The organism is Herbaspirillum autotrophicum (assembly GCF_001189915.1).
GTDB lineage: Bacteria > Pseudomonadota > Gammaproteobacteria > Burkholderiales > Burkholderiaceae_D > Herbaspirillum > Herbaspirillum autotrophicum.
Map to the genome: position 1 here is coordinate 57,672 of NZ_LFLS01000008.1, position 115,343 is coordinate 173,014.

100 protein-coding genes and 2 tRNA genes (2 of these 102 cut by a window edge) are annotated in these 115,343 nt (G+C 57.1%); 57 read left to right on the top strand and 45 right to left on the bottom strand.

Translation table 11 applies throughout. From position 1 onward, the window contains the following. Positions 1-815, bottom strand: partial view of an efflux RND transporter permease subunit gene (locus AKL27_RS08405; RefSeq protein WP_050462363.1) — the start only. 2,293 nt of this gene lie to the left of the window's left edge; 815 of the gene's 3,108 nt are visible here — the first part of the coding sequence; it begins with the start codon at positions 813-815; the stop codon falls past the left edge of the window. A 156-nt stretch (positions 816-971) separates the two neighbouring features. On the opposite strand from AKL27_RS08405, the gene AKL27_RS08410 reads away from it, so the two are divergent. Next, the gene (locus AKL27_RS08410; RefSeq protein ID WP_408609761.1) at positions 972-1,727 is read left to right on the top strand and encodes a response regulator; all 756 of its coding nucleotides are present in this window, start codon (positions 972-974) and stop codon (positions 1,725-1,727) included. Further along, positions 1,714-2,826, top strand: a complete 1,113-nt coding sequence (locus AKL27_RS08415) for an ATP-binding protein (protein WP_050462365.1) — start codon at positions 1,714-1,716, stop codon at positions 2,824-2,826. Before AKL27_RS08410 ends, AKL27_RS08415 begins: the two co-directional genes overlap by 14 nt. 256 nt (positions 2,827-3,082) lie before the next feature. Here AKL27_RS08415 and AKL27_RS08420 read toward each other — a convergent pair whose 3' ends face one another. Together AKL27_RS08420 and AKL27_RS08425 are read right to left on the bottom strand one after the other, a co-directional pair. Beyond that, positions 3,083-4,036: a response regulator transcription factor gene (locus AKL27_RS08420; RefSeq protein WP_050462366.1), complete on the bottom strand. Its 954-nt coding sequence runs from the start codon at positions 4,034-4,036 to the stop codon at positions 3,083-3,085. Next, on the bottom strand, positions 4,011-7,385 hold the full coding sequence (locus AKL27_RS08425) for an ATP-binding protein (RefSeq protein WP_050462460.1): 3,375 nt from the start codon (positions 7,383-7,385) through the stop codon (positions 4,011-4,013). Before AKL27_RS08425 ends, AKL27_RS08420 begins: the two co-directional genes overlap by 26 nt. A gap of 553 nt (positions 7,386-7,938) precedes the next feature. Between AKL27_RS08425 and fmdA the strand changes: the two genes are divergently transcribed. The 4 genes from fmdA (at position 7,939) to AKL27_RS08445 (ending at position 11,693) form a co-directional block, all read left to right on the top strand. Beyond that, a complete protein-coding gene (gene fmdA / locus AKL27_RS08430) occupies positions 7,939-9,174 on the top strand; it encodes a formamidase (protein WP_050462367.1) in 1,236 nt (411 codons plus the stop codon). 9 nt (positions 9,175-9,183) lie between these two features. After that, positions 9,184-9,528 (top strand): FmdB family zinc ribbon protein, encoded by a 345-nt coding sequence (locus AKL27_RS08435; protein ID WP_050462368.1) that lies wholly within the window; start codon positions 9,184-9,186, stop codon positions 9,526-9,528. Positions 9,529-9,658: 130 nt separating this feature from the next. Next, complete coding sequence (locus AKL27_RS08440) at positions 9,659-10,174, top strand: AmiS/UreI family transporter (RefSeq protein ID WP_050462369.1); 516 nt, start codon at positions 9,659-9,661, stop codon at positions 10,172-10,174. Between the two features lie 532 nt (positions 10,175-10,706). Further along, the gene (locus AKL27_RS08445) at positions 10,707-11,693 is read left to right on the top strand and encodes a formylglycine-generating enzyme family protein (protein WP_050462461.1); all 987 of its coding nucleotides are present in this window, start codon (positions 10,707-10,709) and stop codon (positions 11,691-11,693) included. Positions 11,694-11,769: 76 nt separating this feature from the next. On the opposite strand, the gene AKL27_RS27650 is transcribed toward AKL27_RS08445, so the two are convergent. Then, positions 11,770-11,997 carry a hypothetical protein gene (locus AKL27_RS27650; protein ID WP_157056852.1) on the bottom strand — a complete coding sequence of 76 codons (228 nt, stop codon included), beginning with the start codon at positions 11,995-11,997 and terminating at the stop codon, positions 11,770-11,772. Positions 11,998-12,161: 164 nt separating this feature from the next. Between AKL27_RS27650 and AKL27_RS08450 the strand changes: the two genes are divergently transcribed. The 9 genes from AKL27_RS08450 to AKL27_RS08485 all read left to right on the top strand — a co-directional run bounded on the left by AKL27_RS08450 (position 12,162) and on the right by AKL27_RS08485 (position 23,018). Then, positions 12,162-12,587: a transcriptional regulator gene (locus tag AKL27_RS08450; RefSeq protein ID WP_157056853.1), complete on the top strand. Its 426-nt coding sequence runs from the start codon at positions 12,162-12,164 to the stop codon at positions 12,585-12,587. Positions 12,588-12,945: 358 nt separating this feature from the next. Continuing rightward, positions 12,946-14,502 carry a type I restriction-modification system subunit M gene (locus AKL27_RS08455; protein ID WP_050462371.1) on the top strand — a complete coding sequence of 519 codons (1,557 nt, stop codon included), beginning with the start codon at positions 12,946-12,948 and terminating at the stop codon, positions 14,500-14,502. Beyond that, positions 14,499-15,758 (top strand): restriction endonuclease subunit S, encoded by a 1,260-nt coding sequence (locus AKL27_RS08460; protein ID WP_050462372.1) that lies wholly within the window; start codon positions 14,499-14,501, stop codon positions 15,756-15,758. Before AKL27_RS08455 ends, AKL27_RS08460 begins: the two co-directional genes overlap by 4 nt. Position 15,759: 1 nt before the next feature. Beyond that, positions 15,760-16,926 (top strand): AAA family ATPase, encoded by a 1,167-nt coding sequence (locus AKL27_RS08465; protein ID WP_050462373.1) that lies wholly within the window; start codon positions 15,760-15,762, stop codon positions 16,924-16,926. After that, entirely contained in the window at positions 16,919-20,020 is a 3,102-nt protein-coding gene (locus AKL27_RS08470; RefSeq protein WP_050462374.1) for a type I restriction endonuclease subunit R, read from the top strand. The genes AKL27_RS08465 and AKL27_RS08470 overlap by 8 nt, the downstream gene beginning before the upstream one ends. A gap of 122 nt (positions 20,021-20,142) precedes the next feature. Next, positions 20,143-20,391, top strand: a complete 249-nt coding sequence (locus tag AKL27_RS28110) for a GTPase family protein (RefSeq protein WP_198155916.1) — start codon at positions 20,143-20,145, stop codon at positions 20,389-20,391. Positions 20,392-20,693: 302 nt separating this feature from the next. Then, positions 20,694-21,263, top strand: a complete 570-nt coding sequence (locus AKL27_RS28115) for a YcjF family protein (protein WP_198155917.1) — start codon at positions 20,694-20,696, stop codon at positions 21,261-21,263. Between the two features lie 205 nt (positions 21,264-21,468). Next, positions 21,469-21,912, top strand: a complete 444-nt coding sequence (locus AKL27_RS08480) for a hypothetical protein (RefSeq protein WP_050462375.1) — start codon at positions 21,469-21,471, stop codon at positions 21,910-21,912. Between the two features lie 317 nt (positions 21,913-22,229). Beyond that, on the top strand, positions 22,230-23,018 hold the full coding sequence (locus tag AKL27_RS08485) for a hypothetical protein (protein WP_157056854.1): 789 nt from the start codon (positions 22,230-22,232) through the stop codon (positions 23,016-23,018). A 335-nt stretch (positions 23,019-23,353) separates the two neighbouring features. Here AKL27_RS08485 and AKL27_RS08495 read toward each other — a convergent pair. Then, positions 23,354-23,432: transfer RNA gene (locus AKL27_RS08495), tRNA-Ile, on the bottom strand. 36 nt (positions 23,433-23,468) lie between these two features. Then, positions 23,469-25,700 (bottom strand): RNA polymerase sigma factor RpoD, encoded by a 2,232-nt coding sequence (rpoD, locus tag AKL27_RS08500; protein ID WP_232310937.1) that lies wholly within the window; start codon positions 25,698-25,700, stop codon positions 23,469-23,471. On the opposite strand from rpoD, the gene AKL27_RS28395 reads away from it, so the two are divergent. Then, positions 25,666-26,034 carry a hypothetical protein gene (locus tag AKL27_RS28395; protein ID WP_232310938.1) on the top strand — a complete coding sequence of 123 codons (369 nt, stop codon included), beginning with the start codon at positions 25,666-25,668 and terminating at the stop codon, positions 26,032-26,034. The two genes, rpoD and AKL27_RS28395, sit on opposite strands and share 35 nt — an antisense overlap. Before the next feature lie 270 nt (positions 26,035-26,304). Here the strand turns inward: AKL27_RS28395 and dnaG are convergent, their stop codons facing one another. The 8 genes from dnaG to AKL27_RS08540 form a co-directional block, all read right to left on the bottom strand. Beyond that, positions 26,305-28,098, bottom strand: coding sequence for a DNA primase (gene dnaG / locus AKL27_RS08505; protein ID WP_050462379.1), 1,794 nt, complete (start codon positions 28,096-28,098; stop codon positions 26,305-26,307). A 34-nt stretch (positions 28,099-28,132) separates the two neighbouring features. Further along, positions 28,133-28,582 (bottom strand): GatB/YqeY domain-containing protein, encoded by a 450-nt coding sequence (locus tag AKL27_RS08510; protein WP_050462380.1) that lies wholly within the window; start codon positions 28,580-28,582, stop codon positions 28,133-28,135. A gap of 110 nt (positions 28,583-28,692) precedes the next feature. After that, entirely contained in the window at positions 28,693-28,905 is a 213-nt protein-coding gene (gene rpsU / locus AKL27_RS08515) for a 30S ribosomal protein S21 (protein ID WP_005665410.1), read from the bottom strand. Between the two features lie 190 nt (positions 28,906-29,095). Continuing rightward, positions 29,096-30,295: a BaiN/RdsA family NAD(P)/FAD-dependent oxidoreductase gene (locus AKL27_RS08520; protein ID WP_050462381.1), complete on the bottom strand. Its 1,200-nt coding sequence runs from the start codon at positions 30,293-30,295 to the stop codon at positions 29,096-29,098. A gap of 56 nt (positions 30,296-30,351) precedes the next feature. After that, positions 30,352-31,542, bottom strand: a complete 1,191-nt coding sequence (locus tag AKL27_RS08525; RefSeq protein WP_050462382.1) for a YbdK family carboxylate-amine ligase — start codon at positions 31,540-31,542, stop codon at positions 30,352-30,354. Continuing rightward, positions 31,539-32,747, bottom strand: a complete 1,209-nt coding sequence (locus tag AKL27_RS08530; RefSeq protein ID WP_050462383.1) for a cation:proton antiporter — start codon at positions 32,745-32,747, stop codon at positions 31,539-31,541. Before AKL27_RS08530 ends, AKL27_RS08525 begins: the two co-directional genes overlap by 4 nt. Positions 32,748-33,160: 413 nt before the next feature. Beyond that, positions 33,161-36,529: a UvrD-helicase domain-containing protein gene (locus AKL27_RS08535; protein ID WP_157056855.1), complete on the bottom strand. Its 3,369-nt coding sequence runs from the start codon at positions 36,527-36,529 to the stop codon at positions 33,161-33,163. A 14-nt stretch (positions 36,530-36,543) separates the two neighbouring features. Continuing rightward, the gene (locus AKL27_RS08540) at positions 36,544-39,258 is read right to left on the bottom strand and encodes a PD-(D/E)XK nuclease family protein (RefSeq protein ID WP_050462385.1); all 2,715 of its coding nucleotides are present in this window, start codon (positions 39,256-39,258) and stop codon (positions 36,544-36,546) included. Positions 39,259-39,618: 360 nt separating this feature from the next. Between AKL27_RS08540 and trxA the strand changes: the two genes are divergently transcribed. From trxA to AKL27_RS08565, 5 genes are all read left to right on the top strand, one after another. Then, a complete protein-coding gene (gene trxA, locus AKL27_RS08545; RefSeq protein WP_050462386.1) occupies positions 39,619-39,945 on the top strand; it encodes a thioredoxin TrxA in 327 nt (108 codons plus the stop codon). 128 nt (positions 39,946-40,073) lie between these two features. Then, positions 40,074-41,336 carry a transcription termination factor Rho gene (rho, locus tag AKL27_RS08550; RefSeq protein WP_050462387.1) on the top strand — a complete coding sequence of 421 codons (1,263 nt, stop codon included), beginning with the start codon at positions 40,074-40,076 and terminating at the stop codon, positions 41,334-41,336. Positions 41,337-41,579: 243 nt separating this feature from the next. Further along, positions 41,580-41,849 (top strand): type B 50S ribosomal protein L31, encoded by a 270-nt coding sequence (locus tag AKL27_RS08555; RefSeq protein ID WP_050462388.1) that lies wholly within the window; start codon positions 41,580-41,582, stop codon positions 41,847-41,849. A gap of 249 nt (positions 41,850-42,098) precedes the next feature. Next, the gene (locus AKL27_RS08560) at positions 42,099-43,817 is read left to right on the top strand and encodes an ArnT family glycosyltransferase (RefSeq protein WP_050462389.1); all 1,719 of its coding nucleotides are present in this window, start codon (positions 42,099-42,101) and stop codon (positions 43,815-43,817) included. Positions 43,818-43,943: 126 nt separating this feature from the next. Then, on the top strand, positions 43,944-45,311 hold the full coding sequence (locus AKL27_RS08565) for an MATE family efflux transporter (RefSeq protein ID WP_050462390.1): 1,368 nt from the start codon (positions 43,944-43,946) through the stop codon (positions 45,309-45,311). Positions 45,312-45,350: 39 nt separating this feature from the next. Here the strand turns inward: AKL27_RS08565 and AKL27_RS08570 are convergent, their stop codons facing one another. Beyond that, on the bottom strand, positions 45,351-47,411 hold the full coding sequence (locus AKL27_RS08570; protein WP_050462391.1) for a putative bifunctional diguanylate cyclase/phosphodiesterase: 2,061 nt from the start codon (positions 47,409-47,411) through the stop codon (positions 45,351-45,353). 535 nt (positions 47,412-47,946) lie between these two features. Here AKL27_RS08570 and AKL27_RS08575 point away from each other — a divergent pair. Next, positions 47,947-48,387, top strand: coding sequence for a hypothetical protein (locus AKL27_RS08575; RefSeq protein WP_050462392.1), 441 nt, complete (start codon positions 47,947-47,949; stop codon positions 48,385-48,387). Here the strand turns inward: AKL27_RS08575 and ybiB are convergent. Next, entirely contained in the window at positions 48,365-49,324 is a 960-nt protein-coding gene (ybiB, locus tag AKL27_RS08580; RefSeq protein ID WP_050462393.1) for a DNA-binding protein YbiB, read from the bottom strand. The genes AKL27_RS08575 and ybiB overlap by 23 nt on opposite strands. A 150-nt stretch (positions 49,325-49,474) precedes the next feature. On the opposite strand from ybiB, the gene tsaD reads away from it, so the two are divergent. Beyond that, positions 49,475-50,506 carry a tRNA (adenosine(37)-N6)-threonylcarbamoyltransferase complex transferase subunit TsaD gene (gene tsaD, locus AKL27_RS08585; protein WP_050462394.1) on the top strand — a complete coding sequence of 344 codons (1,032 nt, stop codon included), beginning with the start codon at positions 49,475-49,477 and terminating at the stop codon, positions 50,504-50,506. Positions 50,507-50,519: 13 nt separating this feature from the next. Here tsaD and plsY read toward each other — a convergent pair whose 3' ends face one another. From plsY to AKL27_RS08605, 4 genes are all read right to left on the bottom strand, one after another. Next, entirely contained in the window at positions 50,520-51,131 is a 612-nt protein-coding gene (plsY, locus tag AKL27_RS08590) for a glycerol-3-phosphate 1-O-acyltransferase PlsY (protein ID WP_050462395.1), read from the bottom strand. A 60-nt stretch (positions 51,132-51,191) separates the two neighbouring features. After that, entirely contained in the window at positions 51,192-51,677 is a 486-nt protein-coding gene (locus AKL27_RS08595) for an aminoacyl-tRNA deacylase (RefSeq protein WP_050462396.1), read from the bottom strand. An 83-nt stretch (positions 51,678-51,760) separates the two neighbouring features. Next, positions 51,761-52,786: a site-specific tyrosine recombinase XerD gene (xerD, locus tag AKL27_RS08600; protein WP_083438939.1), complete on the bottom strand. Its 1,026-nt coding sequence runs from the start codon at positions 52,784-52,786 to the stop codon at positions 51,761-51,763. Then, complete coding sequence (locus AKL27_RS08605; protein WP_050462397.1) at positions 52,786-53,283, bottom strand: methylated-DNA--[protein]-cysteine S-methyltransferase; 498 nt, start codon at positions 53,281-53,283, stop codon at positions 52,786-52,788. The genes xerD and AKL27_RS08605 overlap by 1 nt, the downstream gene beginning before the upstream one ends. 116 nt (positions 53,284-53,399) lie before the next feature. Here AKL27_RS08605 and AKL27_RS08610 point away from each other — a divergent pair, with 116 nt between their 5' ends. Continuing rightward, positions 53,400-54,038, top strand: a complete 639-nt coding sequence (locus AKL27_RS08610) for a VOC family protein (RefSeq protein ID WP_050462398.1) — start codon at positions 53,400-53,402, stop codon at positions 54,036-54,038. Positions 54,039-54,405: 367 nt separating this feature from the next. Here AKL27_RS08610 and AKL27_RS08615 read toward each other — a convergent pair whose 3' ends face one another. The 3 genes from AKL27_RS08615 to AKL27_RS08625 form a co-directional block, all read right to left on the bottom strand. After that, complete coding sequence (locus tag AKL27_RS08615; RefSeq protein WP_050462399.1) at positions 54,406-55,686, bottom strand: TRAP transporter large permease; 1,281 nt, start codon at positions 55,684-55,686, stop codon at positions 54,406-54,408. Then, entirely contained in the window at positions 55,683-56,243 is a 561-nt protein-coding gene (locus AKL27_RS08620) for a TRAP transporter small permease (protein WP_198155922.1), read from the bottom strand. The genes AKL27_RS08615 and AKL27_RS08620 overlap by 4 nt, the downstream gene beginning before the upstream one ends. A gap of 107 nt (positions 56,244-56,350) precedes the next feature. Then, positions 56,351-57,355, bottom strand: coding sequence for a TRAP transporter substrate-binding protein (locus tag AKL27_RS08625; RefSeq protein WP_050462401.1), 1,005 nt, complete (start codon positions 57,353-57,355; stop codon positions 56,351-56,353). A 256-nt stretch (positions 57,356-57,611) separates the two neighbouring features. Between AKL27_RS08625 and AKL27_RS08630 the strand changes: the two genes are divergently transcribed. The 4 genes from AKL27_RS08630 (at position 57,612) to AKL27_RS08645 (ending at position 62,176) form a co-directional block, all read left to right on the top strand. Next, a complete protein-coding gene (locus AKL27_RS08630) occupies positions 57,612-59,618 on the top strand; it encodes a two-component system sensor histidine kinase NtrB (RefSeq protein ID WP_050462402.1) in 2,007 nt (668 codons plus the stop codon). Position 59,619: 1 nt separating this feature from the next. Next, complete coding sequence (locus AKL27_RS08635) at positions 59,620-60,210, top strand: response regulator transcription factor (RefSeq protein ID WP_050462403.1); 591 nt, start codon at positions 59,620-59,622, stop codon at positions 60,208-60,210. Positions 60,211-60,217: 7 nt separating this feature from the next. After that, positions 60,218-61,108: an AEC family transporter gene (locus tag AKL27_RS08640; protein ID WP_050462404.1), complete on the top strand. Its 891-nt coding sequence runs from the start codon at positions 60,218-60,220 to the stop codon at positions 61,106-61,108. Between the two features lie 90 nt (positions 61,109-61,198). Beyond that, positions 61,199-62,176, top strand: a complete 978-nt coding sequence (locus AKL27_RS08645) for an isopenicillin N synthase family dioxygenase (RefSeq protein WP_050462405.1) — start codon at positions 61,199-61,201, stop codon at positions 62,174-62,176. 11 nt (positions 62,177-62,187) lie between these two features. Here the strand turns inward: AKL27_RS08645 and AKL27_RS08650 are convergent, their stop codons facing one another. Both AKL27_RS08650 and queG read right to left on the bottom strand, forming a co-directional pair. Next, complete coding sequence (locus AKL27_RS08650) at positions 62,188-64,626, bottom strand: penicillin acylase family protein (protein ID WP_050462463.1); 2,439 nt, start codon at positions 64,624-64,626, stop codon at positions 62,188-62,190. Positions 64,627-64,702: 76 nt separating this feature from the next. Then, the gene (queG, locus tag AKL27_RS08655) at positions 64,703-65,785 is read right to left on the bottom strand and encodes a tRNA epoxyqueuosine(34) reductase QueG (RefSeq protein ID WP_050462406.1); all 1,083 of its coding nucleotides are present in this window, start codon (positions 65,783-65,785) and stop codon (positions 64,703-64,705) included. 35 nt (positions 65,786-65,820) lie between these two features. Between queG and tsaE the strand changes: the two genes are divergently transcribed. The 3 genes from tsaE to AKL27_RS08670 all read left to right on the top strand — a co-directional run bounded on the left by tsaE (position 65,821) and on the right by AKL27_RS08670 (position 69,522). After that, positions 65,821-66,306, top strand: coding sequence for a tRNA (adenosine(37)-N6)-threonylcarbamoyltransferase complex ATPase subunit type 1 TsaE (gene tsaE / locus AKL27_RS08660; protein WP_050462407.1), 486 nt, complete (start codon positions 65,821-65,823; stop codon positions 66,304-66,306). Further along, a complete protein-coding gene (locus tag AKL27_RS08665; protein ID WP_050462408.1) occupies positions 66,270-67,601 on the top strand; it encodes an N-acetylmuramoyl-L-alanine amidase in 1,332 nt (443 codons plus the stop codon). The genes tsaE and AKL27_RS08665 overlap by 37 nt, the downstream gene beginning before the upstream one ends. A 292-nt stretch (positions 67,602-67,893) precedes the next feature. Beyond that, on the top strand, positions 67,894-69,522 hold the full coding sequence (locus AKL27_RS08670) for a methyl-accepting chemotaxis protein (protein WP_050462409.1): 1,629 nt from the start codon (positions 67,894-67,896) through the stop codon (positions 69,520-69,522). A gap of 52 nt (positions 69,523-69,574) precedes the next feature. Here AKL27_RS08670 and AKL27_RS08675 read toward each other — a convergent pair whose 3' ends face one another. Further along, positions 69,575-70,243 (bottom strand): VTT domain-containing protein, encoded by a 669-nt coding sequence (locus tag AKL27_RS08675; protein WP_050462410.1) that lies wholly within the window; start codon positions 70,241-70,243, stop codon positions 69,575-69,577. Between the two features lie 468 nt (positions 70,244-70,711). Between AKL27_RS08675 and AKL27_RS08680 the strand changes: the two genes are divergently transcribed. The 4 genes from AKL27_RS08680 to AKL27_RS08695 all read left to right on the top strand — a co-directional run bounded on the left by AKL27_RS08680 (position 70,712) and on the right by AKL27_RS08695 (position 76,725). Then, entirely contained in the window at positions 70,712-73,678 is a 2,967-nt protein-coding gene (locus AKL27_RS08680) for an EAL domain-containing protein (protein WP_050462411.1), read from the top strand. A 65-nt stretch (positions 73,679-73,743) separates the two neighbouring features. After that, a complete protein-coding gene (gene mutL / locus AKL27_RS08685; RefSeq protein ID WP_083438947.1) occupies positions 73,744-75,627 on the top strand; it encodes a DNA mismatch repair endonuclease MutL in 1,884 nt (627 codons plus the stop codon). 2 nt (positions 75,628-75,629) lie between these two features. Further along, positions 75,630-76,598, top strand: coding sequence for a tRNA (adenosine(37)-N6)-dimethylallyltransferase MiaA (gene miaA / locus AKL27_RS08690; protein WP_050462412.1), 969 nt, complete (start codon positions 75,630-75,632; stop codon positions 76,596-76,598). A gap of 50 nt (positions 76,599-76,648) precedes the next feature. After that, positions 76,649-76,725: transfer RNA gene (locus AKL27_RS08695), tRNA-Met, on the top strand. Between the two features lie 95 nt (positions 76,726-76,820). Here the strand turns inward: AKL27_RS08695 and AKL27_RS08700 are convergent. Both AKL27_RS08700 and AKL27_RS27655 read right to left on the bottom strand, forming a co-directional pair. After that, positions 76,821-77,525 carry an HIRAN domain-containing protein gene (locus AKL27_RS08700; protein WP_083438941.1) on the bottom strand — a complete coding sequence of 235 codons (705 nt, stop codon included), beginning with the start codon at positions 77,523-77,525 and terminating at the stop codon, positions 76,821-76,823. Then, positions 77,512-77,673, bottom strand: a complete 162-nt coding sequence (locus AKL27_RS27655; protein WP_157056857.1) for a hypothetical protein — start codon at positions 77,671-77,673, stop codon at positions 77,512-77,514. The genes AKL27_RS08700 and AKL27_RS27655 overlap by 14 nt, the downstream gene beginning before the upstream one ends. A 462-nt stretch (positions 77,674-78,135) precedes the next feature. Here AKL27_RS27655 and AKL27_RS27660 point away from each other — a divergent pair, with 462 nt between their 5' ends. Beyond that, positions 78,136-78,291, top strand: a complete 156-nt coding sequence (locus AKL27_RS27660) for a hypothetical protein (RefSeq protein WP_157056858.1) — start codon at positions 78,136-78,138, stop codon at positions 78,289-78,291. 21 nt (positions 78,292-78,312) lie between these two features. Beyond that, positions 78,313-78,729, top strand: coding sequence for a hypothetical protein (locus tag AKL27_RS08705; protein ID WP_157056859.1), 417 nt, complete (start codon positions 78,313-78,315; stop codon positions 78,727-78,729). 139 nt (positions 78,730-78,868) lie between these two features. Here AKL27_RS08705 and AKL27_RS08710 read toward each other — a convergent pair whose 3' ends face one another. From AKL27_RS08710 to AKL27_RS08725, 4 genes are all read right to left on the bottom strand, one after another. Then, positions 78,869-80,176: an MFS transporter gene (locus AKL27_RS08710; protein ID WP_050462415.1), complete on the bottom strand. Its 1,308-nt coding sequence runs from the start codon at positions 80,174-80,176 to the stop codon at positions 78,869-78,871. Between the two features lie 51 nt (positions 80,177-80,227). Next, positions 80,228-80,725, bottom strand: coding sequence for a RidA family protein (locus AKL27_RS08715; protein WP_050462416.1), 498 nt, complete (start codon positions 80,723-80,725; stop codon positions 80,228-80,230). A 10-nt stretch (positions 80,726-80,735) separates the two neighbouring features. Then, entirely contained in the window at positions 80,736-81,833 is a 1,098-nt protein-coding gene (locus tag AKL27_RS08720; protein ID WP_050462417.1) for a porin, read from the bottom strand. A 90-nt stretch (positions 81,834-81,923) separates the two neighbouring features. Next, complete coding sequence (locus AKL27_RS08725; RefSeq protein ID WP_050462418.1) at positions 81,924-82,898, bottom strand: alpha/beta hydrolase; 975 nt, start codon at positions 82,896-82,898, stop codon at positions 81,924-81,926. A 197-nt stretch (positions 82,899-83,095) separates the two neighbouring features. On the opposite strand from AKL27_RS08725, the gene AKL27_RS08730 reads away from it, so the two are divergent. Further along, positions 83,096-84,091: a helix-turn-helix domain-containing protein gene (locus AKL27_RS08730; protein WP_050462419.1), complete on the top strand. Its 996-nt coding sequence runs from the start codon at positions 83,096-83,098 to the stop codon at positions 84,089-84,091. 30 nt (positions 84,092-84,121) lie between these two features. On the opposite strand, the gene AKL27_RS08735 is transcribed toward AKL27_RS08730, so the two are convergent. Further along, a complete protein-coding gene (locus tag AKL27_RS08735) occupies positions 84,122-84,592 on the bottom strand; it encodes an Lrp/AsnC family transcriptional regulator (protein WP_050462420.1) in 471 nt (156 codons plus the stop codon). Between the two features lie 213 nt (positions 84,593-84,805). Here AKL27_RS08735 and AKL27_RS08740 point away from each other — a divergent pair, with 213 nt between their 5' ends. Beyond that, a complete protein-coding gene (locus tag AKL27_RS08740; RefSeq protein ID WP_050462465.1) occupies positions 84,806-88,312 on the top strand; it encodes an indolepyruvate ferredoxin oxidoreductase family protein in 3,507 nt (1,168 codons plus the stop codon). Positions 88,313-88,348: 36 nt separating this feature from the next. Here AKL27_RS08740 and AKL27_RS08745 read toward each other — a convergent pair whose 3' ends face one another. Beyond that, positions 88,349-89,254 carry a LysR family transcriptional regulator gene (locus AKL27_RS08745; RefSeq protein WP_050462466.1) on the bottom strand — a complete coding sequence of 302 codons (906 nt, stop codon included), beginning with the start codon at positions 89,252-89,254 and terminating at the stop codon, positions 88,349-88,351. Between the two features lie 145 nt (positions 89,255-89,399). Here AKL27_RS08745 and AKL27_RS08750 point away from each other — a divergent pair, with 145 nt between their 5' ends. Together AKL27_RS08750 and AKL27_RS08755 are read left to right on the top strand one after the other, a co-directional pair. Beyond that, the gene (locus AKL27_RS08750; protein WP_050462421.1) at positions 89,400-90,275 is read left to right on the top strand and encodes a pirin family protein; all 876 of its coding nucleotides are present in this window, start codon (positions 89,400-89,402) and stop codon (positions 90,273-90,275) included. Between the two features lie 86 nt (positions 90,276-90,361). Continuing rightward, the gene (locus AKL27_RS08755; RefSeq protein ID WP_198155919.1) at positions 90,362-91,057 is read left to right on the top strand and encodes an isochorismatase family protein; all 696 of its coding nucleotides are present in this window, start codon (positions 90,362-90,364) and stop codon (positions 91,055-91,057) included. 16 nt (positions 91,058-91,073) lie between these two features. Here the strand turns inward: AKL27_RS08755 and AKL27_RS08760 are convergent, their stop codons facing one another. The 5 genes from AKL27_RS08760 to AKL27_RS28630 form a co-directional block, all read right to left on the bottom strand. Beyond that, positions 91,074-92,186 carry an acyl-CoA desaturase gene (locus tag AKL27_RS08760; RefSeq protein ID WP_050462422.1) on the bottom strand — a complete coding sequence of 371 codons (1,113 nt, stop codon included), beginning with the start codon at positions 92,184-92,186 and terminating at the stop codon, positions 91,074-91,076. Further along, positions 92,183-93,325 (bottom strand): sterol desaturase family protein, encoded by a 1,143-nt coding sequence (locus AKL27_RS08765; protein ID WP_050462423.1) that lies wholly within the window; start codon positions 93,323-93,325, stop codon positions 92,183-92,185. Before AKL27_RS08765 ends, AKL27_RS08760 begins: the two co-directional genes overlap by 4 nt. After that, entirely contained in the window at positions 93,322-93,948 is a 627-nt protein-coding gene (locus AKL27_RS08770; RefSeq protein ID WP_050462424.1) for a phosphatase PAP2 family protein, read from the bottom strand. Before AKL27_RS08770 ends, AKL27_RS08765 begins: the two co-directional genes overlap by 4 nt. 74 nt (positions 93,949-94,022) lie before the next feature. Next, entirely contained in the window at positions 94,023-94,760 is a 738-nt protein-coding gene (locus AKL27_RS08775; RefSeq protein WP_050462425.1) for a helix-turn-helix domain-containing protein, read from the bottom strand. 36 nt (positions 94,761-94,796) lie between these two features. Then, positions 94,797-94,922, bottom strand: coding sequence for a hypothetical protein (locus tag AKL27_RS28630; RefSeq protein ID WP_269749201.1), 126 nt, complete (start codon positions 94,920-94,922; stop codon positions 94,797-94,799). Positions 94,923-94,958: 36 nt separating this feature from the next. On the opposite strand from AKL27_RS28630, the gene AKL27_RS08780 reads away from it, so the two are divergent. From AKL27_RS08780 to AKL27_RS08795, 4 genes are read left to right on the top strand one after another with little or no spacing between them, the layout of a single operon-like run. Then, positions 94,959-95,957, top strand: coding sequence for a 3-oxoacyl-[acyl-carrier-protein] synthase III C-terminal domain-containing protein (locus AKL27_RS08780; RefSeq protein WP_232310939.1), 999 nt, complete (start codon positions 94,959-94,961; stop codon positions 95,955-95,957). Positions 95,958-95,978: 21 nt separating this feature from the next. Beyond that, positions 95,979-96,989: an NAD-dependent epimerase/dehydratase family protein gene (locus tag AKL27_RS08785; protein ID WP_050462426.1), complete on the top strand. Its 1,011-nt coding sequence runs from the start codon at positions 95,979-95,981 to the stop codon at positions 96,987-96,989. Continuing rightward, positions 96,986-97,837, top strand: coding sequence for an MBL fold metallo-hydrolase (locus AKL27_RS08790; protein ID WP_050462427.1), 852 nt, complete (start codon positions 96,986-96,988; stop codon positions 97,835-97,837). Before AKL27_RS08785 ends, AKL27_RS08790 begins: the two co-directional genes overlap by 4 nt. Continuing rightward, positions 97,824-99,164: a F390 synthetase-related protein gene (locus AKL27_RS08795; protein ID WP_050462428.1), complete on the top strand. Its 1,341-nt coding sequence runs from the start codon at positions 97,824-97,826 to the stop codon at positions 99,162-99,164. Before AKL27_RS08790 ends, AKL27_RS08795 begins: the two co-directional genes overlap by 14 nt. On the opposite strand, the gene speD is transcribed toward AKL27_RS08795, so the two are convergent. Genes speD through AKL27_RS08815 form a run of 5 tightly spaced genes read right to left on the bottom strand, consistent with a single transcriptional unit; the run spans position 99,155 to position 102,660 of the window. Further along, complete coding sequence (gene speD, locus AKL27_RS08800) at positions 99,155-99,526, bottom strand: adenosylmethionine decarboxylase (protein ID WP_050462429.1); 372 nt, start codon at positions 99,524-99,526, stop codon at positions 99,155-99,157. The two genes, AKL27_RS08795 and speD, sit on opposite strands and share 10 nt — an antisense overlap. After that, positions 99,523-99,702: a hypothetical protein gene (locus AKL27_RS27085; RefSeq protein ID WP_083438944.1), complete on the bottom strand. Its 180-nt coding sequence runs from the start codon at positions 99,700-99,702 to the stop codon at positions 99,523-99,525. Before AKL27_RS27085 ends, speD begins: the two co-directional genes overlap by 4 nt. Further along, positions 99,699-101,162: a DUF4178 domain-containing protein gene (locus AKL27_RS08805; RefSeq protein ID WP_050462430.1), complete on the bottom strand. Its 1,464-nt coding sequence runs from the start codon at positions 101,160-101,162 to the stop codon at positions 99,699-99,701. The genes AKL27_RS27085 and AKL27_RS08805 overlap by 4 nt, the downstream gene beginning before the upstream one ends. Before the next feature lie 33 nt (positions 101,163-101,195). Then, entirely contained in the window at positions 101,196-102,248 is a 1,053-nt protein-coding gene (locus AKL27_RS08810; protein WP_050462431.1) for an SPFH domain-containing protein, read from the bottom strand. A gap of 25 nt (positions 102,249-102,273) precedes the next feature. Beyond that, positions 102,274-102,660: a DUF350 domain-containing protein gene (locus AKL27_RS08815; RefSeq protein WP_050462432.1), complete on the bottom strand. Its 387-nt coding sequence runs from the start codon at positions 102,658-102,660 to the stop codon at positions 102,274-102,276. A 56-nt stretch (positions 102,661-102,716) separates the two neighbouring features. Between AKL27_RS08815 and AKL27_RS08820 the strand changes: the two genes are divergently transcribed. The 5 genes from AKL27_RS08820 to ybeY all read left to right on the top strand — a co-directional run bounded on the left by AKL27_RS08820 (position 102,717) and on the right by ybeY (position 109,029). After that, positions 102,717-104,228, top strand: a complete 1,512-nt coding sequence (locus AKL27_RS08820; RefSeq protein WP_050462433.1) for a polyamine aminopropyltransferase — start codon at positions 102,717-102,719, stop codon at positions 104,226-104,228. Next, complete coding sequence (locus AKL27_RS08825; RefSeq protein WP_050462434.1) at positions 104,228-105,838, top strand: NAD(P)-binding protein; 1,611 nt, start codon at positions 104,228-104,230, stop codon at positions 105,836-105,838. The genes AKL27_RS08820 and AKL27_RS08825 overlap by 1 nt, the downstream gene beginning before the upstream one ends. 289 nt (positions 105,839-106,127) lie before the next feature. Next, the gene (gene miaB / locus AKL27_RS08830) at positions 106,128-107,468 is read left to right on the top strand and encodes a tRNA (N6-isopentenyl adenosine(37)-C2)-methylthiotransferase MiaB (RefSeq protein WP_050462435.1); all 1,341 of its coding nucleotides are present in this window, start codon (positions 106,128-106,130) and stop codon (positions 107,466-107,468) included. A gap of 57 nt (positions 107,469-107,525) precedes the next feature. Next, complete coding sequence (locus AKL27_RS08835; RefSeq protein ID WP_050462436.1) at positions 107,526-108,584, top strand: PhoH family protein; 1,059 nt, start codon at positions 107,526-107,528, stop codon at positions 108,582-108,584. Further along, a complete protein-coding gene (gene ybeY / locus AKL27_RS08840) occupies positions 108,571-109,029 on the top strand; it encodes an rRNA maturation RNase YbeY (RefSeq protein WP_050462437.1) in 459 nt (152 codons plus the stop codon). The genes AKL27_RS08835 and ybeY overlap by 14 nt, the downstream gene beginning before the upstream one ends. A gap of 36 nt (positions 109,030-109,065) precedes the next feature. Here the strand turns inward: ybeY and AKL27_RS08845 are convergent, their stop codons facing one another. Continuing rightward, the gene (locus AKL27_RS08845) at positions 109,066-109,245 is read right to left on the bottom strand and encodes an anti-sigma factor family protein (protein ID WP_050462438.1); all 180 of its coding nucleotides are present in this window, start codon (positions 109,243-109,245) and stop codon (positions 109,066-109,068) included. Positions 109,246-109,418: 173 nt separating this feature from the next. On the opposite strand from AKL27_RS08845, the gene AKL27_RS08850 reads away from it, so the two are divergent. The 7 genes from AKL27_RS08850 to glyS form a co-directional block, all read left to right on the top strand. After that, entirely contained in the window at positions 109,419-110,096 is a 678-nt protein-coding gene (locus AKL27_RS08850; protein WP_083438945.1) for a cytochrome b/b6 domain-containing protein, read from the top strand. An 11-nt stretch (positions 110,097-110,107) separates the two neighbouring features. Further along, positions 110,108-110,881, top strand: coding sequence for a molybdopterin-dependent oxidoreductase (locus AKL27_RS08855; RefSeq protein WP_050462439.1), 774 nt, complete (start codon positions 110,108-110,110; stop codon positions 110,879-110,881). A 74-nt stretch (positions 110,882-110,955) separates the two neighbouring features. Then, positions 110,956-111,222 (top strand): pentapeptide MXKDX repeat protein, encoded by a 267-nt coding sequence (locus AKL27_RS08860; RefSeq protein WP_050462470.1) that lies wholly within the window; start codon positions 110,956-110,958, stop codon positions 111,220-111,222. A 161-nt stretch (positions 111,223-111,383) separates the two neighbouring features. Continuing rightward, entirely contained in the window at positions 111,384-112,271 is an 888-nt protein-coding gene (locus tag AKL27_RS08865; RefSeq protein WP_050462440.1) for an HlyC/CorC family transporter, read from the top strand. 34 nt (positions 112,272-112,305) lie between these two features. Beyond that, positions 112,306-113,841, top strand: a complete 1,536-nt coding sequence (gene lnt / locus AKL27_RS08870) for an apolipoprotein N-acyltransferase (protein WP_050462441.1) — start codon at positions 112,306-112,308, stop codon at positions 113,839-113,841. An 80-nt stretch (positions 113,842-113,921) separates the two neighbouring features. Beyond that, entirely contained in the window at positions 113,922-114,833 is a 912-nt protein-coding gene (glyQ, locus tag AKL27_RS08875) for a glycine--tRNA ligase subunit alpha (RefSeq protein ID WP_050462442.1), read from the top strand. 76 nt (positions 114,834-114,909) lie between these two features. Next, a protein-coding gene (gene glyS, locus AKL27_RS08880; RefSeq protein WP_050462471.1) for a glycine--tRNA ligase subunit beta crosses the window boundary here: on the top strand, positions 114,910-115,343 show its beginning. The gene runs 1,678 nt beyond the window's last position; 434 of the gene's 2,112 nt are visible here — the first part of the coding sequence; it begins with the start codon at positions 114,910-114,912; its stop codon lies off the right edge, out of view.

A 115,343-nucleotide genomic window follows, 5' to 3' on the forward strand; every position in this document is an offset into this window, starting at 1 on the left:
GCGCCCAGTTCGATGCGGGCGACGTCACTCAGCAGCACCTTCGCACCATTCCCTCTGGCCTTGAGTACGATCGCGGAAAACTGCTCCGGCGACGTCAGTTGCCCTTGCACGGTCAGCGGCACCGATATTTGCTGACCGGAAAGCGCCGGCATATCTCCCAACCGGCCCGGAGAAATCTGCACATTTTGCCGGGTGATTGCCGCGCTGATATCGCTCATCGAAAGGTTATAGGCGTTCAGCTTGAACGGATCAACCCAGATGCGCATCGCCTGTTCTGAACCGAATAATTGCACTCGCCCGACGCCGTCGATACGGCGCAGTTCCTCGACTATATTGCGCGCCATATAGTTACTCAGCGTGACTTCGTCATAGAGACCGTCACCGGAGGTCAGGCTGACCATCAATAAAAACCCCGAAGCGGCTGATTCCACCGTCACGCCGTTTTGTCTGACCGCCTGTGGCAAGCGCGCTTCAATCGCCTTGAGACGGTTTTGCACATCCACCTGGGCCAATTCCGGGTCGGTTCCAGGTTTGAATGTAACGCTGATCTGCGCAGAGCCCGAAGTGTCGGCCGATGACTCGAAATAGAGCAAGTTCCTGACGCCGGACAGCTCACGTTCGATGAGACCGATAACGCCGTCGTTCATTGCCTGTGGTGTGGCTCCGGGATAGCTGGCACTAATCGATATTGCAGGCGGCGCCACAGACGGGTAGCGCGCAATCGGCAACTGCGGAATTGCAATCATGCCAAAAAGTATGATGAATAATGCAACCACCCAGGCAAAGATCGGGCGTTCGATAAAAAACTGAGGCATGCGTGACTCCGGAAATCAGCTTTGATCATACTCAACGGCGATATCACTTTGATTCTCGCGGTGGCCGACAGTACAATTGCAAAGAAACGCGGAGTCTGAGCGAAAACGATGAGGATTGGGTTGCGCAATTGTGGAGTTTTGATGGAGCGAGACAGAATGTCCGGGAATTTGGCCTCATCGGGTAAGGCCACAGACGCGGACAATTCCAATAGCCTGAATGTGCTGATACTCGTTGCCGAGGACGAACCGGAAATCGCCGACATTCTGATCGCGTACCTGGACCGGAACGGCATGCGCAGCGTACATGCGCCGAACGGCGCCAAAGCGCTGGAAATGCATCTGACACTCAAGCCCGACCTGATCCTGCTGGACATACAAATGCCACTGCTGGACGGCTGGCAGGTACTGTCCGAGATCCGTCACCGCGGCAACACGCCGGTCATCATGTTGACCGCCATGGACCAAGACATCGACAAACTCACCGGGTTGCGCATCGGCGCCGACGATTACGTGGTTAAACCCTTCAATCCGGCCGAGGTGGTGGCACGCGTGCAGGCAGTGCTGCGACGTGCGCAAATGCGGGGCGAGCAAGAGCAACGCCGCATCTTGCGCGTGGCGCCATTTATCATCGACCTCGATTCTCACGAAGCGGTGGTCGAGATCAATGACATGCAGCATACACTTGCTCTGACGCTGACCGAATTCAGGCTGCTGGCCCAATTGGCACGTTCCCCCCGACGTGTATTCAGCCGCACCGAGTTACTGGCCACATGCTTGCCGGAAGGCGACACACTGGAAAGAACAGTCGACAGCCACGTCAGCAAGTTGCGCAAGAAGCTGGAGGATCTCGGTATTGTGGGGGTACCTGTCAGCACACGCGGAGTCGGCTATCGATTTCATGATCACATTTAAAAGAACACAACCAGACCGGCCTGTGGGAGACCGGGATGCACATCGCCTGAAAGGACTGAGTCGCCAAATCGTGACCTCGGTCGCCGTCATGGTGCTCGCCATCATGATGATGGTGTTGCTGGGCTCGTATGCTTTCTATGCTTCACTATGGATGTTCTTTCCGGCCAGCCTCTCCCCCCCGGACAGCTGGTTTCCATCCCCCGCAGAATGGATGTGGATTGTCGTGACAACGCTGATCGGACTCGGCATCGCCGTGTGGGTCGCCGCCCGGCTTTCCAGACGCATTCTTGCACCGTTGAACTCAGTGGCTACAAGTTTGCGTCAGGTGGCCCAAGGCAATCTGGCCGCACGCGCAGACACGAACGACTATTCTCTCGGTGAGGCGACGCAGTTGGTCAGCGACTTCAACGCCATGGCGGAAAGGCTGGAACGCATCGAACAGGAACGCATATTCTGGAACGCCGCTATCGCACATGAGCTGCGCACACCGGTAACGATTCTCCGCGGCCGCCTGCAAGGCCTGGCCGAAGGAATATTTCAACCAGATCCTGCATTGTTCGCCAGCTTGCTGCATCAGGTTGAAGGACTGGCGCGCCTGATTGAAGATCTGCGGGTAGTTGGCCTGGCCGAAAGCGGACACCTGCAAATGCACCTGAGAGAGATCGATCTTCAGGGCGAAATAATGACGGTCGTAAAAGCCTGCGAATCAGCACTGATGGAAAAAGGTTTCTGCCTTTCGCTTGACTTGCAGATCCGATTGGTAGTCTGCGACCCGATCCGTATACGCCAGGCACTTCTTGCGTTGCTGGAAAACGTGCTTCAGCATGCCCGGCCAGGCGCAATCATGATCAAAACCCGTTCCGACGACAGTGCACACTACCTCAGCGTTGAAGATAGCGGTCCCGGTATCGGGATGGCCGATCCTCACCTGATTTTTGAGGCATTTCAAAGAGGCCCGTTAGCGGACGGCCCCGATCAAAAAGGCAATGGATTGGGCCTGGCGGTCGTAAAAGCAATTTGCAACGCCCATCAGGGAATCGCCACTTATACGCAGTCGCACATGGGTGGCTCTTGTTTTACGCTGTGCTGGCCTGCTTAGACGCTCCCGGTGCAGTCGCGGACATATACGCCTTTACCCGCATCCGTCAATGTACCCGGCCGGCCTCAGGAAACAATTGTTTCGCGGCTTTGATGACGTCGATAACCGGGCATCGCATGATGCGCTGTGATCGGCTTCTCAACATCTGCCCCAATCCTGACAAAAGGCTGTTGGCATTCAGCTCATCAGTAAAATCAAGCAGTCGACATCATTCAGACTGACTTGTCCGTGTGCCTGCTGGAATTCCCGGCCCCGGCTAATGCGGCCAGCGCGGCGTTCCCAGACGCGCCTCTGCACTTTCTTGCGCGCTCGCCATTGCAGCCGCCGCCGAGCGCGTTTCCACACCCAGCTTTTCAAAGATATGTTCAAGATGCTTGCTCACGGTGCGCGGGCTCATGGTCAGAATTTCGCCGATGTCGCGATTGGTTTTTCCCTTGGCCAGCCAGGACAGCACTTCCGTTTCGCGCGGCGTCAGCGCGGCGCTGGCAAGACGGCCGGGCGGCAAGACCGGATTGCCGCTCACGCCGATCTCGATCAGCAACATGATTTCATCCCTCCCCGCCGGCCCCATATTGCGGACCAGCAAACCGGGACCGGCAGCGTCGCTGACCACCGCCACCAACTCCATGCCGCTGTTGCTCTGCCACCATGATTGCGGCACCGTCAATGCATCCGGATCGATATCGAACTGAGTCAGCAAGCGTCTGGCGCACGGTGAACACCAGGAGATGCGTCCCTGATCATTGAGCATGATCACTCCCAGTCCTGAGACATCAATGGCGTCGAGTGCAAACCGCGCCATGCGCGCGTTGCCCACATGCGTATGCAAGCGCGCCAGCACCTCCGGCGCGCGCACCGGTTTGACGACATAGTCGACACCGCCGCAGGCAAAACCTTCCAGCACATGCGAAGTATCGGACAGACCGGTCATGAAGATGACCGGGATATGCTTGGTCGCGAGATCGGCTTTGATGCGGCGACAGGTATCAAAGCCGGAGATGCCCGGCATCATTGCATCCATCAGGATCACATCCGGCGTCACCAGACTCAGACGGCGCAAGGCGGTATCGCCGTCGCACGCCACCAGCACGGTATAACCGGCGCTCTCCAGGGTTTCGCACAGTACGCCGAGGCTGCCGGGAGCATCGTCGACCAGCAATACCACCGGGCGCTCATCCGGATTGTCAATCAAGTGATGCGGCACGTTCATTCTCCATTAAGGCGTTCTCTAATATGCCCAACTCGAAACGCTCAAGCAGCGATCTTACTACGATGCAGGAGGCCGCGGCCGATGCATCTGTGGCCGACAACTGATCCAGTGCCCGGCGCAAACCGGCGACATGTCCTATGCGCGTCAGTTGCAACAGTTGCGCAATTGCCGGTTGCCGGAACGCAAGCTGCGCCGGCAAGACTCCGGTGACAGGGACTGGCGGCGGCGCGCCGGCATATATCCATTCCAGACGCAACTGTCGTTGCAAGACCAACATCAATTCCGATTCCAGCACCGGCTTGCCGATGAAATCCTGACATCCCGCCTGGCGCATTCTTTCCGGATCGTTTTCAAACAAGTCGGCCGATACGAAGATGATGGGAATACCGCTGCCGCTGACGGCACGGACACGCCGCGCCGTTTCCCATCCATCCATGCCATCCATGCCGATATCAAGCAAAATGGCATCAGGCGTGAAGTCTTGCAGTAAATCGATACACTCATGACCGCTCGCGGCTTCCCGCACATGGAAACCGAGCGGCAGCAGCATGCCGCTCAGCATGTGTCGTTGCACCGGCTGGTCATCGACAACCAGCAAGGTGCGCGCCGTACCGGCATGACCGATCACGTCGCGCTGCGGCAAGGTGGCGACAGCATTGATTTCCATCAACGGCAAAGAGACCGTGAAGGTGCTGCCCTGCCCAGGTATGCTGAGCAAGTCCAGACTGCCATTCATCATCAGGATCAGTCTTTCGGTAATCGCCAGACCCAGCCCGGCGCCGGGCTCACCGCGCAGGCGTCCGGCGGCGCCGCGTTCAAACGGTTGAAAAATGCGCTGCCGGTCCTGTGTTGCAATGCCGATGCCGGTATCAATCACATCGAAGCGCAGCGACGCGCCGCTGCGTTCGACATGCAAGGTGACCGCTCCGGCATCAGTGAAACGTACCGCATTCGTGAGCAGGTTGATCAATATCTGGCGCAGGCGTTTGCCGTCGGCCAGTATGTAATGCGGCAGATGCCCGCCATGCGTATAGTGCAGACGCAATTCCTTGGCCTCGGCCTGCAACTTGACCATGCTGAGCAAATCATCGATGAAGGCGGAAAACAAGATCGGCACCGGCTCCAGCCGCATGCGGTCAGCTTCGATCCGCGCCAGATCGAGCAGCTCATCGACCAGCCCCAGCAAATGCTCGCCGCTGCGCTGTATGGTTTGGATCGCGGTACGCGGCGCTGCATCAAGCTGCTCGTTCTTCAGCAGGATTTGCGAATAGCCGAGGATGCTGTTGAGCGGCGAACGCAGTTCATGCGAGATACCGGCGACATAACGGGTCTTGGCCTGATTAGCGGATTCCGCCGCCTCCTTGGCGCTTTGCAATGCCGCATCGGTGCGTTGATGCGCGTCGATCTCTTGCGTCAGCAATTCGTTTTGCCGGTTCAAATCGTCTTGCGCCAGATGCCGCCCTTCGCTGCCCAGCACCACCCACCAGCTGGAGACCGCGACGATGATCAGCAGCACGGCAGAAATCTTGATGAAGATGCCATCGATCAGCAAACGGTCGCCCGCCGAAGTCAGCAAGGAAATTTCTTGCGCATACACCAGACCGAGCGCGGCGGCACCGACTGCACATAAAGACAGCACCACCACCATGTAATTACCGACGCGCCGGTTGACCAGATGCGACAAGGCATTCGGCAACAACGCCGACAGCAGTTGTTGCGCCTGTTCCGCCGTGCGCGACTCTTTCTTGCACAAGTCATGGCAGCGCGATTCCAGCGTACAGCACAGCGAGCAGATGGGCGCGCCATATGCCGGGCAATGCGCCATGTCTTCCGATTCGAAATGGTTATCGCAGACACCGCATTGCACTGCCTGCCCCGGCGCGCCGGCCATCGTCGGTTTGCGTGCCAGGTAATAACGCCCTCTGGTCAACCATGCCAGCAGCGGCGAGACGATAAAGGCCATGCCCAACGTGATGAATGGCGAAAAGGCCGCCACCTGATGTCCCCACACGCCGGCGAAAGCGGCGATGCCGATACTGGCAGACACCAGCATGGTGCCGAGACCGACCGGATTGACGTCGTATAAATGCGCGCGCTTGAACTCGATTCCTTTGGGACTCCATCCGAGCGGCTTGTTGATCACCAGATCAGCGACCAATGCACCTACCCACGCCACCGCCACATTGCTGTACAAACCAAGTACGGTTTCCAGTGCCGCGAATACCCCTAGGCTCATCAGCAGCAACGCCAGCAGGCAATTGAACACCAGCCACACTACCCGCCCCGGGTGACTGTGCGTCAGGCGTGCAAAAAAATTCGACCATGCCAGTGATCCGGCATAGGCATTGGTCAAATTGATTTTGACTTGCGACACGATGACAAACAGCAGCGTGATCGCGAGTATCCAGGCCGGATCATCAAACAGATAAGAGAACCCAAGCAAATACATGCGCGTCGGCTCCATCGCATGCGCCGCCGGCACCCCGCTCTGGAAAACCAGAAAGGCGAGGAAAGCGCCGCCCAGCATCTTCAATCCACCCGGCACGATCCAGCCGGCACCGGCAACGATGATTGCCGTCCACCAGCGCCGTTGATTTTCTGCCGTACGTTCCGGCAGGAAGCGCAAGAAATCGACCTGCTCGCCGATCTGCGCCACCAGTGAAAAAGCCACGGTAGCCGCGACGCCGAACATGACCGGGTCGAAGCTGTTGCTATTGGAAATCGCGCCGACGAATTGCGCGAACTCGGTATACGCCTCCGGTTTCTTCCAATAGATGGCGAGATAGGGCGCCACCAGCAGTATCAGCCACAGCGGCTGCGTCCACATCTGCAAACGCGAAATCAGGGTGATGCCGCGTGCCACCAGCGGCACAATAAACAGGGCGCAAATTCCATACCAGATCCAGAGCGGCCACGGAATCCACATCTGCATGGCGACCGACAGGATGGCCGCTTCCAGGGCAAAAAAGATGATCGTGAAGCTGGCGTAGATCAAGGAGCTGATGGTCGATCCCATATAACCGAAGCCGGCGCCGCGCGTGAGCAAATCCATATCGATGCCATAACGGGCAGCGTAGTAACTGATCGGCAAACCGGTCAGGAACGTGATCAGCATGACCGCCAGAATGGCGCAGACCGCATTGGCGAAACCGTAGTTCAGCGCAATCGCGCCACCGATTGCTTCCAGCGCCAGAAACGAGGCGGCGCCAAACGCCGCATTGCCCAACTGCCACTCCGACCACTTGCGGAAATGACGCGGCGTGTAGCGCAACGCATAATCCTCTATCGACTCATTGGCGACCCAGCGGTTGTACTCACGGCGGATGCGGAAAATTTTCTGTTGAGCCATCGGATCAATGAAAGTTGGAATGAATGAACATGTTGCGCCGCAATGCAAACTGGCATTCAAGTGGCCTCGGATTCACATGCGCTGCCGGGAATGTCTGCATGCGTCCGCAACATACGGCGGCGGAGAAAAGCCATTCTTCCCGCGACGAAAAAGCCGGCAGGCATTCTTTGTCATGCCGCGCTAGCGTACCTCGGAAAAACCCTGACCGCTTGATAATTTCGCGGGCCGCTTGCACCTTGCCCCGCCCGCCTGACTTTCGTCCGGGCATCGTTTGTCTGCCGGTGATTGCCGAATGATTTTTCGCGCCACAATCCGCCATTTTTCAAGATCGGCAAGTACCGGATTTGACTGTATTTCCGGGGTTCAGCAATGACAAGCCGCGTGGACAATTTTGCATGTACGCCGTTTGACGTATTGGGAGATACGCATTGTCCAGACATTATTTACCGCGGGATGCTCGGGTCACAGTTTCCAGGTGTGGATGCGCTGAATGGTCAGCATGGGAAAAATCCGGGTTCCGTCCATATGAACATAACTTTTATAGGCAGACACCATGGCTGAGACTCTGATTAAAGTAGATCTGGATCAATCCCCCTACGAAAATGAAAATGTGCACAACCGCTGGCACTCCGATATCCCGATGGCAACCTGGGTCAACCCGGGCGACGACTTCATCCTCGAGACCTATGACTGGACCGGCGGCTTCATCAAGAACAATGACAGTGCCGACGATGTGCGCGACATCGATCTCTCCATCGTCCACTTCCTGACCGGACCGGTTGGCGTCCATACCGCTGAGCCCGGCGATTTGCTGGTGGTGGAATTGCTGGACATCGGCGCCAAGCAAGAATCGATGTGGGGCTTCAACGGCTTCTTCTCCAAAAAGAATGGCGGCGGCTTCCTGACTGACCAGTTTCCGGAAGCACAGAAATCGATCTGGGACTTCAAGGGCATGTTCACTTCATCGCGCCACGTGCCCGGCGTGAACTATGCCGGCCTGATCCATCCCGGCCTGATCGGTTGCCTGCCCGATCCCAAATTGCTGGCCGAGTGGAACCGGCGTGAAATCGGTTTGATCGAAACCGACCCGCAGCGCGTACCGCCGCTGGCAAATGCACCGTTCGCACCGACTGCGCACATGGGAAAAATGAAAGGCGCAGCGCGCGACAAAGCTGCCGCCGACGGCGCGCGCACCGTGCCGCCGCGCGAGCACGGCGGCAATTGCGACATCAAGGATTTGTCGCGCGGCTCGAAGATTTTCTTTCCGGTGTATGTCAAAGGCGCCGGTCTGTCGGTCGGCGATTTGCACTTCAGCCAAGGCGACGGTGAAATCACATTCTGCGGCGCCATCGAAATGGCTGGCTGGGTACACATGAAGGTCACCGTGCTCAAAGGCGGCATGGCCACCTATGGCATCAAGAACCCTATCTTCAAGCCCAGCCCGATCACCCCGCATTACAACGACTATCTGATCTTCGAAGGCATCTCGGTCGATGAGCATGGCAAGCAGCATTACCTCGACGTCAACGTGGCTTATCGCCAGGCCTGTCTGAATGCGATCGAATACATGACCAAGTTCGGCTACAGCCGGGCGCAGGCGTATTCCATCCTCGGCACGGCGCCAGTGCAAGGACACATCAGCGGCGTGGTGGACATTCCCAACTCCTGTGCCACCTTGTGGCTGCCGACGCAGATCTTCGACTTCGATATCAACCCGAGCGCTGCCGGCCCCGTGGTGCAGAAATTCAAAGGCATGGGCATGCCGCTGTCACACGACCTCAAGAAATAGGAACACGTCATGCCAACCTACGACTATCTCTGCAAGGATTGTGGTTGCTTCGAGGCGGTGCGCAGCATGGCCGCCCGCAACGATCCCATTACTTGCCCGCATTGCGCGGCAGCGGCCGAGCGCACCTGGCTTTCTGCGCCAAGTCTGGCGCTGATGCCGGAAGCGCGCCGGCATGCGATGAGCACCAATGAAAAATCCTCGCATGAACCGGTGAGCTCCAAGAACTACGCCGCCAAAGCGCACCCCTCCGGATGCAGTTGCTGCTCGTCCGGCAAGAAAAGCAAATCCACCATCGTTGCCCCCAACGGCGCCAAATCCTTCGTTGGCAAGCGACCCTGGATGATCAGCCACTGAGGTGATATCTGGCATGAATGGAACGCCGGCGAAGTCGCAATGACCTCGCCGGCTTCATGCAATGCAAGTTCCTGTGTCGTCGTGAACATCGAATAACAAGAGTTGCCGCTGCATTCAACAAGGAGATGTCATGCTGTTAAGTCTTTCACTACTCTATGTGGGCGCCGTGCTGTGCCTTAATGGCCTGTGGTTGCTCGGTCGCATCGGCGACAAGGAAATCTGGGTCATCAATGTCTTTTCCGGCGGCGTGACCTTGTTGATTTCCCTGCAAATGGCGTTCGGCCCCAATGCCGACGCCGCCTCGGTCAAAGGCGCCGCCCTCACCCTGCTGTTTTCTTTCACCTACTTCTGGATCGCCTTCAACCGCTTCAACGGCGCCGACGGCCGCGGCCTCGGCTGGTTCAGCCTGTTCGTCGCCATCACCGCCATCCCGGTCGCCATCGACACCCTGCAAACCGCCACCACCACCTGGGGCGTCTGGTTCGGCCTGAACTGGGCCGCCTGGGCAATACTGTGGTTCATGTTTTTTCTGCTGCTTTCGGTGCAAAAGCAAATCGCGAAAATAACCGGCGTCGCCGCCTTGCTGTGCGGGATTTTCACTGGGTGGGTGCCGGGGCTGCTGTTGCTGAATGGCGCGCTCAAATAAGATCAGGCTGCCTGAATGAGGTGGCAAGAATCGGGCAGATGCAGGTGAGTAAGTCACCTGGTTCGGATTTTTCATGTCAGAAATAGCAAAGGGCTTACGTTTTATCGTAAGCCCTTTGCTATTTCTGATGCCCCCCCCCGTAAGTCGAACACGGCATCAAAGGATGATGCGTCAAAAAAGCATGTGTGCGGCGAGCCGAAAAATCAGGCCCGGCAAGGATCATCGATTGCGCATACAGTGCGCGAGTTCGCCAATGTGCACCGGTGTAGGCAAATATTCCGCAGCAAGAAATCCTGATAAAGTGGTGTTCGCGACCGCCGCCGATGTCCGCAATCGACCGCGGCCGATACTTCGCCACTGCATGCGCCCTTACTAACTGCTCACCATGCCATTGGCGATCGAATCGACCACTTTTGTCGGCAATCCCAGGACTGGCAGCAAGGGTTTCAGCGCGTTGTCGGCGTTGGAACAGGACAATAATAATCAAAACAAGGGAGATAGCTTGAAACACCGATACGCTGGATTACTGGCAATGCTGCTTTGCATGGCATTGACATCGCTGCATGCCGAGGAAATATCGCCACTGCCTGCGACTATCGAAAATTCAATCGGAATGCAAATGGTCCTGATCCCTGCGGGAGAATTTCTGATGGGTACCGATGAATCTCTCGCATCGCTGAAAGGAGCCTATCCGGATTATGAAGAACGTCGTCTGCTGGACCTTGACGATGAGCGGCCTCGACACAAGGTACTGATCACCCATCCGTTTTATGCAGGGAAGTATCTGGTCACGGTTGGACAGTTTGCCAAATTTGTAGCGGCGTCGGGCTATACCCCGGAATCCATTCGAGATCAGACCGGAGGCTATGGTTACAACCCGGACTATGATCCTCAAGAAACTGAACGCAAAGACGCCTTCGAAGGCCGCCACCTGCGATACAGCTGGAAAAATCCCGGCTTTCCGCAGGCCGACAATCATCCGGTACTCAACGTCACCTGGAATGATGCACAAGCCCTGGCAGCATGGCTGAGCAAGAAAGAACAGGTGCACTACCGGCTACCGACCGAAGCAGAGTGGGAATACGCGTGTCGCGCAGGTAGCACGACTCGCTACCCCAATGGCGATGATCCGGATGGCTTGAGCCGCATCGCCAATACCTTCGATGTCAGCGCCGCACCGTACTGGCCAGGCTTGGCCAGTCATGCGCTCAAGAATCATGATGACTTTGCCTTTACCTCTCCCGTGGGGAGTTTTCCACCGAATGGATTTGGGCTGCACGACATGGTCGGCAATGCCTGGGAATGGACAGCCGACTGGTATGGCGCAGACACCTACGCACATGCGCCGCTTGCAGACCCCCAGGGCCCGGCAGACGGTGAAGTTAAAGTGCGACGTGGCGGCTCGTGGCATACCTGGTCATTGTATGCACGTTGCGCCTTCCGCAACTGGAATGCCACCAGCACTCGCTATACCCTGGTAGGAATGCGCCTGGTGAGAGACGTAGAGCACGCACATTGAGGCCCCATCTGTTCGCATTGGGATTTGAAGGTTCTTATGACCGTGTTGCCACGTTCGCTCGGTAATGGAAGATGGATCAGTTAGATCTGGTCAATTCCGCGAGCAAAGGCAAAAAAATCGCTTGCAGGCTTTTTATCGCGCTATTACACGGGTAACCAATTGATTGCGGTAATGCGTCTATTGCGTATTCTCGGACACAAGATTTGGCCTCGATGGGCAAAAAATTCCCCGGCAAAAGAAAAAGCGACTTAGCGGCTGTTGCTGATGCCGCCGCAAGGAGGGCGGATACGATAATTTTTTTCATTTCTGTTCAATTTCCTTATTGGGCTTGTTGACGAGCGCCTGCCTCCACAGCCAATGAAAATGACTTTGAAAAAAGGGCGGGCTTTGAATTATAGTAACAAATAGTTACTTTGGATAACTTTATAGTTCTATAAAGTTACTGTGAGAACCGGTAGCGTCTGCAATATGGATGCTACAAATGAGAAATTACGGATGCAATTTAGTGAGCGCTTGACGCGGGAGTTCAAGCGCATTGGTCTTCCTGTATCGAGCCCAACGCATATCGCTGGTGAGTTCAATAAGCGCTATCCGGATAAGAAGGTGGTTCAGCAGACAATCAGGAAGTGGTTGGGTGGCGATGCAATACCGACCCAGGATAAGTTGCTGGCCTTAGCAGATTGGTTTGATGTATCCCCGCAGTGGTTGCGATTCGGGACAGGTGGGAAGAGGGTTGGGCAGGACAGAAAGGCTGAAGGTCGTGACGCCCTTGATGCCCCCGGGGAGCGCCCGGAGCTTGCGCTGATATTTGAAATGTTGACTCAGCTTTCGCCAAGCAATTTGAAATTGGCCGATAACCTTATTCGTAGTCTGCTCAATCATCAACAAGAATAGTACTCACATCGTTTTAATAATATATACGTGAGTTTCGCTTTCGATCGACTAGGAGTAGTGGTTCATAAGTCCCCTTATGAGGATGCCTTTTTTATTTTTTGAGGCACTTTTTTTGTGGTCGTTTAACTATCGCACCACTTAAAACGCGAGGTTTTCCTAAAGTCTTTTGAACGTCGGCGATCCGCCGCCAGGAGCAGACATTCAAGGAGACGAATCTTTCGATCCCATATGTAATAGGAATGTAGCCCGATCTGACTGTATTCAAGGGCAGCTGTTAATTTACACTAGCCCTATTATTGAATGTATTTAATTATAAATTACCCCAATTGTAATAATGTATTGAAACAGGAATAACACAATGACAAGTACTCAACAACGTGCCGCATTACAGCGCCAGATCTGGCAGATCGCCAACGATGTCCGAGGTGCCGTTGACGGCTGGGATTTCAAGCAGTATGTCTTGGGCACCCTGTTCTATCGCTTTATCAGTGAGAACTTTTCCAGCTATATCGAGGCCGATGACGACAGCGTCAACTATGCAGAGCTGCCTGATAGCGTGATCACCCCAGACATCAAGGACGATGCCGTTAAAACCAAGGGCTACTTCATCTACCCCAGCCAGCTGTTCGCCACTGTAGCCGCCAGCGCCAACACCAACGAGAGCCTGAACACCGATCTGGCCGCCATCTTTTCCGCCATTGAAAGCTCTGCCAACGGCTACCCTTCCGAGCGCGACATCAAAGGCCTGTTTGCCGATTTCGACACTACCAGCAACCGCCTCGGCAACACCGTGGTCGACAAGAACACCCGTTTGGCCGCCGTGCTCAAAGGCGTGGCCGGGCTGGACTTTGGTGATTTTGACGGCAGCCATATCGACCTGTTTGGCGATGCCTACGAATTCCTCATCTCCAACTACGCCGCCAATGCCGGTAAATCCGGTGGTGAGTTTTTCACCCCGCAGCATGTCTCCAAGCTGATTGCCCAGCTTGCCATGCACAGGCAAACCAGCGTCAACAAAATTTACGACCCGGCCTGTGGCTCTGGCTCGTTGCTGCTGCAAGCAAAAAAACATTTTGACGCGCACACCATTGAAGACGGTTTTTGGGGGCAGGAGCTCAACCACACCACCTACAACTTGGCGCGGATGAATATGTTTTTGCACAACATCAACTACGACAAGTTCAACATCCAGCTGGGCGATACGCTGCGAAATCCGCATTTTGGTGATGACAAACCCTTTGACGCCATCGTCTCCAACCCGCCTTACTCGGTGAAATGGATAGGCTCAGACGACCCCACCCTGATCAACGATGATCGCTTTGCGCCTGCAGGCGTGTTAGCGCCCAAATCCAAAGCCGACTTTGCCTTTGTGCTGCATGCGCTCAGTTACCTCTCTAGCAAAGGCCGCGCGGCGATTGTTTGCTTCCCTGGTATTTTTTACCGTGGAGGTGCCGAGCAGAAAATCCGCCAATATCTGGTGGATAACAATTACGTCGAAACCGTGATTTCGCTGGCGCCAAATCTGTTTTTCGGAACCACCATTGCGGTGAACATTTTGGTGCTCTCCAAACACAAAACAGACACCCACACTCAGTTTATTGATGCCAGCGGTCTGTTCAAAAAAGAAACCAATAACAACGTGCTACTGGATGCGCACATCGAACACATCATGCAAGTTTTCGATAGCAAAGCGGATGTGGAACACTTTGCCAAATCGGTGAACTTTGATGCCGTCGCCACTAACGACTACAACCTGTCGGTCAGCAGCTATATCGAAGCCAAAGACAACCGCGAAGTGGTGGATATTGGCGAGCTCAATGCCGAACTAAAAATCACTGTCGCCAAGATCGACCAACTGCGTGGGGATATTGACGCCATTGTGGCCGAGATTGAAGGCGAGGAGCTTGAGGCATGAGCAGCATGAACTTTATGGAAAAGCTGCTGGATGGCGTTGCGGTGGAGTGGAAGGCGTTGGGAGACGTGGGTGAATTAGTTCGTGGAAATGGTCTGCCGAAAACCGACTTTACAGAATCTGGCATTCCCGCTATTCACTACGGGCAAATTTATACTTATTACGGATTATCAACTACATCGACAAAATCTTTTGTTTCTCCTGAGACTGCTGAGAAATTAAAAAAGGTCAACAAGGGTGATGTTGTAATTACAAATACAAGTGAAAACCTAGAAGACGTTGGCAAAGCAGTGGTTTACTTAGGTGAACGCCAAGCCGTGACAGGTGGTCATGCAACTATATTCAAGCCAAGCGAAATTATTCTAGGTAAATATTTTGCTTACTTCACTCAAACAGATATATTTTCAGGCGAAAAGCGAAAATATTCAAAAGGGACAAAAGTAATTGATGTCTCCGCCAGTGATTTGGCGAAGATTTCAATTCCCATCCCATGCCCAGAAAACCCAGAGAAATCGCTTGAAATCCAAGCCGAAGTCGTCCGGATTTTGGACGCCTTCGCCGAGCTTACCGCAGAGCTTACCGCAGAGCTTACCGCCCGCAAAAAACAATACAACTACTATCGCGACCAGCTGTTGAGTTTTGAAGATGGGGAGGTGGAGTGGAAGACGCTGGGAGCGATTGGTGAAGTTCGTATGTGTAAACGAATTTTAAAATCTCAAACATCATCTGAGGGAGAAATTCCATTTTATAAAATTGGCACCTTTGGAAAAAAGCCTGACGCTTACATTCCTGGAAGTTTATTTGAGGAATACAAAGCCAAATATAGCTATCCAAAAATTGGCGAGATTTTGATTTCTGCGAGCGGCACCATTGGTCGAGCAGTTGTATTCGACGGAGAAGATGCCTATTTTCAAGATAGCAATATTGTTTGGATTGAAAATGATGAAAGCGTTGTCTTGAACAAATTCTTGTTCTACTTTTACAAAATCGCTAATTGGGGCATTTCTGAAGGCGGAACAATTCAACGGCTCTACAACGATAACTTACGGAAACTACTAATCCCCATTCCGTATCCGAACGATTCAGAAAAATCGCTCGCCGAACAAGCTCGCATTGTCGCCATCCTCAACAAATTCGACGCCCTCACCAACTCCATCAGTGAAGGCTTACCACGCGAAATTGCATTGCGCCAAAAGCAATATGAGCATTACCGCGATTTGCTGCTGAGCTTCCCGAAGCCAGAAGAAGTGGCGGCATAACATGAGCAAGACGCTAACGGAAATCGCCCAGCAGCTAAAAGACGCCAAGAAAAAGGTACAGCTGATCTATGCTTTTAATGGCACGGGAAAAACGCGCCTATCGCGGGAATTCAAACAACTGATTGCGCCCAAAGCCGATGGCGATGAAGAAGCCGATCAACCTGAATTGTCGCGCAACAAAATCCTGTATTACAACGCGCTCACCGAAGACTTGTTTTACTGGGATAACGACCTGGAGTTGGACGCCGAGCATAAGCTGAAAATTCAGCCCAATACTTTCACGGATTGGGTGCTAAAGGATCAAGGTCAGGACATGAACGTCATCACGACCTTTCAGCGTTATACCAACGACAAGCTGACGCCGCGTTTTAATGCCGAACGGACGGAAAAGAATAAAAACGGCAAAGACGTCACTATAAGAGCTTTCTCTGAAGTTACTTTCTCCATGGAGCGCGGCGATGCTACGCATTCTGGAAATTTGAAAATATCAAAAGGCGAGGAAAGCAACTTCATGTGGAGCATTTTCTTCTGCCTGCTTGAGCAAGTAATTGGTGTGCTCAATGTTGCGGAGCCGGCTGACAGAGAAACAGACCAATTCGATAAGCTGGAGTACGTCTTTATTGATGACCCGGTCAGCTCTCTGGACGAAAATCACCTCATTCAGCTAGCTGTAGCGCTCGCGCAATTGATTAAGTCAAGCACCTCGGATATTAAGTTCATAGTGTCGACTCATAGCCAGTCTTTTTACAACGTGCTCTACAATGAACTTGGTGTCAAGAGCGGATTAATTTTGAGTCGTTTCGATGATGGCACCTTTGCGTTGGAGGAAAAGTTTGGTGATTCAAACAAGAATTTTTCTTATCACCTTCACATCAAGAATCTGATCGAGCAAGCAGTGGCTGAAAATAGTGTTCAGCGATACCACTTTGCACTACTGCGCAATCTGTACGAGAAGACCGCTAGCTTTCTAGGATTTCGAAGTTGGACAGATTTATTGCCGGGTGAAAAGAAAGCGTATGCAAACCGCATCATGCACTTTTATACGCACAACACCTTGTCCGTCGAGCAGATAGCCGAGCCGACACCACCGGAAAAGGAAATGGTTGCCAGGTTGATTGAAAACCTTAACACCTTTGGTTACTGGCATCAGGAACAACAAAATGGTTGATTACACAAAACCCATAGTTGAATCCAATAGCTTTATCGTTCTGGATAAATATGCCAAGGAATGGCAGGGTAACGAAAGCTACCAGAGCGAAGGCGATCTGGAGCGGGAGTTCATTCAGGATTTGCAGAATCAGGGCTACGAGTATGCTCCCGGTTTAAACACGCCTGAGAAGCTGCTGGCCAATGTCCGTGAACAATTGCAGGCCTTAAACAACATGCAGTTTCTTGAGGGCGAGTGGCAGCGCTTTGTTGAAACCTATCTGGACAGGCCCAGCGACAGCATCGTTGATAAAACCCGCAAAATTCACGATGACTATATCCATGATTTTGTATTCGACGATGGCCATATTCAGAACATCTACCTGCTGGATAAAAATAATATTGCCCGCAACAAGGTGCAGGTGATCAAGCAGTTTGAGCAAACGGGCAGCCATGCCAATCGCTACGATGTAACGATCTTGGTCAATGGTCTGCCGCTGGTGCAGGTGGAGCTAAAGAAACGCGGCGTGGCGATTCGCGAAGCCTTTAATCAGGTGCACCGCTACAGCAAAGAAAGTTTTAACAGCGAGCAGTCCTTGTTCAAGTATTTGCAGCTGTTTGTCATTTCCAACGGCACCGATAGTCGTTATTTTGCCAACACCACCCAGCGCAACAAGAACAGCTTCGACTTCACCATGAACTGGGCGAAGGCCGATAACAGTCTGATCAAAGACCTGAAAGACTTTACCGCCACCTTTTTCCAGAAAAACACACTGCTCAATGTGTTGCTGCATTATTCGGTGTTTGATGTCAGCAATGCGCTGCTGGTGATGCGCCCCTACCAGATTGCTGCCACCGAGCGCATCTTGTGGAAAATCAACAGCGCCTATCAGGCTAAGAGCTGGAGCCATCTTGAGGGCGGTGGCTTTATTTGGCACACCACAGGTTCGGGCAAGACACTGACCAGTTTTAAAGCGGCGCGTTTGGCCACCGAGCTGGATTTCGTCGACAAGGTTTTCTTCGTGGTGGATCGTAAAGATCTGGATTACCAGACCATGAAGGAATATCAGCGTTTTTCGCCGGATAGTGTGAACGGTTCTGACAGCACTGCCGGCCTCAAGCGTAATCTGGACAAAGACGACAACAAGATTATCGTTACCACTATCCAGAAGCTCAACAACCTGATGAAGGGCGAAGGCGACCTACCCATTTACAACAAGCAGGTGGTGTTTATTTTTGATGAATGCCACCGCAGCCAGTTTGGTGAAGCACAGAAAAACCTGAAGAAGAAATTCAAAAAGTTTTATCAGTTTGGCTTTACCGGCACGCCGATCTTTCCGCAAAACGCCCTCGGCGCAGAAACGACCGCCAGCGTGTTTGGTCGTGAACTGCATTCGTACGTGATCACCGACGCGATTCGTGATGAGAAGGTGCTCAAGTTCAAGGTGGACTACAACGATGTTCGCCCGCACTTCAAAGCCATTGAAAGCGAACAGGACGAGAAAAAACTCAGCGCGGCGGAAAACAAGCAAGCCTTGTTGCACCCCGACCGTATTCGGGAAATTTCACAGTACATCTTGAATAACTTCCGGCAAAAAACCCATCGCTTGCAAGCGGGTGCCAAGGGTTTTAATGCCATGTTTGCCGTGAGCAGCGTGGATGCAGCCAAGCTGTATTACGAGTCGTTCAAGGATTTGCAAAAAGACAGTGATAGGCCCCTGAAAGTCGCCACCATTTTCTCGTTTGCGGCCAATGAAGAACAGGATGCCGTAGGCGATATTCTGGATGAAAGCTTTGATGTTTCAGCTATGAATAGCAGCGCCAAAGAGTTTTTAAGCGCGGCCATAGCTGACTATAACGCGCTGTTCAAAACCAACTTCAGCGTAGATAGCAATGGTTTTCAAAACTATTACCGCGATCTTGCCAAACAAGTTAAGACTAAGGAAATCGACCTGCTGATTGTGGTGGGCATGTTCCTGACCGGCTTTGATGCCCCCACGCTGAATACCTTGTTTGTTGATAAAACCTTGCGCTACCACGGTTTGATGCAGGCCTATTCGCGAACCAACCGTATTTACGATGCCACTAAAACCTTCGGCAATATCGTTACCTTCCGTGATTTGGAGCAGGCGACGATTGACGCCATCACCTTGTTTGGCGACAAAAATACCAAGAACGTGGTGCTGGAGAAGAGCTACAAGGAATACATGGAAGGCTTTACCGACTTGGTGACCGGTGAAGCGCGGCGTGGTTTTGTGGAAGTTGTGAAGGAGTTGGAACAGCGCTTTCCCGACCCTTCAGCCATTGAAAAAGAGTCCGACAAAAAGGCCTTCGCGAAGCTGTTTGGCGAGTATTTGCGCGTTGAGAGCGTGCTGCAAAACTATGATGAATTCGCCAGCCTGAAGGCCTTACAAAGCGTAGATATGAACGACCCAGCGATGGTTGAGGAATTCAAGGCCAAGCATTATTTAAGCGACGAAGATCTGGCTGCGCTGCAAACGATCAAGATACCGGCTGAACGGAAAATTCAGGACTATCGCTCAACCTACAACGATGTTCGCGATTGGCTGCGTCGGGAAAAATCTTCCACTGAAAGAGACAAGTCCACCATCGATTGGGACGACGTGGTCTTTGAGGTAGACCTGCTGAAGTCACAAGAGATCAATCTGGACTACATTCTGGAATTGATTTTTGAGAATAGTAAAAAGGTCAAGGACAAAGCCTCACTGGTTGAAGACGTGCGCCGGGTGATTCGCGCGAGCTTGGGCAACCGCGCCAAAGAGAGCTTATTGGTCGATTTTATTAACCAAACCGACCTGGATAAGATTGGCGATAAGGCCAGTGTGATTGACGCCTTCTTCACCTTTGCCCAAGCGGAACAACAGCGTGAGGCACAAGAGCTGATTAACGCCGAGAATCTGAATGCAGAGGCGGCCCGGCGCTATATCACTACCTCGCTAAAACGTGAGTTCGCCAGTGACAATGGCACTGAGCTCAATGCTGTCTTGCCCAAAATGAGCCCACTTAATCCGCAATACCTGAGCAAAAAGCAAAGCGTATTCCAGAAAATCGCTGCTTTCGTGGAGAAGTTCAAAGGTGTGGGTGGGAAGGTCTAAACGTCCTCACCTATCTGGGCGCGCTGATCGCACGCACCGTAGAAGATGCACTTATTACTGAGCCAGATTTAATGCTCAAACCCGGCTAGCCAGTACAGCAGATGGTGCTGGGTCAACCCCCAATGAAAATCGATAATCTAACAATTAAAAGTGAATTAAACATGAACACCGACTTCTCAAAGCTTGTTAAAGACGCACTAGATAGTGCAAAGAGAAACATTGGTCACGCTAATGTGCTAATTGCAGGTAAAACTGGGGTTGGAAAAAGTACTTTGGTCAATGTCGTCTTTCAAGGAGAAATGGCGACCACTGGTATTGGGAAACCTATTACTCCGAACACTCGTGAATATTCAAAGGAAGAATTCCACTAACGATCATTGATACTAAAGGTATCGAGGCGGCTGACTACGAAGGAACAAAGAGCCTACTAGAGAAAGCTCTGCGAGAACGAAATGAATCAGATGACGCTAAAAGACATGTCCATGTAGCTTGGCTTTGCCTTTCTGAAGATTCACGTCGTGTTGAGCAAGCCGAAGTAGATTTGCTTGAGCTCCTAAACCGATACCGAATCCCAACTGTAGTCGTTATCACAAAAGCGCGGTCTGATAACGGTTTTAAAGACGAAGTTGGACGACTGCTACCTGGCGCGCGTCAATTCGTGCGAGTACGCGCGTTGCAAGAAAAATTTGATGAAGGCCATGTCCTTGAGCCGATGGGCCTGTCTCAATTAGTTGAGATTACCACTCAACTTTTTCCTGATGGCCACAAAAATGCGTTTGTGGCCGCTCAAAAGGTTGATATCCAGCGCAAAGTTGATCGTAGTCATGTTGCGGTAGGAACGGCTGCTTTGTCTGCTGCAGGGATAGGTGCCATCCCAATACCATTTTCAGATGCGGTGGGAATTGTGCCAGTTCAGGTGGCCATGATTCTGACAATTTCTGGAATTTTTGGCCTAAAGCTTTCTGAGGACTTTGTTACAACGATTGTGGGTTCAGCAGTTACGGCCATCGGTGCAACTGTCGCTGGTAGGGCGGCGGTGGGCGCTCTGTTGAAGTTGATTCCAGGTGTCGGCTCACTAGTTGGTGGGGCGATTTCAGGCGCAACGGCGGCTGCGCTCACTACGTCATTTGGCGAAGCTTATATTTATGCTCTCCGTAGTCTCTTGTCGCGTAGAAGTTTGGCGGAAATTACACCAACCGAAATTGCAGCTGAATTCGTAGATGCGCTTAAAAATAGGAAATGAATTTAATGTTTGGTTTGATACCCACCTATCAGCAATGCGTTCAGTCGACGCTATGGAGCAACTGATTAGACACCAGCAGGATGCGCAAGAGCGGGCTGCAAACATGGACTGGTAAGCTCGATCATTGGTAGGCACTAACATCAACGGGTGCGCGACGGTCTGCGGCTGCACTCCGCCGCCCTGAATTTTTCACTTGAGGTCTTACATGAACGAACTGATTGCAAAACTGAAAACTCCAGAGGAGTGTGCTGTCTTTGAAAAAAACGTATTAGAGCGGGGGCGACCAGATTTGGCTTTGGCGGCTCGCAAGCGTGCCGTTGAACTCCGTGCAATCCAGCATGGCGCAGTTACCGATATTGAGCGCGAATGTCTTGAAGCGGTCTTTGCCTATGAGCAGGTCCTCAGCGCAAAAAACGGTAAAAAAACTCGAGCGTCACGCACTTGGCCTATGATTGAGCGGCACGGAATAATTGGTCCGGCAGAGCGTGCCGTTGACCGAAGTGACGACACGGCGGGCTATACCGCCTTGGTAGAAATGGGTCTTCAGGATTATGCGTTCGAAGCTGTCATACTTCGACATCCACAATCTTTTTCCACAGAGGCTGTTACACGTTCACAGGAACGGATCGCAGCACTCAAGAAGGACTAAACGCTAGAACCGTATTCAGCTGAATATTCGCAGTCATTCGACCACTAATTCGCATGGCAACGTTGCCACTTGTTCGCATCAAAGTTGCCACTCCTGTGGTACTGTTTCGAAAAATTGCGACTTGGGCTGGCTGCTATCGGCTACGAAGAGACATTAACCAAACGCTGCTCTGCAGCGATGGCACGCGGTCGTTCGTGCCAAGTTTGGATCCATCGGTCTACTCCAGTATGCCGGCCGAATGTCCGGTTCAGTTCGCATTGACATGCGAAAAATCGTGGCATTTACATCAAATTCACGCTTTGAAGGAACGCTAATCCATGCGGCTAACTGTCGTTGCACCACAAGCAGCCATTGTCGCCGCCATTAACATGTTCGATAGTGGATATCATAATGACTATCTCTCCGTAAGCAGATTAGCAATGCCGTACCTAGCAGCGCCGACTAAAGAAAACGCAGCGCCACTGGCAGCTGCGCTGACAACCGTCCTCATTAGTTGGGGTGCGGGCAAAAGAAAAGCACCAAATGTCCAGACATTGCCGACGTTGGAAGCGACCTTGTTGAACCCTGAGTTTCATACGTCGCTTATTGGATTCACGGACGGAGCACTTGCAACTCTAACAGTAGTCGACGGTTCTCTCCGTAGAATCGGAAACTTGGCCGACGAGACATATCTTCTGGAATTTGATAAACGCCTGCTTTCGGTACTATCCAACATATCAACCTTGCTTCTTATTGGAAATACGAACGTTACGTATCCAATGAAAGTGCTCCTTTTGCTAACCGGGTTCATGCCGGCATTGGATAGCCAAGTACGCCAAGGATTGTCGAGCGCCGGCTTCGTTGGAACAAAGGCCACTCAGTTCTTGATGCCTACGGATATGGACAGCCTCCAGGCGCGGAAGCTAACGCGATTGCCCTTCTATCTCGGTGAATGCTTCGCTACAAACGAATCCTTGCTAACAGGTGCGGCCTCTGAGAGCAATTATCCCTGGTTGGTCGATGAGCCAGGACGCCTGCTAGACATTCTTTTGTTCATGCAAGGTTCTGCAGCTAGTCCGCTGTTCGCGTTCGCGCCAAGAGTTTCGAACTGGCATGCGTTACCCTAGGTGTGGAGTCCTTGGCGACAAGAGAAAAGAGGGCAACGGGGTGTATTCCCTGATGCTTAACAGCGTCCACATGGCACTCTAAAAGAGTAGTGCTACTTTGGTCGACAGCAAGCCGTGCTGCAGGGCGCAGCAAACCATCAAATCAGGATCAGGCACAAGCAGTGCGAACACAACATTGCGGAGCTTCGCCAGATTTGCGATGACCTGACGGGTGCGATAGACCATGCCAACGATATTTGGGTAGGTGTTGAATGGGTGTATGAAGACTTGGACCAGAAATGGACCAGACAGAAAAAAGGCTTACGCTAGAAGTTCGCGTAAGCCTTTGATTTTACTGGTGGCCCCCCCGTGAGTCGAACACGGCACCAACGGATTATGAGTCCGCTGCTCTAACCAAGCATGAGCTAGGGGGCCTCGTGGCGTCGGAAGCGGATAGCTTCCGGCACGACGTTAATTGCCCTCTAAGAAGCTCTTGAGCTTGTCCGAGCGTGATGGATGACGCAGCTTGCGCAGCGCTTTTGCTTCTATCTGACGAATACGCTCACGGGTGACGTCGAATTGCTTGCCGACTTCTTCCAGCGTGTGATCGGTCGACATTTCGATACCGAAACGCATGCGCAGCACTTTGGCTTCGCGTGGTGTCAGGGAATCCAGAATGTCTTTCACCACACCGCGCATCGAAGCATGCAACGCGGCATCGGCTGGTGCCAATGTGTTGTTGTCTTCGATGAAGTCGCCGAGATGAGAATCGTCGTCGTCGCCGATCGGTGTTTCCATCGAAATCGGTTCTTTCGCGATCTTCATGATCTTGCGAATCTTGTCTTCCGGCATTTCCATCTTGATCGCCAGTGTTGCCGGATCCGGCTCGGCGCCGGTTTCCTGCAGAATCTGACGCGAGATGCGGTTCATCTTGTTGATCGTTTCGATCATGTGCACCGGAATACGGATGGTGCGGGCCTGATCGGCGATCGAACGGGTGATGGCCTGACGGATCCACCATGTTGCGTAGGTCGAGAATTTGTAGCCGCGACGGTATTCGAACTTGTCCACTGCCTTCATCAGACCGATGTTGCCTTCCTGGATCAGATCCAGGAATTGCAGACCGCGGTTGGTGTACTTCTTGGCAATCGAGATCACCAGACGCAGGTTGGCCTCGGTCATTTCACGCTTGGCCATGCGCGCCTTCTTCTCGCCGGCGCCCATCTTCTTGTTGATGCCACGCAGATCGGGCAGCGGCAATACTACGCGTGCTTGCAGATCGATCAGCTTTTGCTGCAATTCCTTGATGGCTGGCACGTTACGCGCCAACACCACGCTGTAGTCGTGATTGCCGCTGACTTCGCCGTCGACCCAGTCAAGATTGACTTCATTGCCCGGGAATACCTTGATGAAGTGGCTGCGCGGCATGTTGCATTTGTTGACCGCGACGTCCAGGATCTGACGCTCGATCTGACGCACCTGATCAACCTGGCCACGCAGGGTGTCACACAGTTTTTCAACGACCTTGGCGGTGAAGCGGATGCCGAGCAGCTCGTTGGAAATGATTTCCTGTGCCTTGACGTACGGCTTGGAGTTGTAGCCTTCTTTTTCGAACGCCTTGCGCATGTTGTCGAACTGGCTCGAGATCGTCGCGAACTTGCCCAGCGCATCGCGCTTGAGCTGTTCCAGCTGTTCCGCCGAGAAGCCTGCGGCGCCACCGGTACCGGAGCTGTCGCCTTCTTCTTCGTCTTCTTCTTCCTCGTCCTCTTCTTCATCCTCTTCTTCATCGGATGCAGCAGCGGCAGCGACCACCACAGGCTCGTCGCCCTGGTTCATGTCGACCAGACCGTCGACGATTTCGTCGACCTTGATTTCGTCGTTGGAGATCTTGTCGGCAGCGACCAGAATTTCAGCAATCGTGGTCGGGCAAGCCGAGATCGCCTGGATCATGTCCTTGAGGCCATCTTCGATACGCTTGGCGATTTCGATTTCGCCTTCGCGTGTCAGCAGTTCCACCGAACCCATTTCACGCATGTACATGCGGACCGGATCGGTAGTACGGCCGAAGTCGGAGTCCACTGTCGACAGCGCGGCTTCAGCCGCAGCTTCGGCGTCGTCATCACTGGCGACGTTGGCGACGTTGTCCGACAGCAGCAGCGTTTCGGCATCGGGAGCATGTTCGTAGACCGCGATACCCATGTCGTTGAACGTGCCGATGATGCCTTCGATGGCTTCCGGATCGACAATGTTTTCGGGCAGGTGATCGTTGATTTCCGAGAAGGTCAGGAAACCGCGTTCTTTACCGAGCTTGATCAGCGTCTTCAGTTTTTGACGACGGCGTTCGAGTTCTTCTTCGGTGGCTTCCGTATCGGACGAAAACGCATCCTTGAGCAGCGCCTTTTCCTTGGCCTTGCGATCTTTTGCCTTGGCTTTGTCGACCGCTTTCAGTTCAGCCCGCTCGACCGCGTTGAGCGCGGCGATTTCGTCGTTCTCAGGCTGGAACTCTTTTGGTTTGCGGCCGCGACGGCCGGGCACCTTGACGGATGGCAAGATGTAGCCGGACGTGTCGATGGCAGCCAGAGTGGCGGCATCGGTAGTCTGGCTCACGCCTGGCGCAATCATGACGCTGACGTCTTTAACCTCGACCTTGACTGGCTTGGCTGCTGGCTTGACGATTTTCGATTCGGGTTTCTTGTTTGTCACAGAAGCTTTCAATTGCACAGAAGCCGGCTTTACGCTGGCTTCGGATAAGTTCTTCTTCGTTGGCGTTACAGTCGCTTTCGACGCTGCAGCGCGAACCGCCTTGGGAGCAGGTTTGGCACTTGATTTTTTCGCCGTGGCTGCAATTGCAACCTTCGTCGGCGACTTTACCGCCTTTACTGCTGTTGTTGCCGCTTTGCCGGTGGGCTTGGCGGCGCTTGCCTTAGAGACAGATCTGGTCCCGGCTGCCGTTTTGGCGGCCGTTTTCGTTGCGGAAGGTATCGAGGTTTTTGCGGGTTTCTTCATTGCATCTGCCATAGAATCAACTGCCAAGTGAGTTACACTCATTGCGCCAATCAGGTCATGCTAATGCTGCAACCTCACCGATTCGATAGACTCGAATCGCTTGCGCAACGTTCCTTTATCTTCGTCCCCTAAACTATTTGCTAAACTATTTGGTACTGATGTGCTGCCTGACGTACTACCATTTACCGGGCAAAGCCCGCCGGGAAAAACTGTTACAGCCCGGAATTAAAGCCGTAGAGTATAACATATATAGGCACTTTCCCCCCAGATCAAGCCTTGCATGCAACTTGCATGACGCCTGCTAACCGGCAGCGGCATCGGATTGGCGCTTGAGCCGCTCCTTTTGCTGAGTCAGCTCGCGATAGCGACTGCGCGAGTCTTCGTCGCGCAGACCGGCGTTGGCCAGACGCTGCATTTCTTCGTCTACCATGCGAATCCGGGTCTGCCTGACCGCACCGGCCATTTCCTGTCTGACAACATCCAGATCGGATTCGGTCTCGGCGGCAATTTCGGCAATCAGCGTATCAAAATCGGAGCCGCCCTCGCGCAAATGCTCAACCAGCGTAGCAAAACTGGCTTGTTCACCCATGCCGCGACTCAATTCCACCAGTTGCCGCAGCATTTCCGCCTGATCCGGCGCGAAACCGGCAATCGCATTCAAGGCTTCATCATCGAGTTCGGCAGCCAGCACCGGATGCGCCACCAGCAAGCGCACGATCTGTCGCTCCAGCCCGACCGGCGCCATCCGCTTGGAGCGCGGCGGCGGCGGGCGACGCGCTGGCGCTACCGGATTGGACAACTCAAACAGGCTTTCAATTTCATTCGGCATCGACTGCGTGATCTGCGCCAGACTGCGCACAATCTGCAAGCGCAGCGACGACGCCGGCAACGCCTGCAACATCGGCTTGGCTTCAAACTGCACCCGCGCGCGCCCTTCCGGGGTACGCAAATCGTTGTCGCCCGTCACTTCCTTGAGCAAAAACTGCGACAAGGGCATGGCGTCTTTTATTTGTTGCTCAAAAGCCTCAGCGCCCATTTCGCGCACATAGCTGTCCGGATCATGCTCGGTTGGCAAGAACAGGAACTTGATGACCTTGTTATCCGAGGCATGGATCAGGCATGCATCGAGCGCGCGCCGGGCGGCACGGCGTCCGGCTGAGTCGCCGTCGAAACTGAAGATCACGCAATCGGTCTGGCGCAACAGTTTCTGCACATGGATCGGGGTGCAGGCGGTACCCAGGGTTGCCACTGCCTGCGGGAAACCCAGCTGCGACAAGGCAACCACATCCATATACCCTTCGGTAACCAGCGCGTAACCTGCTTCGCGAATCGCCTGCCGCGCCTCGAACAACCCGTACAACTCACTGCCCTTTTGAAACAAGGGCGTTTCCGGCGAATTCAGATACTTGGGCTCACCACCATCCATCACGCGTCCGCCAAAGCCGATGACCTGGCCTTTGGTGTTGCGGATGGGAAACATGATGCGATCACGAAAGCGATCATAACGTTTGCGGTGCGCACCGTCATCATCACTTTTATCGATCACCAGCCCGGCCTCGACCAGAGCCGAGACTTCGTAATCGGGAAATACCTTGCGCAGGCTATCCCACTCATCCGGGGAGTAACCCAGACCGAATTTGGCAGCAACTTCACCGGTCAGTCCGCGCCCCTTCAGATAAGCGACGGCAGGTGGCGCACTGCGTAATTGCTGACGGAAGAAATCGGAAGCGCGCGTCATGGCATCGGACAGCGCCATGCTTTTCGCCTGATGCTCGGCCCGCTGCGCCGGCGGAATCTTGTCGTCATTGTCGGGCACGGTCATGCCGACCCCCTGCGCCAGATCCTTGACCGCCTCGACAAAGCCAAGGCCGGAATACTCGATCAGGAAACTGATGGCGGTGCCATGCGCACCACAACCGAAGCAATGATAGAACTGCTTGGTCGGACTGACGGTAAAACTGGGCGACTTTTCATTATGGAACGGACACAGTCCCATGAAATTGGCGCCGCCCTTCTTGAGCTGCACGTAACGACCCACCACGTCGACAATGTCGACCCGGTTCAACAAGTCTTGAATAAACGACTGTGGAATCACGCGGCGGTCACCACATATCCGAGCACCATCACGATCATGCCGGTGTCAGCGCCACTTTCACCAGTGCCGACACGACCGTCATGTCAGCGCGGCCAGCCAGCTTTGGCTTGAGCACGCCCATCACCTTGCCCATATCCTGCGGACCTGCAGCACCAACGGCAGCAATCGCGGCTTGCACTTCAGCCTTGACTTCATCTTCCGTCAAACCGGCCGGCATATAGGCCGACAAAATGACCAGTTCCGCTTTTTCGATATCGGCCAGATCCTGACGACCACCGGCTTCGAACTGGCTGATCGAATCCTTGCGCTGCTTGATCATCTTTTCGATGATGCCCAGCACCAGCGTGTCAGTCAGCTCAATGCGCTCATCCACTTCCTTTTGCTTCATGGCCGCCGTGATCAAGCGGATGGTTCCCAGCTTGCCGGCATCCTTGGCACGCATGGCGGCTTTCATGTCTTCGGTGATTTGATCTTTGAGGCTCATAGGATTCTCCATGGATTGAACGCGGATATTCGGCGCTAAATGCGAAAACCCGCTGCGGACCTACACCGGAGCGGGTTAACATGTGGTCGCACGAGGTGCGACGATAATTCTTAGTACAGCTTCTTCGGCAGCTGTTGGCTGCGAATACGCTTGTAGTGACGCTTTACAGCGGCTGCCAGCTTGCGCTTGCGTTCCGCAGTCGGCTTTTCGTAAAACTCGCGCGCGCGCAACTCGGTCAACAGGCCGGTTTTTTCAATGGTGCGCTTGAAGCGGCGCATGGCGACTTCGAACGGCTCGTTTTCTTTAAGACGAATAGTGGTCATGTAGTCAAACCAGAGGTTAGGTTGGATATGGAAAGAACGCGATTTTAGCAGAACGAATCAGCGAATGGAAGCTGAACCGTCTCTTTTTTTCCAATCGCGTCAGAAAAAACATTTATAAATCAATGATGAAGCGCAAGATCAGCGGCAGCGGCGGGCAAACCGGCCCTGCCGCGTCCGGCACAATTGCCGTTTACTCTATGGCATTACCGGCAGCCACACCGGAAGCCCAGGCCCATTGGAAGTTATAGCCACCGAGCCAGCCGGTCACATCCACCGCTTCGCCGATGAAATGCAGGCCCGGCACCTTATTGACCATCATGCTCTGCTGCGACAGCTCACGTGTATCAATCCCGCCCAGCGTCACCTCGGCCTTGCGGTACCCTTCCGAACCGCTGGGCTTGACCACCCAGTGATTGAGCGCTTCGCCCAGCTTGCGCAATTGCTTGTCTTGCATATCGGCAATTCTGGCAGTGGCATCGAAACCGTTGGCAATCAGCAAACCATCTGCCAGGCGCGCCGGCAACCACTGTCCCAGCAGATTGCCGAGATTTTTCTTCAGCGTGCCTTTGCCTTCGATCAGGGTTGCCGCCACATCGATATGTGGCAGCAAGTTCAACGTGATTGGTGTGCCCGGCTGCCAATAGCTGGAAATCTGCAGGATCGCCGGTCCCGACAAACCACGATGGGTAAACAACAAGTCTTCCAGAAACCAGCCGCGCGCTTTCTTCTCGCCGGTTTCGACTTCCACTTCCAGCGCAATTCCGGCCAGATCGGAAAACGGTTGCCAGGCAGCACTATCGAACGTCAGCGGCACCAGACCCGGCCGCGGCGCCACCATTTGCACACCGAACTGGTCAGCGATGCGATAGGCGAAATCAGTGGCGCCAATCTTGGGAATCGACAAACCGCCGGTAGCAATCACCAGATGACGCGCGATGATTTCACCGTCGTCGGTAGCGATGCGGAACAATTCACCGCTCTTGCCCAGCTCGCTCACCGAGCAAGGCATGCGCCAGGCGACATTGCCGGTTTCGCATTCGGCCTTGAGCATGCGAATGATGTCTTCCGACGATTCATCGCAAAACAATTGCCCTTTGTGCTTCTCGTGATAGCCGATGCGATGACGCTTTACCAGCGCCACGAAATCCTGCGGGGTATAGCGCGACAGTGCGCTTTTGCAAAAATGCGGATTCTGCGACAGAAAATTCTGCGGCGTCGCATTGATATTGGTGAAGTTGCAACGACCGCCGCCGGAAATGCGGATTTTCTCCGCCAGCTTCGGGGCGTTGTCGATCAACACCACTTTCTTGCCGCGCTGGCCGGCCACTGCTGCACACATCATGCCGGCAGCACCGGCGCCGATCACGGCGACATCAAATTGATTACTCATTTATATAGGTATTGACGCCGGCAATACTTGCCGGTCAGACAAGACATTGCACAACGCTATTGAAAATACGGTGGGGGATCTTGTCCCATCCACAGTTCGGATGACAGCCGCATCATATCGTTGAGTGAGCCGCGCTGCGCGAAAACCTTGCGCAACCAGCCGGCATCGCTGAGCCGCTCATTGGCAACATGGCGCAAACGGGTCAGGGTCAACTGCTCGGCTTCGTTTTGCACGTAGGGCTGCAACAATTGCAACTGTTGCAACAAATGCTCGTAAATCGGCAGCTTGGTCGAAGCCGACGGCGTTTCCGCGTGCAGCGCAAGCATACCATTCAAACCGAAACGGCTGGCTTCAAAGCGATTGTATTGATACAGCAGATAGAAATCATCGCGGATCACGAACGGCCGCTCGGTCAGGATCCAGCGTGCCAGCAATTGCGCGTAGGCGCCCAGATGCGCGGCATGCTCAATCGTCAGCGGCGTATCGCAGACCCGGATTTCGACCGTACCGTATTCCGGCTTGGGACGAATATCCCAGTAAAAATCCTTCATGCTGCCGACGATGCCCATTTGCAGCAATTCATCGTAATAGGTTTCAAACTCGCTCCAGCGCGTATGCACCGGCGCCGTACCCGACAACGGGAAAGCCCGCACCACGTTGCTGCGTGAGGAATCGAATTTGGTATCCGCGCCCTGATAGAACGGCGAGGCTGCCGACAAGGCGATGAAGTGCGGCACGAAACGGGAAAAGGCATGCGTCAGATACAAGGCATCATCACCGTTGGGCACGCCGATATGAATATGCTGACCGAACACGGTAAAGGTCTTGGCCAGATAACCGTATTTTTCATGCAAATGATGGAAGCGCTCGCTCGGCGTGATGCGTTGTTCGTTCCAGTGCTGGAACGGATGGGCGCCACCGCCGGAGACATCGATGTTCAGATATTGCGCGCCGCGGTTGAGCGCGGCCCGCAACCCCTTGAGTTCTTCGATCAGATGATCGACCCGGGTGTGGATATCCGAATTGAGCTCGATCATGCCTTGCGTCATTTCCAGCTTGATCTGCTTTTGCAATTCGCGCGGCGCAATCCAGGTCAGCAGATCGACTGCATCGCTGGCGAGATTGTAGTTGCGGCGATTGACCAGTTGCAGCTCAAGCTCGATGCCCATCGTAAACGGCGTCGAGGACGTGAACGGCAAAATGCCGGCGCTCGTTGGTGTCGCTTCATCCTGGATGATGGTATTCATTCGCGTCCACTTTCACCTGATTTGATCAATGCAAATTGCGTCGCCACCGGCCCGAACAACTCCAGCACGATCATGCAACCCGCCAGTAATGGCACCACGTCTGCCGTGGTATGCGGATACAGCGTCGATATGGTTTGCATCAGCCCCAGCCCGGCCTCGGTCATCGGCAAGGTGCCGAGCGTGATCAGCGTTGCCTGCTTCCAGCTCATGCGCGCAAAACGGGCATAGGCAAACACACCGCAACCCATCGCCACGAAGCGCGCCGCAATCAGAATCAGCACTGACGATCCGACCATGGTCAGATCGCTCAGCTTCATCGACGCCCCCACCGTGACAAACAGCATCACCACAAACAATTCGTTGGCGACACCGAATTCCAGTTCCATCAGATCGTACTGACGATCCAGATTTTTCGACAGGATGGCGAAGATCAGCATGGTCAGCATGACCGGCAACTGCAGCGCGTGGGCGGCACCAATCGCCATTGCAATGACGCCGATCACCAGCACGAACTGCCGGCTGCCCTGACGTCCGAGCAAACGCGCCAGCGGCATCATCAGCCAGTAAGTCAGATAGGCCAGCAGGAAGGAACCGCCGAGCGAATACAGGGTGTATTGCACCAGCGTCAGGATCGGCGTACCGGCTTCCTTGGCGATCACCGGCAACAAGGCATAGGCGACCAGAATCGCGGCGAAATTATTGAGCGCGGTCATCGCAGCCAGACGGCGTGTCACCTGGCCTTCTGCCTTCAGATCGCGCAATACCACCAGCACCACTGCCGGCGCGGTGGCAATTGCCAGCACGCCGCCGAGCAAGGCCACCACTTGCGATGCACCAAACCACGACAAGGCGGCACTGACCATCGCGAAACACAAAATGGCAGAGGTCAGCACCGTCGCCATCAGCCATTTTTCACGCCGCAGCCAGCCGATATCGACATAACGCCCGAGCTGATACACCACCAGCGCAACCGCAATGTCGGCAAAAATATTGGTGATCTTGAGAACGTCGCCGGACAGCCAGTTCAGACCACCGGCACCGAGGACGAAACCGATCAGCAGATAACCGGTAATGCGCGGCACCCAGGGAGATTTCGACACGACGTGGCCGGCAATCAGCCCGAACAACAACAAGCCGCCGAATAACAATAATGCGTTCCACTGGATCGGGTGCGCAAGAGCGAACGATGGAACAGTCCAATCCATAGTGTCTCCTTCAATGAATGACCGGGTTTCAAATTAACTGAACGCGGTCCCGTGGTCCGGGAATCCAGGCGTTCATCGATGCGTCAGGTTTGCAGCAACCAGCGACGCCAGCAAGCAGATGTGCGAATGAGAATGTTGCAGCTTCGCCGCGAATGATACCTTTTTATATTAAACGAAATAATTGCATAGTCGCGAATAGACCTTGAATAGTAATTCTTTTAATTTCCCTGCATTTTTTGCGGGCCTGTGTGCTCGCCTTGTTTTGCGTTTTTCCTGACTGTTTTTCTACCCTGTTTTTTTACCGGATTTTTCCGCTGCATTTTCTGCTGTATTAGCTCCTGCCCACCACGCCTCAGCTTGTCACTCAAACATGATGCCGGTGTTGTCGGCATGATCGCCTCTCTGGATTTACCTCATTGTTCCCAAAGTTGCCCGTCAGCAGTTATCAGCGCAGATCGTATTTGCTTGTCAGAAAACACTGACAAGAGTGCCGCCCGGTATCCTGCCAACTGCGCCTGATAAGCACTGCGCTCGCTATCGAGAAGATTGCGCTTGTAATCCAGCACCCAGACTTCGTCATCGAACACCACTACCCGGTCGCAACGCAATATGCCGGCATTGCCGACAATCTCCATTTCATTGCGCGCATAGCGATGCAATGACGGATTAAAGAATCGTTCCAGCTGCGGTTGCGAAAAAATCGCTTCCGCTTGCGCGTGAATCACTTCTGCCAGTGCCGGCGCACAATCAAGCCAGCGCGCGATCACGCTGACGGCCGGCAACGACAATGGCCAGTCGCGCACCTGCGTCATGCGTTCCAGCAAGGCATGCAATGCCACGCCCTCATCAATCGCCTCGCTCTCGAATGCCACCGGCGTCAGCGGTGCCGGACAAACTGTCGGCTCGAACAAGGGCAAACTGAATTCTGGCGCGACCGCCAGGGCCGCCTGCTGATCCGGTGCGACGCCGGCGATTTCCTGCACGTGCGCGGCGCTGCTGAACAAGCGGTCATACCAACTGCCCTCCTGCACGCCGCCGACCAGACTGCCGCGCGCGCCGGCCACGCCACTGACAATCAACAATTGCTTGGCGCGGGTCAAGGCGACATACAGCAAATTCCAGTCTTCCTGTTGCTTGAACCCTTCTTCGGCCTGGAACCATCCATCGCGCGCCATGCCGCGTTCGCTTTTGCGACCGAATGCAGAAAAATGCACCGGCGCATCCTGATCTTGCGGCCAGTCGCACAAGATGCCGACGTTGTCGTTGGCCGGGTCGCTGTGGTTGGCATCAAGAATTGCCACTACCGGCGCTTCCAGTCCCTTGGCGCTATGCACGGTCAAGATCCGCACCGCATCGGCGGCGGCATCCACGCTGGCTTCATCGGGTGCATCGCTGTCCGCGCTGCGCTGCAAGGTGCGCAAGGCGTCAATGAATTTCGGCAAGCTCGGATAGCGACCGGCATCGAGATTGAGCGCCAGTTCGACAAAGGCTTCGATATTGCCCAAGGTCTGCCCCCGCGCTGCCGGCGCTACCGCTTCGGCATAGCGCGCCACCAATTGGCCCTGATGCAAAATCATGTCCAGCAAGTCATGCACCGGATGTTGCGGTGCCGCCAGCAACCATTGCGACAGCAACTGCGCAGCGCGGACCAGCGCCGCCGAGGCATGGCCTTCGGCCACCAGCGCCAGCAAGCGTGACCACCAGTCATGCTCCTGACGTTTTGCCAATGCAATCAGATCATCATCGCTGGCGCCGATCACCGGGCTTTTCAATACATGCGCCAGTGCGCGTGTATCGTTGGGCGTGATCAGGAACGTCAGCAAGGCGATCAGATCGGCGATTTCCAGCGAATCGAGCAAACCGCCGCGCTTGTCCGACACGAAGGGAATACCGGCTTCCCGCAACGCACTTTCATAGGCACTCAAATGCTTGCGCTTCTTCACCAGCAACATGATGTCGCGCCATTGCAGCGCGCGCTCACCTTGCGCCGTATTCACCTGCACTTGTTGGCGCGCCAGCAGCAAGGCTTGCGCCAGCGCCGCACCTTCATCACGGCGACGTGCATCATCTTCTTCCTCGCGTGCCGTCAGCAAGGGATTGCGCAAGGTATCGGCGGCCGGATTTTCTGCCGCGTCGTTTTCCGCTTCCGGCACCGGCGCCTGCACCAGTGGCAAACGCCATACTGCGCCACCTTGCTGGCCTAATGTGGTTTGCGGTGAAAACAACGGGTTGCCGTTGAATCCAAGGTTCAGCAATTCGACAATCGCGGTGGCGTTGCGCCGCGTCTGGTTGGCGCGCAATACCACCGCGCCCTGCTGTTCCAGCATGCTGCGGGCGGCGGCAAACACGCGCGGCTCGGCACGCCGGAAACGATAGATCGATTGCTTGGGATCGCCGACGATGAACACGCTTGGCTGCGCAGTGTCGTCGCCATAGGCGCGCAACCAGGCGCGCACGATACTCCATTGCAAGGGATTGGTGTCCTGGAATTCATCCAGCAAAATATGTTTATAGCGCGTATCCAGGCGACTTTGCAGATACGCGGCACTGCTGTCATCGGTCAGCAATCGGTAGGCTTGCCACTCCAGATCGGCAAAATCAAAAACGCGCTGCTCGGCCTTGACGTCCTGATACGTATCCAGATAGGCGGCCCCGACCAGAAACAAGGCTTGATTCAATTCCAGCACGATGCGTTCGGCACTGCGCTGCTGCAACATTTTCAGTTGCATGCCAAGCTCTTCGAATTCATCATCGAAGGCGCGCAGGGCATCATCTTCGCTGCTATCGAAACAGCGTATCAGCGCTGCCTTCAAATCCTTGGTCTTGCGATTACCGCGCGGCTTGTCGTTGTCGTCATAAAACTGCAAGCCGAGCGCCTTGAAATTTTCTATTGACGGGCCATCGCTCAAGGCAGTTTCAATCGCCGTTGCGCGTTTCTGATTTTCTGCCGAACCCTGACCGAGCAAGCCGGCCAAGGCGAGTATGCGCGCAGTCAACGCTGGTTGCTGCCATAAACTCAGACGCGCATCTTGCACGGCATCGGCGCCGCACAACTCAGTCAGCCATTGCAAAGGTTGTTCCACCGAGGAACGCGGCGGTGCGGTGGCGGCCCACCATTCAGCGCGCTTGTCGATGAAGGAATCCAGCAATTTCCTGGCATTGCTGTCGCCGGCCAGTTCATACAAGCGCAGCAACGCCGCCTTGATTTCCTGTTGCGCCGGTTTGTGCAAACTTTCCATGAAGCGCCGATAGGCTTCGTTCAGCAATTCGCCATTGGCTTCGCTCAAGGCATAGCCATGCGGCACCCCCGAAGCCAGTGGCGCAATTTTCAACAAGCGCGCGAACCAGCTGTGAAAGGTATCGATGGACAAACTTTGCTGGCCCGACAGAATCCGCTCATACAAGCCGCGCGCCACCGGCACCACATGCCCCAGTTGCGCTTCTTCGATTCCGCGTTCAAGCAACAGCGTGCGTACCTGACCGTCGGACGCCAGCGTCAGTTCGTGCAGCAGCTCCATCAGACGTTCGCGCATTTCCTGCGCCGCCTTGCGGGTAAAGGTGATCGCCAGCAACTCGGACGGCTCGGCGCCGGCCAGCAGCAAGCGCAACATGCGCGCCACCAGCAGCCAGGTTTTGCCGCTGCCGGCGCAGGCTTCCACCACCACCGAATGACGCGGATCGCAAGCGGCCGCGGTAAAGTCAGCCGCCTCGACCGCGCGACCGTTGACTTCGTAGGCGCTGATGCGGACCGGAGTCGCCACTGCGTCGGCTGTTACGTGCATTTCTTGATCCATACTCACTGCCACACTCCCTTGCGGCACAATCCGCGCACGTCGCAATACTGGCAAACAGCCGCGATGCCATTGGCCGGCAATGGCGTCCCTTGCGTCACCGCCTGCATGCCGGTGCTGATCTGCTGCTGCAACAATTGCTGCTTGTGCGCATAGTGCGGCGCGGCGACATCGCCGATTTTATCTTTGTAGGTTTCCAGCGCCACATAATGTCCGGCCTCGAATTCGCCGCCGGACAGCAGGCCATAAAATGCCAGCTGATGATCTTCGGCATCGCGCAACTTGAGCGACAGGGAAGGCAGGTTGCGGGTTTTGTAATCGAGCACGGCGCGCGCGCCATTGGCATCCTCATCGACCCGGTCCAGGCGGCCATACAATTGAATGCCGCCGCCGTCCCATTCCAGCCGCTGTTCCATCGGCAATTCGCCGAGCACGAAATGCCAGCCCTGCGCTGCACGTTCATCGGCCCATGCCACATACGACGGGATGACTTTTTTCCAGCGTGCGGCATAACCGAGCGCCGCCGGATGCTGCGCCAGCGCCCGCCGGAACACCTCATCCGAAATACTGATGAGCAATGCCAGATGCTGATCCTGCGGCGTCTTCTGGTCGCGCAAGGTTTCGTGATAGGTCGTCAGGATCTGATGCAGCCAGCCGCCGTAATCGCGCTTTTCCGGCATATCGGACAATTCATCCATGACCGCCACGCGCAACATGCGCAAGGCAAAAAACTGATACGGGCAAGCGACAAAACTGTTGTAGGAACTGGCCGACAATTTTTCCGGCAGCATGTCCGGTGCCACCGGTGCCGGCATGCCAACCGGCCGGGCCAGCAAGCCGCGCGAAGGCAGTGGCAAACGATGCTGCGACAGCGCCGGCAAATTGCCACGCGCCAGTCGCAATTGCAAACGCTCGATCCACGGACTGACCGGGTTCGGCTCGCCGTCCTTATGACTTTGCCAGCACAACACGACTTCATCATGGGCACACAGCAATTCCGTCAAGTCGCGCAATTGCTGGCGCTGACGGCTGGCACGGGTAGCCAGACCCAGTTCGGCGCGCACGGCATTGGAAAAGAACAGCATCTCTTGTGGCTGCGACGGCAAATGCTCGGCATCCGCGCCCAGCACCAGTACCGCATCGAAGACCCGCAGACGGGCACCATTGAGCGGCAACATCACCACCCGGCGATCGGTAATGGCGGGCATGAAGGTGGTGGCATCCAACTCCAGATTGAGCAAGGCACGCCATTCGGGAAAGGTAAATATTTCCGTGACGCCATCGCTTTCACGCTCCAGCCGATCCAGCATGTGCACGACTTGCTGCCCGGCGATATCGGTGACCAGCGCAGCCCGCATATCCAGCGTATCGAGCAACGTGCGGATCACGCCGCTCCACTGCCCCAGCGTCATGCGCTCGCCAAATGCGGCCGCCTGTTTGGCGATTGTGGCCAGACATTGCGCCGCTGCCGACGCCTCGTCGAACACCGACAGAATGGCACGCCATTCGCCATCAATATTTCTTCGCCGCAATTGCCATTCGATCTGCATCACCAGCTCCGCCTTGTTGGCCATGCCGGCAAACACAAACGGCGATTTCAGCAAATCCAGCAAGGCGGCAGTTTCACCGCGTGCTGCCACGACATCACACCATGCCGCCAGCGCCGCCGCCGCGCGCGTGGTCGACAATTTCCAGCCGGTTTCATCCGCCACCGCGACTTCGGCCCGCTCCAGCAAGGCCCGCAAGCGCCGCGCCACGACCCGGTCCTGCGCCACCACGGCGATATTGGTTTTGCCTTGCGCCAGCCAGGCCAGCACGGTTTGCGCACTTTGCAGTGCGGCATCTTCCAGACTGGCAGCCGGACACAAGCTGACCGTCGGCGAAGCCGGTGCCGGGCCGAACAAGTCATCGGCAAATGCCGGTGCCGGACTTTGTTCTTCAGACAACTCTTGCCATGCTTCGCGATAGATTGCAGGAATCGCGGCAGTACGCCAATCGAGCACCACGGTCTGCACCTCTTGCCGTTGCGCCCAGACTTCCAGAAATGCTTGCTCCAATGGCTCCGGCGATACCGGACTGATCCAGATCAGCGGCGCCTCGGCACGTTGCGCCAGTTGCAACATCTGGCCATAGCGCTGGGCCATCTTGTCACCGTCTTCAGGACGACTGCCGTCGCCGAGCTGGGTTTTCCAGATTGACCACACCAGTTGCGCTTCATCCGACAGCAACGCGCGCGCGGCCGGCGACAGTTGCTCCAATGCCGCTTGCCAGCGCGCATCGGCATCGCCGGGCACCGCCTGCATTACCGGCAGCAAGGCTTGCGTCAACTCATCCGACAAGGACAACAAGGTTTGCGCCAACGGCAACAGATCGGTATTGCGACGCGCAGCAAACATTTTTTTGAGCCAGCCGTGCTGACGCAACGCTGCATATAACTGCATCAGACGTTCACTGTCGGCACTCACCGGCGGCAACATGGCCAGCAGGCCGGACATGGTATTGAGGCGCGGCGCGATGAACGGACGCCGCAATTGCTGCTCAAGTGCCGAGCGCAAATGTTGCGCGTGAGAAAAGGCCGGCACGATCACCTGACAACCGGAAAAGTCATCGACGCCGCTGCGGCTGACGGCCCCCAAACCATGCTCCGCCGCCAGCAACGCTTGCGCCGCTTGCGGCCAGAAATCGGCAGAGGGGGAAATCAGCAACGGAGAATGCAGCATGCAGGTCGGTCCATCAAACAAGGGAACAGGATGTCGCCGGTTCGGAAAATCCGGGCGACGCTTGCGGCATTGTATTCGACCCGGGCCGGCGACGGCGTGATGGCAGCCCGCAGCACCGGGGCGTGAATTGACAACACCCGCAGGATCAGCAGGCACACATTCTCCAAAAATCGGTTATGATTGCCCTCGTACCCCGCCGATTACCAGTTGCCGCGTTTCAACACCACTTGAATCAGGGCATAACGACTCCATCTGTAAACAGCAATCCGGAAGCGTTGATGGCTTACGCCATGCACAAATGGTAAGTTTCCACGGCGCTATTTGACTACTTATATATATCCCTCATAACGAGGATTAAACATGAGCGAACACATCAAACATATCTCCGACGCCTCTTTTGAAGCTGACGTTCTGAAATCCGACAAGCCGGTACTGGTTGACTTCTGGGCCGAGTGGTGCGGTCCGTGCAAGGCCATTGCCCCGATCCTGGAAGAAGTTGCCAAGGAATACGACGGCAAGCTGCAAATCGCAAAACTGGATGTGGATGCCAATCAGGCCATTCCTGCCAAGTTCGGCATTCGCGGCATTCCGACACTGATCCTGTTCAAGAATGGCGTCGCTGCAGCGCAAAAAGTTGGCGCTTTGGCAAAAGGTCAATTGACATCGTTCATCGACAGCAACATCTAAAAAGATTCTGAGCGGCGATACGCCCGTATCGCCGCTTGTGTTTATACTGGGTTGATCAACCTGTACGTTAATTAACACCCACGCAATCCCCTCCCCCACCTTTTACATTCCCGTCCCGGGACACGCATATGCACTTATCAGAATTAAAGGCGTTACACGTCTCCGCATTGCTCGAAATGGCAATCAGCTTGGACATCGATAACGCAGCGCGTCTGCGCAAACAGGAGTTGATGTTTGCCATTCTCAAAAAGCGCGCAAAATCAGGAGAACAGATTTTTGGCGATGGCGCCCTCGAAGTATTGCCAGACGGCTTTGGCTTCCTGCGCTCGCCCGATGCCAGCTACATGGCGTCCACTGACGATATTTACATTTCCCCTTCGCAAATCCGCCGCTTCAATCTGCATACCGGTGATTCGATCGAAGGTGAAGTCCGCACGCCGAAAGACGGCGAGCGTTATTTTGCACTGGTCAAGGTCGACAAGGTCAACGGCGAAGCCCCTGAGGCATCGAAACACCGCATCCTGTTCGAAAACCTGACCCCGCTGCACCCGAACAAGATCATGCAACTCGAGCGCGACATGCGCGGCGAGGAAAACATCACCGGTCGCATCATCGATCTGATCGCACCTATCGGCCGCGGTCAGCGCGGTTTGCTGGTAGCGTCGCCGAAGTCCGGTAAATCGGTCATGTTGCAACACATTGCGCACGCCATCACCACCAATCATCCGGATACCGTGATGATCGTGCTGCTGATCGACGAACGTCCGGAAGAAGTGACCGAAATGCAGCGCTCGGTGCGCGGCGAAGTGGTTGCTTCCACCTTTGACGAACCGGCCACGCGTCACGTCCAGGTCGCCGAAATGGTGCTGGAAAAGGCCAAGCGTCTGGTTGAAATGAAAAAGGACGTGGTGATTCTGCTCGACTCGATCACCCGTCTGGCCCGCGCCTACAATACCGTGATCCCGGCCTCCGGCAAGGTACTGACCGGTGGTGTCGACGCCAATGCACTGCAACGGCCGAAGCGCTTCTTCGGCGCCGCGCGCAATATCGAAGAAGGCGGCTCGCTGACCATCATCGCGACAGCCCTGATCGAAACCGGCAGCCGCATGGATGACGTGATCTACGAAGAATTCAAGGGCACCGGCAACATGGAAGTGCATCTGGAACGTCGTCTGGCTGAAAAACGTGTCTATCCGGCAATCAACCTCAACAAGTCCGGCACCCGCCGCGAAGAGTTGCTGATCAAGCCGGACCAGCTGCAAAAGATCTGGGTCTTGCGCAAGCTGCTGTACGGCATGGACGAAATCGAAGCGATGGAGTTCATCCTCGACAAGATGAAGTCGACCAAGAACAATCTGGAGTTCTTCGACATGATGCGCCGCGGCAACTGATCCCGCACGCGCGCATGGCGGTAGCGATACCGACAGGAAAATCCGGCTGCGGCCGGATTTTTTTCGCCGCCGGGTTCTCGCAGATGCAACAAAACTGCGGGCAAATGCGTCGGAATCGTGTCCGGCGGCGGTTTTATTGTATAATTTCGGACTTTTCACCGTTGGCAAGTGATCGGCAATCGGGTCAAGAAGCAAGACGACCGACGAAGTGACGATTGGCTACCCAAACTTACAGAGGCACACATGAAAGCTGGCATCCATCCTGATTACCGTGAAGTTTTGTTCCACGACGTTTCGAACGACTTCAAATTCCTGACACGTTCGACCATTCAAACGCGTGAAACCGTTGAATTCGAAGGCAAGCAATACCCACTGGTGAAGATTGAAGTTTCTTCCGAATCGCACCCGTTCTACACCGGCAAGCACAAGATTGTCGATACCGCAGGTCGCGTCGAGAAATTCCGTCAAAAATTCGGCGCCGTTGGCTCGAAGACACAAATCGCAGCAGGTTAATTATTGCGCGTCGCTTAAAAGGCAGCTCCGGCTGCCTTTTTTGCTTTTCACCGCCAGTTCCTGCGGCCTGTCGCGACCGCACATTACCGCGTCGCCGGCAGGGTAATACATTCCGGATACAACAATTAACAGCGTTTTGCTGCACAATAACGCCAGCAAGAAATCCTTGGCAACATTTGCACTCCAACAGTGCACCTGCGTGCCGGACTTGCCCGTCCGCAAAACCCGAACAAGAGCAATAACACCTTGATGAAGCCTGTCCGCCTGCCTGCCGCTGCAACCAATGCCCTGCCACGCTGGGGCCTGCTGGCGCTCGGTTTGCTCTATATTCTGCCGGGCCTGATCGGGCGCGATCCGTGGAAAAATGATGACGCCATCAGTTTCGGCATCATGTGGACCATGGCGCACGGCAACTTGCAGGATTGGCTGGCGCCGAACATTGCCGGGCTCGCCATGCCGGCCGAAAGCCCGCTGGCCTACTGGCTCGGCGCGATCTGCATCAAATTGTTTGGCTGGCTGCTCAGCGATCCGCTGGCGGCCCGGATTTCAACCATCATCTGCTTTCTGGTCGGCTCGCTGTCGATCTGGTATGCCACCTATCTGCTCGGCCGGCGCAGTGAAGCGCAACCGCTCAAGCTCGCCTTCGGCGGCCAGCCCGAGCCCAAAGACTTCGGGCGCACGCTGGCTGACGGCGCATTCCTGATCTATCTCGGCTTCCTCGGCCTGCTGCTGCACAGCCACGAAACCAGCGCCAAGACGCTGCAAATCGCACTGGTTGCGTATGCGCTTTACAGTGCCGTGCGCGTGTTCGATACCGGTCGCCGTTATCACGCGATGACGCTCGGCCTGACCCTTGGCCTGCTGGTCTTGACGCACGGCTGGCTGTTGCCGGTGGGTCTGATGCTGGCGTTGCTGATACTCGCCGTCATCCGCGACCGCCAGTTGCTGACCTCGCTGCTGTTCATTACCCTGCCTGCCGGGCTGTTGTTGTGCGCAGTGTGGGTCTTGTCGATCCGCGCCTTGTTGCCCGAAGCAGCAGATCAGTTCGATACCTGGATGAGCTGGAATATCTATCAGCTCAACTGGCCGACCTGGACCGCATTCAAATTCTTCATCAAATACGGCGTCTGGTTTGCCTGGCCGGCATGGCCATTTGCCGGCTGGGCAGTCTATGCCTGGCGCCGGCAAGCGCGTTCGCTGCATATTGCACTGCCGCTGGCGTTCCTGATTCCGCTGACAATTCTGGTCTTGCTCAACGTCCACAGCGAAGAAGGCATTCTGTTGCCGCTGTTGCCGTCGCTGGCGATTCTGGCAGCATTCGGCCTGCCGACCATGAAACGCAGCGCCATCAATGCGGTGGACTGGTTCTCGGTGATGACCCTGACCACCTGCGCCGCTTTTATCTGGATCGGCTGGATCGCCAAGGAAACCGGCTGGCCGGCACAGATCGCGAAAAATGCGTTCAAGCTGGCGCCCGGTTACAAACCCGGCTTCAACATGATCGCGCTGGCGATTGCCGTGATGGCCTCGATTTTCTGGATCATGCTGGTGCACTGGCGCATTTCGCGCCGGCCATCGGTCCTGTGGCGCGCCGTGGTGTTGTCTTCCGGTGGCGTGATCTTGTGCTGGGTCTTGCTGATGACACTGTGGCTGCCGTGGATCAATTACGGCAAGAGCTATGCCGGCGTGGCCCATCAGATCGCCGAGAAATTGCCGCCGGTCAAGCAATGCGTCGATACCAATGTCGGTCCGGCCCAGCGCGCATCGTTCGCCTATTTCGGCAATGTGCGCTTTGAAGACCGACCCAATCTGCGCTGCGACTTCCTGCTGTTGCAAGATAGTATCGACAACCAGAATGCCTCGCAGATGCTGCGGCAATATGAAGGCAACTGGCAATTGTTGTGGGAAGGCCGCCGTCCGTCCGATCGCGATGAACGGTTCCGCCTGTATCGCCGCATCGGCAATTAACCGGTCATTGCCGGCAGCCGCACTGCGGTTGCCGCCATCACTACCCTGCTGCGCCGGATCCTGGCACTGGATGCCGGCGCCGGCGTTCGCATTCATTATCCATTGTCAGAACAGGCTTCACGCTGCATGTCCGGTATTCGTTCACACACTTCTCGCATTGCGTCACTGGCCTGGCCGATTCTGATCGGCCAGTTGGCGCTGATCGCCAACGGCGTCATCGATACCGCCATGGTGTCGCGCTTTTCGGCCATGGATCTGGCGGCACTGGCACTCGGGGTATCGATTTACGTCAGTGTATTCATTGGCCTGTCCGGGGTACTGCAAGCCTTGCTGCCGACCATCGGTCAGTTATTCGGTGCCAAAAAGCTGAGCGCCATCGGCCATGAAGTGAAGCAGGGATTGTGGCTGGCATTTTTCCTCAGTTGTGTCGGCTGCGTGGTGCTGATATTCGCGCCGGCACTGCTGACCTTCGCCCAGGCCTCGCCAGAGTTGGCCGAGAAAGCCACCTTGTATCTGCGAATTGAAGCGCTGGCGCTGCCGGCCACGCTCGGCTTTCGCGTCTATGCCGCACTCAATACCGCCATCGGCCGGCCCAAGATGGTAATGGCCATCCAGCTGATCGGACTGGCATTGAAGATCCCGCTCAACGCCCTGTTCATCTTCGGCGCCTTTGGCATCCCGGCATTCGGCGGCCCCGGCTGCGCCATCGCCACCAGCCTGATTGCCTGGCTGATGTTGCTGTGCAGTTGGGGACTGGTGCGCGCCGCGCCTTTGTATCGCCAATTGCATGTCTTCGGCGGCGGCTTCGTCAAACCCTTGTGGGCGACTCAGCGCCGCTTGCTGATCCTCGGCATTCCGATGGGCTTGAGTTATTTCATTGAAGTCACGGCCTTCACCCTGATGGCGATCTTTATTGCCCGCCTCGGCGCCACCGCAGTGGCCGGACATCAGATTACCGCCAACGTCGGCAGCGTGCTCTACATGTTGCCGCTGTCGCTGGCCAATGCCACCGGCACACTGGTAGCGCAAGCCATCGGCGCCCGTCAGTGGGATCAGGCCAAACATATTGCATGGGCCGGGATTCGCCTGTCGGCCTTGTTGTCAGTCTTGATCGGCATCGTGGTCTGGTTCGCGCGCGCGGACATCATTCGCGCCTACACGCCGGACCCGGTCATCATTGCCGCCGCACTGCCCCTGTTTTTATATATTGCGTTTTATCAGTTGTTCGACTCGCTGCAAGTCACTACCGCATTCGTGCTGCGCGCCTACAAAATCGCCGTGATACCGACCGTGATTTATGCAGTGGCGCTGTGGGGTCTGGGATTGGGTGGCGGTTATCTGCTCGGGCTCGATCCCTTCGGCATGGCGCCGTCCGTGTTGCATGGCGCCGCCGGTTTCTGGCTCGGCAATGCCGCCAGTCTGGGGCTGGTGGCGATCTGTCTGATCTGGTATTTGCGCATGGTTCAGCGCCGCGCGGGCAGCAGCCCCGGCTGAAGAATTCCCGTTGCGTTGCGACGGTATTTCCGCCAATGCTCAGGCGATGGCTTGCAGCGGCATGAACAGTTGCTGCATGTCGGTCGCCGGTGCCGGACGGCCCAGCAAAAAGCCCTGCACCTGATCGCAGCCGAGTCGTTGCAACGCGGCCAGTTGCGCTTCGGTTTCCACGCCTTCGGCCACCACTTCCATCTTCAGTGCATGCGCCAGCGCGATGATCGCTGACACGATCGCCAGCCCGGCGTCCCCTTCCTGATCCAGCCGTGAAGTGAAAATGCGGTCGATCTTGATTTGCCGGCAATGAAATTGCTGCAAGTAGGCCAGGCTGGAATAACCGGCGCCAAAATCGTCGATGGAGATGGCGTAGCCGAGTGCCTGCAACTCGGTAATGATTTGTGCATTCTTGTCGACGTTCTTCATCGCCGCGGTTTCGGTGATTTCAAACATCAGCCGCTGAGGCGCAATCCCGGCCTGCCCCACCACGCTGGTAATGCTGTCGACCAGATCGGCGCGCATCTGCAATGGCGACAGATTCAGCGCCACCTTGACCGGCGGCATACCGAGCGCATCCCAGCGCAAAATCTGTGCGCACACTTCGCGCAACACCCAGTCACCAATCGGAATGATCAGACCGCAGCGCTCGGCAATCGGAATGAATTCCGTCGGACTCATGTGACCGAGTTCCGGATGATGCCAGCGCAACAGCGCCTCGACGCCGGTCAGTACTTTTTGATTGCCTTCAAATTTGGGCTGAAAGTGCAGCGACAGTTGCTGCGCCTCGATTGCCTGCTGCAAGGCATGACGAATGCTCAGATGACGCATGGCGCTGGCATGCATGGCCGGTTCGAAAAAGCGGTAGGTATTGCGGCCGCTCTGCTTGGCTTCATACATTGCGGCATCGGCGTTCTTCATCAGGCTGTCCACGGTCTCGCCGCTGTTCGGAAATACCGCAATGCCGATGCTGGAAGTGACGCGCAAGGTGGCGTCATCGAGCTTGAAGTCCTGCCGCAAGACACCCAGAATATTCTCGGCCAGATTTTCCACCACGTCGGGCGACGACAGGTTGCTCATGACCACCACGAATTCATCGCCGCCAATCCGCGCAATCATGTCTTCACCGCGAATGCAATCGCGAATGCGCTGGCCGACGGCGATCAGCAAACTGTCGCCCACCGAATGCCCGAGTGAATCATTGATGCCCTTGAAACCGTCGAGATCCATGAACAACACGGCAAACGACAGGCCGCTGCGCCTGGAGACGTGGATTGCATGCTGAATCCGATCCGCCAGCAAGGCCCGGTTAGGCAAACCGGTCAGCACATCGTGGGTCGCGAAGTGCAGTAATTTGTCATTGGTGCGACCGACGATTTTCTTGAGCACCTTGGTTTTTTGCGCACCGCTGAAAATGAGCGCCGCAATCAGCACGAACAGACTGCCCAGCGTCACTGCGGTCAGCAAATTGTCGCTGTCCATGCCGCCCATCGCCACCGAACTGCTGTCTGCGGCAAAAGTGGCCGCCGCGGTGCCGATCAGGTGCAGGCCGAAAATCGAGCAGGCAATCAGCAATGCCGCCGACACGCGCCGCCACAGATTGTCGGCCTTGCGCGAATTCAACATGAAGATGAGGCGCATGCTCAGCATCGCCGACACCACCGAAAACGCCAGCGAGAATGCCAGCATCCAGCGGGTATAGTGAATCTGCGGCCGCATCTCCATCGATGCCATGCCCATGTAATGTACCAATGCGAAGCCGATGCCGGTGACGATGCCGCCGCTGAGCAGACGCGGCCAGCGCAGACGCCGCTGGGTCGACATGTGCAACAGCAGGAACGACACCCCGACGGACAGCAGCAGCGAGGCCATCGTGATGACAGCGTCGTACGCCACATCAATCGGCAATTGAAATGCCAGCATGCCGGTCAGATGGGTGGCCCAGACGCCGACGCCGAACACCATGGCGCCACCGCTCAACCACAGCCGACGGTAACGTCGGGTCTCCTGTGCAGCGATGCGTTCGGCGATTTCCAGCACCGTGTAGGCAGCGAGCGTCGCCACGAACAGGGAGAAACAAATCAGCAATGGGTTATAGGAACCAGCCATAGTCTCAAAATCAGGGGACATCTTCCGTTTCAAACTGCGCGGGACGAAATGAATCTAATCATTCAAAACAATAAGCCGTTTGATACGCCGGTAACGCATCAGATTTTGCAAATAAGGGAACGAGGTGCGCGGAGAGCGGTCATCATACTCATGTGGACCAAGCTGCTGTTTGTTCGTTATTGGTTTACCACAACTCTCTGCCGGGCCCTATTCTAGCGCTTTTATCGCCGCATGGTCAGCAAACATGCGCAATTGCGGCGACGCCCGGAAAGTGGTTTTTTGACAATCCCCCCGCTCTCGCCGTCACGCTGCGGCAAGGCCGCACGGATTTTTTGACAACATCTGCCCGACTGCATCGTCGCGGCAAATCCAGACGATGCCAGTTTTGCATCATCGAACTACGGAAATGTCACCGATGCCAACTGCAGAAAATTCACGCCGTGCAATGATGGCAACCATAAGTCACGCGATACGCGTAACCAAGAGGGAGATTCTGCGTAACCAAACATATAGCGCAACAAAGTAACTTGTGCATATGGAAAATGCCAACCAAAGATTTGCCGAACGTTTGCGCGCTGCAATGCAAAAATCCGGCTACCAACCCAAACCGGCGGTTCTGGAGCGCGAGTTCAATTTGCGTTACTGGGGCAAGCCCATGACCTTGCATGGCGTAAGGCGCTGGCTGCTGGGACAGACCTTCCCCAAACAGGACAAACTGGAAACGCTGGCCGAGTGGCTGATGGTGACCCCGCAACACCTGCGCTTCGGCGACGATATCGGCAAGCGCATCGAACGCCGCAGCCGGCGCTGGGACGATGCGGTGTTTTACCGGGAACGGGAAACCTTTGAGGCCTTCATCAACCTGCCGGCCCAGCAGCGCAAGATCGTCAAGGAAGTCATTCTGGCATTCGTCCAAAGTACCCAGACGCAATCCGCCGACAACCAACCCCTTTTCAACCTCCGCGCTGGCGAATAGCTGCCGCCACCGCCAGGCAATGCGCGACCTGCTCCGCAATTGCCGCCGGCACCGGTTTGTCGCCGCGCATGACGGCTTCGGTCCAGCGCGCCGTCGCGGCAGCATCTCGCTCTGACGGCAAATCGGGCAATTCCTCGGCCACACTCTGTTTGGCCACCAGCATCTGGCATTGGCCTGCATGGAACCAGTCAATCTGCTGTGCCCGGCGGGCATTGGCAACGGTTTCACCTTCGGTGCCGCGCATCAGGAACGCATCGCCGCGCGCATGCGGCGCGGCGTCGCTGAAATAGCGCGTCAGCATCTCGAAGTATTCAGGATGGGTATAGGAAGTCAGGCGCAGCGCCGGGCCGGTAAACGGCTGCATGATCTTGACCAGCGTATGGGTTGAGTTTCTGACCCCGAGTATGCGTCGCATCGCCAGCAGACGTTCCATCTTCGGCGCCAGCACCTGAATCGGCATGAACACCGGCTGGCGTCGTGCCATGGCTTGTTCGGCCTGCGCCACATCGGCGGCGGCGGGCAATCCCAGCTCGGCAAAAATCTCGGCACTGGTAATGCGTTGCGGATCATGGGTCACGCCATGCATCAGCACCGGCACACCTTCCCTGGCCAGCAGCAACGCCAGCAATGGCGTCAGATTGGCCATGTGACGCGAGCCGTTGTAACTGGGAATCACCACCGGCGCAAAGGCTGCGGCCGGCGCCTGCAATTTTTGCAATGAATCTTCTGCGGCATCGAGAAAGCCGGCGATTTCTTCCACCGACTCACCTTTGACGCGCATCGCCAGTAAAATCGCGCCGAGCTCCAGATCGGACACCCGACCATCCAGCATGGCCTGATACAACAAGCGCGCGTCTTCGCGCACCAGACTGCGCGCGCCATCCTTGCCGCGCCCGATTTCTTTGATAAAGCGAGCCGTTGCCAACATTTCAGTCATTTCTGCCACCACGTTTTTCAATTGCGCAAAGGTTACACCAAAGCCGGCCAGCTTGTCCTCTGCGGCGAGCCCCGTGAGAACGGCGGCTTTCCTTTACAATAGGGGCTTTCCGGCGCATTTGCGTGCGCCCTCAACTGTCTGGCTCCCTCAATGATTGTTCTTGGTGTTGAATCTTCCTGCGATGAAACCGGTTTTGCGCTGTACGACACGCAAAAAGGTTTGCTCGCCCACGCGCTGTACTCGCAAATCGCCATGCATCAGGAATACGGTGGCGTGGTGCCGGAACTGGCTTCGCGCGATCATGTCCGGCGCGCCATGCCGTTATTGCGTCAGGTATTGAGCGACAGCGGCATCACGCCGCAGGCCATCGACGCCATTGCCTATACCCAAGGCCCGGGACTGGCCGGCGCCTTGCTGGTGGGTGCCTCGATCGCCAGCGGACTGGGACTGGCGCTGGATAAGCCGATGCTCGGCGTGCATCATCTGGAAGGCCATTTGCTGTCGCCGCTGCTGTCATCCAATCCGCCCGAATTTCCGTTTGTCGCGCTACTGGTGTCCGGTGGTCATACGCAATTGATGCAGGTCGAAGGTGTCGGCCGCTATACCTTGCTCGGTGAAACGCTGGATGACGCCGCCGGCGAAGCATTCGATAAATCGGCCAAATTGCTGGGTCTCGGTTATCCGGGCGGTCCGGCGATTTCGCGCATGGCTGAATTCGGCGATCCGGGCGCCTATCAGCTGCCGCGCCCGATGCTGCATTCCAAGAATTTCGACTTCAGTTTTTCCGGGCTCAAGACTGCCGTGCTGACGGTCGTCAAGAATCACCCTGGCAATGTCTGCGAACAGGACAAGGCCAATATTGCACGCGCCTTCGTTGATGCGATGGTGGAAGTGTTGGTCGCCAAGTGCATGAGTGCCCTCAAACATACCGGCATGAAGCGGCTGGTGATCGCCGGCGGCGTCGGCGCCAACAAACAGTTGCGCGAAGGTCTCAATGCCGCAGCGGCCAAGCGCCGCTATCAGGTGTTTTATCCGGAACTGGAATTTTGCACCGACAACGGCGCCATGATTGCGTTTGCCGGCGCGATGCGCTTGCAACAGCATCCGCAAGCCGCCAAACGCGATTACGCGTTCAGCGTGCGGCCGCGCTGGCCGCTTGATGAGATAGCGATTCCGGCGTAGAAAATTATTTGTATTACTTGTTCTTCTTGCCGCCGATGCGGCTTTCCTTGCCGGTCAGCAGATTGGCAATATTCTTGCGATGGCGGAAGATCAGCAGCGCACTCATCGCCAGCACGGCCAGCAAGATACCGTCGGCACTGCCGAACAACAGGCCGTAATAAAACGGGGCAAAGATACTGGCAATCAATGCCGCCAGCGATGAATAGCGAAAGGCATACGCCACTGCCAGCCAGGTGATCAGGGTCGCAACGCCGAGCCACAGATTGAGCGCCAGCAAAATGCCGAGTGCCGTGGCCACGCCCTTGCCGCCGACGAAACGGAAAAATACCGGCCACAAATGGCCCAGAAAGACTGCCAGCACCACCAGTGCGGTACCGCTGTCGCCGACACCGAACTGCGGTCCGAACCGGATCGTCAGCCAGACCGCCAGCCAGCCCTTGAAGCCGTCGCCAAGCAAGGTCAGCGCCGCTGCCGCCTTGTTGCCGCTGCGCAGCACATTGGTGGCGCCCGGATTTTTCGAGCCGTAGGTGCGCGGATCGGCCAGGCCAAAGCCTTTGCTGACCACCACGGCAAACGACACCGAACCGATCAGGTACGCCGCAATCACGAACAATACTGTATTCATCTCATCCTCTTTATTGATTTATGCAACTGCGGCCACGCCGGCCGCAACCGGAATATCCATTCATTCTTCCAACGCGCAATGCACTGCCGTGGCCGGCAATACCGTCGTAATGACGGCCGGGGCGATCCCCACCAGATAACCGCGCCGGCCGCCGTTGATATAAATTTTGTCGAGCCCGAGGATACTTTCCTCGACATATACCGGCATCACCTTTTTGGTGCCGAACGGCGACGTGCCGCCGATCAGGAACCCAGAATGACGATTCGCCACTTCCGGCTTGCAAGGCTCGATGCTTTTGCGCGCCGTCTGCCGCGCCAGATTCTTGGTGGACACCTTGCGGTCGCCATGCATCAGCACCAGCAACGGCTTGGCCGCTTCATCCTGCATCACCAGCGTCTTGATCACATTGTGCTCAGGCACCCCCAGTTCGCGCGCCGATACTGCCGTGCCGCCGTGTTCTTCATATGGGTAGGGATGTTCGCTGAAAACGACACCGTGCCGCCGCAAGAATTGCGTCGCCGGGGTCTCGGAAATATGTTTGCTCATGTGGCGCACATTATGCCGCAAGAAATCCGGTTTGCCGATATGCGCCGCACATTTCGCCGGCGTCGCCGGCACGGCGCGGCAGATCAGCCACGCGGATGATGTTCGGCATGCAATTTTTTGAGCCGCTCGCGCGCCACATGGGTGTAAATCTGGGTAGTGGAAATATCGGCATGGCCGAGCAGCAATTGCACCACCCGCAAATCGGCACCGTGATTGAGCAGATGCGTGGCAAACGCATGGCGCAAGGTATGCGGCGACAGCGGCGCCCGGATATCGGCCCGCAGCGCATGTTTCTTGATCAGGGTCCAGAACATCTGGCGCGTCATGGCGCCGCCGCGCGCCGTCACGAACAAGGCATCATCTACCTGCCCGGCCAGAATCTGCTGCCGCGCCTCGCGCAGATAGCGCTCGATCCAGCTGCGCGCCTCTTCGCCAAACGGCACCAGCCGCGTTTTGTTGCCTTTACCGGTAATCCGCAGCACGCCTTCATTCATGCCGACTTCAACCGATTTCAGCAATACCAGTTCCGACACCCGCAAGCCGCTGGCATACATCAGTTCCAGCATGGTGCGGTCACGCAAACCCAGCGGTGTGCCGCAATCAGGCGCCGCCAGCAGGGCCTCGACCTGCGCTTCCGACAATACTTTGGGGAAGCGCTGCGGTTGTTTGGCCGAGCGCATTTTGAGACAGGGATCAACACTGATCTTGTTTTGTCGCAACGCCAGCAGGAAAAACCGTTTCAACACCGCCAGCCGGCGATTGGATGAACTGGCCTTGGTATCGGCATGGCGCGCCGAAAAATACGCCAGCACATCGGTGGCGTCGGTGTCCAGCAAGTCCTTGCTGCGCTGGGTCTGCAACCAGTGGGCAAACAAGGTCATGTCGCGCCGGTAAGCTTCCAGCGAATTTTTGGCCAGCCCGTCTTCCAGCCACAGGGTGTCACAAAATTCGTCGATGGCACTCTGACTGGCACCGCTGGCCTGAATCGCCGGGGCCCGGGCGCTGCTGACCGGTTGCCGGGTTTTCACTGTTTTTGCTGCCACCGGTGCCTTGGCTGGCTTGGCTGGCTTTGCCGGTCTGGCATCCGCTGCGGGCTTCGCGGTCGCCATCAGTAACCCGTCACGCCTTCATGTGCCAGCAACCAGCGTTTGACGCCGAGATGAAAACCATCCTCATCATCGTGATGCGAAAAGCCGCCCAGTCCGCCGGCTGCCGTCACCCGGTGGCATGGAATGACCAGGGGATACCAGTTGGCGCCGCAAGCCTGACCGACCGCACGCGGTGCCGACTGTACAAATTTGGCGATTTGCCCGTAAGTGCGCACCTGTCCGCGCGGAATGGCGGCAATCGCGGTCCACACTTTTTGCTGAAATGCACTGCCGGCCGGCGCCAGTGGCAAATTGAAACGAAAGTCCGGTTGTTTGAGATAACGCGCGATCTGGCGCGCAGCCTTTTCCGCCAGCGCGTTTTCTGCCGGTTTTTCGTCAACATGTCGCGGCAGATAAACCAGTTCTTGCACCACGCCGGCCTCGGTGCGGATCCCCACACCGCCAAACGGCGTATGCACGACGGCAGAAAAAATATCGCTGGCTTGTGTATGCTTCATGTCACCATCTGTTTCAAACGGACCAATGCGCTATTTAAGCATATCGGCGCGCACTGCATTGCAAATGCACAAGACAGCGCGCCGCGCATTTTCATTTTTACTTTCAAGGAGTCTTCATGCACGCTGCTCATCCTGATCACCTGGTCGTCACGGCTTTCACGCTGGCCGACGGCGTCGCCTGGGTCGAGCGCACGCTCGGCGTATCGCTGCAGAACGGCGGCGAACATGTGCGCATGGGTACCCACAATGCGCTGCTGCGGCTCGGACCGGATTTCTATCTGGAAGTGATCGCGGTCAATCCGGCCGCACCCAAACCGGATCGTCCGCGCTGGTTCGGCATGGACGCGCTGCATGCCGGCTCGCCGCCGCGTCTGGCCGGCTGGGTGGTGCGCACCAACAACATTGCCGCCGCCGTGGCGGCGTCCCCGGTTGATGTCGGTCCGGTGGAAAGCATGAGTCGCGGCACGCTGAACTGGTTGATCACGATTCCGGCCGATGGCCGCTTCCCGCTCGACGGTGTGATGCCGACGCTGATCGAATGGCATACCCCCAGCCATCCGGCCGCCAATTTGCAAGAAAGCGCCTGCACCCTGCACCGCCTGCAAGGGTTTCATGCCCAGGCGGTGGATATCATGCGGAGTCTGGCATTGATCGGTTTGCAAGACGATATTCTGATCTCCGCACCGGCAGCGGGGCAAGCGCCGTATTTGCGAGCCGAGATTCACACCCCGGACGGACTGCGCGTGCTGGGTTGACGGCAGTGCGGGGCGCGGCGCAGCAACAGTCCACAAAGCGCGCGCCCAAACAAAAAGGCGCATCTTGCGATGCGCCTCAAATATTTCTTGCATGCTCCGGCTGTTTAAACAGCTTCAATTGAGCAAGCGTCTCCTCAGTATCCCCGGTATCAATACCGTTTGTTATGCATCACCCGCTATAAATTCTGATAGATCGACGCTGCCCCGAATTGTCTGCGGCCAGTCGAGCAAAGGACGCACTTTAACAGCAGTTTCGTCGCATTAAAAGCATTTTTTTCTGACATCCAAAACATTCTTTTCAGCAATATTTCCTGCTGATAAAAATTCTGCTCTGCCCTCGCTTTCACACGGGGGCAGAGCACATGGATCAGTTGTAAATCAGGTTAGGCAACCACAGCGAAATTTGCGGTACATAGGTCACCAGCGCCAGGAAGGCCAGCATCGTCAGCAGCCATGGCATCACTGCCACCGTCAGCTCGGTAATGCCCATCTTGGTAATGCCGGATGCCACATACAGATTCAAACCGACTGGCGGATGGCACATGCCGACTTCCATATTGACCACGATCAGGATACCGAAGTGGACCGGATCGATGCCCAGCTTCATGGCCACCGGGAACAGAATCGGTGCCATGATCAGCACGATCGAGGATGGCTCCATGACGTTACCGGCCAGCAACAGCAAGACGTTGACCACCAGCAGGAAGGTAATCGGACCGAGACCGCTGTCGGTGATCATGGCCGCCATTGCCTGCGGAATGTTTTCACTGGTCACCAGGAACGAGAACAAGACCGCGTTGGTGATGATGTACAACAGCATCGCCGACATCGAAGCCGAATCCAGCAAGACCTTCGGCACTTGCTTGAGGCTCATGTCCTTGTACACGAACACCGCGATGATGAAGGCATATACCGCCGCCATTGCCGCTGCTTCGGTCGGGGTGAAGACACCGGTATAAATACCGCCCATCACGATCACGATCAGGAACAAGCCCCAGCCGCTCTTGCGGAATGCTGCGAAACGCACAGCCCAGGTCGCTTTTGGCAGACGCGGATAGTTATGCTTGCGGGCCAGATACCAGGTCGTCAGACCGAGCAGGAAAGCCAGCATCAGACCCGGCACCACGCCAGCCATGAACAGCTTGCCGACGGAGGTATTGGTCGACACCGAATACATCACCATCACGATGGAAGGCGGAATCAGAATCCCCAGTGCGCCCGAAGTAGTGATCACACCGGCACCGAACTTGTTCGGGAAGCCTTGACGCACCATCGCTGGCAAGATAATCGAGCCAATCGCCACCACGGTCGCAGGCGACGAACCCGACACCGCCGCAAACAAGGCGCAAGCCATTACGCCGGCCAGTGCCAGACCGCCGTGCCAGTGACCGACCATGGAGGTCGCGAAATTGATCATGCGCCGCGCCACGCCACCGTGGGTCAGGAAGTTACCCGCCAGAATGAAGAACGGGATCGCCATGATTTCGAACTTCTCGATCCCGGTAAACAACTTCAACGCCACCGATTGGATCGGCACGTCGGTCATTGCGAACAGGAATGTCAGCACCGTCAGACCGAGCGAGATCGAAATCGGCATGCCGGTCAGCATCAAGCCGAACAGCAAGACAAAAATAATGGCCGCGTTCATGCTTTTTCTCCTTTGACTTCTTCGTCGATGCCTTCGACGTAAGCATGGTCATGTTTAGGCAACTCACCGGTCTTGATGAAATTCCAGGCGACTTGCAGGAAACGGAAACACATCAGATAAGAACCGAGCGGCACGGCCATGTAGACCATCCACATCGGGATTTCCAGCACTTCGGACGTGCTCGAGTGCTGACTGATTTCCCACACGAACTCGGCACCGAGGGTACCGACGATGCCGGTAAACAATGCGCCGGCGAGCAAACCCAGCACCACGAACTTGTTGCGCCATGGCGTGTTCATGCGATTGATCAACACATCGACGCCGACGTGGATACCGGTACGCACACCATAAGCAGCACCGAACTTGGCCATCCAGACGAACATGAAAATACACAGTTCCTGGGCCCAGCTGGTGTTGATCTGAATCAGCTCATCCTGCAGCCAGGGAATCGGCAAACCGGATGCGTAGCGGTGGACCACCGCGACGAAGATGATGACGGTTGCGGCCGCCATCAGGAATGCAATCAGCCATTCTTCCAAATGGTCGAGAAATTTCAGCATAAAGTCTCCTGCCTCAAAAAGGGCCGGTCATGAAGCCGGCCCTCGTCGTTTCCATTTGCCGCCGACGGCAAGCAACACCGTCGACCTGCAAGCTTTTTGTTAAATTACTTTTGACCCAATGCTGCCGCTTCCTTGTTGACCGAAGCGATCAATTCCTTGCCGATGCGATCTTCCATCTGCTTTTGCACTGGCACCAAGGCCTTGCGCCATTCCGCCTTTTCCTTGTCGTTCAGACGGTAGATGGTGGTCTTGCCAGTCTTTTGAACGGCAGCCAATGCAGCATCGTTTTCTTGTTGTGCAATCGCGTTGGCGTACTTGGTCGAATCCTTCATCGCGCCTTCCAGTGCGCTGCGGATATCGGCCGGCAAACCATCCCAGAACTTCTTGTTGACGATCACGGCGTAGCCCAGATAGCCGTGATCCGAAACGGTCACGTGCTTCTGCACTTCATGCATCTTCTGGGTGTACAGGTTCGATGGCGGATTCTCGGTGCCGTCAACCACGCCGGTCTGCAGCGCCTGATAGACTTCGGAGAACGCCAACACTTGCGGGTTGGCGCCCAGTGCGCGCATTTGTGCATCGAGCACCTTGGACGACTGGATACGCATCTTCAGACCACGGAAATCGGCCGGCACGTGCAGCGGCTTGTTGGCCGACATGACCTTGAAGCCGTTATCCCAGTAAGCCAGACCGGTGATGCCCTTAGGCTCCAGCTTCTTGAACAGATCCTTGCCGATCGGACCTTCGGTCACGCGATACAGCACTTCCTTGCTCGGGAAAATGTAAGGCAAGTCGAATACTTCGAATTCTTTCACGCCCAGCGGACCAAACTTGGCCAGCGATGGCGCCAGCATTTGCACCGCGCCCAGTTGCAGCGCTTCCAGCTCTTCCTTGTCTTTGTACAAGGTGCTGTTCGGATAGAGTTCTACCTTGACACGGCCCTTGGTGGCCTTTTCCGCCAGTTCCTTGAAACGCTCTGCGGCCTTGCCCTTGGGCGTGTCATTGGCCACCACGTGGCTGAACTTGATGACGATAGGCGCTTGTGCGAAGGCGTTGCCGGAAATGATTGCGGCAGCCGAAAGCGCAAAAATCAATGATTTCAGTTTCATCGTTGTCCCCATATTGGTTTATAGAATTAATTTGGATAGTCAGGTATTAGTCAGTAAACTGACCCGTGGCGCATTGTGATCAAGCAACCCCCTTCCCACAACTGTGGAAAACCACAATCGGCCACAATAATTTCTTGCTGCGACGCAGCAAACCAAGCGCCTGCGAAAGCAGACCCGAATGTGAAATACACCCGCCAGCCCACGCCATGCGCGATAAACTAACGCCTGACGCAGCCACCGACCCGCTACCGGCGCCATGAATACGCCCTTACTCTCCCCTCCTGCCGCCGACATTTCCCATCGCCGCCACCTGTTGCGCTGGCTGATTCCGATTTTGCTGGTGCTGTTGTTTTTGCTGACGCTGATCTGGCTGCCGCAGCAGGCCCAGCGCATGGAGTCGAGTGAACGGCAGGAGCAACTGATCGCCGATTCGCTGTGGGTGGAACAGGCGATCCGCTTCCAACTGAGCCGCGACGACGAAAGCATGCGCCTGATCGGCAGCGAAATCGTCAACGGCCATCTCAACAAGGAGCAGTTCCGCGGCCGCCTCAATGCACTGCTGCGCAACAATCGCGAGCTGTATCGCGTGACCTGGTTCGATGTCCACGGCAAACCGGTAGCCTCCACCGATGACTACCCGATCTCGCGCGACCAGTTGTCAGCACCGTCGCAAGAAACCGAAGAGCACTCGCGCAACATCCGCCGCCCTTTATATAGTGCGCCGGCGATTCCGCCCGGCATCGCCGAGCCGACCCTGATGGACTATCACATCCCCTTGTTTCGGGATCAGCATTACGTCGGCAGCCTGGTCGCCAGTTATTCGATGTCGCGCGTACTCAATGAAATGGTGCCATGGTGGTTTGCTCAGGATAATGAAATCACGCTGACCGATATCGACGACAAAGTGGTGGCGCGACGCACTGCCGGCGGTCCCGGCCTGAGCGTCTACACCCACCGGCGCGAACTGGAACTGCCGGGCGTCACCTTGCGCCTGCAAACCAACAGCACCAAGAGCGCGCCCAAACTGCTGCCGAATTTGCTGGTCGGTTCGGTGATCGTGCTGTCGCTCGGCTTGCTGTGGAGCTTGTGGGCGCTGTGGCGCGACATCAGCCGCCGCCTCACCGCCGAAGGCGCATTGCAGCACGAGGTCTCGTTCCGCACGGCGATGGAAAACTCGCTGGTCACCGGCATGCGCGCGCGCGATCTGGAAGGCCGCATCACCTATGTCAATCCGGCATTTTGCAAAATGGTCGGTTACAACGCCGCGGAACTGGTCGGCAAGATTCCGCCGATGCCGTACTGGGCGCCGGAAGCCATGGATGAATATCAGGAACGCTTCACCAAAGTATTGGCGGGCCGCGTCACACCGCAGTTCGAAACGATTTTTCAGCGTCGCGACGGCGAACGCTTTCCGGTATTGATTTTCGAATCGCCGCTGGTAGATGACAATGGCCGGCACACCGGCTGGATGGGTTCGATTCTGGATGTCTCCGACCGGCGCCGGGTGGAAGACCTGAATCGCAAACAGGAAGAACGCCTGCAAGCCGGCGCCCGGCTGGCCAGCATGGGTGAAATCGCGTCGACGCTGGCGCATGAATTGAATCAACCGCTGGCCGCCATCTCCAGCTACACCACCGGCGCGCTCAACATGATGCAAAGCGGCCGTGCCGATCCGGCAGCATTGCAACCGGCGCTGGAGAAAATCAAAGCGCAGGCGCAACGCGCCGGCCATGTGATTCGCAGCGTCCATCAATTCGTCAAGAAGCGGACGCCGGAACGCCACCCGGTCCTGATCAAGACCATCGTCGACAACATCTCGCCCCTGATCGAATTGCAGGCGCAACCGTTCTTCGTGGTGATCCAGACCGTGATTCCGGCCAGCCTGCCCGCCGTACTGGGCGATGCCGTGCTGCTGGAACAGGTACTGCTCAACCTGACCCGCAATGCGATTCAGGCGATGGCCTCGAATGTGCCGGAGCGCCGCATTCTGCGTATTACCGCCGCGCTCGACAGCGATACCGCATCCCATCAGTCAGTCGTGGTTTCGGTGATTGATCAGGGCCATGGCATTCCGCCCGATGTGGCTGCCGGCCTGTTCTCGCCGTTTTTCTCGACCAAGGCTGACGGCATGGGCATGGGACTCAATATCTGCCGCACCACGATTGAGTTTCACGGCGGCACGCTGACCTATGCCGACAATCCGACAGGGGGTACAATCTTCCGTTTCTCCCTGCCGGCACACAGTTCCGCCACCACGACCTGAGATGCTACACATAGTTGACGACGAAGAAATCATCCGTGACTCGCTTACCTGGCTTGCGCAATCGCGCGCCATTGCCGCAGTCGCGTATGCCAGCGGTGACGAATTCCTGCAAGCCATGGCGCGCGGCGGCGAATTTGACGCCGCTGGTGAATGCATCCTGCTCGATGTGCGCATGCCGGCCATGAGCGGCGTTGCCTTGTTCGATCTGCTGGCGGCACGCGGCATCACGCGCCGGCGTCCGGTGATTTTTTTGACCGGTCACGGCGACGTACCGATGGCAGTCGACATGCTCAAGAACGGCGCTTTCGATTTTTTTGAAAAACCATTCAACGACAATCAATTGATGGACCGGGTATTGGAGGCGCTGCAGGCCTCGCGCGAAACCGGCGAGCAAGATGCCATCCGCGAACGCCTGGAAGCGCTGTCCAGTCGTGAACGTGAAGTGCTGGATCTGATCCTGGCCGGCAAAATGAATAAAGTCATCGCCGATGAACTCGGCATCAGCATGCGCACGGTAGAAGTCCACCGGGCACATATTTTTGACAAGATGAATGTCAAGACCGCAGTTGAACTGGCGCGTCTGTTGAAATAAGCATCCCATGCATATCGGCACCCTGCTCCTACCCGACTTTTCCCTGATCCTGCTGGGCGTGATCATTTATCGCATTACCGACTGGGGCGATGCGTTCTGGGCCGGCATGGAAAAGATGGTGTATTACCTGTTGTTCCCGGCCTTGCTGTTTTACTCCACCGCGCGTCTGCAACTGCATCTGGAAACCACCGGCCAACTGTTGCAAGTCGGCGTGCTGGCGTTGCTGGCCGGGATTGCCCTGACCTGGATCGGCAAACCCTTCATCAAGGTCGGGCCGATGATTTATGAATCCGGCATGCAAACCGCGTTTCGCTTCAATTCCTATATCGCGCTGGCGATTGCGTCGCGGCTGGCCGGTGAAGAAGGCGTCGGCCTGATGGCGCTGCTGCTTGGTTTCGGGGTACCGATCTGCAATATGGCGGCAGTCCATGCGCTGGCGCACAAGAGCGGCAACGTACTCACCGAGTTGCGCAAGAATCCTTTGCTGATCGCGACCGGCACCGGCCTGCTCTACAGTCTGTCCGGCTTGCCGGTACCGGAAGTGGCCGGCGCAGTATTGTCGCGTCTGGGCAGTGCGTCGATTGCGCTGGGCCTGCTGATGGTGGGCGCCGGGCTGCGCCTGTCCGGTTTGCGCGAGGGCAAGCTGATGGCGCTGTACTTTACCGCGATCAAGCTGATGGCGATTCCGGCCGTGGCTTATGTACTCGGCCGCTGGATCGGCTTGCCGCCGCTGCAATTGCAGATCGTGGTGCTGTTTTGTTCGCTGCCGACCGCCTCAAGCTGTTATATCCTCGCCGCCCGCATGGGTGGCAATGGTCCGATTACCGCCTTCCTGATATCGCTGGGGACGCTGGTATCGGCCGTGACCATTCCATTCTGGCTGAGCCTGGTCACCTGACATCGGCCAGGTGACCGCTGGTCCGGCAACCGGGAATTTCCGCGCCGGACGCCACTCCAACCCGTTCCCTGCCATCACCTGAGGAAGCCCATGACATCGCTGCACATTCCGGTCATCGACATGACCGGCTTCATTCACGGCGACGCCGCCGCCCGCCGGCAAGTGGCGCGCCGCTTCGGCGAAGCCTTCGAACGCACCGGCTTTTGCACCATCGTCAATCATGGCGTCGATGATGCTCTCGTGACGTCGGTGTATGACAGTGCCAAAGCCTTCTTTCAGTTTGCGCGCGACCAGAAAATGGCCTGGGCCTCGCCTGATCTGAAACAACGCCGGGGCTATTTGCCGATGGGGGTCGAAAGCGTGGCCGCCACATTGCATGGTGAAACCCCGCCCGATTTGTGTGAAGCGCTGGTGTTCGTGGCGCTGCAAAGCGAACGCAACGGCACCGGCTCCCGAAATTTCTGGCCGACGCAACCGGCCAGCCTGACCACCGACATCAACCGATATTTTGACGCCATGCTGGCGCTGACCCGCCGGCTGATGAGAATGTCGGCGCTGGCGCTTGATCTGGACGAGGATCATTTCGACAGCGGCTTTGAAGAACCGGCGCTGACGCTGCGCTTCGTCAACTATCCCGATCAGGAACAAGCGCCGCAGGCAGGGCAATTGCGCTATGGCGCCCATCATGATTACGGCGGCCTGACCATCTTGCGCCAGGACACCGCGCCCGGCGGTTTGCAAATCTGTGATCAGGACGGTCAATGGCATGATGCGCCGACCACCGGCAAAAGCTTTGTCATCAATGTCGGCGACCTCATGGCGCGCTGGACCAATGACCGCTGGAAATCCACGCTGCACCGGGTCATCAACCCGTCACGGGCGCTGACCGGCAGTACGCAACGGCTGTCGATGGTGGCATTCACCGGCCCGCGTGACGACACCACGGTGGATTGCCTGCCCAGTTGCTGGAGCGACAGCCAGCCTAAAAAATACACGCCGGTCAGCGCCGGCGATTATGTCAGGCAGAAATTGCTGGCGTCGATGAATCTGACGCCAGCCGGCAAATAAACCGCTACCGGTTATTTTCCCGGCACCAGCATGATGCGTTCGACCGTGGCCTGCTCCACGGCGGCACGGGAATACAGCAGCGGGAAATATTCGCCATTGAGCCACTTGTCGGCCAGATCGCGATAGTGCTGGCTGTCCGGATCTCCCGATTGCCCCGGTGAATTGACCACCTTCGAGTTATCCCAATTGCCGACATCCACCACGACCCGGAATGACGGGCCGTTGGTCTGACGGAAATCGCTGGCGCGATAGGTCGATTGATTCGGCGAATACGCGCCGCCGTGCTTGGGCAGCGGCCCGACATTCAGTTTGGCGCGGGTCGCGTCATCCACCACGGCTGCCAGCGGATGCTCCATCAGGTTGTGGTGCAGCTTGCCCCACTGCCATTGTGCCGGATCATCACCTTGCAGCTTTTTCATTTCGGCATAGGCGGCAGCGAGACTGTCGAGCATTACCTTGTTGCGCCTGGCCACGGCGTCATCACCAAAGCGGCTCGCCGGCTGTTCCAGCGTGTCGAGCACCACTGCCACATCGGGCGCCCCCATGGCGTCGGCGGCGGCCTTGGTCAATACCGCCTGCTTGAAGGCCTGGCCCAGATGGCGGCTGAGCCAGACTTCATACAAGGCGGCTTGCGGCGAATCGGCGCGCTCAACAAAATCCCAGCCATCAAACAAGCGTAATGCCGCCTGGGTCTGCGCGTCATCGGAAGACAATGGTTTGAGCAAGGTTACCAGGCGCCGTGCCGGAATCGCCAGATCGTCGTTTTGCAAATGCATGGAATCTTCCAGCGAGACCTTGTCCAGACCCGACAAAACTTCACTGATGCGCAAGAAGCGCGACGGATTGGTCCATTCAAAACCCAGCTTGCGCTCGCGATACGGATAGTTGTCCGGCAGATTCATTTGATTGGCCGAGGCAAACCAGCCTTGCTTCGGGTTATAGGTAAACGGCAACTGATCGCCGCGCCAGAATCCGGCCCATTCATACCGGCCATCACCCGGCACCGGCAGCAGGCCATCCCAGTTCGGTCGCTTCGGCGCCAGTCCGCCCGGCACCCAGCCGATATTGCCTTTGACGTCGGCATACACCTGATTTTCGGTCGGCGCGCCCCAGTTCAGCATGGCGCGGCGGAACGACGAAAAGTTTTTGGCGCGCATGTAGTCGATGCTGCCGAAGTACGGCGACATGCCCGGCTCCATCCAGCCCGAACGCACGGCAAAGGCGCGCTTGCCATCACTGTAGATGAGCGGGCCGTGGCGCGTGAAGCGCAGTTCGGCATCCACCGTTGCGCCGCTCTTGACCGCAATCGGTTCGCGCAAGGTCTTGAAGGTTTCCCAACGGCCTTTGTATTTGTACTGATTCGGGTTTTCCGGATTCAATTCATAGACATACAAATCTTCCTGATCGATATTGAAAATCGTCAGACCGAAGGCAATCGTGCCATTGTGGCCGATGGAAATGCCCGGCAAGGCCGGTTCGCCGGCACCGATCACGTTCAGGCCGGGGGCATTGATATGCGCGATGTAACGCAGCGACGGAGCCGAATAAGCGCGATGCGGATCATTGGCCATGATGGCGCGGCCGGTGGCTGATTTCGAGGGTGCGATCACCCAGTTGTTGCTGCCTTCGGTGGTTTCTTCCGGGTTATCAGCGGCGGCAATCCGGATCGTTTCGGTGACATCGCCGCTGCCATCGGCGTTCGCGGTCAGGCTTTCCTTGGTGATCCTGACGCCTTGCGTGGCCAGCGTGAACACCTTCAGCAAATCGGCCGGCAGGCAGGGATCCAGCCCTTGCGGCATCTGCGCTTCCCATGCCGGTGTCAGACCGAAACGCACTTCATCCGACTTCAGATCGGCCTGGCATGCCACCTTGGCGCGCGCCACTTCGCTGGTCAGGTTGCGTGTCAGGCCATGGCTGCGAATCCGCACCACGTCTTCGGCCTGCCATTTGGCCGGTGCATAGCCGAGCTGGCGAAACTCGAATGGCAAGCGGGCCGGATCGGCATTGACGTAATCGATATAAGCGTTGATGCCGGCAACAAACGAAGTCGCTACCCGTTTGGCATTCTTGCCGTAGGCATGCCATTCGCGCTGCATGTTGCCGCGGTACAGAAACAGGCGCGTGGCCTTGTCTTGTTCGAGGTAAGCCGGACCGAACACCGCCGACAATTCGCCGAGACCGCGACGCCGCCACAAATCGATCTGGAACAAACGGTCACGCGCCGCATTGAAACCCTGCACAAAAAAGACATCATCCTGACTGGCGGCATACATATGCGGTACACCCCAGGTATCGATCAGGATTTCAGCCGGTTTGTGCAAACCCGCCACCTGCAGCAGCAGCGACTTGTCCGCCGCCACCGTATCGGCAGCCAGCGCCGGCGCGCTGAGCAAAGGTACCAGGGCCATGCCGGACAACAGCAAGGCTGCGGGCAAGCGTTTCAACATCATCATCTTTTGTCTCCTGTCGGGTATCAATCCCGTGGTATTTGCGGCCTTCATGCCGTCTTGCGCGGCTCGGCCAAATTCAATTCTGCTGCATATGCTGTTGCAGTGCCCACTCCACATGTTCACGTACGATAGGCGAAGGATGGCCGGCGCGCAATCGCAAAGCTTCGACAATTTCCGCTTGTCCCTTATGGGTCGATGCCGCATTGCCGAGACCGACCGCCATGTTGCGCAGCCAGCGTTCATGGCCGATGCGGCGAATCGCGCTGCCTTCGGTATTGCGGCTGAAGTCGTCTTCACTCCATCCCAGCAATTGCACCAGCGACGCCTGATCCAGTCCGTGGCGCACATCAAAATCCGGCAAGCCGGTGTTTTGCGCGAATTTATTCCATGGGCAATATAGCTGACAATCGTCGCAGCCGTACACGCGATTACCGATCAGGCTGCGCAATTCCAGCGGAATGCTGCCTTTGAGTTCGATGGTCAGATAGGAGATGCAGCGCCGCGCATCCAGTTCATAGGGCGCGACAATCGCCTGGGTCGGGCAGATATCGATGCAGGCGCTGCATTGACCGCAATGCGATCCGACCGCCTCATCGACCGGCAGCGGCAGGTCGGTAAACAATTCGCCGAGGAAAAACATGGAACCGGCTTCGCGGTTGAGCAGCAAAGTGTGCTTGCCGCGCCAGCCGAGGCCGGCCTTCTCGGCCAGCGCCACTTCCATGACCGGGGCGGAATCGGTAAACACCCGGTAGCCGAACGGGCCGGTTTCGGTTTCAATGCGGCTGGCCAACTGTTGCAGGCGGGCACGCAAGACCTTGTGATAGTCGCGGCCGCGGGCATAAATCGAAATCACCGCAGCCGAGGCATCATCGGCGCGCACCTGTTCGCGGCCGCGCCAATCGCCATCACCGTTACGCGGCAGATAAGGCATGCGCGCGGTAATCACGCGCACCGTGCCCGGCACCAATTCGGCAGGACGGGCGCGCTTCATGCCGTGGCTTGCCATATAATCCATCTCACCGTGATAGCCCTTGTCGAGCCAGGCTTGAAATCCGGCCTCGCGGTGCGACAGGTCGACGTCGGTGATGCGAATATCGGCGAAGCCGAGTTCGCGTCCCCAGGCCTTGATGGTGACGGCAAGTGCAACCAGATCAGTCATTAATCAAACTCGAACAAACACAAATCAACATTATCATGCAGCCCTACCATACCCATTTGCAGGACGAGGCCGGCACCAACGCACTGGGCGCGGCGCTGGCGCGGGTGCTGACGCCCGGCCTGACGCTCCATCTGCATGGCGATCTGGGTGCCGGTAAAACTGCGCTTACGCGCGCCTTGCTGCACGCGGTCGGCTATGCCGGGCGGGTAAAAAGCCCGACTTACACGCTGGCCGAGCCTTACGCGATACAGCTGGCAGATCGCATGGTAACTCTTATCCACTTCGATCTGTACCGGATGGCGGGCCCGGAAGAGTTTCTGGATGCCGGTTTTCGTGAACATTTCAATGAAAACAGTATCTGCATCATCGAGTGGCCGGAAAAGGGAGCACCATTGTTGCCCCCTCCCGACATACTCATTTCGCTAACGGTTGCAGGGCACGGTCGTGATGTAGAATTACGAGCGTTGTCTGACAAGGGTCATCAATGCCTCGCTCGACTGAAATTCGCTCCAAATCTCTAAGCTCCAAAACCCGCCGCACCATCCTCAAGGCTGGCGGTACGCTCCTCGTTTCGGTTCTGACGCCTTTGCCTGCCTTTGCTTCGCAAATCCTGGCGGTACGTGTCTGGCCGTCTGATGACTATACCCGCGTCACGCTCGAAAACGACAGTGATCTCAAGGTCACCCATTTCGTGGTCAAGGACCCGGAACGGCTGGTGGTCGACATCGAAGGCATTGATCTCAACACCACGCTCAAGGATCTGGTGGCCAAGATTCAACCGAACGATCCCTACATCAAGCAAGTCCGGGTCGGGCAAAACCGTCCGAGCGTGGTGCGGCTGGTGTTCGATCTCAAGGATGAAATCAAGCCGCAGGTGTTTACGCTGGCGCCGGTGGGCGAGTACAAATACCGTTTTGTGATTGACCTGTATCCGGCCAATCCGCCGGATCCGATTGCCGCCCTGATCCAGAAAGGCGACTGGCCGCGCGATCAGCAAAGCGAAGTCAAACCGCCGCTGGCTGAAGCCAAGCCGGTGCCGGCACCGGCACAGCAGCCGGAACCGCCGGTGGCCAAGGCCAATCCGAATGAACCCAAGCTGCAATTGACGCGCATGATCACGATTGCGCTCGATCCCGGCCATGGCGGCGAAGATCCGGGCGCCATCGGCAGCCGCGGCAATCGCGAAAAGGATGTGGTGCTGTCGATTGCCAAGCGGCTCAAAAAGAAGATTGAAGAACAGCCGAACATGCGCGTGATGCTGACGCGTGACGCCGACTTTTTCGTGCCGCTCGGCATGCGCGTGCAAAAGGCGCGCAAGGTGCAGGCAGATCTGTTCATCTCGATTCATGCCGACGCTTTCGTGCAACCGACCGCGCGCGGCTCATCGGTATTCGCCTTGTCGGAAAAAGGCGCCAGCTCCACCGCAGCGCGCTGGCTGGCCAACAAGGAAAACTCGGCCGATCTGATCGGCGGCGTCAACATCAAGACCCATGACCGGCAACTGGCCAGCGTCTTGCTCGATTTGTCGACCACCGCCCAGATCAACGACAGCCTGCGCATCGGCAAGGCCGTGCTCAATGAAATCGGCGGCATCAACAAGTTGCACAAGGGTGCAGTTGAACAAGCCGGCTTTGCCGTGCTGAAAGCGCCGGACATTCCCAGCATCCTGATCGAAACCGCGTTCATCTCGAATCCGGAAGAAGAAGCCAAGCTGACCGACAACGCTTATCAGGATGACATGGCCGATGCCATCATGACCGGCATCAAGAAGTATTTCTCCAAAAATCCGCCGCTCGCCAAGAACCGCATGACCTGAAGCATGCCCTGAGTCGCCCCGCGCGACTCCGGAACTCCCCGGCATTATCAACAAGGAAACATTTCGGCGTCAGCGCAACGGCGATGCCGGTTTGTCTCCGTTGCCCTGCCCCTGCAACGCCGAAAGTTCTTCCGCCACCGCGCAAATGGTGCACTATCGATACTGCTGCACGCCGCTGCATAGTCCGTTTCGTCCGCCCGGAGAAATGCGCTTCATCAAAAATACTCTCCGCAAAATACACACCGGCCAGACGCAAATTGTTCGCTTCCATTTAACCGCAAGGGGGAATCAAGTGAAAATTTCCAATATCAGCATCAGTTTGCGTCTCTGGCTCGGCTTCGGTTTGCTGATGCTGTTGCTGGTCTCCATGGCAACACTTGGCATCAACCGGCTGGCCAGCCTCGAGCACCAGATGGAAGATGTCATCAAGGACAAATATCCCAAAACCGTGGTGGCCGGCGACCTCATCGATCAGCTCAATCTGGTGGCGCGCTCGGTACGCAATATCCTGTTGCTGAAAGACCCGCGACAAATCAAGAGTGAAGCCGATCGCATCACCGGTGCCGAACTAGCCACTCGGGAAGGTTTGCAGACCCTCGACAAGACACTGACGGATGACACCAGCCGCAGCATGCTGGCAGCGGTGCTGACGGCGCAAAAAAACTATCTGGTAAAACGCGATCAGGTGCTCGCGATGATGGCCGAGGGCGCCAAGGAGCAAGCCATCGATGCCCTGATCAGCGATGTGCGTCCGGTCCAGAGCGTGTATATGGCGAGCGTTGAAAAGCTGATCAAACACCAGCATCAGTTGATGGAACAGGCCGGCGCCAGCGTCACTGCCAGTTATCTCGAAGCGCGCAACCTGATGTTGTTTCTGAGCGTCAGCGGCCTGCTGCTGGCCGGTCTGATTGCGTATTTCGTCACCCGCAGCATTACCACCCCGCTCAATCGCGCGGTCAAGGTAGCGAAAACCGTGGCGGCCGGCGATCTGACGTCGCAGATTCACAGCACCGGCACCGACGAAACCGGACAGTTGATGCAAGCGCTCAAAGAAATGAATGACAACCTGCGCAGCATCGTCGGCCGCGTGCGACTGGGTACCGATACCATCGCCACCGCCACCGGCGAGATTGCCAGCGGCAACATGGATTTGTCGTCGCGCACCGAACAACAGGCAGGGTCGCTCGAAGAAACCGCCTCCGCCATGGAGGAGTTGACCGCCACCGTCAAACAAAATGCCGACAATGCGCGCCAGGCCAACCAGTTGGCCAGCACCGCTTCCAAGGTGGCATTGCAAGGCGGCGACGTGGTGGGCCAGGTAGTCGACACCATGAGCGCCATCAATGCCTCGTCGAAAAAAATCGTGGATATCATCAGCGTGATCGATGGCATTGCCTTCCAGACCAATATTCTGGCACTCAATGCCGCAGTCGAGGCGGCCCGCGCCGGCGAGCAAGGCCGCGGCTTTGCCGTGGTGGCAGCAGAAGTTCGCAGCCTGGCGCAACGCAGTTCCTCCGCAGCCAAGGAAATCAAGGCGCTGATCAACGACTCCGTGACCACGGTCGGCAATGGCAGCAAACTGGTGGAACAGGCTGGCGCGACCATGCATGAAGTGGTCAGCAGCGTGCGCCGGGTGACCGATATCGTGGCGGAAATCAGTTCTGCCAGTCAGGAACAAAGTACCGGAATCGAGGAAATCAACCGTGCCGTGACTCTGATGGATGAGGTGACCCAGCAAAATGCCGCGCTGGTGGAACAGGCGGCAGCAGCAGCCCAGTCATTGCAGAATCAGGCGGCCAATCTGACCGAGGTAGTGAGCGTTTTCAGGCTGGATGAAAATCAGGTGATGGCGCGACGTATCGTTGATATCACGCCGGCCGCGCGCAATATAGCCAACAGCGTCCCGCTGGTGCATCGCTGACCGCACGGCGGCGCAGCGCCGGCGTGACCGGCAACCGCGCCGCTTGCCGCCATCAGGCGTCGGGTGCCTTGTTGCGGCGACCGCTGGTCATTTTGCGATAGAACTGCCAGCCGGCCCCCAGCACTATCGGCAGGATGGCGGCGGCGATGCCGATCAGCACAAAGGTATTGAGGTGATCGCGTACCAGCGGCATATTGCCGAACAGATAACCGGTCGCCAGCAAACTGACCACCCACAGAATCGCGCCGATGATATTGAAGAACTGGAATTTGACGAAGGTCATCTCGGAGACGCCCGCGATAAACGGCGCAAAGGTCCGCACGATGGGCGTGAAACGCGCCAGGATGATGGTTTTGCCGCCGTGCTTTTCGTAAAAACTGTGGGTTTTGCGCAAGGCTTCCGGATTAAGCCATTTATAGTTATGCGTAAATACCCGGTGCCCCACTGCACTGCCGATCCAGTAATTCAGGGTATTGCCGGTAATCGCGGCAACAATCAGCAAGCCTGACAGCACCCAGATATTCATCGCGCCCGTGGCGCAAAACGTGCCGGCGATGAACAATAGTGAATCCCCCGGCAGGAACGGCAGCACTACCAGCCCGGTTTCGCAAAAGATAATCAAAAAAAGCACCATATAGATCATGGTGCCGTATTGCTCAATCAAGATGCCAAGGGATTTGTCGACGTGCAATATCACGTCCAGTAACTGCATGTAATCCATACACTCATTTCATCGATAGCCGGAAGCGCAGGAGCGCTGAGGTCGCGCCGCTTGGGTCGCGCCGAAATCATACACTACTCGGATGCTGCCTCCCTCACCTGCGGGGTCAAGTTAAGAATTGTCAGGAAATTTATTTGCAGCAACACTCAAGAACGACATTCCTGCCTCCGTTAACAAGCAAGTTGCAATCCATATTTGCAGGCGATTGCAACAGCCTCAGATAACGATTGCATCAAATGAAAAACCTTATAGAATTGAAAACTGTTTCCCACAGGCACTTTTATCGTCCCGGCACAGATGACGACATCCGCGCAACGAATATCCAACGGCTTGCGAAAGCGCGCTAGGATAGGAGCGGGGGCTCATTTCACAAGCATCCGCGCAGGCGCTGTTTGTGCAATGTGCTCTGACAGGTATGGGGATGAACACGCGCTATTGCAAGCCGGCGCAAGACAAGAAAGATAGCCCATGACAAACGGCAAAGGTTCTCATGAAGAGCTGGCACACTGCCGCGCTTCCCTGGCTGAAAAAGACGCGCTGCTGACGGCGTTTTCGCGCTCCATGGCAATCATCGAAATAACGCCGGAAGGCATCATTCTCGAAGCCAACGACAACTTCCTGACCCTGATGGCGTACCAGCGGCACGATATCGTCGGCCGTCATCACCAGGTGTTATGCAATCCCGAATACGTGGCATCCCCCGACTACGCCGAATTCTGGCGCCGGCTGCGGCAGGGCGACACCGTTGCCGGCACCCTGCAGCGCCAGCGCAGCGACGGCTCCACACTGTGGCTCAACGCCACTTGCAATCCGGTCTTTGACAGCAACGGGCAATTGCAGAAGATCGTCTCGCTGGCATCCGACATCACTGCCCATATCGACGACTCACAGGAAAAGCACAGCATTCTGCTGGCCCTCAATCGCTCCCTCGGCGTGATCGAATTCTCTGCCGACGGTGTCGTCGTCAGCGCCAACGGCAACTATCTCAAGACCATGGGCTATCTGCCGGAAGAACTGATCGGCCAGCATCATCGTCTGGTGTGCGAACCGGATTACATCGACAGCCGCGAATATCAGGACTTCTGGCGCGACGTCCGGCAAGGCCGCTTCTTTTCCGGCCGCTTCAAGCGCATCGCGCGCGATGGCCGTCCGATCTGGTGGGAAGCTACCTACACCCCGGTATTCGATGCCGAAGGCCGCGCCATCAAGGTCATCAGCATCGGCACCGATGTTTCCTACCGGGTCACGCGCGAACAACGTGACCGCGACTACCAGCATCTGCTGTCACTCGGCATCAATGAAACCGACAATGCCGTGCTCATTACCAATGCCGACCACCGCATCGTGTTTCACAACACCGGCTTTTCCCGCATGCTCGGCTTTACCGCTGACGAAGTGATCGGCAAAAAGCCGCGTGACCTGTTCCAGGGACAGCCGCCAATCCTCAAGATGATCGAAGATTGCTACCACGCGATTGCCCTCGGCCGCAGCTATCACGGCGAAGAGCTGGTGCATGACAAGCACGGCCATCCGATGTGGATTTCGATCATGGTCAACCCCATCCTCGATGCCGCCGGGCAGTTGATCAACGCCGTCAGCGTGTTCACCGACATCACCAACACCAAGATGCATGAAGTACTGCAATACAAGGTACTCAACGCCATGGTGCATGAAGCATCGCTGGCCGAAGTAATGGAACTGATCTGCACCGAAGTCGAACACATCGCGCCGGAAGTGGTGGCGTCGATCCTGCGCATCGACAATGAAGGCTGCCTGCGGCCGCTGGCCGCGCCGCGTTTGCCGGAAGCCTATGCGCGCACACTGGACGGCGTCGCCATCGGCGATTGTGTCGGCTCGTGCGGCACCTCGGCCTTTCGCGGCGAGGCAGTCGAGGTCACCGATATTGCCAACGACCCATTATGGGAAGGCTATCGCGATCTGGTGTTGCCGCTGGGCTTGCAGGCATGCTGGTCAAGTCCGGTCAAATCGCCGGATGGCCGCGTCATCGGCACCTTCGCTTTCTATTACAGGGAAAAGCGCGGCCCCAATGCCTTCCATCACAGCCTGGTCGATGTCGGCGTACACCTCTGCGCACTGGCGCTGGAACGTGAAGAATCGCGCTCGCGCATTCATCAACTGGCGTTTTATGATGCCCTGACCGGCTTGCCCAATCGCAGCCTGTTGCTGGTCAAGGCCAATCAGGCCATCGCTGCTGCGGCCCGCAGCAGAACCCCGCTGGCGGTGCTGTTTGTCGATCTCGACCGCTTCAAGCAAATCAATGACTCACTCGGACATCAGGCTGGCGATGAATTGCTGCGCATCATCGCTACCCGCTTGCAGGCAGAAGCCCGCAAGTCCGATATCGTCGGCCGTCTGTCCGGCGACGAATTCGTGATCGTGCTGTCGCAATGTGACTTGCATTGGGTCACCGAAGTGGTCAAGCGGCTGCAGGATCAGCTGGCGCAGCCTTGTCATATCGCCGGCGTGGCACTGACGCCCTCGGCCAGCATCGGCATCGCGCTGTTTCCGGACAATGGCGACAGTATCGAAATCCTGCTGCATCGGGCCGACATGGCGATGTATCAGGCCAAGGAAAAAAATCGCGGCCGCTTCAGCTTCTTCAGCGATGAAATGAATATCCAGGCACAAGAACGCCTGGCGCTGGAAGGCGCGTTGCGCGATGCCTTGCGCGGCGGCGACTTTGAATTGCACTATCAGCCGCAAATCCATATTCGCGACGGCTGCATCCATGGCGTCGAAGCACTGGCGCGCTGGAGCCATCCGCAACTGGGACAGGTATCGCCGGCCCGCTTCATCCCGATTGCCGAAGAATGCGGCCTGATCGGCGAACTCGGCAAATGGGCACTGGAAGAAGCCTGCTATCAGTTGAGCGAATGGCGCGCGCACAACATTGATATTCCCTGTATTTCGGTCAATCTGTCGTCCACCAACTTCCATGATCTGGGCTTGCCGCAATTCATTTCCTCGCTGCTGGAGCGCTACCATTTGTCGCCACAGGATCTGACCCTGGAAATCACCGAAACCGTGATGATGGATACCAACCCCAGCACCACCCGTACCATCCACGAAGTGCGGGCACAAGGCATCCGGCTGGCCATGGATGACTTCGGCACCGGCTATTCCAGTCTCGGTTATCTGCGCAATCTGCCGGTCAGCGAACTGAAACTCGACAAGAGTTTCGTGCGCGACATGGCCAGCGACGATACGGTACGGGCGCTGGCGCATGCCGTGATCCGCATCGGCGAAAGCCTGAGCCTGACGGTCGTGGCCGAAGGGGTGGAAGAGCGTTTGCAGTATCGGCTGCTCGAAGGCCAGGGTTGCGATGTGGCGCAAGGCTACTATTTTTCACGACCGCTGCCAGCCAATGCGCTGGAAGACTGGGTCAAGAATTTCCACATCGACAATTACCGTTGATCAATCCGGCGCGGCCAGTCAAGCCGCAGCGGGGACTGGCCCCGGCATGGCGTTATAATCGCAGCATGAATGCACCACTGCGCCCCCTCCGCCCGATCCAGGCCCTGCCCGATCAATTGATTTCCCAGATCGCCGCCGGCGAAGTGATCGAACGCCCGTCCGCCGTCGTCAAGGAATTATTGGAAAACGCACTGGATGCCGGTGCCACCCAGATTACCGTGCGCCTCGAACAAGGCGGCATCAAACGCATTGCGATTACCGACAACGGCCGCGGCATTGCGCCGGAACAAATGCCGCTGGCGCTGGCCCGGCATGCGACCTCCAAGATTGCCTCGCTGACCGACCTCGAAAATGTCTCGACGCTGGGGTTTCGCGGTGAAGCGCTGGCCTCGATTGCGTCGGTGGCGCAACTGACGCTGACCACGCGCACCGCCGATGGCGCCCATGCCTGGGAAATCAGCGGGTCACAAGACGGCAATGTGGTGCCGGCCTCCGGAGCGCCGGGCACCACGATTGACGTGCAGGACTTGTATTTCAATACGCCGGCGCGCCGCAAATTTCTCAAGACCGATCAAACCGAATACGGCCATTGCGCTGAAGTGGTGCGCCGTATTGCGCTGGCCCGGCCGGACGTGACCTTTTCGCTGACCCACAACGGCAAGACCGTGGATCACTGGCAAATCGGCGAATTCGCCAAACGCAGCGCGCATGTGCTCGGTGAAGAATTCGCCAACGCCCGCCTGCCGCTCGATGAAGCCGCCGGACCGCTGCGCCTGCACGGTTTTGTCGGTTTGCCGACCGCCTCCAAGGCGCGCGCCGATGCGCAGTATTTTTATGTCAACGGCCGCTTCGTGCGCGACAAGTTGCTCACGCACGCGGTACGCGCCGCTTATCAGGATGTATTGCACGGCGACCGCTATCCGTCGTATGCCTTGTCACTCGATCTCGATCCGGCGCTGGTCGACGTCAATGTGCATCCCTCCAAAATCGAAGTGCGTTTCCGCGACAGCCGCAGCGTGCATCAATTCGTCTTCCACGCCGTCAGCCGCGCGCTGGCGCAGACCTCGGCCACTTCGTTCGGCGCCACGCCGGCACCGCTGCCGGCCGGCAATGGTCCGTTGCCATGGATGCGCGAACAGCAGCAAGCCAGTTTCGGCAGCCAGTTGTCGCCCGGCACGCAACCGTACCCGATGCCAAGGCCGTATCCCAACAATGATGGCGGCGTTACCCAAAACACGGCCAGCTACGGCGCCCTGTTCAATGATGGAGAACGCGCCGCACAACCCGCCGGCAGCATGCCCTCGGGCAGCAACCTGCCGCCCGCCTTTGCCAACGGCGGTTCGGCACAGCCCTTGCCAGTTGACGAATTCCCGCTCGGCTTTGCACTGGCGCAATTGCATGGCATTTATGTGCTGGCGCAAAACAGCAAGGGCCTGATCGTGGTCGACATGCATGCAGCGCATGAACGCATCTTGTACGAACAGCTCAAGACCGCGCTCGACGGCAATGAAATGTATGTGCAGCCATTGCTGATCCCGGTCACGTTCTACGCCGATGCGGTGGAAGTCGGTACCGTCGAAGAACATCAGGACACGCTCAGTTCGCTTGGCTTCGATATCGCCGTCATGTCGCCCACCACGCTGGCGGTGCGTGCGGTGCCGGCGCTGCTCAAGAACGCCGACGCCCAGACGCTGGCGCGCGATGTGTTGCGCGACGTGCGTGAATTCGGCGGCTCGCGGGTCTTGCTGGAACGCCGCAATGAATTGCTCGGCACGCTGGCCTGCCATACCGCCGTGCGCGCCAACCGCAGCCTGAGCATTCCGGAAATGAATGCGCTGTTGCGCCAGATGGAAGGCACCGACCGCGCCGATCAATGCAACCACGGCCGCCCGACCTGGAGCCAACTGGCCTTGTCCGATCTGGACAAACTGTTCCTGCGCGGTCAATAACCATGAACACAGCAACATCCGCAGCACCGCTGGTCGTGGCCCTGATGGGTCCGACCGCCTCCGGCAAGACTGCCGCCGCACTGGAAATCGCCAGCCGCATTCCCAGCGAAATCATTTCGGTCGACTCGGCACTGGTCTATCGCGGCATGGATATCGGCACCGCCAAACCGAGCCCGGCTGAACTGGCCAGCGTACCGCATCATCTGATCGATATCCTTGATCCGACCGAGTCCTATTCGGCCATGCAATTCCGCCAGGATGCACTGCGGCTGGCACAAGAGATTCGCGCCCGTGGCAAGCTGCCATTGCTGGTCGGCGGCACCATGCTGTATTTCAAAGTCTTGCAAGATGGACTCGATGCGCTGCCGCCGGCCGACCCGGCGCTGCGCGCCACGCTCGACGAAGAAGCCGCGCGCATCGGCGTACCGGGCCAGCATGCCCGGCTGGCAACGCTCGATCCGGTCACCGCCGCCCGCCTCAAACCCAACGACAGCCAGCGCATCCAGCGCGCACTCGAAATCATCGCCCTCACCGGCCAGCCAATGTCCTCGCTGCTGACCCAAAAGAGCGGTGCCGAGCTGCCATTCACACTGCTGCCGCTGGCGCTGGAACCATCCGAACGCAGCGTCTTGCACGAACGCATTGCGCGCCGCTTCGACCTCATGCTGGACGGCGACCGCCTGCTCAACGAAGTCCGCACCCTGCGCGCGCGCGGCGACCTGCACCTCGGCCTGCCCTCGATGCGCTGCGTCGGCTACCGCCAGGTCTGGGAATATCTCGACGGCCTGTACGATTTCGACGAACTGCGCGAACGCGGCATCATTGCCACCCGGCAATTGGCAAAACGACAAATCACCTGGCTGCGCTCCATGCCGCAACGCCACGTAATCGACTGCAACGCCCCGGACGCCGTGCAACAGGTGCTGCAACACGTCAACACGGCGCTGGAACAGCAAAACGCCAGCGCATAATTTTTCTTGACAGCCTGCCAGCCGGACAGCATAATTGCGGGCTTGCTTTTGGTGATATAGCTCAGTTGGTTAGAGCACAGCACTCATAATGCTGGGGTCGGTGGTTCAAATCCACCTATCACCACCAAATACACATCAAAGAGCTTCTTTGATGTAGAAAAACCCGCTGCGGCCTTTGGCCTGGCGGGTTTTTTGTTGGCTGGCGATACTCCTGCACTGCAATTATCGAACCTTAACAAATAAATAGATCAATGGTCGCTCAGGCTTCCCGTTAATACGTTCAATGGTCGCTGTAATTTCATATCCGTTATTCAACCAGCCTCGAAACGTCGAAGCCAATCCCCGGGGAACATACCCGATACGATTGCCACGGTACAAAATTGCGATTGCGTCTGCATCAAAGGTGTTTTCTGGCTCTGGAACCAAGCGCACTTCTGCATCAATTTCGAGATCTGATGCTTGCGCCGAGTCTTGGTATCTAAAACCGGCTATCTCAATGACAAGCTCAAAAGGCGGACGAGCCTGATCCAGATCGGCGCAAAATTCAAACCCATCGCTTGGCAATTTTCCTCCCGTATAAGCAAGCAACGCCAAGTCTGAAAATCGGGCATTATTGGGCAACCTGTATCTGTCCAGATATTCTGAAAAATCATCCCGTGAGCGTGGTGGCAATCGCCGAACGAATGCGTCCAACACCCCCTGTTGATGTTCCAAGGCTGATAGCTTGAAAGACGGGTAGCCTTTAAATCCTTCTTGTTGTGCGGTTTCGAAATCGGGCGTTCCATTTCTGTACCGCAATATTGCCTGCATGCCATTTTCAGCGCGGCTTATTTCACCCACTATCAGGCGCATACTGGTTGGCGTTGCATTTGACCGCCAAAGCAACCACAGCCGTTCCGGCTCGACGATGTGTTCAATTGTATTCATTTAATGACATTTCAATCTTTTGTTTGCGCAATGCGAGCAACCGTAAATAAAACTGCGCCCGATCCGCACTCAGAGGAATAGGGATATTCAACTGTTGCAGCTTGGCCAGATTATCCGCTATCTCCTCTATGGAGAAGTCAGCAATCATGGCTTTTAGCGTAGGAACAACGGCAGGAAACCGAAAAAAACGCCATAGCGACCGAGGGTCCGAATGCAATTTATTGTGTATTAAAAACTTCACGCTCTATGCACATACGCGATGACATGTATAGAAAAATGGATTTTCTATACACGTCCAATCTGGAGAGTTTTCGATGTCGGCACAAGTAGCTGAATAGGCGCAAAGTCAGAGCGACTCTGATGCAGAAAAAGCCACTGCGCTTTCACCGTAGCGGTTTTTCTTGTTGAATGCCGTTCAATAGAAAAATCAATTTCCCCCGAGGCACCCACACGCTATCGAGACCGTTATTGAGGTTGCGTCACATCAACTTGCAATGCACCAAGGACCGGACTGGTGCCGGCCGCGATGGTTTTTATTCTACGTACACCAAAAATTCCTGGCCTCAGCCCTGTCGGCTGGCGCATCATGTAAAAACGAAAAGGAGCAATCATGTTTTCAGGTGTCCGTCGCTGGTGGAATGCTTATCTGTTTAAACGAGACGAAAGCATTGCACAACGCGCGCAGATCGAAGCCGGGTACGCTGTACTTACCTGGAGATTCGATACCAGAGATTTAATCCAAGCCGCAGTTTTACAATATCCGTGATCAAGCCGGCATGAGCTCGTGGTGATGCAGAGCGAAGCGGATGGATCGGCAATCGACATCCGCGCTCAAAAAAATCGCATACGTTCCCTGGCGTCCGGAGACAGGGAGTCCAGCGCAGAAATTTTCGCTACGCTGACATATCGCCTCCAGATCAATGGCACCGTTTCAGCAGGTTTACATTTACAAAAAAGCGCCCATGCCACGCTGATCCAGCCGATGTTTATCTTGGCAGTATTGCCGCTGTCTCAGTTCGCTGGCAATGCCGGACGGCATCGGATAAAAGAACAACTGAGCATTTTTAACAAGCTGTGCCAGATATCGATGACAGAAGCACCGCCATCCATGCGCGACAGAAAATTTCTGAATTGGCTACACCGCAAAGACGCACAATATAAGACGATGGTCCCGGCCGATGCCGGCTATATAAGCGCCAGCTAGGCGCCGATTGACCTGACTGCGCCAGGGTTCGCACCAATGCAGATTGAATCCGGAAAATGGGACGGCAAGCACAATTCCAGAGCTTGCCGTCCCGCGCATTTCCCGGCCTTGCTGAGTAGTAACCGGGAAGCGTTTTACCTCACCCCTTCTCGCCATCAATCTCCCGCCCGGTCTTGTCCTTGATCCAGAACAAGGCCACGGTCGACAGCGACACCAGCACGATCAGATACCAGGCCGGGGCCAGTTTGCTGCCGGTGGCGTGAATCAGCCAGGTGGCGAAGAACTGGGCGAAGCCGCCGAACAGGGCGACGCCGACGCTGTAGACCACTGACATGCCGGTGACACGCACTTCTTTCGGAAACATTTCCGGAATCATGGTGATTGCCGGTGCGGCCTGGATGCTGGTGAGGATGCTCAGTACGCCGACGATCAGCAGCAGACGCTCCGCGCTCGGTTCTGCGGTGAGCCACAAGAAGCTCGGATACACCAGCAGCACGAAGGCGATGCGTGAATACAGGATCAGCGGCTTGCGGCCCACTTTGTCGGCCCAGTGTCCGACGAACGGCGCCACCACGAACATCAGAAAACCCGACAGGATCGCCGACATCAGTGCCAGCGGCATCGGCAAGCCGAGTTCGCGAATCGCATAGGTCGGCATGTAAAACGTGATGATGTAGGCGCAGACGGTGCCGCCGATGATCATCAGTGTGCCGAGCAAGGTATCTTTGCCGTAAATAGTCAGCACGATGCGGATCGAACTGCGACCCTCTTTGCTGTTGGCCGGTGCTGCATGCGTTTCATGCAACTGGCTGCGAATGTACAAACCGACCGGTGCGATCAGCATGCCAACCATGAAGGGAATGCGCCAGCCCCAGCTTTCCATCGCTGCCGGTGTCAGGTTATAGGACAGCAAACCGACCAGTACCGCGCCGAGCGTGATGCCAAGGCCCTGACTGGCGAATTGCCAGCTGCCGAAATAACCGCGATTTTTGGGCGTGGCGTATTCGATCAGCAAGGTGGTCGATGCGGCCACTTCGCCACCGGCAGAAAAGCCTTGAATCAGGCGCGCCGTCAAAATGATCAATGGTGCGGCGATGCCGATTTGCGCATAGGTTGGCGCAAACCCGATCATGGCACAGCCGAGCGCCATCAGATAAATGGTCAGCGTCATCGCCGCCTTGCGGCCACGGCGGTCAGCATAGGCGCCGATAATAACGCCGCCCAGCGGCCGCATGACGAAGCCGACGCCGAAAGTAGCGACCGACAACAGCAACTGGCCGTACGGTGACATGGTCGGAAAGTACAATTTGCCGATGATGATGGCGACAAAGCTGTACACCGTGAAATCAAAAAATTCCAGCGCATTGCCAATCGTGGTCGCCACCAGCATTTTCTTTTTGCCGATGGGTACACCTTGGGCGCCGGCGCTTGCCGTGACTGTATTCATGCTGTCTCCCTGCTTCCTGTAAATCGATGCTTGCTGCATCGTTGGTATAAGTTATGCATTGGGTGCCGGGACTTCCGCTGAACAAGCCACAATCATTTCGATCTCGACTGCAATCCCGAATGGCAATTCATTCGACGATACCGCACTGCGCGCATGTCTGCCGCGCTCGCCGAACACCGCCATGATCAAATCTGAAGCGCCGTCCACCACTACATGCTGACGCTGAAAACCGGGCGCGCTGTTGACCCACGCCATCAGTTTGACCACCCGTGTCACACGATCCAGCGAACCCAGTTCCTGGCGCAGATTCGCCAGCAGATTGAGGGCCGTCAGGCGCGATGCCTGATAACCGTCTTCCTCACTCAGATCACTGCCGATCTTGCCGGCAAAACGGATCTGGCCGTCGCTGAGCGGTCCTTGTCCCGCCATAAATACCAGCCCGGCAGCCTGCACCGCCGTCACATAGTTGGCAGCCGGTTTGGTCGGTTCCGGCAATACCAGATTCAACTCCAGCAAGCGCGCTTCGGCGCTGTCATTTTGAAGCAACATGGGATCCTCTTCAGAAACGGTGACGCATACCAACGCGGAATAACATCTGACTGCTGCCGCCACTGACCGGCAAGGCGGCAATCGCCGCCGACGTGGCGCGCCCGGAAGCGCGTTCGTAGCTCGACATCAAATAGACATCGGTGCGTTTGGACAGCATGTAATCGAGACCCGAACTCAATTGCCCGAAGCGCAGGCCTTCGGCCAGTGTGTGCGTATAACCGAGACCGAGTGCAGTGGTGGCATTGAAACGGTAACGGCCGCCAGCTTCGTACACCATGGCTTGTTTGGTCGCACCGCCGTTGATGGCGCTAAAACGGGACTGCGTGACCATGCCGAAGGCCAGCAATTTGCCAAAGTCGTAACTGCCGCCGACGCCATAGTTGCGGCTGGCATTGCCGCCCCAGACTTCCGTGCCGAGCGGCTTGCCGATCAATTGTGAAACGTCGAGCGTGCCGCCTTTGACTTCGGTATAGAAAGTGGCAATCGATACCGGTCCGGCCAGATAATGCGCCATCAGGCTGATGGTGCGGTCATTGCCGGCAGCATCGCCGGCACGTTCGCTGAAGGCGTACATGGCGCCAAAAGTGAAGTCGCCGATATTCGGCGACAGATAGCGCACCGCATTATTGACCGGCACCCCGGACAAACGATCAAGATCCAGCAAGTGCACCGAATACAGGCCGCCGAAACCGGCATAGCCGACGTTGTACAGCGCCGCTTTCTCGCCCATGAAATCGACCAGTCGTCCCATCGCAATGGTACCGGCCGGACCGCTCAGACCGACATAGGATTGCCGCCCGAAGATCTGGCCGTTGGGGCGGGCAGTCCCGTTATCCACGGCAAAGCCGTTTTCAAGAACGAAGATCGCCTTGTTGCCGCCACCCAGTTCTTCGCTGCCTTTGAAGCCGAGCCGGTTGCCCTGCGACAGCCCGCCATCCATGCGGAAGTTGTTCTTGCCGCCTTCGTTGGTGACATACGTCACGCCGGCATCAATCGATCCGTAAATCGTGACATTGGTTTGTGCTGCCACACTGCCACATACCGTCAGTGCGGCAATGCATGCCGCCAGTCTGGTTACTGCCCTTGTCCGTTGCAATTTCTTGTTCATTATATTTTCCTGTTGTCTCGTCCCCGCCAAACCTCGGCGCCATTATGTATTTAGCGTCCTGCCTCCTCAACCACTACTTCACTGCCCTCCTCATTCGCCGCCACATGCCTGTCGCACGAAACGCACAATACGGGCATTGGCGGTCTGCGCCATGGCGGTATTGAACATCATGAAACCGTGGAAGCCGCCGGGGAACACTTCCAGCCCGGCCTGGTTACCCGCCGCGATCCACCGCATGTACATGAACAGGCTGTCGTCCAGACATGGATCATTGCTGCCGGCGGTGAACAATGCCGGCGGCAAATTGCGCAGGTCGTAAAACAGCGGTGATACTTCCGGATCGTTGCGCAACTCGCCCGGCACAAAGCGATTCATCAGCGCGTGGTAGCTGCGGCGATTGACCAGCAAGCCTTCATCGCTGGCCTTGACGCTTGGCGTCATGCGCAAATCGTAAGCGCCCTGATTCAGATTGATGCCGGCCAGACCGGTATAGTCATGCCGATCACGCAAGCGCAAGGTCGCCATCACCGACATGTAAGCGCCGGCCGATTCACCGCCGAGCACCAGCTTTTCGGTCCCGAATTCCTGGGCCGCATTGCGCACCAGCCACCAGGCTGCCGCTTCTGCATCGGCCGGTGCCGCCGGAAACGGATGTTCCGGCGCCAGCCGGTATTCGACACTCAACACCACGACATTGGCGTTGAGCACGATATTGCTGAGCATGCCGTCCTGGCCGTGGGCCGATCCCATGCACATGCCGCCGCCGTGGTGATGCAGATAAACGCCGGCCGGCGCGGTTCCCGATGTGGCCGTCAACTTGCGAATCAGCAACTTGCCGCCGGGACCATCGATATGAAAATTTTCTGCCGTCACGCCGTCGGCAATCGCCGACGGCTGCAAGATGCCGTTGCCGGGCGTACGGCCGCGTTCGACTTCCAGCGCCATTTCCCAGCGCGCCGGATTGTCCCGCGATTGTTGTTCAAGCTGGCGATTGAGTTCCTGCATTTCAGGATCGATCCGTTTCGGGTCAAACCACTCCGGATTGATTTGCTGGCTGAATTCCATGACTTTCTTCTCTCCCTGATGAATATGTCAGCGAAGAGTAAAGGACGGTCCCGGCGGCGTCTTGTCCTTGCCTGCACCGTCGCTATAATGAAAGCGCATATCGACAAGAACGCCAAGCCGCGTCACAATCGCCGCAGTTGGCTATCTCAGCTGAATATCAGGTTGGTCATATTCATCATCGGGGGACAAGGAAGATCATGGGTCGCATCGCTACTGTTCACACACATCGACAACCTGCGCTGCTCAGCGAGCGCACCCGCAATGGCGGCAACTGGGCGCGCACCCTCAACGATATCGTGATGCCCGGCTATCAGGTGCATCCGCGCGACACTTCCTTTTTTGCCCGGATTCAGGGCCGGCGTCTGCCCGCCGGCGGCTTGCTGGCCTCGGTCGAAGCGTCGGGTCATGAAATGTTGCGCGAACGGCGTGAATGGAGTGATGCTTCGCTGGATGACATGGTGTTATTGATTCCGCGCTCGGGCACGGTGTCGGTCACCCAGAATGGCGAATGCCTGCGCTTTTCACCGGGCGAAGTGGCGGTGGGCCGCTCGACCTGGTCGATGGATACCTCGACTGCGGTGGAATCCCACGCCCGCTTCTTTTTCCTGCGGGTACCGTTTTCCAAACTGGTATCGTCGCGCGATCAGCAACATGAAATGCAACAAACCAAGATCCGCTGCAGCGATCCGATGCTGGCGGTGTTGTTGCCGATGATCGAAGCCGTCAGCAAACAATTGCATACGTTCTCGATGGCGGAACTGGCGGCGGTGGATCGCGCCATGACGGCGCTGGTGATGCAGATCTATGCCGGGCTGGCACCGGCGGCCCGGCCGGCCGCAGCAGCCGATCAGCGCTATCGCGATCTGCTGCAACATATCGAATGCTGCCTCGATGATCCGTCGTTGTCAGTGGCGACCTGTGCGCAACAATTCAAGGTCTCGGCGCGCTATATCCATAAACTGTTTTCCGAGCGCGAAGCCCATTTTTCCGAGCATCTGATGCAGCGCCGGCTGGAGCGCATCCGCATCGATCTGACCGATACCCAGCGCAGCAAAGAAAACATTTCGACCATCTGTTTCCGCTGGGGCTTCAACGATGCCGCCCACTTCAGCCGTGTATTCAAAGAGCGTTTCGGCCTGACGCCGCGCGAGTTCCGGCAACTGGCGCTGCCGTCACCCGAAGCGCTATCCTGATCCGGTCTGCGAGCCTGCTCTATTGCTGCGTCACACCAGCGGCAAGGCCGTTTCATATTTGACTTCACGCAAGGCGACGCTGGTATTGACCTGCGACACGCCGGGAATCTTCACCAGAACATTGTGCAAGAAGTTATGGTACGCATTCATGTCGTGCACCACGATCTTGACCACATAATCGGAAGTGCCGGTAACTTCATAACACTCCACCACCTCCGGCCGCAGCCGCATCACTTCTTCGAAATTCTCCACCACCCCTTCGGCATGGCGCGTCAGCGAAATGTTGGCCAGACAACATACTGACAAGCCCACCTTGCGCCGGTCGACAATCGCCGAGTAGCGCACGATGTAACCCTTCTCTTCCAGTTCCTTCTGCCGCCGCCAGCACGGGGTAGCCGACATGCCAACTTTCTCGGCCAGTTCATTGGTCGAGATGTGACTGTTCTTCTGCAATTCCTGCAAGATTTTGATCGACGCAGCGTCAAGAGTAGGATTTTCCATATACCGATGAAAAGAAAAATGTTTTATCTGAATTGCTTATTTTGCACCGGCAATGAGAAATAATTCTCTCGCCTCCGCGCCCTACCATGACCGTCAAATACAAAAGGCTGACCAAGCGCCAGCACACGACAAGACGGAGCAGACATGGGATTGATGAACGAGCAATTGCTGGCAACGCCAGCGCCGAAAGAGAATAAGGAAAATAATTCTTGCATGCCGCTGGTGCACGCAGAGTATCAGTTGCAAGACAATTTGCGGCAAAAATCAGGACGCGTATTTTTGACCGGCACACAGGCATTGGTGCGCTTGCTGGTGACACAAAAGCAGCGCGATGCCGATGCCGGCCTGAATACCGCCGGCTTCATCAGCGGCTATCGCGGCTCGCCGCTGGGTGCCGTCGACCAGGAAGTCTGGCGCGCCAACGCGTTGCTGCAAGCGCACAATGTCGAATTCTTGCCGGCCATCAATGAAGACCTCGGCGCCACTGCCGTGCTCGGCACGCAGCAGGTAGAAACCAATCCGGCCCGCACGGTCGATGGCGTGTTTGCCATGTGGTACGGCAAGGGTCCCGGCGTCGACCGCTCCGGTGACGCCATCAAGCATGGAAATGCTTACGGCAGCTCACCGCATGGCGGCGTACTGGTGGTGCTCGGCGATGATCACGGCTGCGTTTCTTCGTCGTTGCCGCATCAGAGCGAGCAAGCCTTGATGGCCTGGAGCATGCCGGTTCTCAACCCGGCCAATATCGAAGAGTATCTGGAGTTCGGCCCCTACGGCTGGGCCTTGTCGCGCTTTTCCGGCAACTGGGTCGGCTTCAAGGCGATTTCGGAAACCGTGGAAGGCGGCGCGGTAGTGGAAATTCCCGCTGCAGCGTCCTTTGTCACGCCCGACGATTATGTCTATCCGGAACAAGGTCTGCACTATCGCTGGCCTGATCTGCCGAGTCTGGACATCGAACAACGCGTCGCGGCAAAGCTGCAGGCGGTGCAAGCATTTGCACGCAGCAATTCGATTGACCGTCTGATCGTCGCCGCGCCCCACGGCAAGTTCGGCATCATCAGCGCCGGCAAGGCATATCTCGATCTGCTCGAAGCCTTGCAGCGCATGGGTCTGGATCAGGCCGCATTGGAACGTCACGGTATCCGGCTCTACAAACCCGGTCTCACCTACCCGCTGGAACAGACGCGCCTGCTATCGTTTGTGCGTGGCCTCGATGAAGTAGTGGTGGTGGAAGAAAAAGGCGCGGTGATCGAAGATCAATTGAAAAGCCTGCTGTATAACTTCGCCACCGATTGCCGCCCGCGCATCCTCGGCAAGACCGATCTCAATCAACAACCACTGCTGTCGGCGCTCGGTGAATTGCGGCCTTCGCGCATTGCGCCGGCACTGATCCGCTGGCTCGCGCCCAAACTGCCGGCACTTGATCTGGCAGCACACCTGCCGAAATTCTGCGCCGCCGACCTGTTGTCAAATGGTGCCGATGCGGTCAAGCGCACGCCTTACTTTTGTTCCGGTTGTCCGCACAATACATCGACCCGTGTGCCGGCCGGCAGTCGCGCGCTGGCAGGCATCGGCTGTCACTTCATGGCAACCTGGATGCAACGCGATACCGAACATCTGACCCAGATGGGTGGCGAAGGCGTGACCTGGGTTGCGGCGTCACGCTTTGTCAGCGAAAAGCATGTATTCCAGAATCTCGGCGACGGTACCTATTACCACTCGGGTTATCTGGCGATCCGGCAAGCAATTGCCGCGCGTACCAATATCACTTACAAGATTCTCTACAACGATGCGGTCGCCATGACCGGCGGGCAACCGGTGGATGGCAAAACCAGCGTGCCGCAAATCGTGCAGCAAGTAGTCAGCGAAGGCGCAGTCAAAGTGATCGTGGTCACCGATGAGCCGGAAAAATACGCCAGCGTAAAACTGGTGGATGGCGTCAGCGTGCATCATCGCAGCGAGCTCGATTACTGGCAGCGTCAGTTGCGCGACATCAGCGGCGTCACGGTGCTGGTGTATGACCAGACATGCGCTGCGGAAAAACGTCGCCGGCGCAAGAAAAACAAACCGGACCAGACGGTGTTTCCCGATCCGCCGCGCCGCATGCTGATCAACCCTGCCGTCTGCGAAGGCTGCGGCGATTGCGGGGTGCAGTCGAATTGTCTGTCGATCCTGCCGCTGGAAACCGCACTCGGTCGCAAACGCCAGATCGAGCAATCGTCATGCAACAAGGATTATTCCTGCATCGAAGGTTTTTGCCCGAGCTTCGTTTCGGTCGTGGGCGGCACATTGAAAAAGCCTGCCGCCGCCAGCATCAGTCAGGAAGATCTGGAGCGCCGCCTGCAGCAATATCCGCTGCCAGCAGTGTGCAGCTTTGACAAACCGTTTGAAATTCTGGTGGCCGGCGTCGGCGGCACCGGCATCGTTACGGTAGGTGCGCTGATCACGATGGCCGCGCATCTGGAAGGCAAAGGCGCATCAACACTCGATTTCATGGGCTTTGCACAAAAAGGCGGCGCCGTCATGTCGCATGTGCGGGTGGCTGCTTCACCGCTGGCGTTGAATCAGGTCCGCATCGATTTGCAACAAGCCGATGCCGTGTTCGCCTGCGATCTGGTGGTGGCGGCCATGCCGGATGCGCTGGCCGTGATGCGGCGCGATCATACGCAAGTGGTGGCCAATGAAAATGAAATTCCGACCGCAGAGTTCACGCACAACCCGGATGCCGATCTGCGCCAGCCGGCATTGCTGGAAAAGATTCGTACCGCATCAGGCGACAGCAGCACGCATCTCCTCAATGCGCAGGCGACCGCAGCGCAAGTGCTGGGTGATCCGATCAGCGCCAATATCCTGCTGCTCGGCTATGCCTGGCAAAAGGGTCTGGTGCCGGTCGGCCTGACGGCCATGCTGCGGGCGATTGAACTCAATCAGGTGGCCATCGCCATGAACAAGAAAGCCTTCCTTCTGGGACGTTTGCTGGCCGCCGATGCCAACGCTGTCAGGCAATTGACGGAACCGCTTCAACAGCCGATTCAATTCGCGCTACCGCAATCGCTGGAAAGCATGATCGATTTCCGCCGCAACTGGCTGCACAAATATCAGAATCAGGCGTATGCCGAGCGCTACCTGCAAGCGGTGCGACTGGTTGAGCAAAAGGAAATGGAAGTCGATGGCAGCGATTCGAAAAAGCCGCTGACCAAAGCGGTGGCGCGTTATCTGTTCAAGCTGATGGCATACAAGGACGAATACGAAGTGGCGCGCCTGCATGCCGACCCGCAATTCAAACAGCAAATCGCAGCGCAATTCGAAGGCGACTACCGGTTGCAGTTTCATCTGGCGCCGCCGATTCTGCCCAAGCGTCGCAAGGGCTCCGACTTGCCGGCCAAGCGCACGTTCGGCAGCTGGATGCTGCCGGCTTTCGGGGTACTGGCGCGTTTCAGATTTCTGCGCGAAACCCCGCTGGATATCTTCGGCTACACCGAAGAACGCCGGCGTGAACGGCGCTTGCGCGATGATTATCTGGCGTTGGTCGATGAGATCGTGGCGGATCTCAGTCGCGAAAATAAAACCATGCTGCTGAAGCTGGCGCAACTACCGGAACAGATTCGCGGCTATGGGCACGTCAAACTGGCGGCGATGGACCAGGCTGAACGCAGCGCCAGGGAATTGCGCAATCCGGCCACCAGTTACACCACGGTGAGTTTTCATCGCGCCGCGTGAGCCGCCTCTGACCGGCGCCCTGAACCGCGCCGGCCCTCACTCTTCATCAAGTGCCGCGAAACGCTCTGCCAGAAAATCAATCAGCGCGCGTACCGATGGCAACAGGCAGCGCCGCGACGGGAATACCAGATGGATCAGTTCCTGTTGCGGCCGCCAGTCCGCGACCACCGGCATCAATTGACCTTGCGCAATGTGTTCCCGCACCAGCATGGTCGGCAATTGCACGATGCCGACTCCGGCCACGGCAGCGCTGCGCAAGGCCAGCATGTCGTCACTGACAAAGCGCGGCTGGTGATGCAGTTCAACCTGCGCGCCATTCGCGTGCAGCAAATTCCAGACGTGCTGTTGCGGCGTCAGTCCCAATGCCAGGCTCGGCCAGGTGGCCAGATCAGCCGGCACTGCGGGAATCGTACTGTCGCCAAACAATGAGGGACTGGCCAGCAGGCATTGACTGCGTTCTGCCAGTACCCGCAGCGCCAGGTCACTATCTTCCAGCGGTGGTCGCCGCACCCGCACCGCGATATCAATCGCTTCGCCGACCAGATCGACGCGGCGATTGGTTGCTTCCAGATACACCGTCACGCGCGGATGCTGCACCATGAAGTCGGCCACCATCACGCCGATATGCGCATGCAGCAATGCTACCGGGCAAGCAATGCGTACCACCCCGCGCGGTTCGGCGCGCGTGACATCGATTGCCTCTTGCGCCGCTTCCGCCTCGATCAGCATCGCTTTACAATGGTCGTAATAGGTCTGCCCGACATCGGTGACCGAAAAGCGGCGCGTAGTTCGTTGCAGCAAGCGCACGCCGAGACGTTCTTCCAGCAAGGCGATGCGCCGGCTCAGTTTCGATTTCGGTATGCCGAGCGCGCGTCCGGCCGGGGCGAAGCCGCCGTGATCCACCACCTGCACGTAATAGTAAAGATCGTTCAAGTCTTGCATTGCCATCACGTTTCCCCAACTCAACATTCGACTTTATCGTTCCATTTTCAGAACGCTGATGGTCGATTTTACTATCTACCGCCTCCATCGTTCATTGACTATCCTTCATGCATCAACAATTTGTTGCATTAACCAGGAGGTGATCATGAAAAAAGTTCTCGGCGTGTATAGCGCTCCCCGTCCGCATTGGGTCGGCGACGGCTTTCCGGTGCGCTCCCTGTTTTCGTATCAAACCCATGGCAAGCAATTGAGCCCGTTTTTGCTGCTGGACTACGCCGGACCGGCCGACTTTGCGCCAAGCCGGCAAGCACGCGGCGTCGGTCAGCATCCGCACCGTGGTTTCGAAACCGTGACCATCGTCTACAAGGGCGAAGTCGCGCATCAGGATTCCACCGGCCAGGGCGGCGTGATCGGCCCCGGCGATGTGCAATGGATGACTGCCGGCGCCGGCATCTTGCATGAAGAGTTTCACTCGGAAGCCTTCGCCGGATCCGGCGGGCAACTGGAAATGGTGCAGTTGTGGGTGAACTTGCCTGCGGCAAAAAAAATGACGGCCCCTGGCTATCAGGCGATTCGCGACCGTGACATTCCGGCAGTGGCATTGCCGGATGGTGCTGGCACGGTGCGGGTGATTGCCGGCAATTTCGATGGCCACAACGGACCGGCACATACCCATACGCCGATGCATGTGTGGGACCTGAAGTTGAATCCGGGCGGCATCAGCCAACTGGAAGTGCCGGCAGGATGGCATTCGGCACTGATCGTGTTGCGCGGTACGGTACAGGTCAACGGTGGCGTGGTCGCACGTGATGCGCAAATGGTGTTGCTCGATGCCGATGGCAGCGGTGTCTCGATCGAGGCCAACAACGATGCAGTGGTACTGCTGATCAGCGGCGAGCCGATCGATGAACCGATTGTCGGTCACGGCCCGTTCGTGATGAACACGCAAGAGCAAATCGTGGAAGCCATCAACGACTTCAACGCCGGACGCTTCGCACCGGCGCTGCAAGAAACACGGTAAGACGTAGTGATGCCGGCCAGCCGGCCGGCATCACATTTTTTCAGACTCCCCTCGCAGTTCCAATCCCCCCCACCAGGAGCAATACCATGAGCACACCCGCCAACTTCAACGACCAGACGCCGATGATCGATCCGGATGACGCCGTCATGCTGCTGATCGACCATCAAAGCGGCTTGTTTCAGCTGGTCCGCGATATCGAACAGCCGACCTTGCGTGCGCATGTGACGGCACTGGCCAAGGTGGCCCGCCTGGCCCGGATCCCGACCTTCACCACGGCGTCGGTGCCGGATGGTCCGAACGGGCCGCTGATTCCGGAAATTCATGAACATCATCCGGAGGCGGTTTACATTCCCCGTACCGGACAGATCAACGCTTGGGACAACCCGGCCTGGGTCGAGGCGATTGAAAAAACCGGACGCAAAACGCTGCTGATCGCAGGCACCCTTACCAGCGTGTGCATGGCATTCCCGACCTTGAGCGCACTGGCTGCCGGCTACAAGGTGTTTGCCATTATCGATGCTTCTGGCAACTGGTCGACGATGGCGACTGACATCACGATCGCGCGCGTGACCCAGGCCGGCGCCGTGCCCATCGATACGTATGCAGTGCTGGCAGAAATCATGCACACCTGGAATCGTCCCGATGCGATGGACTTTGCTGCCGTGATGGTGGATCACATCGTGCCGCCGTACCGGGCTCTGATGGAAAGCTATGGCAAGGCGCAGAGCGTGCAGCAACACGGCCACGAAACCCGGCTTGCACTGTTGAATCCAGCCGGCTGACCGTCACTTTTCCGCGCTATGGTTTTCGCCCCATGGCGCGGAGGAATGCCTGCTGTGATGTCCACAATTGCGAATAGCCCAGATTGCGGTAGTTCAGTTGATGTCTGGCCGCCACCTGCGCCACGATGGATGCCAGCGAGCGATAGTGACGATGGCTCCAGGTCGGAAACAGATGATGCGTCAAATGGTAGTTGAGACCGCCCATCAGATGATCGAGCCAGCGCGGCGCCGGCGTCCAGTCGCAGGCAGTGCGAAAGGTATGTTCATGCCAGGTATGCGGCATGACACCGGCTGCCGGTGGCTGGAAAAAATCGACTTCGGCCCAGTGCGTGCCGAGAATCATCGCTACCAGGAAACAAGAAGCCAGCATTTGTCCCAGCACATAGCACAGCACCACCTGCCCCCAGCCGATACCGCTGTCGCGCAAGAACCAGACCGGCAGCAGCACGGCGACTGTCAGATGCAATATTTTCAAACTCAAAAACAATGGCCAGCCCGGCCAGCCGTCGCGTTTGCCGGTGGCCGCAACCTTGGTCGCGCCGCAACGATCAGCCCAGTCTGAATACCAGCACAGGTAAGGCAAGGAAATTGCCGCCACCAGCGGCCAGTACATATGCTGCAAACGGAAATGCGGCAACCAGCGCTGATACGGTGTTTGCCGCAATACCGGATTCGGTTCGGTATCGAGATCGTAGCCTTCGATGTTGGCGTAGGTATGGTGAAAATGCACATGCCGGATGGTCCAGAATGCCGGATCGATACCGACCGGAATACTGACCAGACGCATCAGCAGACGATTGAGCCACGGCTGGCGAACGTAGGCGTAATGGGCGGCGTCATGCAACACATTCATGGCCAGCAACATCGCCAGAAACAGAAAGGCGAAATACGCCGGCGCAAAGCGCCACAGCTGACCGGCACTGACGGCCAGCCAATACGCAGCGGCGGCCAGCAGGGCCAGCAAGATGCCTTTCAGATAATGTCCGGCGTTACCGAAACGATGTTCCGAATGGCTGGTCAGATACTGCTCGGCAGCTTGTCGCAATTCGCTGCGGAACGCGGAATCGGCCGCCGGCCGGAAGCGCACCGGCGGCAATGCCGGCCGGGGATTTTTTTGCGTGACACTCATCGATCCAGCCCCGCCTGACCGGCATCCATACCAGCCCGCCGCGCACTGAGGTGCAAGCGGCGCAGGCCATCGAGCCCATGCAGCAACAGCAGGATGAACAACAACACCGGCACCGGTTCGCGCACTTCATACTGGCCCACAAACAACAGCGGCATCAGCAGCGCCAATGCTACCCACAGCGCCCCGCCCCAGCGGCGCTGATCCGACAAACCGCCGAGCGCCACCGTCGCCAGAAAGATGCCGCAAAACATCAGCACTTGCTGCATGGCATCGATGCGTCCTTCCTGATTGACGTAGTAAATCACGAGGCCGAACAAGATCATGCCACCGCTACCGATGAACAGATCCGGCACCTGCCAGCGGCGACCACCTTGCATATCCGGCAGACGCCAGCCGAAGTAACGGAAAAATGGCGCGTTGCTGGCCCAGAACGGATTGTTGCTCGGCGTATTGCCTTTGCCGCTGACGCCGTAACGCATCACGATATCGTCGCGTTCGGCCTGAAAGGTGCCGAACAGTTTGTCCCACAACAGCAAGGTGCCGCCGAAATTGCGATTCAGATACACCGGATCGGTGCCGTGATGGACGCGGTGATGCGCCGGCGTGATCATGAATTTTTCCAGCCAGCCGGACTTGCCGATAATGCCGTTGTGATTGTAGAACTGCACCGAGTAATGAATTGACGATACCGTGACGAAAATTTCCAGCGGCACGCCGAGCACCGCCAGAACCGCGATGAACGGAAAATTCGACAACGACGAGTACCAGGAATTGCGGCTGCCGAGCGACAGACTGAAATGTTCGCCCTGATGATGCACCACATGCACCGCCCACAGCACGCCGATTTTGTGATGCAGCCGGTGCATCCAGTAAAAACAGAAATCCCAGGCGATGAACGCGAAAATCCATTGCCATACCGGCGGCCATTGATCGACCACATGCAGATTCACATGCTGCAACAATACGCCGAACAGGAAAATTTCCACGCCACGGAAAATCCACATCAGGATATGACCGGAATCGAGATTGAAAATGACCTCTTTCCATGGAACCGGCTTGCCGCGCGCCAGCTTGAGATAGAGCAACTCCGCCAGCACCGAGGCGATGATCACGAGGAAAGAAATGGCAAACACGCTCATGATGTCACCGCCCGATTTTCATGTGACGCCGGCCGCCGTTGCAGACACAGCCAGCCGCTGCACCAGCCAACCAGCAAGCCGGCCGCCAGGTCGATACTGACATGACGTCGCAACTGAATGATGGAAAAACAGATGCATATGCCGCACCCGACTGCCAGCAGCGAGCGCCACGGGCGACGCCGGTCCAGCAAGGCCCACACGCTCAGCAGCGTCAGCGCGGCATGCAGTGATGGCAGGCAGTTCTGACTGGAGTCGCCGGCCAGCAACAACCGGAATACCCACACACTGATGCCATCGCCGCTGACTTCCGGATACACCAGCGTGGTCGGCCACAGCATGAAAACCAGACCGCACAAAACCGCGCAGACTTGCATGCTGCGCATCAGCCAGCGCATGCGAGGGACGTCGGTGGTGAAGTATGCGACCGGGATGATCACGAAGAATGACAGGTACAGCCAGATGCCATCCGGATTGAAACTGATCAGACGATCAAGGGCGGTTTCCGGCAGTACCGTTCCCGGTCCCTGCAGCCAGCCGCTCAGCGTGTACACCACGCCGACACTGCCCCAGCCAGACGCCATATGCCAAAAGCGCGACCACCTACTTATTTGCTGCGCGCTCATCTCAGACGTGTTCCTCGGTATATTTTTTCATTGGTATTTATTCGTCTCTGATTCATCTCTGTCTTTCAACATCATCATGCCGGCTTGCGCAGGGATTCAAAACCCTGCGGCTCCCATTCGCGCAACGCCAGCAACAAACCGGTGCCGTGCCTTTGTTCGAATGGCACTTCCAGACTTTCCTTGTGCAGCTCGGCAAACTCCTGCCGCAAGCGACGCAATTTGGTTTGCAGTTGCAGGGTCGCGGTGCGCGTCAGCATGCCGTGCGCAAAGTCCAGCGTTTCAAACTGTCCGGAAAACGGACTGTTGACAAAATCACCGAGCGCCAGTTCCCGAAAGAACAGCCGGATCGGGCCGTCCGGCAGCCAGTCGAAATTGCGCGTAACATTCAGCCGCACGCGATTGCCCGGCAACACATCGATCAGGCTGATCTTGTCCAGCCGCAGCAGTTTTTGCACACATTCCGCTTCGCTGAGCTGATAGTTTTGCAAAATCTTTTCCAGCGGCCAGTGGTTCAACACGCACACGGCAACCAGCAACAAGGCCGTATCAGAAACCAGTTCCTGTTCCTGCTGCACACTCAGGTGACTGAGCGGCGCTTGTTCTGATGCAACCTCCTGCACCAGCTCGGCCAGTGACATATCGAGCAATTTGGTCAGTTGCGCCAGTCGCTCCAGTGTCAGGCTGCCAGTGGAAAACAGGCGCTTGACGCTGGGTTCCGACAAGTCCAGTGCTTCACCCACCTGACGATAGGTCAGGCCGCGCAATTTCAGTTGACGCTTTACTGTAGCAAGCAATCGATGGATTTCCGTCATGAATGGCAAAGGTATCGTTATTTGATGCTTCGCAGGTTAGACCATGTAGCAGTTGCTGAAAAGAGTTGTTTTTTTAATGCGCTTGTTTAAGATGGCTTCACCGCTGCGCAACAGTGCAGTGGCGCTGATGGCAACCAATTGCCCGGCAGCAAACACGATCATGGCAAAAGATCTTGAAAGAATACCAAGAGGCAATCATTGAATCCCCGTAATATCAGAATCATCGGCAGTGGCATGGCGTTACCGCAACAACAACTGAGCAGCGATCAGCTCGACCATAAACTGGGCCTGCGCGCAGGCAGCACGTTGAAGCAGACCGGCGTGCGGCGACGTTTTCTGTCGACCACCGAAACCGCCGCGCAACTGGCAGCACAGGCATGTCGTGCCGCCTTGCAGGATGCCGGTTTGCAATGGTCGGACATCGATTGTCTGGTCGCCACTTCCGCCACCATGGATCAGGCCCTGCCCTACAACGCAGCGCTGATTCACGCCGAACTCGGTTTGACGGCACAACGCACCAGCACCTTTGATATTGGCGCCAGCTGCATGTCATTTCTGACCGGCCTCGATACCATGAGTTATCTGGTGGAGGCCGGACGCTACCAATATGTGATGCTGGTCTCAGCCGATATCGCTACCTTCGGCCTCGACTGGAGCCGGCTCAAGGAATGCGGCATCTTCGGTGACGGCGCTGCTGCCGTCGTGATCCGCAAATCGCGCGCCGGCGAATCGTCTTCGATTCTCAGCTCGCGTACCGAAACGCTGTCGGCCGGTGTCGGTCACTGCAAAATCCCGGCTGGCGGTTCGCGTTTCCATCCGCGTCGCTTGAGCAGTCCGATTGATCCGCTGTCGGTCTTTCATATGGAAGGCAAATCGGTATTCAAGCTGGTCGCAGGGGAATTGCCGACGTTTGCCGCCGACTTGCTGGCCACCGCCAAAATGCGCATGCAGGAAATCGCACTGGTAGTGCCGCATCAGGCCAGCCAGCTGGCGCTTGATCATTTATCCAAACGCCTGGCATTGTCGGCCAGCCAGTTGGTCGATATCTTCACCGATTTCGGCAATCAGGTCGGCGCTTCGTTGCCCACCGCTTTGCATATGGCGATATCCGGTGGCCGGGCCAAACGTGGCGATCCGCTGTTGCTGATCGGTACCGGCGCCGGTCTGACCATGGGCGGCATGGTGCTGACTTACTGACCCGTGAAATCCCCCCTCTCCATGCCAATATTCGTCAGCGGCGGCACCGGCTTTCTGGGACGCCATCTGGTCTGGCGCCTGGTCGCCGATGGCCATCAGGTGGTGTTCAGCGGTCGCGATCAACGCGTTGCCACCGACGTCATCAATGCCGCTCGTGCACCGCAACAAGTCCGCTTCGCGCGCATCGACCACGGCAGCGATAGCGCCGCCCGCGCAGTGCTGGACGCCAGCGCCGGCGCCCAAGCCATCGTCCATTGCGCGGCACTGGCATCGCCATGGGGTGCGCGTGCGGCATTCCGCCGCGCCAATGTCGACGCCACCGCCGAAGTGCTGGCCGCCTGCCGCACGCATGGCATTGCGCGGCTGGTGCATATTTCCAGCCCGAGTATTTACTTTCGCTTTGCCGATTGTTTGCAGATCGCGGAACACGATGCGCTACCGCCCCCGGTCAATGAATATGCCCGCACCAAGTATCAGGCGGAACAATTGATACAGGCGGCGCACTTGCCAGCGGCAGCGATCTTGCGTCCGCGCGCCATCTTCGGTCCCTGGGATAACGCCCTGCTGCCGCGCCTGCTGCGGCTGATGCAGTATGGCCGCGTGCCCTTGCTGCGCGGTGGCCGCGCCCTGCTCGACATGACGTATGTCGATAATGTGGTGGATGCCATTGTATCGGCGCTGACATTGCCGGCATCAGAAACAACACCTGTGTTCAATATCACCAATGGCGAACCGATTGCCGCCGCCGAGTTGTTCTCGCGGATTGCAACGCAATTCAATCTGCCCGTCACTACCGCCCACCGGCCTTACGTCGTCGCCGATCTGGCCGCCCGCGCGCTGGAACTGGCGGCACAACTGCGCCCCGGATGGGAACCGCCATTCACGCGCTACTCGCTGGGTGCGATTGCTTTTTCGCAAACGCTGGACTTGCAACGCGCCCGCGCCGTACTCGGCTATCAGCCGCGCGTCTCGCTGGCCGATGGCATGGCGCGCACTGCGCAATGGTGGCGCCTGCAGAAAGCATCACAATGACCGCACCGAGACTCGATTTCCGCTTGCTGAAGGTGGGTCATTGCACCCATCCGGAATGTGTTGCCATGCGCGGCGGACGCTGGGCCAGCATGATGTTTCCGGCGTTGTGCGGTTTGCTGCAACATCCGACGCGGGGCTGGATCTTGTTCGATACCGGTTACAGTAATCACTTCATCGAAGCAACGCGGCAATTTCCCGAGCGCATGTATCGCTGGATCACGCCCTTGTCGCTGCCGCCGGAAGAAACCCTGCTGGCGCAATTGCAAGCCAGCGGCATCACTGCCGGCGATATCCGCCATGTGGTGATCTCGCACATGCACGGCGATCACATCGCCGGTCTGCGCGATTTCCCCAACGCCAGCTTCATCACCATGCGCGCCGAACACGAAACGATGCAACGCAAGTCGCGTATCGGCGGTTTGCTGCATGCGTTCTTGCCGGCCTTGATGCCGGATGATTTTGCACAACGGGTGATGTATGTCGAAGACACTGCGGGGCATGCGCTGCCAGCCGAGTGCCGACCATTCGAGCGCGGTTACGATATCTTCGGCGATGGCAGCATGCTGGCGATTCCGTTGCCCGGACACAGCCGCGGTCAATTGGGTATCGTGTTTCGTCAGCGTGATGACCGTCAGGTGTTCATGGTGGGCGATGCCTGCTGGAGCAATATCAGTCTGCAACAAGACCGGCCCCCAACCTGGCTGGCGCGCCGCATCTTTGACAGCGCCGGCGATTACGCGCGCACCTTCCATCAGTTGCAGCAAATAGCGGCGCATGCGCACAGCCCGCAACTGATTCCCTCCCATTGTGTGCAAACCTGGAATAGTTATCGCGATGAAACTGCCTGAACTTGGCCGCCTGGCGTTTCACTTTGCCCGCACCCGCTGGCGTCTGAAATTCAGAAACCGGTCCGCGCTGGAAGCCTGGCAAGCGCGTCAGATCAAACGTTTTCTCGCGACACAATTGCCGCGTACGGCGTTTTACAGCCGCTTCACCGGCAGCACGCTGGCGCAATTGCCGGTCATCGACAAGAGCGTGATGCTGGCCAATTTCGCCCACATGAATGATGCCGGCATTACGCTCGACGAAGCGACTTCGGTGGCATTGGCAAGCGAAGCCTCGCGCGATTTTGCCCCCTCCTTGCGCGGCGTTACCGTCGGTTTGTCGAGCGGCACGCAAGGTCCGCGCGGCATCTTCATGGCGTCCGATCAGGAGCGCAGCAAATGGGCCGGCATCATGCTGGCGCGGGTGTTACCGCCGGAACTGCTGCGACATCTGCTGACCGGCGGCCCCGGCGGCGCGCCGATCCGGGTGGCATTTTTTCTGCGCGCCAACAGCAATCTCTATACGACGCTCAACAGCAAGCGTGTCGATTTCCGTTTTTATGATTTACTGCATGGCCTCGACGTCTACCTGGAACAGGTGCAACAGCATGCGCCGGATATTCTGGTAGCACCGGCACGCATTCTCGGCCGCCTCGCCGAACTGCAACTGGCCGGCAAGATCAGGTTGCAACCGCGGCGCGTGATCGCCGTGGCCGAAGTATTGGAACCGGATGACCGGCAGCGCATAGCGCAAGCCTTTGGCGGACTGGTACATCAGCTATACCAATGCACCGAAGGATTTCTCGGCTATACCTGCGAGCATGGCGTGATGCATCTCAATGAAGAGTTTGTACACATCGAGCCGGAATGGCTGGATCAGGAGCGCAAGCGTTTCGTGCCGATCGTGACCGACTTCACGCGCACCACGCAGCAGGTGATTCGCTATCGGCTCAACGATATCTTGCGGGTGCGCGACGCGCCCTGTACCTGTGGTCGCGTGACCATGGCGCTGGAAGCGATCGAAGGCCGCTGCGACGATATTCTGTGGTTGCCGCGCAGCGACAACGGCGACATCGGCGCGCTCTACCCGGACATGTTGCGTCACGCCGTCACCACCGCGCCGCATGCCTTGCCCGACTACCGGATTGAACAACACGGCCTGACCTTGCATATCGCGGTCAGCGGTGACGCGGCTTCAGCGCAGCAGGTCTTGATCCATGCCATCACGGCAGTGGCGTTGCGACATGGCTTGCAAGTGCCGGCATGTGCGGCGATGCCATTCGTGGATACCGACCTGCATGTCAAACGCCGCCGCATCATTTGCCGCCAGCGTCCGTCCCGTCAATCCTGAGTGGCGTTGCCGCGCGCAATATTCTTGATATCGGTGGAGCTTGGCTGCAACGCCGCCTGAATCACTGCCAGTGCGCGTTGCGGCGCGGCACTGCCGCACATGAAAATGTCGGCGGCGACGAATCCGGCTTCCGGCCAGGTGTGAATCGACATATGCGATTCCGCCAGCAGCAGCACGCCGGTGACGCCCTTGCCGCGACCGAAACTGTGGAAATGACCGTGAACAACGGTGGCGCCGGCGGCCTGTGCGCTTTGTCGCAATAATGCTTCAATCGCCGCCACCTGCGTCAGGATCTCGCCGGTGACGCCATACAGATCTGCCAGCAAATGTTGCCCGGCCGGTTTATGCAGCGTTGCACTCACTTGTGGCCTCCGCCCGAACTGCTCCACGAACCGCCGCTGCTGCCGGTGCTGGAACTCCAGCTGCTGCCGCTGCTGCTGCCACCGGTAGTGCCGGCCATCATGGCCATGCGGCCCCAGTTGGAACACGTGGAAAGTGCCGTGACCAGCAAGGCGTAAATGATGAATTTACCGTTCATTTCTTGTCGCCGCCAAACGTGTCGATAAATTTCGCCGGCAGATAGACCGCTGCCAGTCCCAATGCCGTGAACAGCCACGATGTCTTGAATGAAAACAGCATCGGAATCGCATTCAGGATCAGGATGATCCAGATGAACACCTTGGCAGTCGCCCCCAGCTTTCTTTTTTCGAGCGGTTTGCCGTTGCCCGGCTTGATGCTGGCGCCGAACCAGGCCTTGATCTGATCGTCAGGCACCGGAGAAGAAAATGACCAGGTGATTTCTTCGGCAGTCATCTCTGCGGCCAGACGGTCTTGCCTGTTTTCAAACTCGACCACCTTGACCTTGTCGCCGGTCACCACTTTCCAGTTGAATGCGCCGGCCGCAAACACGACCTCGGCATCATATTCATACAGTTTGCGGAAAGCCCGGTTGCCAATCGCGGCGGTATCGCCGAGATCCCATACCGGCCAGTCTTCGCGCGCCTGTGAGCGTGACCAGCCATCTTCGGTTTCAACCAGCCACAAGAAACCGGCGCGTTCGCTGTGCAACAGATACTCGGTCCATTTGCTGCCTTCATCATCACGGCGCAACATGAGACCGATGATTTCGTACTGCTTGCCGGCAATCGCGCCACGGGCACCAAGTTCCAGCGTCGTCGATACGGCCTTGACGCGCTCGCCGGCGGCCAGCACTTGCGCCACCACACCGCTGGTATCCACCTCGGCATGACAGGACGGGCATAGCAGATGGGTGGTCAAACCCGGTACATAGCTGACACTGGTGCCGCACGACGGGCAATTGAGCGGCGCCACCTTGCCATCGAATTTGCCGGCGCTGGCCTGAATCACATCATCCTCACGCAGCAACTGGCAATTCAGCTGATCGAGCGCTACCGCCACACCGGCATAGATTTTCGGTGGTCCGGCATCGGAATAATCGAGCGTGACAAACTTGCTGCCGCGCCGGAAATCGGCAACCCGTGCTTGCCAGCCCTGATGCACGCTGAATGGCAACTCGCCCTGACCGCCGATGCAGTCGGCGGTGCGAATATCGCTGGCAACATATTGCTCAGCGGCGATGACATAGGCGTGCGCAGGCGTCAGCGCCGTGAATTCCGGCAAGCCCGTGCTGTCTGCCGGCGGCGTTTGCGCAGTAGTCAGCGTGTACAGGCCGGAGGCATCCGACAGCCATGATTCGCGGCCATCTTCGGTGTACAGATACCATTCGTTCCAGATACCGGCCGGATAACGCAACTGGATCCGGCCGATCACGGTAAATGCGCGGCCATCCTGGACACCGCTGGTGCCGATCTGGATCGGTGAATAATCCTGCAGCACATCCGACATCCTGCCGATGTCCTTGACGCTGTCAGCATCTTTCAGAATGGTGGTTTTACAGAATTCGCATACCGCCATGACCGAGGCGTGCGAGCGGAACGCAACCTGCGCGCCGCAGCTGGGACAAGAAACGTTCTGCATGAATTAAAAGGCGAAAGGAATCAAGAGCTGGTTCTACCCGATCAGTTTCTTGAGCAATTCGCTCTTGGCGCTGTCGTAGTCGGCAGCGGAGATCAAGCCCTTATCAAGCAACTGCTTGAGCTGCTCCAGACGGTCGGCAATCGGCACTTCCGCTGCCGGCGCGGTTGCCGGCGCCTGAGGTGCTGCTGGCGTGGCAACGCCTTCCGGTGCAATCGCCTCCTTCATGCCTTGCGCCAGCACCTGCCCCATCGCCAGACCGGATGACAAACCGGCGCCGATGCCCGCCAGACCACCTTCATTCTGCGCCGCCAGCGGCACCGAGGTAGCCACTTGAAAACGCGTGAAGCCGGCCATCTTGTCGGCACCGAGTCCGCCCTTCATACCGGCTGCGATACGCTCGTCGAGGGCTGCCTGCAGTTCGTCCGGCAGGCTGACGCTGGCGACATTGAATTCATCGAGACCGATACCGTACTTGCCGAACGCTTCCGCCAGATCGCCTTTGACCTGTTGCGCCATCAAGGCCTGATTGGCAGCCATATCGAGAAACGGCACATTGGCGCCGCCGAGCGAACTGGCCATGGTCGCCAGCAACAGGCCGCGCAACTGTTCTTCGACGTCATCGCGTGTATATACCTCACGGGTGCCGCTGATTTTGGTGAAGAACAATTTCGGATCGGTCACGAAATAGGAATACATGCCGAAGGCACGCACCCGGATCATGTCGAAATCCTTGTCGCGGATCGTGATCGGTTGCGGCGTGCCCCACTTGCGCCCGGTCTGCACCCGGGTGCTGAAAAAATAGACATCCGACTTGAAAGGCGAGTCGAACAGCTTGTCCCAGTTCTTGAGATTGGTCAGCACCGGCAAGGTGTTGGTGGTCAGCGTGTAGTTGCCCGGTCCGAAAACGTCGGCAATCTGTCCTTCATTGACGAACACCGCCAGTTGCGACTCGCGCACGGTCAGCGCGGCGCCGCTCTGAATTTCAAAGTCCTGCATCGGAAAACGCCAGGCCAGTACGCCTTCGGTGTCTTCATTCCATTGCAGTACGTCAATGAACTGTTTCTTGATAAATGAACCGAGACTCATGATGTTTTCCCGTGGAGTGAAGGAATCAGGAAATGCAGGCCGCGTTGATCGCGCCGAGGCAAAGCGAAACTGCACCGATCAGGCCGCCGAAGGCAGTATTGCCGGACTCGATGTGCTCCTTCGAGATATGCAACAGTTTGGTGGTCACCGCGTAGGCCAGCACCTGCACTACCAGCGCTCCGGCCGCCCAGGCCAGAAATTCCTGATAACTGGCGGTATGCAGGATGGCCGAAGCCACCGTCAGCGAGAACCCGATCATGGCGCCGCCGAGCGACAGGGCGGCAGCATTGTTGCCCTGCCGGATCAGCAAAATTTCATCGAATGGCGTGACCCAGGTGTAGATGCGGAAAAATACCAGCAATAAAACCGCTGCCAGTAATAAATGAATAATGTAATTGGCAATTGGTGGCAAGGCGATCTCACACTGAGAGGGTAATTTTCGGTACTATACTAATCGAAAAAAAACCTATGACCAATCGAATTCTCGTTCTCTCCATTTTTGTCGTTGCCTCGTGCGGATTGGCCTATGAGCTGATTGTCGGCGCGCTTTCCAGCTATCTGCTGGGCGACTCGATCCTGCAGTTTTCCACCATCATCGGCTGTTATCTGTTTGCCATGGGCGTCGGTGCCCATCTCTCCAAATATGTCAAAGATGAAGACGTGCTGTCGCGCTTTGTCGATATCGAGCTGGCAGTTGGTTTGATCGGTGGTGTTTCGGCGGCCTTGTTGTTCATTTCCTTTTCCTGGTCGGCAGCGCCCTTTCGCACCTTGCTGTACTTGATGGTGTTCATGATCGGCGCCATGGTCGGCATGGAAGTGCCACTCGTGATGCGGGCACTCAATGCACGTCAGACTGCTTTCAAGGAATTGGTCAGCACCGTGCTGACCTTCGATTATCTCGGCGCGCTGGCAGTCTCGCTGCTATTCCCGCTGGTGCTGGCACCGCATCTGGGGCTGACCCGCACCGGCTTTCTGTTCGGTATGTGCAATGTCGGGGTTGCCTTGTGGACCATTTACACCTTCCGCGCCGAACTCAAGAATGTTGCCATGCGCATGTTGCGCGCCTGCTTTGTGCTGTGTCTGCTGATCGTCGGCTTTGCCATGTCGGACCGGCTGGTGGCGTGGGGCGAACACGGCATGTTCGGCGATGAAGTGGTGTATTCGACCTCGACCCCGTATCAACGGCTGGTGATCACGCGCTGGAAAGATGACTTGCGCCTGTACATCAATGGCAATCTGCAATTTTCCTCGCGCGACGAATATCGCTATCACGAAGCGCTGGTGCATCCGGCGCTGGAAGCCTTGCCGTGGGCCCGCTCGGTACTGGTGCTGGGCGGCGGCGATGGTCTCGCGTTGCGCGAAATTCTGCGTTATCCGAATATCAGACAGGTGACGCTGGTCGATCTCGATCCGGCCATGACCAAGGCCTTCGCCCAACGCCCGGAACTGGTCAAGCTCAATCACGGTGCGCTCAATGATCCGCGCGTCAAGGTGATCAATACCGACGCTGCCATCTGGCTGCAAAAAAATGCAGACATGTTTGATGCCGCGATCATCGACTTCCCCGACCCGTCCAGCTTTGCGCTCGGCAAACTGTTTTCGGTCCCGTTCTACGGCATTCTGCAAAAACATGTCGCCGCCAACGGCCTGATCGTGGTGCAGGCCACCTCGCCCTACTTCGCACCACATGCCTATTGGTCGATTGACGCCACACTGCGCGAGGTCGGTTTGCGCACCTATCCGTATCACTTGTATGTGCCATCGTTCGGCGAGTGGGGATTCATTCTGGCCTCGCCTCAGCAAGACTATCGCCCGCCGACGCAATTCCGGCTGCCGATGCGGTATCTGAACGCCGAGACCACGCGCGAGATGTTCACCTTCCCGCCTGACATGCCGCGCCTCGATGTGGAACCGAACCGCCTCAACAATCAATCGCTGGTGCATTACTTTGAACATGACTGGCGTCAGGTGATTCGCTGATGCAACGCCGTTCTTTTCTGCTGGCGGCCGCTGGCGGCACTGCCGTCACACTGGGCGCCGCAGCCGGCTTGTGGCGCTGGCAGGAAATTCCCGCCAGCGTACGTTATCCGGGCCGCACTGAAGGCCACTTTCTGCGCGACCGCAAGGCGCTGCCGGCGCCGGCCCGGACACTCCGGACGGATGTCCTGATCCTCGGCTCCGGCATTGCCGGCTTGACCGCCGCCTGGAAACTCAATCGCAGCGGCCGGCGCGACTTCCTGCTGATCGACGGTCCCGAGCCGGACGGCAATGCTGCCGGCGGCCAGTTCGGCGATCTGGCCTATCCGACCGGTGCGCATTATCTGCCGCTGCCATCCACCGAGTCATTTCATGTGCGCGAAATCCTGCATGATCTCGGCATTCTGCTGCGCAATCCGGAAAGCGCCCGTCCGTATTATGACGAACGCTATCTGCTGCATGCGCCGGAAGAGCGTCTCCTGATCGATGGTGTGTGGCAAGAAGGTCTGGTGCCGAATACCGACGCCAATGCCGAAGAGCTGGCGGAACAAACCCGTTTCGGGCAGCAGATAGCGCATTTGCGCAACTTGCGCGACAGCACCGGCCAGCGCATTTTCACGCTGCCGTCAGTCAATTCCAGCCAGGATCCGGAGTGGCAGACGCTGGATCAGATCAGCATGAAAAACTGGTTGCAGCAAAACGACTATCGTTCGCCGCGCCTGCATTGGTATGTGAATTACGGTTGCCGTGACGACTATGGCAGCAACTACGATCAGATTTCGGCGTGGGCCGGCCTGCATTATTTTTGCAGCCGCAACGGACAGGCCGAAAACGCCGACGACGGCGCCTGGCTGACCTGGCCGGGCGGCTTGCAAGCGGTCGCCAGCGGTCTGCGCGGCACGCTCGGCAAGAACACCCGAAGCGGCACCTGCATCTCGCTGCGGCAAACTGCCGGCGGGGTTGAGGCACTCTGCATGCAACTGCGCGATGGGGTGCCGCAGACGTACACCGTGCAGGCACGCAAGGCGATCTGCGCCATGCCCTTGATGGTGGCCGCGCGCGTGGTGGAAAACATGGCCGCTTTCGGTTTCGATCCGCAGCAGCATATGCCGGCGTATGCGCCATGGCTGGTGGCCAATTTCCTGCTGCGGCAATTCCCCGCAGAATTACCGGAAGCGCCGTTGTCGTGGGATAACGTGGTGTATCAGGAGCCGGGCCTCGGTTATGTGGTGTCCACGCATCAGGACATCCGGGTGCAACCGCCGCCAAAAACCGTCTTCAGCGCGTATGTGGCGCTCAGCGACCGTAGCCCGGAAGCGGCCCGGCAATGGCTCGGTCAAGCCACGGCCGACGAGTTGCTGACACTCGCCAGCACCGATCTGAAATCAGCCTATGGCTGGAAACTGGCATTGTGCGCCGAACGCGTCGACATCACCGTGCGCGGCCATGCGATGGCGATTCCGCGCCCCGGGTTTCGCAGCAATGCCGGCGTGCGGCGTTTGCGTGAAGCCGATGGCGCGATTCTGTTCGCGCATGCCGACCTGTCCGGCTTTTCGGTATTCGAAGAAGCTTCGTGGTGGGGTTATCAGGCGGCGCTGCGGGCAATCGCCTGAACTTCGTAAAACATGTCTTTGCGACAATAATTTCGCGCATGATTGCGGCAACTGCGCCGATTTCGTGTTCCGACCGGCGGCGGTCTCAAATGCTATAATCGCGAACCTCGTGAAATGCAGGCCCATCGCGGCTTACCCCTCGCGACAACGCCAGACCGGTTGTCTGCACTCACGTTCCGGAATCGACTGCCCGTCTGCCAGACGGCAGTCCCCGGTCAACGACAGAATTTCAGCCCGGCCGCCGCCGGACAGGCGCAGATGCGCCGCACCACCAAGCTTGAATGACATTATGCAGAAAAAAGTATTCATTAAAACCTTCGGTTGCCAGATGAACGAGTACGACTCGGACAAGATGGCAGACGTATTGAACGCCTCGGACGGACTGATCAAAACTGATCGCCCGGAAGATGCGGACGTGATTTTGCTCAATACCTGTTCGGTGCGCGAGAAGGCGCAGGAAAAAGTGTTTTCCGATCTGGGGCGTCTGCGCGAACTGAAAAAGAATAATCCTGATTTGCTGATCGGCGTCGGCGGTTGTGTGGCATCGCAAGAAGGCGAAGCCATCGTCAAGCGCGCGCCCTATGTCGACATGGTGTTCGGTCCGCAAACCCTGCATCGTCTGCCGCAACTGATCAACGACCGGCGCAGCAGCGGCCGGCCGCAAGTCGACATCAGCTTTCCGGAAATCGAAAAGTTCGATCACATGCCGCCCGCCAAGGTTGAAGGCGCGGCCGCGTTCGTGTCGATCATGGAAGGTTGCAGCAAGTATTGCAGCTATTGCGTGGTGCCTTACACGCGCGGCGAAGAAGTGTCGCGCCGCTTCGAGGATGTGTTGACCGAAGTGGCCGGACTGGCGGCACAGGGCGTCAAGGAAATCACCTTGCTGGGACAGAACGTCAATGCCTTCCGCGGCGTCATGGAAGATGGCGAAATCGCCGACTTCGCGCTGCTGATCGAATACATTGCCGACATCCCGGGCATCCAGCGCATCCGCTTCGTCACCAGCCATCCAAAAGAATTCACGCAACGCCTGATCGACACCTATGCCAAGGTGCCAAAGCTGGTGGATCATCTGTACCTGCCGGCCCAGCATGGCTCGGACCGCATTCTGGCAGCCATGAAGCGCGGCTATACCGCACTGGAATACAAATCGGTGCTGCGCCGTCTGCGCGAAGTGCGGCCCAACATCGCGATTTCGAGCGACTTCATTGTCGGCTTCCCGGGCGAAACCGAAGAAGACTTCAATGCGCTGATGAAACTGATCACCGACATCGGTTACGACACCAGCTTCAGCTTTGTCTTCAGCCCGCGTCCGGGTACGCCGGCCGCCAATCTGGCCGATGACACGCCGTATGAAGTCAAGCTCAAGCGCCTGCAACACTTGCAAGCCGTAGTGCAGGAAAACGCCAATCGCATCAGCCAGAGCATGATCGGCACGGTGCAGAAAATTCTGGTCGAAGGCCCATCCAAAAAAGATCCGAATGAAATGCAAGGCCGTACCGAAAACAACCGCGTGGTCAATTTTGATGGCGGTCCGAATGGCGCGCGTCTGATCGGCGAACTGATCGACGTCAGCATCATGCATGCCTACCCGTTCTCGCTGCGCGGCGAGATCGTGGTCAAGCAATAACCGACTCGCCCAAGCAGCCTCGCTCTTTCACCGCAGCCCAACCGATACGAAGCCAGATTGAAAAAAACACCTAGCCAGCCTCATTACTTTATTCCGCAGCCGCTCGACAACAAGCGCCTGGCGCATTTGTGCGGCCCTCTCGATGAGAATCTGCGGCAAATTTCACTGGCGCTGGATGTCACGATCTTCCGCCGTGGCGAGAAATTCATTGTCAGCGGCAGCAATGCCGAACGTGCCACCGGCATTCTGGAACACTTTTACGAGCGCGCCGATAAAGCCGTATCGGTAGAAGACATCCAGTTGGCGCTGGTAGAGCAGCGCGCCACTTCCGCAGCGGCAGACGGCATTACGCCGGCGGCAGCGGCCGAGGTCGAAATCGAAAGCCCGGTGCTGAAGACGCGCAAGCACGATCTGCGCGGCCGCACGCCGCACCAAAGCCAGTATCTGCATGCGATTCTGGAACATGACATCACCTTCGGCGTGGGCCCGGCCGGCACCGGCAAGACCTACCTGGCCGTGGCTTGCGCCGTCGATGCGCTGGAGCGCGATGCGGTACAGAAGATCGTGCTCACGCGTCCGGCCGTCGAAGCCGGCGAACGCCTCGGCTTTCTGCCCGGTGATCTGGCACAAAAAGTTGATCCTTATTTGCGGCCGCTGTACGACGCCCTGTATGACTTGCTCGGCTTTGACCGCACCCAGAAGCTGTTCGAAAAACAGGCGATTGAAATTGCACCGCTGGCTTACATGCGCGGCCGCACGTTGAATCACGCCTTCATCATTCTGGATGAAGCGCAAAACACGACGCCGGAACAAATGAAGATGTTCCTGACCCGGATCGGCTTCGGCAGCAAAGCCGTGGTCACCGGCGACGTTACCCAGATCGATTTGCATCACGGCCAGAAGAGCGGCCTGATCGATGCCCTGAATGTATTACATGACGTGCGCGGCATTGCGTTCTCGCGCTTCACCAGCAGCGACGTGGTGCGCCATCCGATGGTGGCGCGCATCGTGGATGCCTATGAAGCCGCCAGCGGCGCCACCACTGCCCATATCACCTCAGGCCAGGCGGTAAGCCGTCTGACCCAGGCCGCCAAACCCCGCCATGCAAAAAAATAAACTGACCCTTTCCGTCCAATACGCCGATCCGCGCCTCAAAGACAGCGTGCCGCGCCCGCTGATCCGGCGCTGGGTGCAGGCGGCCTTGCTGGCGCCGGCCGAACTGACGATCCGTTTTGTCGATGCCACAGAAGGCCAGACGCTTAACCGCGACTATCGCGGCAAGGATTACGCCACCAATGTGCTGACCTTCGCCTATACCGAAGATGAAGATGCCGAAGTAACCCAGGCCGACATCATTTTGTGCAGCGATGTATTGGAGCAGGAAGCGGCGCAACAACACAAGCCGCTGGTGGATCATGCTGCCCATTTGATCGTGCATGGCGTATTGCATGCGCAGGGCTATGACCACGAAGAAGAGGAAGAAGCGCAGGAAATGGAAACCCTGGAAACGGAAATCCTGCACACACTGGGATTTGCCGATCCCTACGCTGAACGCGCCTGATTCATCACCGGCGCTGCCCGGCGCCGGTTGCAACAACTACTCCACGCCCCCGTCCCGATAGCGTCGCGCTGCCAATCGCAAGAACTCAAGCTGGCGCCGAAACCGGCTGCAGCGGTCGCAAATGCTCAGATGCCAGCGCAAGGTCACGCGCCGGATCAATGACAGCTTGCTGTCCTGCGCCTCGCACAAGACGCGATGTGCTTCTTTGCAATTCATCGGTATTCTCCCTGGCACGATTGTAGCGCCTCCCCCATTAGTCGACGACCTTTGCCGTTTCTTACATTTATCTGACGCAGATTATTGTCAGGTGACCGGAAGCGCCGATACAACGCGCAAAAAATATTTTCACTTCCATGTAAGAAGCCTCGCCGAGCCCCCGACCAAGCGTCATGAAACAGCAATCCGTGTGCGCCACCTGTCGCGCCACGGCACTCTTGCCGAAGGGGAATATCTTGACCACCTCGATTCAACTCGCGCCATCATCGGCCACCATCCATCCGCTATGGCTGCGCATCAGCCACTGGATCAACGTGGTCGCCGTGACGCTGATGCTGCTCAGCGGCTGGCGCATTTATAACGCATCGCCGATTTTCGGCTTCAGCTTTCCGTCGCAATGGACGCTAGGCGGCTGGCTCGGTGGTGCCTTGCAATGGCATTTTGCCGCGATGTGGTTGCTGGCGCTCAATGGCCTGTTCTATCTGGGCATGAATATCGTCACCGGTCGTCTGCTGCAAAAATTTTTCCCGCTGCGACCAAGCGCCGTCATCGCCGATTTGTTGCAGGCATTGAAAGGCAAATTGCAGCATGCCTCGCTGGCGCATTACAACGCGGTGCAAAAGCTGGCTTATTTGTCGGTGATCGCCGACCTGATCCTGATCGTATTGTCCGGCCTGGTGATCTGGAAATCAGTGCAATTCCCATGGTTGCGCGAACTGATGGGCGGTTATGACAATGCCCGCATCGTGCATTTCTTTGCGATGTGCTTCCTGCTGCTGTTCATTGCGGTCCACGTGGCCATGGTGGCACTGGTGCCGCGTACACTGCTGGCCATGTTGCGCGGACGTTAAGGAGAGTCATCATGCCATTGCCGAAAATGCCTGCTGCGCTGGACAGCACCCTGATTCTCAAGGATGCCCGCAACGCGTTGCCGCAACCGTCACGGCGCCTGTTCGCCAAACGCGTACTGACGCTCGGCGGCCTGTCGCTGCTGACCGGCTGCGACATTACCGACGACGAGTCGGTCAATCAGGTCTTGCAACGCATGTCGCGCGTCAATGACAACGTGCAAGGCTGGCTGTTCGATCCCAACAAACTGGCGCCGACTTACCCGGCCTCGATGATCACGCGGCCTTTTCCATTCAATGCCTTTTATGGCATCGAAGACGTCGTGGCAGTCGATGAAAGCAGTTACCGGCTTGAAATAAGCGGCCGCGTCAGCGACAAGCATGCATGGCGACTGGAGCAACTGCGCCGGCTGCCGCAAGTGGAACAAATCACCCGCCATATCTGCGTCGAAGGCTGGAGCGCCATCGGCCGCTGGGGCGGCGTGCCGTTCGCCGGCTTTTTGCGTCACATCGGTGCCGACCTGCGCGCCAAATATGTGGCGTTCCGTTGCAGCGACGATTACTACACCAGCATCGACATGGCCACCGCCTTGCATCCGCAAACCCAGCTCACGCTGACGTACGACGGTCAGGTGTTGCCGCCGAAATACGGTTTCCCGATGAAATTGCGGATGCCGACCAAGCTCGGCTACAAGAATCCGAAGCACATCGCTTCTATCGAAGTAACCAATACTTACCCCGGAGGTTACTGGGAAGATCAGGGGTACAACTGGTTCGGCGGCTCATGATGATTGCAGTCAGGCAATTTTTCATACCGTCGCGCTATCCGGCATTTTTGCCATTTCAACAACTGGAGAATCACATGAAAAAATCACTGTCTGCCCTGCTGGCCTGTCTGATGTTGTCTGCGGTAGCGGGCGCTTACGCCGCCGACAACATGAGTAAAGATGCCATGAGCAGCACCATGGGCAAGGATTCCATGTCCAAGGATGCGATGGGCAAAGATGGAAAGGACGGCATGAGCAAGGATGCCATGGGTAAAAAACACGATGCCATGAAGAAAAAGGACAGCATGTCCAAAGACGGCATGATGAAGGATGAAATGAAAAAAGATGACATGAAGAAATAAATTCCTCCTGCCGGAGCGGGCGTCAGCGATGGCGATCCGACTCCGGCAAGTACGCGGCGTTTGTGGCAAATCGGCATAAAATCCAGATTTACTGGAATTGTCATCTATTTGTTGTATCCTATTGGCCATCGAAACAACGTCGGACCCACGGCTCGCGCCATATGCCAGATCTTCCTAGTAGCGTCAAATCCCTTGACGCTAAACCCCACCGTTCGCTATTTGAACGTCTCACCGCCCTGATTTCCCCCGAACCTGAAAATCGCGCAGAACTGCTCGAAGTGCTGCAGGATGCGCACGAGCGCAATCTGATCGACGCCGACGCGCTGTCGATGATCGAAGGTGTGTTCCAGGTGTCCGACCTGGCCGTACGCGACATCATGGTGCCGCGCTCGCAAATGGACACGATTGACATCAGCAAGCCAATCGAAACCTGGATGCCGGATGTGCTGTCGACTTCGCACTCCCGTTTCCCGGCGGTGGAAGGCGAACGCGACAAGGTGATCGGCATCTTGCTGGCCAAGGATTTGCTGCGCTATTACGCTGAAGAATCATTCGACGTGCGCGACATGCTGCGCCCGGCCGTGTTCATCCCGGAATCCAAACGTCTCAATGTATTGCTGCGCGACTTCCGCGCCAACCGCAATCACATGGCCATCGTGGTCGACGAATACGGCGGCGTGGCCGGCCTGATCACGATTGAAGACGTACTGGAACAAATCGTCGGCGATATCGAAGACGAATACGATTTCGACGAAGAAGAAGACAATATTCTGGCCATCAAGGATGGTCCCCATGGTCCGCGCTGGCGCATCAAGGGACTGACTGAAATTGACCAGTTCAACGAAGAACTCGGAACCGACATTTCGGATCAGGATGCCGACACCATCGGCGGCCTGGTCGCCAGTCATCTGGGACGCGTGCCACGCAAGGGCGACGCCTTCGACTTCAATGGCCTGCATATCGAGATTCTGCGTGCCGACGCCCGTCAGGCGCATGTACTGCTGGTAGAAAAACTGCCGGAAGTGCCAGCGTCCGAGGACGACCACTAAGCACTGCGTGACAGCGTCGACCACCGCCTCCGGTATGGCCGCCGATTCCCGCTGGATGTTGCTGGCGGCGGTATTGGTCGGCGCCTGCAATGTCGCCGCCTTCGCCCCGTTCGATCTGTGGCCGTTGCAAATACTGACGCTGGCCTGGCTGTTTCGCCAAAGCATGCGCACCGCCACCCTGCGCCGGGCAATGCTGGTCGGCTGGCTGTACGGCTTCGGCTGGGCGGCTGCCGGCATTCACTGGTTGTACATCAGCATGCACACCTATGGCGGCATGCCGGCCTGGATGGCAGCACTGGCAGTAGCCTTGCTGGCGGCTTATCTGGGACTGTATGCGGCACTGACCACCGGCCTGGCCGCCTGGTTGCGCCGCCGCTGGGCTGCTTCCGATACCACTTTGCTGCTGTTGATTCTGCCGTCTTTGTGGGCGCTTTCGGAATGGATTCGCGGCTGGCTGTTTACCGGATTTCCGTGGCTCACTTCAGGCTATGCACACAGCATCGGTGCACTTGCAGGATTTGCACCGGTGACTGGTGTCTACGGGCTGGGCTGGATCGCCGCCCTGATCGCTGGCGCGCTGGTCTTGCTGCTGCGTCCGGCCAGCAGTAAAAAACTCGCAGCGCTGGTGGTGGTTGGCTTGCTGGCCGGTGGTTGGGCGCTCAAGAGCGTGCAATGGACCAGCCCCAACGGCAAACCCATTTCGGTACGCCTGTTGCAAGGCAATATTGCGCAGGAAATGAAATTTTCCAACGAAGCGCTGCTGTCTTCGCTGATGATGTACAACGACATGATCAGCGCCACCCCGGCCGATCTGATCGCCACCCCGGAAACCGCAGTACCGTTGCTGCCGCAGCAATTGCCACCCGATTATCTGGAACGGCTGGCGCGTTTTTCCGCTACCTCGGGCAGCCATCTGATACTGGGCATTCCGCTGTCGGATGGCCCCGGCCAATACACCAACAGCGCGGTTGGTTTTTCCAAAGAACTCAACGGCAAGGCATATCGTTACGACAAGCACCATCTGGTGCCGTTTGGTGAATTCGTGCCACCCGGTTTTCGCTGGTTCGTCGATATGATGCATATCCCGCTCGGCGACATGACGCGTGGCGCGCCATTGCAGGCCGCATTCGCAGTCAAGGATCAATGGGTATTGCCGAATATCTGCTACGAAGACTTGTTCGGTGAAGAAATCGCGGCCCAGTTGGCCGGTGCCCATTTTGCCGGCTTGCCGCCAGCCAGCATGCTGCTGAACCTGTCCAATATCGCTTGGTTCGGCAATTCCATCGCCTTGCCACAACATTTGCAGATTTCCCAGATGCGGGCACTGGAAACCGGCCGCCCGATGTTGCGCTCCACCAATACCGGCGCCACCGCCGTGATCACTCCCGATGGCGTCGTCAGCGAGCGCCTGCTGCCGTTCACCCGCAATACACTGGCCGCCACCGTGCAGGGTTATCAAGGCTTGACGCCGTATATCCTGCTCGGCAATAAACTGATGCTGGCCCTGACGCTGATAATGCTGGCTTTTGCCTGGCGCAGACAGCGCCAATCGCGCTCGTCGGCGCATTGAGCAGCATAAGGGCGGCAAAAACCGGCTAAAATCCCATGTTTTAGCAATTCCTTACCAGCCTCGCCCGGTAACCATAAAAAATGCTGACATTTCAACAGATCATTCTCAAGCTGCAAGACTATTGGGATGCGCAAGCCTGCGCATTGCTCCAGCCCTACGACATGGAAGTCGGCGCCGGTACGTCGCATACCGCCACTTTTCTGCGCGCCATCGGCCCCGAGCCTTGGCGCGCTGCGTATGTGCAGCCATCGCGTCGTCCCAAGGATGGCCGTTACGGAGAAAATCCCAACCGCATGCAGCACTACTACCAGTTTCAGGTCGTCCTCAAGCCGGCACCGGAAAACATTCTGGATCTGTACCTGGGTTCGCTCGAAGCACTGGGACTGGATCTGAAGCAGAATGACGTGCGTTTCGTCGAAGACGACTGGGAAAATCCGACACTGGGTGCCTGGGGTCTGGGTTGGGAAGTCTGGCTCAACGGTATGGAAGTGACCCAGTTCACTTACTTCCAGCAAGTCGGCGGTCTCGATTGCAAACCGGTGCTCGGCGAAATCACTTATGGTATCGAGCGCCTCGCCATGTATTTGCAGGGCGTGGAAAATGTCTACGATCTGGTCTGGACCGAGTGGACTGAAAACGGCGTCAAGAAGAGTCTGAGCTATGGCGACGTATTCCACCAGAATGAGGTCGAACAATCGACCTTCAACTTCGAATATTCGAATACCGAGTTCCTGTTCTCGCTGTTCAGCAACTATGAGTCCGAAGCCAAGCGCCTGCTGGAAGTGCCGCTGGCGCTGCCGGCCTATGAAATGATTCTGAAGGCGGCGCATACCTTCAATCTGCTGGATGCACGCGGCGCCATCTCGGTGACCGAACGCGCAGCGTATATCGGCCGCATCCGCAATCTGTCGCGCGCCGTGGCGCAAGCCTATTACGAATCGCGCGAACGACTCGGCTTCCCGATGCTCGGCAGCGCATTGAAAGCGGCCTGAGCAGGCGTGCCGCTCTATTGAATGGTTCACGCAACGGCGCGCCGCGCCTTGCGTCAGACAAGCAAGATAAATGAATATGACTCAAACACTCTTAGTAGAACTGCTGACCGAAGAATTGCCGCCGAAGGTATTGGCCAAGCTGGGCGATGCATTTGCCGCCGGCATTTTCAACGGTCTGAAAGCGCGCGACTTCCTCGAAGCGGATGCGGTTGCCACCGCCTACGCCACACCGCGCCGGCTGGCCGTTGCCATCAGCAAGGTACGCGCTACTTCGCTCGACAAATCGATCCGCGAAAAAGTATTGCCGGTCAGTGTCGCCCTCGATGCCGAAAGTCGTCCGAGCGCACCGCTGGTCAAGAAACTGGCCGCACTGGCTGCGCAAACCGGCGTTACCGTGATCACGCCGGATCAACTGGAACGGGCGCAGGATGGCAAGGCCGAGAGCTTTTTCTATTCCTACACCGCCAAGGGCAGTGCGCTGGAAAAAGGTTTGCAAACGGCACTCGAAGA

What these genes read in the sequence shown, in the direction of transcription:
- AKL27_RS08410 (WP_408609761.1), top strand. Translation starts at nt 972, where the DNA reads ATGTCCGGGAATTTGGCCTCATCGGGTAAGGCCACAGACGCGGACAAT.
- AKL27_RS08450 (WP_157056853.1), top strand. Translation starts at nt 12,162, where the DNA reads ATGGATGCTACAAATGAGAAATTACGGATGCAATTTAGTGAGCGCTTG.
- AKL27_RS08785 (WP_050462426.1), top strand. Translation starts at nt 95,979, where the DNA reads ATGCCAATATTCGTCAGCGGCGGCACCGGCTTTCTGGGACGCCATCTG.
- xerD (WP_083438939.1), bottom strand. Translation starts at nt 52,786, where the DNA reads ATGGCGACCGCGAAGCCCGCAGCGGATGCCAGACCGGCAAAGCCAGCC.
- AKL27_RS08420 (WP_050462366.1), bottom strand. Translation starts at nt 4,036, where the DNA reads ATGAACGTGCCGCATCACTTGATTGACAATCCGGATGAGCGCCCGGTG.
- AKL27_RS28110 (WP_198155916.1), top strand. Translation starts at nt 20,143, where the DNA reads ATGAAAATCGATAATCTAACAATTAAAAGTGAATTAAACATGAACACC.
- AKL27_RS08795 (WP_050462428.1), top strand. Translation starts at nt 97,824, where the DNA reads ATGAAACTGCCTGAACTTGGCCGCCTGGCGTTTCACTTTGCCCGCACC.
- AKL27_RS08570 (WP_050462391.1), bottom strand. Translation starts at nt 47,411, where the DNA reads ATGGCTGGTTCCTATAACCCATTGCTGATTTGTTTCTCCCTGTTCGTG.
- AKL27_RS08680 (WP_050462411.1), top strand. Translation starts at nt 70,712, where the DNA reads ATGACAAACGGCAAAGGTTCTCATGAAGAGCTGGCACACTGCCGCGCT.
- AKL27_RS08595 (WP_050462396.1), bottom strand. Translation starts at nt 51,677, where the DNA reads ATGAGCAAACATATTTCCGAGACCCCGGCGACGCAATTCTTGCGGCGG.
- AKL27_RS08525 (WP_050462382.1), bottom strand. Translation starts at nt 31,542, where the DNA reads ATGAATACCATCATCCAGGATGAAGCGACACCAACGAGCGCCGGCATT.
- AKL27_RS08710 (WP_050462415.1), bottom strand. Translation starts at nt 80,176, where the DNA reads ATGAATACAGTCACGGCAAGCGCCGGCGCCCAAGGTGTACCCATCGGC.
- AKL27_RS08735 (WP_050462420.1), bottom strand. Translation starts at nt 84,592, where the DNA reads ATGGAAAATCCTACTCTTGACGCTGCGTCGATCAAAATCTTGCAGGAA.
- trxA (WP_050462386.1), top strand. Translation starts at nt 39,619, where the DNA reads ATGAGCGAACACATCAAACATATCTCCGACGCCTCTTTTGAAGCTGAC.
- AKL27_RS27085 (WP_083438944.1), bottom strand. Translation starts at nt 99,702, where the DNA reads ATGAACGGTAAATTCATCATTTACGCCTTGCTGGTCACGGCACTTTCC.
- AKL27_RS08445 (WP_050462461.1), top strand. Translation starts at nt 10,707, where the DNA reads ATGCTGCTTTGCATGGCATTGACATCGCTGCATGCCGAGGAAATATCG.
- AKL27_RS08725 (WP_050462418.1), bottom strand. Translation starts at nt 82,898, where the DNA reads ATGGAATTCAGCCAGCAAATCAATCCGGAGTGGTTTGACCCGAAACGG.
- AKL27_RS27660 (WP_157056858.1), top strand. Translation starts at nt 78,136, where the DNA reads ATGTTTTCAGGTGTCCGTCGCTGGTGGAATGCTTATCTGTTTAAACGA.
- AKL27_RS08480 (WP_050462375.1), top strand. Translation starts at nt 21,469, where the DNA reads ATGAACGAACTGATTGCAAAACTGAAAACTCCAGAGGAGTGTGCTGTC.
- AKL27_RS08605 (WP_050462397.1), bottom strand. Translation starts at nt 53,283, where the DNA reads ATGAAGCATACACAAGCCAGCGATATTTTTTCTGCCGTCGTGCATACG.
- tsaD (WP_050462394.1), top strand. Translation starts at nt 49,475, where the DNA reads ATGATTGTTCTTGGTGTTGAATCTTCCTGCGATGAAACCGGTTTTGCG.
- AKL27_RS08465 (WP_050462373.1), top strand. Translation starts at nt 15,760, where the DNA reads ATGAGCAAGACGCTAACGGAAATCGCCCAGCAGCTAAAAGACGCCAAG.
- fmdA (WP_050462367.1), top strand. Translation starts at nt 7,939, where the DNA reads ATGGCTGAGACTCTGATTAAAGTAGATCTGGATCAATCCCCCTACGAA.
- AKL27_RS08460 (WP_050462372.1), top strand. Translation starts at nt 14,499, where the DNA reads ATGAGCAGCATGAACTTTATGGAAAAGCTGCTGGATGGCGTTGCGGTG.
- ybeY (WP_050462437.1), top strand. Translation starts at nt 108,571, where the DNA reads ATGCAAAAAAATAAACTGACCCTTTCCGTCCAATACGCCGATCCGCGC.
- AKL27_RS08865 (WP_050462440.1), top strand. Translation starts at nt 111,384, where the DNA reads ATGCCAGATCTTCCTAGTAGCGTCAAATCCCTTGACGCTAAACCCCAC.
- AKL27_RS08455 (WP_050462371.1), top strand. Translation starts at nt 12,946, where the DNA reads ATGACAAGTACTCAACAACGTGCCGCATTACAGCGCCAGATCTGGCAG.
- AKL27_RS08790 (WP_050462427.1), top strand. Translation starts at nt 96,986, where the DNA reads ATGACCGCACCGAGACTCGATTTCCGCTTGCTGAAGGTGGGTCATTGC.
- AKL27_RS27650 (WP_157056852.1), bottom strand. Translation starts at nt 11,997, where the DNA reads ATGAAAAAAATTATCGTATCCGCCCTCCTTGCGGCGGCATCAGCAACA.
- AKL27_RS08745 (WP_050462466.1), bottom strand. Translation starts at nt 89,254, where the DNA reads ATGCAAGACTTGAACGATCTTTACTATTACGTGCAGGTGGTGGATCAC.
- AKL27_RS08415 (WP_050462365.1), top strand. Translation starts at nt 1,714, where the DNA reads ATGATCACATTTAAAAGAACACAACCAGACCGGCCTGTGGGAGACCGG.
- AKL27_RS08845 (WP_050462438.1), bottom strand. Translation starts at nt 109,245, where the DNA reads ATGAATTGCAAAGAAGCACATCGCGTCTTGTGCGAGGCGCAGGACAGC.
- AKL27_RS08630 (WP_050462402.1), top strand. Translation starts at nt 57,612, where the DNA reads ATGAATACGCCCTTACTCTCCCCTCCTGCCGCCGACATTTCCCATCGC.
- AKL27_RS08470 (WP_050462374.1), top strand. Translation starts at nt 16,919, where the DNA reads ATGGTTGATTACACAAAACCCATAGTTGAATCCAATAGCTTTATCGTT.
- ybiB (WP_050462393.1), bottom strand. Translation starts at nt 49,324, where the DNA reads ATGACTGAAATGTTGGCAACGGCTCGCTTTATCAAAGAAATCGGGCGC.
- AKL27_RS08755 (WP_198155919.1), top strand. Translation starts at nt 90,362, where the DNA reads ATGAGCACACCCGCCAACTTCAACGACCAGACGCCGATGATCGATCCG.
- AKL27_RS08610 (WP_050462398.1), top strand. Translation starts at nt 53,400, where the DNA reads ATGCACGCTGCTCATCCTGATCACCTGGTCGTCACGGCTTTCACGCTG.
- AKL27_RS27655 (WP_157056857.1), bottom strand. Translation starts at nt 77,673, where the DNA reads ATGATTGCTGACTTCTCCATAGAGGAGATAGCGGATAATCTGGCCAAG.
- AKL27_RS08485 (WP_157056854.1), top strand. Translation starts at nt 22,230, where the DNA reads ATGCGGCTAACTGTCGTTGCACCACAAGCAGCCATTGTCGCCGCCATT.
- AKL27_RS08435 (WP_050462368.1), top strand. Translation starts at nt 9,184, where the DNA reads ATGCCAACCTACGACTATCTCTGCAAGGATTGTGGTTGCTTCGAGGCG.
- lnt (WP_050462441.1), top strand. Translation starts at nt 112,306, where the DNA reads ATGGCCGCCGATTCCCGCTGGATGTTGCTGGCGGCGGTATTGGTCGGC.
- glyQ (WP_050462442.1), top strand. Translation starts at nt 113,922, where the DNA reads ATGCTGACATTTCAACAGATCATTCTCAAGCTGCAAGACTATTGGGAT.
- AKL27_RS08520 (WP_050462381.1), bottom strand. Translation starts at nt 30,295, where the DNA reads ATGAGTAATCAATTTGATGTCGCCGTGATCGGCGCCGGTGCTGCCGGC.
- AKL27_RS08440 (WP_050462369.1), top strand. Translation starts at nt 9,659, where the DNA reads ATGCTGTTAAGTCTTTCACTACTCTATGTGGGCGCCGTGCTGTGCCTT.
- AKL27_RS08820 (WP_050462433.1), top strand. Translation starts at nt 102,717, where the DNA reads ATGACCAATCGAATTCTCGTTCTCTCCATTTTTGTCGTTGCCTCGTGC.
- AKL27_RS08810 (WP_050462431.1), bottom strand. Translation starts at nt 102,248, where the DNA reads ATGAGTCTCGGTTCATTTATCAAGAAACAGTTCATTGACGTACTGCAA.
- rho (WP_050462387.1), top strand. Translation starts at nt 40,074, where the DNA reads ATGCACTTATCAGAATTAAAGGCGTTACACGTCTCCGCATTGCTCGAA.
- miaB (WP_050462435.1), top strand. Translation starts at nt 106,128, where the DNA reads ATGCAGAAAAAAGTATTCATTAAAACCTTCGGTTGCCAGATGAACGAG.
- AKL27_RS08720 (WP_050462417.1), bottom strand. Translation starts at nt 81,833, where the DNA reads ATGAACAAGAAATTGCAACGGACAAGGGCAGTAACCAGACTGGCGGCA.
- AKL27_RS08530 (WP_050462383.1), bottom strand. Translation starts at nt 32,747, where the DNA reads ATGGATTGGACTGTTCCATCGTTCGCTCTTGCGCACCCGATCCAGTGG.
- AKL27_RS08740 (WP_050462465.1), top strand. Translation starts at nt 84,806, where the DNA reads ATGCCGCTGGTGCACGCAGAGTATCAGTTGCAAGACAATTTGCGGCAA.
- AKL27_RS08535 (WP_157056855.1), bottom strand. Translation starts at nt 36,529, where the DNA reads ATGCACGTAACAGCCGACGCAGTGGCGACTCCGGTCCGCATCAGCGCC.
- queG (WP_050462406.1), bottom strand. Translation starts at nt 65,785, where the DNA reads ATGACTGATCTGGTTGCACTTGCCGTCACCATCAAGGCCTGGGGACGC.
- AKL27_RS28630 (WP_269749201.1), bottom strand. Translation starts at nt 94,922, where the DNA reads ATGATCGTGTTTGCTGCCGGGCAATTGGTTGCCATCAGCGCCACTGCA.
- AKL27_RS08770 (WP_050462424.1), bottom strand. Translation starts at nt 93,948, where the DNA reads ATGAGCGCGCAGCAAATAAGTAGGTGGTCGCGCTTTTGGCATATGGCG.
- AKL27_RS08665 (WP_050462408.1), top strand. Translation starts at nt 66,270, where the DNA reads ATGCCTCGCTCGACTGAAATTCGCTCCAAATCTCTAAGCTCCAAAACC.
- AKL27_RS08700 (WP_083438941.1), bottom strand. Translation starts at nt 77,525, where the DNA reads ATGAATACAATTGAACACATCGTCGAGCCGGAACGGCTGTGGTTGCTT.
- AKL27_RS08560 (WP_050462389.1), top strand. Translation starts at nt 42,099, where the DNA reads ATGAAGCCTGTCCGCCTGCCTGCCGCTGCAACCAATGCCCTGCCACGC.
- plsY (WP_050462395.1), bottom strand. Translation starts at nt 51,131, where the DNA reads ATGAATACAGTATTGTTCGTGATTGCGGCGTACCTGATCGGTTCGGTG.
- rpsU (WP_005665410.1), bottom strand. Translation starts at nt 28,905, where the DNA reads ATGACCACTATTCGTCTTAAAGAAAACGAGCCGTTCGAAGTCGCCATG.
- AKL27_RS08640 (WP_050462404.1), top strand. Translation starts at nt 60,218, where the DNA reads ATGCATATCGGCACCCTGCTCCTACCCGACTTTTCCCTGATCCTGCTG.
- AKL27_RS08825 (WP_050462434.1), top strand. Translation starts at nt 104,228, where the DNA reads ATGCAACGCCGTTCTTTTCTGCTGGCGGCCGCTGGCGGCACTGCCGTC.
- AKL27_RS08855 (WP_050462439.1), top strand. Translation starts at nt 110,108, where the DNA reads ATGCCATTGCCGAAAATGCCTGCTGCGCTGGACAGCACCCTGATTCTC.
- AKL27_RS08850 (WP_083438945.1), top strand. Translation starts at nt 109,419, where the DNA reads ATGAAACAGCAATCCGTGTGCGCCACCTGTCGCGCCACGGCACTCTTG.
- AKL27_RS08765 (WP_050462423.1), bottom strand. Translation starts at nt 93,325, where the DNA reads ATGAGCGTGTTTGCCATTTCTTTCCTCGTGATCATCGCCTCGGTGCTG.
- AKL27_RS08635 (WP_050462403.1), top strand. Translation starts at nt 59,620, where the DNA reads ATGCTACACATAGTTGACGACGAAGAAATCATCCGTGACTCGCTTACC.
- AKL27_RS08805 (WP_050462430.1), bottom strand. Translation starts at nt 101,162, where the DNA reads ATGCAGAACGTTTCTTGTCCCAGCTGCGGCGCGCAGGTTGCGTTCCGC.
- AKL27_RS08540 (WP_050462385.1), bottom strand. Translation starts at nt 39,258, where the DNA reads ATGCTGCATTCTCCGTTGCTGATTTCCCCCTCTGCCGATTTCTGGCCG.
- AKL27_RS08675 (WP_050462410.1), bottom strand. Translation starts at nt 70,243, where the DNA reads ATGGATTACATGCAGTTACTGGACGTGATATTGCACGTCGACAAATCC.
- AKL27_RS08645 (WP_050462405.1), top strand. Translation starts at nt 61,199, where the DNA reads ATGACATCGCTGCACATTCCGGTCATCGACATGACCGGCTTCATTCAC.
- mutL (WP_083438947.1), top strand. Translation starts at nt 73,744, where the DNA reads ATGAATGCACCACTGCGCCCCCTCCGCCCGATCCAGGCCCTGCCCGAT.
- AKL27_RS08625 (WP_050462401.1), bottom strand. Translation starts at nt 57,355, where the DNA reads ATGAAACTGAAATCATTGATTTTTGCGCTTTCGGCTGCCGCAATCATT.
- AKL27_RS08425 (WP_050462460.1), bottom strand. Translation starts at nt 7,385, where the DNA reads ATGGCTCAACAGAAAATTTTCCGCATCCGCCGTGAGTACAACCGCTGG.
- AKL27_RS08730 (WP_050462419.1), top strand. Translation starts at nt 83,096, where the DNA reads ATGGGTCGCATCGCTACTGTTCACACACATCGACAACCTGCGCTGCTC.
- AKL27_RS08760 (WP_050462422.1), bottom strand. Translation starts at nt 92,186, where the DNA reads ATGAGTGTCACGCAAAAAAATCCCCGGCCGGCATTGCCGCCGGTGCGC.
- AKL27_RS08510 (WP_050462380.1), bottom strand. Translation starts at nt 28,582, where the DNA reads ATGAGCCTCAAAGATCAAATCACCGAAGACATGAAAGCCGCCATGCGT.
- AKL27_RS08565 (WP_050462390.1), top strand. Translation starts at nt 43,944, where the DNA reads ATGTCCGGTATTCGTTCACACACTTCTCGCATTGCGTCACTGGCCTGG.
- AKL27_RS08555 (WP_050462388.1), top strand. Translation starts at nt 41,580, where the DNA reads ATGAAAGCTGGCATCCATCCTGATTACCGTGAAGTTTTGTTCCACGAC.
- AKL27_RS08575 (WP_050462392.1), top strand. Translation starts at nt 47,947, where the DNA reads ATGGAAAATGCCAACCAAAGATTTGCCGAACGTTTGCGCGCTGCAATG.
- AKL27_RS08750 (WP_050462421.1), top strand. Translation starts at nt 89,400, where the DNA reads ATGAAAAAAGTTCTCGGCGTGTATAGCGCTCCCCGTCCGCATTGGGTC.
- tsaE (WP_050462407.1), top strand. Translation starts at nt 65,821, where the DNA reads ATGCAGCCCTACCATACCCATTTGCAGGACGAGGCCGGCACCAACGCA.
- miaA (WP_050462412.1), top strand. Translation starts at nt 75,630, where the DNA reads ATGAACACAGCAACATCCGCAGCACCGCTGGTCGTGGCCCTGATGGGT.
- AKL27_RS08860 (WP_050462470.1), top strand. Translation starts at nt 110,956, where the DNA reads ATGAAAAAATCACTGTCTGCCCTGCTGGCCTGTCTGATGTTGTCTGCG.
- AKL27_RS08650 (WP_050462463.1), bottom strand. Translation starts at nt 64,626, where the DNA reads ATGATGTTGAAACGCTTGCCCGCAGCCTTGCTGTTGTCCGGCATGGCC.
- AKL27_RS08775 (WP_050462425.1), bottom strand. Translation starts at nt 94,760, where the DNA reads ATGACGGAAATCCATCGATTGCTTGCTACAGTAAAGCGTCAACTGAAA.
- AKL27_RS08615 (WP_050462399.1), bottom strand. Translation starts at nt 55,686, where the DNA reads ATGAACGCGGCCATTATTTTTGTCTTGCTGTTCGGCTTGATGCTGACC.
- AKL27_RS08715 (WP_050462416.1), bottom strand. Translation starts at nt 80,725, where the DNA reads ATGTTGCTTCAAAATGACAGCGCCGAAGCGCGCTTGCTGGAGTTGAAT.